Origin of the sequence: Kitasatospora sp. NPDC097605 (genome assembly GCF_040302725.1) — a bacterium.
Taxonomy (GTDB): Bacteria; Actinomycetota; Actinomycetes; order Streptomycetales; family Streptomycetaceae; genus Kitasatospora.
This window is the reverse complement of sequence record NZ_JBEOSF010000017.1, coordinates 73111-177492: the sequence shown is the minus strand read 5'-3', so window position 1 is coordinate 177492 and position 104382 is coordinate 73111. Positions and strand designations below refer to the sequence as shown.

The following is a 104382-nucleotide window of genomic DNA, read 5'->3' as shown; positions in this document are numbered from 1 at the left end:
CGTTGACTTTTGGCACGCTGTTGAGTTCTCAAGGAACGGACGCTTCCATCAGGCGGCTTTCACACCGGCCCTCCGGGCGCTTCGTTCTTTCGTGTCTCCAGCTTATCAGATGTTTTCCGTGCCGTTCCCGGCGCTTCCTTCATCCAACTCGCTGGTGTCTTCTGCGGCTTGACGCCCCGTCCGACGTTTCAAACTCTAGCCGATCCCCGCTCCGAAAAGCGAATCCGGCCGCAATCCCCGAAAACAGGCACACCGAATAAACCCTGAGCCGGAACGCCTCGAAAAGACAATGAAACGCCTCGGCCCGTAATCGGGAAGAGGTGGTGTTTCAGAGGATTGGCTACCCCGGGACCGTCCGCGCAGACACGTGTCCGGTGCTCCCAGCCAGGCAGCTCGAAGAACACTAGACCTCTCGGACGGCCGAGTCAAGCGCTCGCCTCCGTTCGGGGGACTCCTCCTCGGCCGGCAGCTGGAAGACCAGGACGGCGACGTCGTCGTCGTGCTCGGAGGTGACGCCCATGGCCCGGAGCAGGCGGGCGCAGACCACGTCGGGGGCGCCGATCGCGCCGGTGAGGGTGCGGGCGAGCTGGTCGAGGCCCTGGTCGATGTCCTCGTCGCGGCGCTCGACCAGACCGTCCGTGTAGAGGACGCCGGTGGTGCCGGGCAGCAGTCGCAGGGTGTGCGAGACATGGACGCCTCCCCCGGTGCCCAGTGGCGGGCCGTTCTGCTCCTCGCCGCGCAGGACCGTGCCGTCGGGGCAGCGCAGCAGGATCGGGAGGTGGCCGGCGGAGGCGTAGCCGAGGGTGCGGCCCCGCGGGTCCCAGACGGCGTAGGTGCAGGTGGCGATCTGGTTGGCGTCGATCTCCATGGCGAGCACGTCGAGCAGGCTCATCACCTTGTGCGGCGGGAGGTCGAGGCGGGCGTAGGCGCGGACGGCGGTGCGGAGCTGGCCCATGACGGCGGCGGCGCGCAGGCCGCGGCCCATGACGTCGCCGATGACCAGGGCGGTACGGCCGCCGCCGATGGCGATGACGTCGTACCAGTCGCCGCCGACGGCTGCCTCGGCTCCGCCGGGCTGGTAGGTGGCGGCGACCCGGAGGTCGGCGGGCTGGTCGAGCTTTTGCGGGAGGAGGCTGCGCTGGAGGGTGACGGCGGCCTCGCGGTGGCGGCGCTCGGACTCGCGCAGCCGGGCGGCGGCGAGGACCTGGTCGGTGACCTCGGCGGCGAAGACGAGGACGCCGGAGGTCGGGTCGTCGCTCGTTGGAGTGGAAAGGGCCGGCTGTCCGCCGGGGGCCGGGCGGCCCGGGTCGCGGGTGAGGGGGACGCAGGAGACGTTGTAGTAGCGGTTGCCGGTGAGGCCGAGGATGCAGCGGGCCTTGACGCTGCGCGGGCTGCCGCCGCGGATCACCTGGTCCATCAGGGGCAGTACGCCGAGGGCGCCGAGTTCGGGCAGCGCGTCGCAGGCGGGCAGGCCGGTGGGGCGCTCGCCGAAGAGTTCGCGGTAGGCGCGGTTGGCGTAGCCGAGCTGGTGCAGCGGGCCGTAGGTGACGGCGACCGGGGCCGGGATGCGGTTGAGGACCTCGCGGAGGTCCTGGGGCCGGTGGGGGTCGAGCACGCCGGTGGGGTCCAGGGCGCCCGGGGTGTCGGCCGGTCCGGCTGGGCCGGTGGGGTCGCGGGGGCCGGGCACCACGACGGCGTCACCGGACGGCGCGGCGCGGTCGGTGCCGGCCCCGGACGGCGGGGTGGCACGCCACGGGACTCCGGTGAGCCGGGCGCTCCAGCGCATGAGGTTCAAACGACGGCCGCTTCCTCGGGTTCCAGACATATCATCACTTTTTGTGCACTCGTCAGCACACGGGGTAATGACTCGGTCGGGCCGATCCTGTCAGGCGGAGGCCCGATTCCGGAAGTCGTCCGCGCCAGGCGTGGTGCTCCGATCGGGCACAGGGCCGCGCCCGTACTCCGACCGGGCGGTGGCGGGCGGGCCGCCGGCGCGGCTCACCCGGGCCGCTCGTCGACCGGGGCCGGCTGCTCGGGCCGGCCGATCGGAACGACCTCGCGGGAGAAGAGCCCGGTCAGCGCCCAGTCCATCAGGACCCGCACCCGGCGCTCGCCGCTCGGCAGCCGGCGCAGGTGCCGGGCCCGGTGCAGCCACCAGGCCCGGCGGCCGGTGAGCCGTCCGCCGCGCTTGGTGTGGGCGACCGCCCGGCCGAGGCCGAGCGAGGTGGAACAGGCCGGGGCCTCGGACCGGTACTCGGCGATGCCCGGCGCGTGCGGGCCGCCGTCCAGCGCGACCAGCACATTGGCGGCCAGCTGCTCCGCCTGGGCGAAGGCGTGCTGGGCGTTCGGCGCGCACGGCGCCCCGTCCGCGCGCGGGTCGGGCACGGCGGCGCCGTCCCCGGCGGCCCAGGCCCCGGGCAGCGCGCGGCCGTCCGGGCCGAGCACCTGCAGGGTGGGCAGGCAGCGGACCCGGCCGGCGGTGTCCAGCGGCAGGTCGGTGTCGCGCAGCAGCGGGTTCGGGCGGACCCCGGCCGTCCAGACCAGGGTGCGGGCCGCGAACCGGCTGCCGTCGGAGAGCGCCATGACCCCGTCGGCGGCCGACTCCAGGGTGGTGCCCAGCCGGACGTCGACGCTGCGCTCGCGCAGCTGGGCGAGGGTGTGGCCGGCGAGTTCGGGCGACTCGTCGGCGAGGATCCGGTCGGTGGCCTCGACCAGCACCCAGCGCAGGTCCCCGGGGGTGATGTTGTGGTGGCCGCGGACGGCGTACCGGGCCATGTCCTCCAGCTCGGCGAGCGCGCCCACGCCCGCGTAGCCGGCCCCGACGAAGACGAAGGTGAGCGCGGCCTGGCGGAGCGCCGGATCGCGGGTGGTGGCAGCCAGGTCGAGCTGTTCCAGGACGTGGTTGCGCAGACCGACGGCCTCGCCGACGGTGGAGAAGCCGCGGCCGTGCTCGGCCAGGCCGGGGACCGGTGCGGTGCGGGAGACCGCGCCGGGGGCGAGCACCAGGACGTCGTAGTCGAGCTCGACCGGCGCGGGCGGCTCCCCCGGGCCGGCGGCGTCGGCCCAGGCCCGCCGAGTGGCGTGCTCGATCCGGGTGATCCGGGCGGTGAGCACCCGGCACTCGGTGAGCTCGCGGCGCAGCGGCACCACCACGTGCCGGGGGTCGATGGTGCCGGCCGCGACCTCCGCGAGCAGCGGGTGGTAGGTGAGGTAGGCCTGTGGCTCGACCACGGTGAGCTGGACCTCGCCCCGGCGCAGCCGCTCGCGCAGGCCGCGCTGGAGGTGCAGCGCCGCGGACATGCCCGCACAGCCGCCGCCGACGATCAGGATCCTGATGGCGCACCTCCTGTCGATGGGTCCCGGCGCCCGCCTTCGACCGGGCATGCCCCCATCACGCCCCCCAATAAAGGACCGTCGGCGCCCTCTTGTCCACCATCCGTACTGTGGCGGACGGGACCGGTGGGGCCGGACGGGGACAGATGTGCTGCCGGGGTGAGTTTCTGACGCACTTTCGGCCTCGAACGGCGGTGAACTATGGTCGGATTGTGTGGCGGCGCGGCCACTGCCATGTCAACCGGCGGCGACGCACCGTGGAGCGGCCATTACGGCCAGTTCTAGTGTTGGCGGGAGAACCCGACTGCGGGACCGTGATCCGGGGAAGGGTAGTTCCCGGACAAGGCCCCGGGGCGGGCGCCGGGACGCCGGTCCGATCGCATCGATCGGCCCGGCGGCGCCCGCCGGATCGGGGTCCGGGTGGTCTGCGCGCGGCCGCACCCGCGGTCGGGCGTCACCCGGGCGGCACCACCAACGGCACGAGCGATGGGTCATCGGTCATTTCTTTCAGGCGTAGCTGCACCGGGGGGTGCAGGGGCGGGCGACGGCAGGGTCCGGAATCGGATGCCTGCGGGGGAGAGTTGGGATGATGGAACAGGAGCGACTGTTGGGGCGAGCGGGTGCGGCACACCCCGGCCAGGGCATGGTCCCGGAGCAACGCGGCCCCGCCGAGGCGGCCGGGCCGCCCGGGGTGCCGGGTGCTTCCGGCCTCCCCGGGCCGGGCGGGACGGCTTACGCGGCGGTCCCGTACCGGGGCGGCGAACTGACACAGGCCGGCGGGCCCCCACCGGGTGCGCGGCTACGGGTCGACGCCCGCCGGAATCTGGAGAGCGTGCTGCGCGCGGCCCGCGAGGTGTTCGGCGAGTTCGGCTACGGCGCGCCGATGGAGGAGGTGGCGCGGCGGGCCGGGGTCGGTGTGGGCACGGTGTACCGGCGCTTCCCGAGCAAGGAGGTGCTGGTCCAGCGGATCGCGGCCGAGGAGGTCGCCTGGCTGACCGCCCAGGCGCGCGAGTCGCTGTACGGCGGCGCGGGGGCCTGGGAGGCACTGGCCGGGTACCTGGCGCGCGCGGTGTCCACCGGGGCCGGGCGGCTGCTGCCGCCGGAGGCGTTCCGGTACGCGGAGGAGCTGGGGCGGGTGCCCGAGCAGCGCTCGGCGGAACCGGCCGGGCCGGCCGGCGGATTCGGCCTCGCGCGGTACGAGCCGCTGGGCGGCGAGGCGGCGGCGGTGTCCGGCGGGTTCCCGGGGTCCGGGGTCGCGGGGTCCGGGGTCGCGGCGACCGAGGCGGAGGCCGCGGCGCTGGTGGCCGACGCGGACCCGCGGCTGCTCCTGCAGTTGCTCGCGGCGCTGGTGGCGCGGGCGGGCGCGGCCGGTGAGCTGCGGCCCGGGGTCACCGTCGCGGACGTGGTGCTGGTGCTGACGGCGTCGGTGCCGGTGCACGCGTGGCGCGGCGGTCCGGCGGGTACGGTGCCGGCCGGGGCCCCCGGCTCCGCGGCGGCGGGCCCGGTGCCCGGGGACGCGGCGCAGCCGGCGGGTGGTCCGCAGACGGACGGTCAATCCGCCGAGGTCCCGTCGGACCGGCTGCTGCAGATCCTGCTCGACGGCCTGCGGGCCCGCTGAGCGGCACTCGGTCGGGCGGCCACCGGCCGTCACGGGCAAGGAGGTTGGTGAACCGGGCGGCGCGTGGCAACGGATCGCGCGCCCGGCGCGAGCGATGGCCGCCGGGGCGGCGCGCGGCGGGCGAACACATCCGCGACGGCCCCACGGAAGAGTGGGTCACGGCCGGTCCGGCTACCGCCCAACTCTGCGCTATGCCATCCTTTGCCCGTGGTTGGAGCCAATGTCCCGATGCGCGCCGTTCGCGCGCCCTCGGCGCCGTGCAGCGGGAGCTCGTGCGCCCACGCACTCCTGCGCGCCCTGCCACACTACGGGGGCTGTCGTGGAATCTGGGGTCCGTTGTGAGCGCCGAGGAACAGAACGACTACGGGTACGGCCTCGACTTCGGGCGGCCCGCCGGGGCCGGACCCGACCGGGGAGCCGACCGGGGGCCTGACGGCCCGGGGGCCGACGCCAGGGCGCCCGGCGCCGGATCGGCGGCCGCTCCCCGGGTGTCCGGCCCGGTGCAGTCGTGGCTTCCCGCGGGCCAGGTGCCGGACCAGGCCGGGATGCCCAGCCGCGAGACCCTCTCCGCCTCCGCCGCCGCCCTCCCCCAGGGCCGCGTCCCCGGGCAGGCCCCCGCCGGGCGCGGAGGCGTCACCCCGGAGGCGTTCGTCGGCGCCGGCGCGCCGGCACGCCTCACCGTTCCCGCTCCGGCCGATCCGGTCGACGGTGAACGGCCGCCCTCCGACGCGGAGTTGACGGCGCTCGTGCGCGCCGGCGACGACACCGCGTACGAGGAGATCTACCGCCGGCACGTCGACTCGGTGCGCCGCTACGCCCGGACCTGCTGCCGCGACAGCTTCACCGCCGAGGACCTCGCCGGCGAGGTGTTCGCGCGCACCCTGCAGGCGCTGAAGGCGGGCAAGGGGCCGGAGTTCGCCGTCCGCGCGTACCTGCTGACCGCGGTGCGGAACGTCGCCGCGGCCTGGACCCGCAGCGAGCGGCGCGAGCAACTCGTCGACGACTTCAGCGTGTTCGCGCAGACATCGGCGGCCGTGGTGGACCTCGACCTGGCCGACCCGGGCGCCGACGCCTGGGCGATGGCGATGGCGGACCAGCGCATGGTGATGCAGGCCTACGCCGAACTCCCCGAGGACGACCGGATGGTGCTCTGGCACACCGAGGTCGAGCGGGAGTCGCCCAAGACCGTCGCGGTGATGCTCGGCAAGACCGCCAACGCGACCGCCGTCCAGGCCCACCGGGCCCGTGACCGGCTCGCCGCCGGCTTCCTGCAGGCCCATGTCTCGGGCAGCCAGGACCGGGCCTGCGAGGGGTACGCCAACCGGCTCGGCGCGTACGCGCGCGGCTCGCTGCGCAAGCGGGCCTCGGCGGAGGTCGGGGGGCACCTCAGGGAGTGCGACCGCTGCACGGCCGCGTGCCTGGAGCTGTCCGAGATCAACCACGGGCTGCGCGCCCTGCTGCCCGGCGGGGTGCTGGTCTGGGTCGGCGTGGGCGGCTTCGGCGCCGCCGCGGCCGCTGTGGGCGGGGCGGCGGTGGCCGGTGGCGCGGCCGCCGGGACCGCGGCCGCCGCGGCGGGCGGTACGGCCGGAGGCGCCGCCGGAGGTACGGCCGGAGGTGGCGCGACGGGTGGTGCGGGCGCGGGTGCGGGCGCCGCCGGGGAGGGCCTGGGCACCGTCGCCAAGGCCGGCATCGCCGCCGCCATCGCGGTGGCGGCGGCCGCCGTCGCCGCGTACGCGCTCACCGGCTCGCCCGAGCCGAAGCCCCCGGTGGCCGCTCCCCCGGCGTCCGCCCCGGCCGCGCCCGCGCCGCCGGCCCCCGCGCCCGAAGCGGCCGCCCCGGAACCGGCGCCGCAGCCGCCGGCCCCGGCGAGCGCCGAGCCGGACCCGGCGGAGGAGCCCGCTCCCGAGCCGCCCGCGCCCGCGGCGAGCAGCGCGCCGCCCAAGCCGGTGCCGCCGACCGCGCCCGGCACGCCGCCGGCCACCGCGGCGGCCTCGCCGGCGCCCGCGCCCCCGAAGTCCACGCCGGCACCGTCACCGACGGCGACGCCGAGCAAGCCGCAGACCCCGGTCCTGGTGACGCCGCAGCCGAGCCTGCCGCCCCTGCAGCTGCCCGAACTGCCGGTGATCCCCACCCCCGAGGTGCCGGTGATCCCGACGCCCACCATCCCGCCGACCGTCCCGCCGGTCCTGCCGACGCCGACCACGCCGCCGCCACCGGTCGACTTCTGGGCCGACGGCCTCCCGGTGATCAAGCCCGGCAACAACCGGGTCCCCCCGCCGCAGCCGGCCATCCGGCAGAAGGGGAGCGACTGGTTCTGGCAGCGGGACACCGCGTCGGTCGGCGGCGTCGAGTACCGGCACGGCATCACCGTGCACGCTCCGGCGACCACCCTGATCGACCTCAACCGCACCTGCACGTCCTTCGACGCGGTGGCCGGGATGGACGACCTGAGCGTCACCCTCGGGACCGTGGTCTTCTCGGTCCAGGGCGGCGACGGGCGGACGCTGTGGAGCTCGCATCCGGTGCGGGCGGGCGACCGGGCGGTGCCGGTGCACGTACCGCTGGACGGGCAGAAGTCGATCCGGCTGGTGGTGACGCCGGCGAGCGGCATCTGGTCGGCGCTGAACATGGCCTCCTGGGCCGACGCCCGCTTCAGGTGCGTCTGAGCGGGCGCCGGACCGGCCGGGCGGGGCTGCTCAGACGGCGCAGGAGCCGTCCGCGCAGGCCTCGCCGGCCGGGGCGACCTGCACCGGCGCGGGCCGGCGCTCGCCGATCTCGGTGGCGACCTGCTCCAGCACCCGGCGGAAGGTCCCGGCCTCCTGGCCGCCCTGGACGGCCCACTTGCCCTCGAAGACGAAGGTCGGCACGGCGGTGATGCCCAGCTCGCGGGCCTCGGCCAGCTGCGCGCGGACCTCGGCGGCGCCCTCGTCGCCGGCGAGGTAGGCGCTCACCCGGTCGCGGTCCAGGCCCGCGCCGACGGCGACCTCGGTGAGCGCGGCGCGGTCGCCGACATCCACGCCGTCGGTGAAGTGCGCCTTGAGCAGCGCCTCCTTGAGGCGGCCCTGGGCCTGCGCGCCGTACTCGCTCTCGGCGAGGTGCAGCAGGCGGTGGCCGAGGAAGGTGTTGGCGTGCAGGGCGGCGTCGAAGTCGTAGTCGATGCCCTCGGCGAGGCCCAGCTCGGCCACCCGGGCGTCCATCGCGACGGACTGCGGGCCGTAGCGCTCGGCCAGCCACGCGCGGTGCGGGCCGGCGGTGGCCGGCGCGTCCGGCACCAGCTGGTACGGCCGGTAGACCACCTCGACGTCCTCCTTGCCCGCGAAGCCGTCCAGCGCCTGCTCGAAGCGGCGCTTGCCGATGTAGCACCAGGGGCAGGCGATGTCGGAGTAGATCTCGACCTTCATGACGGGGGCTCCAGGGGTGGGGTCGGGCGGATGTCCGAGGTTGGTGAACGGTGAACCATCTCGGGACATTCCCGGCACGCCCTAGTGTCCGGGCCCGGGCGCTCAGGTCCCGGGCGCTCAGGCCCCGGGCGCTCAGGTCTCGGGCGGGGCGGGGACGACCAGGACGGGGCAGGCCGCGTGGTGGACGACGGCGCTGCTGACCGAGCCCAGCAGCAGCCGGGTGAAGCCGCCGTTGCCCCGGGTGCCGAGCACCAGGGTGTGCTGGCGGGCCGAGGCGGCCAGCAGGACCTCGATCACATTGCCGAGCACCACGTGCAGCGACATCTCGGCCGTGCAGGGGTGCGGGCGGGCCCGCTGGACGGCGGCCACCGAGCGGCGCAGGCCGTCGGCCATCGACTCGACCAGGGTCTCCACGCTCTCCTGGACCAGCTCGGCCATCCCGGGCGGGTAGCCGGCCGGCGCCGGGTTGACGACGGCGAGCACGTAGAGGGGCAGGCCGTGCAGCTCGGCCTCGGTCATCGCCCGGTCCAGCGCCCAGAGCGAACCGTCCGACCCGTCGCACGCCGCGAGCACCCCCGGCGGCCGCCCCGTCGGCGGCCGCCCGAGCACCGAGAGGACGACGGGGACGGACGGATCCGGACTGGTACTGGTCACCACGACCTCCGTGGGTGCGGGGGGATGGGAGCGGCGGGACGGGACCTCGCCATGATCGCCGCCCGGCCCCGCCCCGCCCCCGAGCCGCGCCGAACCCGGCTCCGGCGTCAGGGGAAGCGGGTGGGGGTGAGGGCGGGACGGACGGGGTGCGGGAGGCCGGTCCAGCAGGCGCCGTGGCGGCGCGCCCGGATCCGGCGGAGCCAGAGCTCGGTGGCGACCAGGTCGGCGAGGCCGGCGAGGGCGGCGGGCGGAAGGGGGGCGCCCGGGTCGGTGGCACGGATGAGGGCGGCGCGGACGGCGGGCAGGTCGATCAGGCCGGCCTCCGCGAGCAGGGGCGCGTCGAAGAGCTCGGCCAGGCCGTCGGCGGCGAGCCGCAGGCCGGCGCGGGCGGGGGCGGTGCGGTCGGGGCGGGGCCCCCGGCCCCAGTCCGGCGGCAGGTCGGTGCGCCCGCTGCCGGCCAGGACGGACCGCAGCAGCGCGTGCCGGGCCCCGGGCTGGAGCCGGACGTCGTCCGGGAGCAGCCGGGCGGCGCGCACCACCTGGTTGTCCAGGAAGGGCGCGTGCAGGCGCTGGCCGGGCTGCTCGGCGGCGTGCACCAGCGTGCGGAACCCGCGCGCGTGCCGGTGCAGGGCGTGCCGGGCTCGGTGCGCGCCCGGGTGTTCGCCGGGCGCTGGTTCGCGCGCCGCCAGCCGGAGCCGCAGCGCGACGGCGGAGAGCGCCTCGTCGGACAGCCAGCGGGCGGCCGGCCCCGGGACCACCCAGGCGAGGTCGTCCACCGAGCGGGTGCCCGCGGTGCCGCCGCCGTCGGGGACACGGCGCAGGGTCAGCCGCACGGCCGTGTCGTCGAGCGCCTCCGCCCACCGGCTGCGGGCGAGCCGGTGGGCGGCGCGCAGCACGGTGAGCGGGGTCCGCAGCGCGCCCGCCAGGACGCCGGCCACCGCCCGGTCGGCACCGGCCAGCGCGGCCACCGGGGAGAGGAGTTCACGGGAGCGGCCGGCCCGGACCAGGTCGGCCAGCCGGGCCGGGTGCCCGTCCAGGACGTGCCGGGCGCCGTAACCGGTGAGGTGGTCGGCGCCGCCCGCCTCGAACCGGGCGCCGGCCCAGGCTGCGGTGACCAGTTCCGGCCCGGGCTCGTCGGTGAGCCGCCCGGCGGTCGGGTCGGCGCGCAGGTCCGCGTACGGGAGGGTCTCCGGGGCGGCGGCGAGCACGGTGTGGCGCAGCCGGGCGGTGTCCGGGGCCGGGGCCGGGACCGGGGCCTCGGCCTCGCCGGAGGTGACGGCGGCGACCGGTTCCAGGGCCGTCCGCGGCCGCTCGGCGGTGCGGGCCCAGGAGCCCTTCACCGCCCCGGTCCGCGCGACGGAGGGCCCGGTCGCGGCCGGTTCCGGCCCGGTGGGCGGCGGGCCGGACACGGGCGGCGGGCCGGGCCGGGGCGGCACCGCGGCGGCGAGCAGGGCGACGGTCGCGGACGCCGTCCCGTAGGAGAGGTCGACGCCGAGCCTGGCCCGCCCCGGCGGCCCGGCCGGGCTGGTGCGGACCCGGAAGCGGACCGACTCCAGCAGGGCCCGGGTGAGCTCCCCGACGGCCGCCGCCTCGCCGCGCCCGCGCGCCCCGCCGCCGCCCGGCTCGTCGTACCGGGAGAGGTACGGCCGCCCGTCGCGCAGGCCCAGCGCGTGCCCGGGCGGCACCCGCTGCACGCCGAGGTAGGGGGTGCCGGTGCCGAGCGCCTCCGGTGCCTCGGGGCAGGCGAGCCGGGCGGCGAGGTGGCCGGTGTCCAGCGGCGCGCCGACCAGGTCGGCGAGCGGCAGGGCGGCGGTGGCGTACGCGGTGCCGGCGCCCCAGGGGGTGTGGAAGACCGGCCGGGCACCCGCCAGGTCGGTGAGCAGCACCGTCGAGCGGGTGCCGCTGCGCAGCACCACGGTGTAGCCGCCGGGCCAGGCGGTGAGGTGGCGGACGGCGCCGCCGCGGGCGGCGGCCAGGCCGGCGGCGAGTTCGCCGTCGGTGGCGCCGCAGGGGCCGAGCACGGCGAGCCGCAGGACGGCGGGTCCGGTCCCGGCCGGGTCCGGCGCGGTGGGTCCGGTGGTGACGACGGCGGGGGCGCCGGGCCGGAGGGTGACCAGGCGGATCTCCTCGGGCCGCCAGTCGCCGACCGCCCAGAGCGGGTCGGGTCCGCTCCACAGGAGGCGCGCGGCGATCGGGGCGATCCCGCCGGGCGGCTCGTGCGCCGGCGTGCCCGGTCGGGGCGCGCCCGTGCACCAGCCCGTCAGCCACCGCATCGCGCCTCCACCGCACGAGGACCTGCACCGCGCGGCACGCCCGCCGCCGGGCGGTCCCCCTGGCCGGCCCGTGGCGCGCCGTCAGAAGACATGGTGCCACCGGTCGGGCTTCCGGTGACCGGAGTTGTCGTTTCCGGTACGCCCCGGCAGGGTGCTTCGCCGGACGGCCACGCACGGTGTCGAACACCCGGACGAGCCGCCCCGCCGGGGCGGGCCGGACCTCCCCCTCCTCGGCCCGGACCGCCCTCCACGGCGCCCTGTCATGGCCATCGCGAAATGGCCGAAAGGCGTCGCTCTGCCCGGGAGGGCATCCGCATGCCCTCCCGGACGTCGCCGCCGCCCGCGGGGATGGAGGCGGCGGCGTCCCCCGGCCCGCCGGGTCCTCGACGGCGGGCCGACCCACGACCACCAGCGAATCGCCGACCAGCCGGTCGGGCCAGGGGGCACGGCCGGGCGCACATCGACACGGGACCGGAGCACGGCGCTCCGGCGCTCCGCCCGGACACCCCGGGACGGCCGGATCCGGGTGGTCCGGACCAATCCCGCGGACCGCCCGCCGGCCGGCCCCGGGCGCGCGATCCCGCCATCCGGAATGCGGCCTCTTAACCGTCGGAACGCGTCCGACTACTCTAGGTACAGCAGCTACGGCCCGGCGCCGCCCGGGCCCCGCGCACAAGGCCGCAGGAGGTGCCGCCGCCACCATGACCGTCAGCCCACGAGGACCGAACGAACGGCTCGGCACGCTCCTGACCCTCGCCCAGATCAGCAACGCGGGGCTGGCCCGCCGCGTCAACGACCTCGGCGCCCAACGCGGGTTGACGCTCCGCTACGACAAGACCTCGGTGGCCCGCTGGGTCAGCAAGGGCATGGTGCCGCAGGGCCCCGTCCCGCACCTGATCGCCACCGCGATCGGCGGCAAGCTCGGCCGGCCGGTGCCGCTGGAGGAGATCGGCCTCGGCGACACCGACCCGGCGCCCGAACTCGGCCTCGCCTTCCCGCGCGAGGTCCCCGACGCCGTCCGCTCCGCCACCGACCTCTGGCGGGTCGACCTCGACCTGCGGCGCGGCCCCGGCGGCGGGCGCTGGAGCGACAGCCTGGCCGGCACCTTCTCGGTCGCCGCGTACGCGACCCCGGTCTCCCGCTGGCTGATCACCCCCGCCGACGGCTCGGTGGCCCGCGAGGTACCGCGCTCCCCCGCCGAGGCCGGCTCCTACCGGGTCGGCCACTCGGACGCCGCCAAGCTCCGCGAGGCCGCCCAGGAGGCCCGCCGCTGGGACTCCAAGTACGGTGGCGGGGACTGGCGTTCGTCGATGGTGCCGGAGTGCCTGCGGGTCGAGGCGGCGCCGCTGCTGCTCGCCTCCTACAGCGACGCGGTGGGGCGGGCGCTGTTCGGCGCGACGGCCGAACTCACCCGGCTGGCCGGGTGGATGGCCTTCGACACCGGCCAGCACGAGGCCGCCCAGCGCTACTACATCCAGGCCCTGCGGCTCGCCCGGGCCGCCGCGGACGTCCCGCTCGGCGGCTATGTGCTGGCCTCGATGAGCCTGCAGGCCGGCTACCGGGGCTTCGCCGAGGAGGCCGTCGACCTCGCCCAGGCCGCCCTGGAGCGCAACCGGGGCCTGGCCACCGCCCGGACGATGAGCTTCTTCCACCTGGTCGAGGCCCGGGCCCAGGCCAAGGCCCGGAACGCGGCGGCGTGCGCGACGGCGCTCGGCGCCGCGGAGAGCGCCCTCGAACGGGCGCGCGCCGGGGATCCCGATCCGGCGTGGATCGACTTCTACGCCTACGACCGGCTCGCCGCCGACGCCGCCGAGTGCTTCCGCGACCTCGGAGTGCCCTCCAAGGTCCGCCAGTTCACCCGCGAGGCGCTGGCCCGGCCCACCGAGGGGTTCGTCCGCTCCCACGGCCTGCGGCTGGTGGTCTCCGCGATGGCCGAGGCCGAGGCGGGCAACCTCGACGCGGCGGTCGCGGCCGGCGAGCGCGCCGTCGACGTGGCCGGGCGGATCTCCTCGCAGCGCAGCCGCGAGTACGTGGTGGAGATGCTGCGCCGGCTGGAGCCGTTCCAGGGCGAGCGCCGGGTGCGCGAGCTGACCGAACGGGCCCGCGCGGTGATCGTCGCCCCGGCCTGACCGGTCGCACCCTCGACCGCTCCCCGCCGACGTGGCAGCATCGCGGTCGGACGGGGGCGGTCGGACGAGGCGAGTCGAGGAGTGGCCGTGCGGTACGACGTCGACGTGCTGGTGGTGGGGGGCGGGATCGTCGGGCTCGCCACGGCGTACGCGCTGACCGGGGCCCGGCCCGGGCTGCGGCTCACCGTGCTGGAGAAGGAACCCGGCCTGGCCGCCCACCAGACCGGGCGCAACAGCGGGGTGATCCACAGCGGCGTCTACTACCGGCCCGGGTCGCTCAAGGCCCGGTACGCGGTGGCCGGCGCCGCCGAGATGGTGGCGTTCTGCCGCGCCCACGCCATCCCCCACGAGGTCACCGGGAAGCTGATCGTCGCCACCGGGCCCGCCGAACTGGACCGGCTGCGCACGCTGGCCGAGCGCGGCCGGGCCAACGGCATCCCGGTCACCGAGCTGGACCGCCGGGGCATCGCCGGGTACGAGCCGCAGGTCACCGGCATCGCCGGGCTGCACATCGGGACCACCGGCATCTGCGACTTCCCCGCCGTGGCCGCCGTCTACGCGCGACTGGCCCGCGAGGCCGGGGCGGAGATCCGCACCGGGACCGAGCTGCGGGCGGTCGCCCGGCGGGCCGACGGCGTCACCGTGCAGACCTCGGCGGGCGAGCTGCGCTGCCGGGTGCTGGTGAACTGCGCCGGCCTGCACAGCGACCGGATCGCCCGGCTGGCCGGCGACGACCCCGGGGTGCGGATCGTGCCGTTCCGCGGCGAGTACTACGAACTCGTCAAGGAGCGGCGGGAGTTGGTCCGGGGCCTGGTCTACCCGGTGCCCGACCCGGCGTTCCCGTTCCTGGGCGTCCACCTGACCCGGGGCGTGCACGGGGACGTGCACGTCGGCCCGAACGCGGTACCGGCGCTGGCCCGTGAGGGCTACGACTGGCGCACCGTGCGGGCGCGCGACCTCGCCGGCACCGTCGCCTTCCCCGGCACCTGGCAGATCGCCCGCCGGCACTGGCGCTACGAGGTGGGCGAGCTGCACCGCTCGCTGTCCAAGCGGGCGTTCACCACCGCCGTCCAGCGGCTGCTGCCGGCCGTCACGTCGGCCGACCTGGTCCGGGCCGGGGCGGGCGTGCGTGCCCAGGCGGTGGCCCGGGACGGCGCGCTGCTGGACGACTTCGCCTTCGCCGGCTTCGACCCGGACGACCCGCGCTCCACCCGCCGCCTGGTGCACGTGCTGAACGCGCCCTCCCCGGCGGCGACGGCCTCGCTGCCGATCGGCCGGGAGGTGGCCCGCCGGGCGCTGGCCGCGCTGGAGGCGGGCGGCTGAAGGCCCGCGGAGAACCGGCGGAGAACCGGCCGGAGGGCGGGGACGTGGGGACCGTCACAGGGCCTGCGGCCCGCGCCCGACGGCCCCGTAGACTCGGGTGATTGTGACTGCCACCGCTCCGATCCCCCAGCCCTCGCCCTCCGCCCGGCTCTCCGCGGCGCCCGCCGCGTACCCCGCGCCGATGTACCCGCACAAGGCCACCGAGGCCCAGCACAGCGAGCGGCGCATCCGCAGCTTCCAGCCGCGCCGGGGCCGGATGACCAACGCCCAGGCGGGCGCGCTGGACCGGGGCTGGGAGAAGTACGGCATCGCGATCGACGGCACCCCGCTCGACCTGCCCGCGCTGTTCGACGGCCTGCCGGTCACCCTGGAGATCGGCTTCGGGATGGGCGAGACCACCGCCGCGATGGCCGCCGCCGACCCCGCGACGGGCATCCTGGCCGCCGACGTCCACACCCCCGGCCACGGCAACCTGCTCGGCCTGCTGGAGCGCGACGGCAGCACCAACGTCCGCCCGGCCGCCGGCGACGCCGTGATCCTGCTGCGCGACATGCTGTCCGACGCCTCGCTGGCCGGCCTGCGGGTCTACTTCGCCGACCCGTGGCCCAAGCCCAAGCACCACAAGCGCCGGCTGGTCCAGGCGTCCTTCCTGGAGCTGGTCCTCCCCCGGCTGGCGCCCGGCGCGCTGGTGCACTGCGCCACCGACTGGGAGCCGTACGCCGAGCAGATGCTCGCGGTGCTGTCCGCCTCGCCGGAGCTGGAGAACCTGCACCCCGAGGGCGACGGCACCGGCTGGCTGGAGCCGGCGGACCACCCGGACGGCTCCGTCCCCGGCTACGCGCCGCGGCCCGCCTGGCGCCCGGTCACCAAGTTCGAACGGGCCGGCATCGCCAAGGGCCACGTGGTGCACGACCTGCTGTTCCGCCGCCGCTGAGCCCCCGCCGGGTGTTCGACCCGGCGGGCCTCGACGGACCCGGCGCCCGCCGTCGGGCGGGACCGCGGCGGGGCGTTCGCCCCGACTCCCCCCGGCCGCCGGGCGCTGTGGCCTACCCTGTGGCGCGTGAGCACCCCGTCCGGCGGCGGGTACCACTCCACCGTGCGGGCCGCCGACGACCGAGAGATGCCCACGCCCACCGCCGGCACCCGGACCATCCCGGGGCCACGGAGGCGCCGGGCGCACCGGCTCGTGCCCGCCCTCGCGCGCGGGCCGTCCCGCGCGGAGGCGCCCACCGCCCCGGCCGCCGCCTCCGCCGCCTCCGACTCGCCGGCGGCCGGCGCCGCGGGCCCGCTCCGCTCGGCGGCGTTCTCCGCGCTGACCACGACGGTCGTGCTGACCCTGGTGGGCTGCGGCGTGCTGATCCTCCACCTGGTCCGCCGCCAGACCGGCACCGCCGGGCTGCTGGTCGGCCTCGGACTGGCGACCGTCCCGCTGCCCTTCGTGCTCGGCGGGCTCGCCTGGCTCAACCAGACCGCCCGGGTGCCGCTGCGGTACATCGTCTTCTGCCTCGGCTGGGGCGCCTGCGCCGCCACCACCGTGGCGATCCTCGCCAACGGCTGGACCAGCGGCTACCTGGCCGCCCACCGGGGAAGCCTCGGCGAGGCGCTGAGCGCCGACCTGGTCACCCCGGTGATCGAGGAGAGCGCCAAGGGGGCCGCCCTGCTCGTCCTGCTGCTGCCGCTCGGCCGGCGGCTGCGCTGCGCGGCCCGGCCCGGCGGCCGCCCCCGCCCGGGCGTACCGCACCGGCTGCCCGGCCCCCGGCAACCGCGCGCATACCCACGCCGGCTCGCCCTGCCGCACGCGCGCGGACGGCTGCGGCTGCGCCCCTATCTGCGCCCGCTGCCCCACCCGCTGCCACCCCCGCGCCCCGCCCCGTCCCCGGACCCCGGCGGGCGGACGGCGCTCCCCGGCCACCGGCGGGCCCGGTCCCGGCCGCGCGTCCTGGCCGCCGGGGTGGTGCTCGGCGGGATCACCGCCTGCGGCTTCGCCTTCACCGAGAACGCGCTCTACCTGGGGCGGGCGTTCACCGACGACCAGCAGCAGCGGCTGGACAGCATCGGCCTCGGCGAGCCGCCGAGCCTGCGGGACTTCGACAGCACCGTGCAGACCTTCGTCCTGCGCGGCCTGCTCTCGCCGTTCGCCCACCCGCTGTTCACCGCGCTGACCGGGCTGGGCCTGGCGCTCACCCTCACCACCGGGCGCCGCCGGCTGGCCCGGCTGGCGGCACCGGCCGGGCTGGTCCTGGCGACGGCCCTGCACGGCACCTGGAACGCCGCGGCCGACCTCGGCACGCACGGCTTCCTGCTGGTGTACGCGGTGCTGATGGTGCCGTGCTTCGCGGCGCTGGTCTGCTTCGCCGCCTGGGCCAGGGCGCGGGCCGGGCGGCACCCCGTACGGGGGCCGGCGAGGAGACGGTGAGGAGGCGGTGAGCCGCCGTGGACCGCGCGGGTGCCGAGGGGCGGATGTGGAACCGATTTCCCATTCGGGCGGCTTCCCCGTATGGTGGTGTTCACCGACGCGGGGTGGAGCAGCTCGGTAGCTCGCTGGGCTCATAACCCAGAGGTCGCAGGTTCAAATCCTGTCCCCGCTACTCAGTAGCCGAAGGCCCGGAGGATTCGTCCTCCGGGCCTTCGTCATGTCCGGGCGGCATCGGGACGGCACGGTCCTGCCACGAAGCTGTAACGGCGCGGCGCGTCAAGATCGCTTAAATGAGCTTTCGATCATACTGAGCGGGTAAGTCACCCGTTCGGACGCGCACTGTCGCGCCGGGTTAGGAAACACTCATGCTGTCGAAGCGCCTTGCCGGCACCGCCGCGATCTGTCTGCTGCTCGCGGCCGGCGCCACCGCCTGCGGTGACGACAAGACCTCCGCGACGAAGCTGGACACCGCCAAGCTCAGCGCCGAGGAGATCCAGAAGAAGGCCAAGGACGCGCTCGCCGGCGCCGGCTCGGTCAAGGTCGTCGGCGAGATCGCCGGCGCCGACGCCGACGGGAAGAAGGTCACCCTCGACCTCGTGCTCGACACCCAGGGGCACTGCAAGGGCAACATCGCCATGCCCGGCATGGGCAAGTTCGAGGTCCTGGGCGACGGCAAGCAGGTCTACCTGAAGCCCGACGCCGAGTTCCTGAGCAACGTGGCCGGTGGCGGCGAGGACGGTGCCAAGGCCGCCGAGCTCTTCAAGGGCCGCTACATCTCGGGTGTGCAGGACGACCCCGAGATGAAGGACTTCACCACCCTCTGCAACCTCAAGGACCTCTCCAAGAGCTTCACCGAGGACAACGACGCCAGCAACATCACCAAGGGCTCGGCCGGCACCGTCAACGGCGTGAAGACCTTCAGCGTGAAGTCGAAGGAGAGCGACGGCGGCGAGACCGTCCTGCACGTCGCCACCGAGGGCACCCCGTACCCGGTGCGGATCGAGAAGACCGGCAAGGAGGGCGGCCGGATGGACTTCAGCGAGATCGACAAGGCGGTGACCGTCCAGGCCCCGCCGGCCGACCAGGTCATCGACTACTCGAAGTTCAAGTCCGAGGCGACGACCGCCTGATCCGGCGGAGCGGCCGCGATAAATGCGTTGCCCTCCGCGCAGTGGGCTGCCTATGGTGGCGGCACACTGAAAGGAGGTGATCCTGAATTGAGTTCCATCAGGATGCGTGAGGTGGCTGCTCGCTAGAGCCGCCCCTGCCTGCGCAGGGTGGGACCCCAGGTCCCCGGCAGGCGAAATTCCCAGCAGTCACCCGGCCCGCGGGCTCACCGGTACATCCCCGGTGCCTCGGCGCCCGGCCCCTCGTGGACCGGAGCCGTCGAGGAGCAGCCCGCGGGCCGTCTGCGTTCCCGGAGCCCGGAGGGACCCGTCCGGGAGTGTGCCGACGGGTCCGGCGGGGCATCCCCGCTAGAGTCGGCGCGCGCTCCGCAGGGGTGGGGTGCGGGCACTGGGGGTGGTGGGCGATGGCGACGGCGACGCGGCGGAGCGGCGGGCCGGCGGTGGTGCGGACGGCACAGCGGGCGGCGGCCGGAACGCTGCTGGGCGCGGGGCTGGTGGGGCTGGTGCTGTTCTCGCTGGGACGGCCGCACCCCTGGCAGGCGCTGGGCGGCGGACTGGTGGTGGCCTGCGCGGCGACGCTGGTCGGCGGTGCGCTGGGGTTCCTGTTCGGGGTTCCCCGGGTGCGCGGCGGCGCCGGCGCGGGAGGTGCCGAGGGCGGTGAGGCGCACGGCTCGTACGCGCCGAACACCAATCTGGAGCAGGTCTCGGACTGGCTCACCAAGGTGCTGCTGGGCGTCGGGCTGACCCAGCTCGGCTCGCTCGGCGAGCGGCTCGACCGGCTCGGCGGCACGCTCGCCCCGGCCCTGGGCGGCGGCGAGGGCACCGCGCCGTTCGCGGCCGCGCTGGTGCTCTACTTCCTGCTGCTCGGCTTCCTGGCGGGCTGGCTGCTGACCCGGCTGGCACTGCCGCGGGTGCTCTCCGACGCGGACCGGGCGCTGGACCTCTTCCTGGCCGGGCAGGACCGCGACCGCAAGGGCGACAAGGTGGGCGCGGACGACCTGCGGATGCGGGCGATGCAGCACCTGGGCCTGATCGGCACCAGCGCCGGGAAGGCCGACGACCTGCCGGGCTCGATGCTGCCGGCCGACCCGGCGGCCGGGGCGGAGCGGGTGGTGGCCGAGGTGCGGTCGACGGCCCGGCGGTCGGCGCTGACGGCCTCCCGGGTCCGGGAGCTGTTCGCGGACGGCTCGGAGGGGCGGCGGATCCAGGCGCTGGCCCTGATGCAGGGCGATCCGGCGCTGGCCGACCTCGCGAGCGTGCTGGAGGCGATCGAGCACCCGCGTTCCGGGTTCGAGCAGTACCACGCACTGCTCGCGGCACGCGGGCTGATGTCCCGGCTGCCGGCCGAGGAGGCGCGGCGGCTGCGGGACGCGGTGGCGGGGCGGCTGATGGCGTCGGACGGGATCCCGTACGGCTCGGACCGGAGCTGGCTGGCGGAGAAGATCCTCTCGGGGCTGGAGGCGCCGGTGTTCCTGCCGCAGCAGCAGGGCGGGCCGGAGCCGGCGCAGGTGCCGGCAGCGGCGGCGTCGTCCGAGCGGAACCCCTAGAGGGCGAAGCGGAGCTCGGGCCGGTCCCAGCCGATCGGCGGGCGGGCCGGGAAGGTGCCGACCCGCTCGGCGCCCATCCGCAGGTAGAAGGCCTCGGCGGGCGGGTGGGAGACCACGCGGATGCCGCCGGTGACGCCGAGGGCGCGGGCCCGGTCGAGCAGGTGGGTGATCAGCCGGCGGCCGATGCCGAGGCCCTGCGCCTCGTCGGCGACGAACATGAGGTCGAGGTCGGCGGGGTCGGTGATCAGCGCGTAGAAGCCGAGCAGGCGGTCGTCGTCGGCGCGGACGGCGAGGTGGACCTCGTGCCGGGCCAGGTACTCGGGCGTCACCCGGTAGCCGGCGATCATCGGCGCGTAGGCGCCGCGGTAGGCGGAGCAGTCCTGGATCAGGGCGGTGAGCCGGTCGGCGTCCGAGGCCACGGCCGGCTTGATCAGCGTTTCGGTCATGATCGGTGAGTATAGGGGTGAACTGGCCGAGTGACCATTACCGGTGGCCGACCCGGCGCAGGACCAGCACCCGCCGGGCACGGTCGCCCCGGTCGGCGGGCGGCAGCACCCGGACCTCGCTGGCGATCCGGCGCTCGCCGAGCGCGTGGCGCAGGCCGTCCAGGCGGGTGGTGCGGCGGCCCTCGCCGTCGCACAGCGGGTGGACCCGGACCTCGCCGCCGGGGGCGGTGACCCGGACCAGTTCGGCCAGCGCGGCCAGCTGCCGCTCCGGCCCGAACAGCTCGGGGTAGGCGAAGACCAGGTAGCCGCTCAGGGTGAGGGCGAAGGTGCCGTCCGCGAACGGGAGCCGGGGCAGCGCGGCGGCGACGTAGCACCCGGGGTGGGCGGCGCGGTCGGCCGCGAACAGCCGGCGGGCCCGGTCCCAACCGCGCAGGTAGTGCTCGGGCCGGCGCTGCCGGCGGGCCGGGTAGAGCTCGGGGCGGGCCGCCATCGCGGCGGCCATGGCGGCCCGGGCGGCCAGGGCGCGGGCGGCGATCTCCTCGGGCGGCCGGGCGTACACCGGGTCGGCGGCGACGACCCGGCAGCCGAGCGGGCGGGCCTCGGCGGCCAGCGCGGCGGCGCCGCCGGGGCAGTCGAGCAGCGGGCCCGGCAGGGCGGCGATCCCGGCACGGGTGAGGCCGAAGAGGCCGCAGTACTCGTCCAGCGGGCGGGAGGTGACCAGCGGCGCGGGCGGGGCGCTGGCGGTTCGGTCGGCCATCGCGGCCATCCGACCACGGACGCCGAAGGCCCGCACCCGGGGGCGTCCGGGCGGGCGGACGGGGCCGGGGCGGGCCTGAGCAGGACGTGGACCGGGCGGGGCAGGGGCGGGGCCGGGGCAGGGGCGGGACCGGGGCAGGGGCGGGACCGGGGCCGGGATCAGCCGCCGAGCAGGCCCCGGGCGGCGAAGCGGTTGACGTTGGTCAGACCGCGCACCAGCTGCGGGGTCAGGAAGACGAACAGCATCCCGAGCAGGCAGACCCCGGCGATCTGCAGCGGCGACTCGATGTAGTACTCGTGCCGCACGCCGTCGCTGCCGGTGAAGTCGAAGACCCGGTAGCCCGGCCAGTCGACGTAGCGCGGGAACACCCAGTGGTAGACGGGGTAGAGCGCGAGCGTCCAGCCGACGCAGAGGAAGACCAGCGACACCGCCATGCTGAGGATCGCCCACGGGAGCATCACCACCTGGTACAGCACGGCCTTCCAGCCGGCCGCGTCCGCGAGGCGGGCGGTGATCGCGCCCCAGGTGCCCGGCCGGACGGCGCGGACCGGCGCCGGCGCGGGCACGTCCAGGGCGAGCAGGCCGCGCACCCGGGCGCGCTCCAGCCCGCCGAAGCCGCGGGCGGCGGCGGTCAGCCCGGCCAGCACCGGCAGGCCGAGCACGGTGACGAAGGTGCCGAGGCCGAACGAGAACATCGCGACGGCGACCGCGAAGCCGACGACCGCCACCGGCAGACCGGTCAGCGTGTAGCCGACCTCGCGGTAGAAGTAGGAGGTGAACGGGGCCCGCCAGGCGTACGGCGGTTCCTCGGTGCGGCGGGCCACGGCGGGGCGCTCGCCGCCCTCGCGGCCCTCGTACGCGTCGTACTCGTCGTACTGCATGGTGTGGGTGCTCATGGCCGGTCTCGGTCCCTCGGGTCGCTCGCGGGTCGGGCTCGCGGGGTCTGTCCTGCTGACTCCCACAGCCTGTCAAAGCGCGCCGGGGCGGGACATCCGGCTCCCCGGCGAACCGGGGGTGGGGTTATCCCCCCTGCCCCTGAGCGGCCGGCCGGGGGCCTACGCCGGAGCGTCGTCGGCGAGCAGCGCGTACTGGTAGGCGTCGCGCCAGCCGTCGGGGCGGCGGTAGTCGTGCCGGACCCGGCCCTCCAGGCGGAAGCCCGCCCTGGTCAGCACCCGGATCGAGGCGGCGTTGTCGACGTCCACCCGGGCCTCCAGCCGGTGCAGGCCGAGCGGGCCGAAGGCGAGGTCGCGCAGCAGCCCGACGAGCTCGCCCGCGTAGCCGAGCCCCCAGACGTCGCGGCGCAGGGCGTAGCCGAGGTGGGCGGCCCGGTGGTGGACGAGGCCGAGCGCGGCGTTGCCGATCGGGACGGCGTAGGCCGGGTCGTCGGCGTCGGCGAGCCGGGTGACGGCCAGCCGGTAGACCGTCCGCTCCTCCTTCTCCGCCTCCTCCACGAACTGGGCGACCTGGTCGGCGCAGGTCTCGTGGTCGCGCGGTGCGAAGGGGAGGTAGCGGGTGGCCTCCGGGTCGCCGAACACCGCGTGCAGCGCGTCCACGTCCTCGGGGGTGAGGTGGAACTCGCGGACGGCCAGCCGGGGCCCGGTGAGTCGGACGGGAACCATGGCTCCCGACCCTACCCCCGACCAGCGGTTACGGTTCGTGGTTATGGAAGACGAAGACCTGCGGCTCGCCCCGCGCACCAAGGCCGCCGAACTGCTCGCCTGGGCGGAGGCGGAGGGCCGCGAGCCGGTCGCCGGGGCCCCGCTGCGGGCGGTGCTGGCGCTGCTGGAGCTGGGCGGCGGCAGGATGCACGACGGCTGGCCCGAACTGACCTCCGCCGCGGTGGAGCACCTGCTGTACGAGCGCCTGTACCTGTACGTCCAGCCGGAGCCGGGGCAGGACCCGCTGGCGTACGGCGCGGCGGTGCGGCTGCTGGTCGACCACCAGCGGGCGGCGAAGCGGCTGAACGCCAAGCGGCAGGAGCGGCTGCACGCCGAGGCCGAGTGGCAGGGCGAGGTGGCGGCCGGGCTGCTGCGCCGGGCGGACCTGGTGACCTGGCCCCGGCTGTACACCCTGCTGCTGCGCGCGGCCGGGGTGGACACCGGTGACGAGGCGGCGGTGCGGGCCTGGCTGGCGGGGTTCCGGGAGCTGCCGGCGCAGGAGCGGGCGGCGGCGTGCACGGCGCTGGAGGCGGACGGCGTGCTGGACCCGGTGGATGACGGGGGCTGGGAGGGCGGGGCCCGGACGCTGGCGGTCGGGATGGCCACCGACGGCGCGCGGCGGCTGCTGGAGCAGGGGCTGATGGAGCGCAGCTACCGGAACCTGGCGGAGCTGACGGCGCTGGGCCGCCCGATGCCGGACGAGCTGGCCGGGGACTTCGGGGCGTTCGAGGAGGCCGCGGAGCGGGCGGCGCTGGAGCTGGCCGGCGGGTGGACGGTGCCGGGGCTGCCGCGGCTGCTGGTGGAGGAGTTCCCGGAGCTGGCGCCGGAGCCGGGGCAGGCGGAGATCGACGCCTACCTGGCGGGGCTGGAGCCGGCCGGGGACGAGGCCTAGGAGATGCGCGAGGGGCCCCGGCCGGTCGGCCGGGGCCCCTCGTCGTGGGACGGGAGGCGTCAGGGGGTGACGCCGCGCTGCTCGAACCAGCTCTCCGGGTCGACGGGGGCGCCGCCGCCGGGGCGGACCTCGACGTGCAGGTGGGCGCCGGTGACGTTGCCGGTCGCGCCGACCTTGCCGATCTGCTGGCCGGGGACGACCTTGCCGGAGCCCTTGATGATCGAGGAGAGGTGGCAGTACCAGATCTCGGTGCCGTCGGGCAGGGTCTCGACGATCCGGTAGCCGTAGGCGCCGGCCCAGCCGGCCGAGGTGATGGTGCCCTGGCCGACCGCGTAGACGGGCTCGCCCTGGTCGGCGGCGAAGTCCAGGCCGGTGTGCAGGTGGGCCCAGTAGCGGGCGCTCTGGCCGTAGTGGGCGGAGAGCCGGTAGTCGCGCACCGGCAGCTTGATCGCGGCGAGCTTGGCCTTCTCGGCCTCCTCGGCGGCGCGCTTGGCCTGCTCCTGCTGGGCGATCTGGGCGGCGCGCTTGGCCTCGGCCTCCTGGGCGGCCTGGACGCGGGCGGTCTCCTCGGCCGCGGTGCGCTGGCTGTCGGCCTGCTGCTGGATGCGGGCGGCGAGGGCCAGGCCGGGGTCGGCGGAGAGCGCGACCGGCAGCTCGTCGGGCACCTCGACGGCGGGCGCGGCGGCCGGGGTGGCGGAGGCGAAGCCGGTGGCGCCCAGGGTGGCCGCCACGGCGGTGACGCCGAGCAGCGGAGCGGTGCCGCGGCCCTGACGGGGCATCCGGTGCCGGCTGGTCTCGGCGGCCGGCGGGGCGGTCTCGTCGGCCGGGCCGGCGAACGGGCCCTGCCCGGTGAACGGGCCCGGGTGGTCCAGCAGCTGGGTGCCGGAGCCGGACGGATGTGCCGGGGTGTGCGTCGACGCCACGGAGGCGCGCTCCTTTCCTTCCTTCGCGCCTACCGGGTTAGCTGACGGGTTCGGAGCAGGAAGGTCTCCTACGGCTGGGCCTGGGCCCGGCCGATTCACCCCAAGGAACGTGGTTCCCCGGCTCCCTGGCCTGCCCGGAGGCCGGCCGGCGGGATTAGGCGACGGCGCACGGTGCCGTCTGGGTACGGCGTTGCGGACCGCGCTGCGTTATCAAACGTTAATCCGAGAGCCCCCCGATTCCAAGCCATCCGTTGCTGACGGCGGGATCCGGATCGGGCACCACGCAACCCGATGGGCGATTTGGGACGTTTGATGACAACTGACACTACCGAACGTGTCGGGACGTCAACGAACGGCCCCTCACTTGAGTACCCCTACTCATGTGCGGCCGGGCCGGGCGCGGCCATCCTGGCGCCATGAGCGCACCGATGCAGTCCCGCACCACGGCCGCGTACCACATCCAGGCCGTGCTGTCCTTCGCCCTCTCCGGCACCGCCCTCGGCGCCGGGATCGCCTTCCTCCCGGTGGAGCCGTGGACCCGGGCGTTCCTCGCCCTCGGCCTGCTCTACACGATCACCTCGACGTTCACCCTCTCCAAGGTGGTCCGGGACCGGCAGGAGACCACCGAGCTGGTGACCCGGGTCGACCAGGCGCGGCTGGACAAGCTGCTGACCGAGCACGACCCGTTCAAGGTGGAGGGAGTCTGACCGGCCTCCGCCGGCGGGGCCGGTCGCATTCAGCGTCGATAGCTTGACGGCTAAGGCTATTAGCCTTAGCTTTATGGCTATCGGCGCTCGGCCGCGATCCCGCCCAGGAGGCTCCCCATGAACGGCACCCTTGCTCCCGTCACCCGCCACCTCGACCTGCCCGGCGGCCGGATCGCGTTCGACGACACCGGGCACGGCGAGGGCGCCCCGGTGGTGCTGCTCCCCGGGATGCTGGACAGCCGGGCGGCCTACCGGCACCTGCGCCCGCTGCTGACCGCCGCCGGCCGCCGGGTGATCACCATGGACCTGCGCGGCTTCGGCGAGTCCTCGGTCGTCTGGGACGACTACTCCCCCGCCGCGATCGCCGGTGACGTCCTCGCCCTGCTGGACCACCTGGGCATCGACCGGGCCGTGCTGGCGGGCAACTCGTACACCGGCGCCAGCGTCGTGCGGGCCGCCGGGGACGCCCCCGGCCGGGTCGCCGGCATCGTCCTGCTGGACGCCTTCGTCGAGAACGTGCCGCCGGGCGCGCTGCAGCGCCTGGCGCTCGGCGCGATGGGCGCGCTGCTGGTGCACTCGCCCGCGTTCTGGGGCCTCTACCACCGGAGGATGGCCTACCCCGGCCCCAAGCCGGCCGACCACGAGGAGTACGTGGCCGGGCTGGTCGCCGCGATGCGCGTCCCGGGCCGGAAGACCGCCACCCGCGGCTATGTGCGCGGCGACTCGGCGCCCACCGGCTGGACGGCCGCGGTGCGCTGCCCGGCGCTGGTCGTGATGGGCTCGAAGGACCCCGACTTCGGGAAGCCGGAGCTGGTCGCCGACCGGCAGGCCGCCGCGCTGAACGCCCGCAAGGTCATGATCGAGGGGGCCGGCCACTACCCGATGGCCGACCACCCCCGGGCCACCGCCGACGCCCTGCTGGCCTTCCTCGCCGACCTGGCCTGAGCACCGGCACCACCCCCACCCCCACCCCCGGACCCAGGAGAACCGCAGTGCCCCGAGTCGGACTGACCCCCGAGCAGGTCGTCGGCCACGCCCTCGCCCTCATCGACGAGCAGGGCCCCGAGGCCCTCACCCTGGCCGCCGTGGCCGCCCGCGCCGGGGTCGCCACCCCCTCGCTGTACAAGCACGTCAGCGGCGGCCTGGCCGAACTGCGCCGGCTGGTGGCCGTCCGGGTGACCGGGGAGCTGGCCGACCGGCTCGCCGAGGCGGCGCTCGGCCGGGGCGGGGACGCGGCGGTGGCCGCCGTGCTGCGGGCGTACCACGCGTACGCCACCGAGCACCCGCACCGTTACGGCGCCCTGCCGCAGGCGCCGCAGCCGGACGCCGACCTGGCCGCGGCGGCCGCCCGGCTGGTCGGGGTGATCGTCGCGGTGCTGCGCGAGTACGGGCTGGAGGGGTCCGAGGCGATCCACGCCGCCCGGACCTTCCGCTCGCTGGCCCACGGCTTCGCCGCGCTGTCGACCGGCGGCGCCTTCCAGCTCGCCGAGGACCTCGGCGAGACCCAGGAGCGCATGATCACCGTGCTGACCGCCGGACTGCGCGGCTGGCCCCGCCCCTGAGCGGCGGAAGCGGCGGGAGCGGAGAACGCCGAAGGGCCCGGAGCGACGCTCCGGGCCCTTCGCGGTGGTGTGGGGCTAACAGGACTTGAACCTGTGGCCTCTTCCTTATCAGGGAAGCGCTCTAACCGTCTGAGCTATAGCCCCGTACCGCACGACCCCGCCTGCGCGGCGGGACGTCGTACGGAGAAGGGTACCGGACCCGGCGGGGCCGCTCGCACACCGGGGAAACCGGGGGCCCCGGGACCCGCCGTTCGCCCCACGCCTCACCCGCTTAAGAAATAAGGTATTAAGAATTAACTGCCCCATAAGGAACCGGAGAGGCCGGCCGTCCCGTGGACCCGCGCAGCAGCCCCACCGCGCGCAGTGCCATGCGCTGCGTCCGCTTATTGCTCGGCTGCGCCAGCGCCGCCGAACTGCTCGCCACCGTGCTCGCCGAGGGCCCGGGCTGGATCACCGGCGAGGGCTCGGCGCTCTACCTGCTGGACCCCGGCGGCCTGCTCCGGCTCTCCGCCTCCCACGGCCTGCCCGACTGGGCCCACGAGCGCTACAGCGTGGTCGACCCGGCCAGTGAGCTGCCCGCCGCGATGGCGCTGAAGCTGCGCCGCCCCTATCTGCTGAGCCCCGAGCGCACCAGCGTCGACTACCCCAACCGGAACGCCGGGATGGGCACCGGGATGGTCGCCATCGTCACCCTGCCGATGCTCGTCGACGAGCGGCCGGTCGGGGTGCTCGCCCTGGCGCTCGCCCACCGGGGGATCGTCCCGCGGCGCGACCTCGACGTGCTGGAGACCCTCGCGGACGCCTGCGCGCACCGGCTGGCGTACCTGCTGGAGCACGCCGGAGCGCCGCTCGCCCCGCGCCCCGGAGCCGCCGCGCCGAACGGGGTGCGCCCCGGGCCCGGCCCCTGCGGCGACCCGGCCGCCGGCACCGCCCACCCGCTGCTCTCGCTCGCCGTCCGCGCCTCCGGGCACGGCGCCTTCGAGCGCGACCTGGTCACCGGCGAGACCCACTGGGACGCCCAGGCGCTGCGGCTGGTCGGCCGGCCCGCGCCGCAGGACGGCGGCCCGGCCCCCGCGCCCGACCTCGACCTCGTCGTCCACCCCGAGGACCTGCCGGACGTCCAGGCCGCGCTCGCCGAGGCGCTCGCCACCGGCGGCCCGTACCGGCTCCGCTACCGGGTGCCGCGCCGGGGCGGCGGGGTGGTCCGGATCGAGGAGACCGGCGAGGTGATGCTGGACGTGCACCGCCGGCCGGTCCGGATCTCCGGGCTGATCGCCGACCTCGACCACGGCCGCACCCCCGACGAGCACCCGGTCACCGGCCGCGCCCTCCGGAGGTCCGGGAGAGCCAACGGGAAGGTCGACGGGAAGGTGAACGGGACGGCCGGGGGGAACACCGACGGGACGTCCGCCGCCGGGGCCCGCTCGGCGCTGCTGCTGGCACTCACCCGGACGCTGTCCCGGGCGGTCACCGTCCGGGACGTCACCACGGCGGTGACCGATGTCGCCCGGCCCGCCTTCGGAGCGGCCAGCATCGTGCTGGACCTGGTCGACGAGGGCCGGCTGCTGCCCGTCGCGCACACCGTCTACGGCGGGCCGCGGCGCACCGAGCTGACCCGGCTGGCCGATCTGTCCGAGGGCGTGATGCAGCGCGCGCTGGCCCGGTCGACCCCGCTGTTCAGCGAACCGGCCCGGCGCGGACGGGGGCGCGGACGGCCGCGGGCCGCCGACGCCGGCGGCCCGCTCGCCCCGGCCGCCTGGGCGGTGCTGCCGCTGGTCGCCTCCGGGCGGCAGGTCGGCTCCTGCCTGATCACCTTCGCCACCGAGCGGGTCTTCAGCCGCGAGGACCGCACCCTCTACTCCGCCTTCGCCGGCATCCTGGCGCAGTCCCTGGAACGGGCCCGCCTCTACGACACCCACCACCACCGGGCCACCGAGCTGCAGCGCGCGATGCTGCCGCGCACCCTGCCCCGGCTGCCCGGGATCGCCAGCGCCGCCCGCTACCTGCCGAGCACCGAGGGCATGCAGATCGGCGGCGACTGGTACGACCTGCTGCGGCTGCCGGACGGCCGGATCGGCCTGGTGATCGGCGACGTCCAGGGCCACAACGCCGAGGCCACCGCGGTGATGGGCCAGCTGCGCAGCGGTCTGCGCGCGTACGCCACCGACGGGCACGACCCGGCCGCCACGCTGGCCCGGACCAGCCGGCTGCTCGCCGAGCTGGACACCGAACTGTTCGCCACCTGCCTCTATCTGACCCTCGACCCGGCCGACGGCACGCTGCGGGCCGCCCGCGCCGGGCACCCGGCCCCGGTCCGGGTCACCGAGGACGCCCGGGCGGTGGAGCTGGACCTGCCCGGCGGCCCGCCGCTGGGCGTCGCCCCGGACCGGCCGTACCCGCTGGTGGTGGAGCACCTGCCGCCCGGCGAGACGCTGCTCGTCTACACCGACGGCCTGGTGGAGGACCGCGGGGAGGACTACGACGAGTCGGTGCAGCGGATGCTCGGCGGGCTGGAGCTGTGGGCGCGCAACGCCGGTCCGGTGCGGGTGGAGCCCGGTCCGGCGCTGGAACGACTGGCCGATCTGCTCACCCTGAACGTCACCGAACGGCGTTCGCGTCCGGACGATGTGGCGTTACTGCTGTTGCACCGGTTGTCGGCTGTGCACTAGCGGGGCTGCTGGGACACCGATCGGGAGTCCACGGACCGTCCGATCGGGTCCGAAGCAGGGCGGATTGACGCGGTATTGACAGGATATCGACGAGATCCGGTCACTTGGCGGGATCCGTTCACACCTTCGTAGGATCATCACCCTAGAATTCGCCGCGTGACGATGACTCAGTGGTGCGCAACGGCAACAGGCGTGCTCGCCGTCCTCGCCCTCGTGGCCGCCGCCCGCTACCGCGCGGTCGCCGCCACCCAGCGCCGCCGGGCCGACGAGCAGCAGCACCGGGTCACCGACCTGCGGAACCGGCTCGCCGCCGAACTCTCCCGCCGCAACGCCGAACTGGCCGCCGTCCAGCACGAACAGGAGCTCACCGCCTCCACCCAGCGGGCCTTCCTCAGCGTGGCCCGCCGGATCCTGGTGATGGCGCACGACCAGCAGGCCCTGCTGGACGAGATGGAGCGCACCCACGACGACCCGGCCCTGCTGGAGGGCCTGCTCAAGGCCGACCACGCCGCCGCCCAACAGGCCCGCCTCGCCCAGACGCTGGCCGTGCTCTGCGGCGCCCGGGCCGGCCGGCACTGGCCCGAGCCGGTCTCGCTGGAGGACGTCGTGCGCGGCGCCCAGTCGCGCATCCTGCCCTTCCAGCGGGTGATGATCCGCAGCCGGATCGAGACCGCGGTGGTCGGCGCGGCCGCCGAGGCGCTGATCCACGCGGTGGCCGAACTGCTGGACAACGCCACCCGCTACTCCCCGCCCAGCACCCAGGTGTTCGTCACCCTGATGCCCGTGCACAACGGCGCCGTCATCGAGATCGACGACGGCGGCGTCGGCATGCCCGAGCAGGCCGTCGAGAAGGCCTCCGCCGCCCTGGCCGGCGGCTCCACGGTGGAGATCTCCCGCCTCGGCGAGGTGCCGCAGCTCGGCCTGGCGGCGGTCGGCCGGCTCGCCGAGCAGTACGGGTTCCGGGTCACCCTCAGCTCCGCGCCCTCACCGTACGGCGGGGTGCGGGTGGTGGTGATGCTGCCGAACGCGCTGCTCACCGAACCGCTGCCGCCGACCGTGCCGGGCCTCGGCGTGGGCGACGCGGTGTTCGGCGGCGGCCAGCGCCGCGGCTCCGCGCCGCCGGCCGGGACGGGCCGGGGCCCCGGGTACGGCGCGGCGCCGTCGCGTCCCGGCCAGGGCCCGGGCGTCCCGTACGACCCGGCGCAGTCCTCCGGCTACCCGCCCGCGTACCCGTCTCCCGGGTACCCGTCGCCCGGGGGCCACCCGCCGGCCGACGGCCGCCCGGGCGCGGCCACCCCGCCCGCCACGACCCCGGCGGGTGACCCGGCGGCGGGCGACGCACCGTCGCCCGGCACCACCCCGCCGCCGCTGCCCCGCCGCAGCCACCGGCGCGGCCGCGCCGCCACCCGGCACGCGGCCGACGCCGCCACCCCGCCGCCGGCTCCGCCGTACCGCTCGGCGCAGCAGGCGCAGGCGTTCATGTCGATGTTCCAGGCCGGCACCGCCAGCGGCCGCTCGGCCGCCCGGGCCAACTCCCAGGCCCAGGCGACCTACCAGGCCCGGGCGGCGTACCGGGCCCAGGCCGAGGCCGAGACCCGGCAGCAGGACCGGACGGCCCGCCCCCGCGAGCCGTTCGGCCAGGACCCGTTCGGCCAGGACCAGGGCGGTCTCCACCCCTCGGGCCACTCCCCGGCCCCCGCCCCGCACGACCCTTCCCTTCCCGCTTCCCCCCAGCTTCCCCAGCCCTCCGGAGAGTTCCATGACCACCACCCCTGACCTCGGCTGGCTGCTCGCCGACATCATCAACGTCCCCGAGGTCCAGCACGCCGTCGTGGTGTCCAACGACGGCCTGGAGATCGGGCGCAGCGAGAACATCGTCCGCGAGGACGCCGAGCGGCTCGCCGCCGCCTGCTCCGGCCTGCAGTCGCTGGCCCGCGGCGTCGCCCAGGGCTTCGGCGGTCACCACAGCTCCACCCGGCAGATCATCATCGAGTACGGCGGCGGCTACCTCTTCATCGTCGCCGCCGGCGCCGGCGCCCACCTGGCCGTGGTGACCGGCGAGGCCGTCGACGCCGGCCTGGTCGCCTACCAGATGCAGGTCCTCGTCGAGCGGATCGGCACCCATCTCACCAGCCCGCCGCGCGCCGACCTCGCGGCGGGGGGCCACCGGTGAGCGGCGGCCCGGTCCGCCCCTACGTCATCACCGGCGGCCGCAGCCGCTCCACCCGCCCCGAGCTCGCGCTGGAGAGCCTGGTCAGCGCCTTACCGGAGCGGCCCGAGCTGCCCGAGGACGCGCTGCTCAACCGCGAGCACCAGCGCATCGTCGACCTCTGCCGCAGCCTGCTGTCGATCGCCGAGGTGGCGGCCCACCTGGGGCTGCCGCTCGGCGTCGTCAAGGTGCTGGTCGGCGACCTCTGGGACCTCGGCGCCGTCCAGGTGCTCCCGCCCGTCCCGCAGGCCGAGCGCCTGCCCACCACTCTCCTGGAAGAGGTGCTCGTTGGCCTCCGCCAACTCCGCTGACCCGCTCGCCGGCCCGGTGGCCGCCGCGCCCTCCGGCCCGCCCGCCGAGCCGCAGTACCTGCCGCCGTCCGTCCAGGGCGCGGTGAAGATCCTGGTCACCGGCCCGTTCGGGGTCGGCAAGACCACCCTGGTCGGCTCGCTCAGCGAGATCACCCCGCTGCGCACCGAGGAGACCATGACGGCCGCGAGCGCCGGCGTGGACGACCTCACCGGGCGCACCGGCAAAACCACCACCACGGTGGCGCTGGACTTCGGCCGGATCACGCTCAACCGGCGGCTCGCGCTGTACCTCTTCGGCACCCCGGGCCAGCAGCGGTTCTGGCCGCTCTGGGACGACCTGTCGCGCGGCGCGCTCGGCGCGATCGCCATGGTCGACCTGCGCCGCCCGGACGAGAGCTTCGACGTGCTCGGCCGGCTGGAGGAGCAGCAGATCCCGTTCGCCGTCGCGGTCAACACCTTCCCGGACACGCCGGGTTACCCGGAGGAGGAGATCCGGGCCGCGCTGGACCTGCTGCCCGGGGCGCCGATCCTCTACTGCGACGCCCGGGACCGGCGGGCCTCGTACGACCTGCTGATCGACTTCGTCGACCACCTGCACCGCACCTCCGTCCTGGAGCTGGAGCGATGACCCTTCCCGAGCCCGCCGGCACGGCGGCCGTCCCGCCGCCGGGGTGCCCGGCCCACGCCGGGGCCGGTGCCGCGGACCACCGCGGGACGCTGCCCGGCGGGCTGCCCGTCGGTGTGCCGCTCACCCCGCTGTACGGCGCCGCCGTCGCCGAGGACCCGCACGGCCTGTACGCCCGGCTGCGCGCCCAGTACGGCCCGGTGGCGCCGATCGAGCTGGAGCCCGGCGTCGAGGCCTGGCTCGTCCTCGGCTACCCCGAGCTGCTCGAACTCACCCGCAACGAGGCGCTGTTCTCCAAGGACTCGCGCCGCTGGCGGGTGCCCGCCGAGGGCCGGCTCGCCGCGGACTCGCGGCTCCAGCCGATGACCGCCTGGCGCCCCACCCTGCTCAACCTGGACGGCGCCGAGCACCAGCGGCTGCGCGCCGCCGTGGCCGACACGCTCGCCCAGATCGACCACCGGCAGCTGCGCGGGACCACCGAGACCTCCGCCAACGCGCTGATCGACAGCTGGGGCCCGGACGGCACCGCCGACCTGGTCGCCCAGTACGCCCGTCGGCTGCCGCTGCTGGTCTTCACCCAGCTGCTCGGCCTGCCCCCGGACGCCGGTCCGCACCTCATCCGGCTGATCAGCCACATCGCCGACAGCGGTGCCGAATCGGTACGCGCCAACCAGGAGTTCCAGGCGGTCCTGGTCGACCTGGTGCGGCGCCGCCGGGCCACCCCGAGCGCCGACCTCACCTCCTGGCTGCTGGCCCACCCGGCCGCGCTGACCGACGAGGAGGCGGTGCACCACCTGGTGGTGATGATGGTGGCCGGCAACGAGACCACCATCTGCTGGACCGGCAACACGCTGCGGCTGCTGCTCACCGACCGCCGCTTCCGGGCCACCCTCACCGGCGGCCGGCTGACCGTCGCCGACGCGCTGGAGGAGGTGCTCTGGCGCGACCCGCCGACGCAGAACTTCCCCGGCCGCTGGGCCACCGGGGACACCGTCCTCGGCGGCCAGTACATCAGCAAGGGCGACATGCTGGTGCTCGGCCTGGCCGCGGCCAACGCCGACCCGGCCGCCCAGGGCCCCGGCGCGGTCGGGCACGCCGGGCTCGGCGGCAACCGGGCGCACCTGGCGTGGGGCGCGGGCAAGCACGTCTGCCCGGCCCAGCACCCGGCCCGGATCATCGTCGAGACCGCCGTCGAGACCCTGCTGCACCGGCTGCCGGACCTGCAGCTGGCCGTGCCGGCCCATGAGCTGGCCTGGCGTCCGTCGCCCTGGTCGCGCGCCCTGGTCAGCCTTCCGGTGCTCTACAGCGCCTTCACCCCGCCCCGCCCGCCAGCCCCCGAAAGGCCCTCCGCATGGACACCGCCGCAGCTACCGGAAGACCAGGACCCGACCGTCACGCCGGAGTCGGCGGAGACGCTGTCGGAGCTGTCGGAGCTGTCGGAGGGGACGGAAGCGCTGCCGGCCGTCCCGGGCCCGTCCGGCTCGACGTCCTCGGACGCGACCAGCACGGGGAGAACGCCCGCCTCCGGGAAGCCGGCCCGGCGGTCCTGGTGGAGCTCCCTGGCGGGGTGGTGGTCTGGGCAGTAACCCACCACGACACCCTGCAGGAGCTGCTCGCCGACCCGCGCGTCGGCAAGAACCCGCAGCTGTGGACGACCTTCCGGGAGGGGCGGCTGCCCGAGGGCTGGCCGCTGCTCACCTTCGTCACCGTCCCCGGGATGATCACCGCCGACGGCGAGGACCACCGGCGGCTGCGCGGGCTGGTCACCCAGGCGTTCACGCCGCGCCGGACAGCCGCCCTGCGGCCGGCGATCGAGGCCCGGGCCGTCGCGCTGCTCGACCGGACCGCCGGGCTGGAGGGCGCGTTCGACCTGCGCGAGCACTTCGCCTACCCGCTGCCGATGCAGGTGATCGGCGAGCTGCTCGGCCTGCCGCCCAAGCAGCAGGACGAGCTGCACGAGCTCTCCGACACCCTGGTCTCCAGCTCCGCCACGCCCGAGGCCGCCGTCGCCGCGCAGCGCTCGCTGTTCGCGCTGCTCGCCTCGGTGGTGGCCGCCAAGCGGGCCGAGCCCGGCGACGACCTCACCACCGACCTGATCGCCGCCCGCGAGGACGACGACCGGCTCAGCGAGAGCGAACTGGTCGGCACCCTGCTGCTGATGCTGGTGGCCGGCCACGAGACCACGCTCAACCTCATCACCAACGCGGTCCGCGCCCTGCTCGCCCACCCCGAGCAGCTGCGGCTGGTGCTGGACGGCGCGGTGCCGTGGTCGGCCGTCGTCGAGGAGACGCTGCGCCACGACTCGCCGGTCGGCCAGTTCCCGCTCCGCTACGCGACCGAGGACATCCCGGTCGGCGACGTGGTGATCCGGCGGGGCGAGGCGCTGCTCGCCTCGTACGCGGCCGTCGGGCGCGACGGCGGCCATTTCCCGGACGCGGACCGCTTCGACATCACCCGGCGGCCGAACCGGCACCTGTCCTTCGGGCACGGCCCGCACTTCTGCCTCGGCTCCGGGCTCGCCCGGCTGGAGGCGGAGACGGCGCTGCGGCTGCTGTTCGAGCGCTACCCCGCGCTGGCGCTCGCGGACGGGCCGGCGCCGGAGCCGATCGGGTCGTTCGTCAGCAACAGCGTGCGGACGCTGCGGGTGACGGTCCGGCCCTCGCGGTGACCGGGGGCGGCCCGGGTCGTTGGGGGGTTCATGAAGAAACTCGCCACCCTGGCCGCCCTCACCCTGGCCGGTCTCGCCGCCGCCGCGCCCGCCGCGTCCGCCACCACCTCCGCCGCGACCTCCCCGGACGCGCTCGGCGGCCTCTCCAACGGGCTCAGCCTCTCCCCCACCGACCTCGTCATCCACGAGGCCCGGGAACTGCCGCTGGTCGGCAAGGCCGCCACCGAGATCGAGGCGATCGGCACCGGCCAACTGACCCACCCGGGCCTCAGCGGTCAGATCGGGCACGGCCTGTGACCGGCGTGCGGCGGCCCGCCGCGCTCCTGGTGGCCGCGCTGGCGCTGGCCGCCGCGCCGGCGCCCGCGTTCGCCTCCGCGACGGCGTCCACGCCCTCGTCCTCGCCGCTGTCCGAGGGCGATTTCGGGTCCTCGCCCCTGTCCGGCGGGGACTTCGGCGCGGCCGCGACCTGCCTGCAGGAGGTGGCGGTCGTCCCGGCGCTCGGCAGCCACGCCGCCGGGCCGAGCCACTGTGCGAACGGCAACGTGCTCGACCACACCGTGGGCACGCTCGGCTCGCTCACCCGGTGACGCCGGGCCCCTCGGCGTAGAACCCCTCGGCGTAGAGCCCCTGCAACTCCCCGTAGTCCAGCCCGCCGTCGAGCGCGGTGTACGTTCCCTCCGCGTACACCTCCTCGGCGGCGCGGCGCACCGCCGCGTACGCCGCCCGCGCCAGGCCCGGCCCCAGGCTGACCCGGGCCACGCCCAGCGCCGCCAGCTCCGGCACGGTCGGCGCGCCCGGTCCGGCCAGCACGTTCAGCGGCGCCGGCACGGCCTCGACCAGCGCGGCGATCACCGCCGGATCGGCCACCCCCGGCACGAACACGCCGTCCGCTCCCGCCTCGACGTAGGCCCGCAGCCGGGCCACCGCCTCGTCCAACCGCCCCTCCGGCGCCCCCAGTCGCCGCAGGAAGACATCGGTGCGGCCGTTGACGAACAGCGGCACGCCGGCCGCGTCCGCCGCCGCGCGGGCCGCCGCGATCCGCTCGGCCGCCTCGGCGGCGGGCCGGGCGCCGTCCTCCAGGTTGACGCCCACCGCGCCGGTGGCGAGCAGGGCGGCGACCGTCTCGCCGACCCCGGCGGCGGTGTCGGCGAATCCGCTCTCCAGGTCCGCGGTGACCGGCAGCGGCCCGGCCGCGCGGACCACCAGCGCGGTCTGCGCCAGCACGTCGTCGCGGTCGGCCGCGTCGCCGTCGGCGCTGCCGAGCGTCCAGCTGACGCTCGCGCTCGCGGTGGCGACGGCCGGTGCCCCGGCGGCCGCGACCAGCCGGGCGCCCACCGCGTCCCAGACGTTGGCGAGCACCAGCGGCGCGCCCGGGCGGTGGAGTTCGCGCAGCCGGCGGGCCTTGTCCCGCTGCTCCGTCGATGTCGTCGGCATCGCGCCCGTCCCCCTCACTTCGCGGCCGGGCTGAGCCGGGAGGTGACGCCGATCCGGTTCCAGGCGTTGATGGTGACGATCAGCGCGATCAGCTGCGCCAGCTCGGCCTGCTCGAAGTGGGCGGCGGCCTCGTCGTAGACGGCGTCCGGCACGTGCCCCTGGGTGAGCAGGGTGATCGACTCGGTCAGCGCGAGGGCCGCGCGCTCCTTGGCGGTGAACCAGGAGGTCTCGCGCCAGGCGGGGAGGGAGAGCAGGCGGTGCTGCTGCTCGCCGTGCTTGAGCGCGTCGGTGGAGTGCATGTCGATGCAGAACGAGCAGCCGTTGATCATCGAGGCGTGCACCTTGACCAGCTCCGCGAGCACCGGGTCCACGCCCTGGCGGGAGGCGCGCTCCAGGGCGAACATCGCCTTGTAGTACTCGGGCGCCAGGTCGGGCAGCGAGATCCGCTGGTCCGGGGCGGGCACGGGGGCGCCGGCGGTCGGGCTGGTCCGGGTGCTCGGGGTGGTCCGGGCGGCCGTCTCGTTCGTGGTCGTCATGGCCGCCAGCCTAGGAACGCTGCGGCTCGCTGTCCCGGTACGTTCGGCCATCGGAATCGTGGGCCACTTCGGGCGCGGCCGGGCGGGCTGCGGGCCGAGAGTCTGGCACGGCCGGACGGTCGGACGGAAGGGCGCGGGCCACTCCCGGTTCACGAACGGGCGTGCGAGGATCGCGGGGAGGGCGGTGCGGCCGAGGTCAGGGGGACGGGACGTGTGTACGGCGTTCGTGAGCATCGAGCCGGCGGCGGCGGTGCCGGTGCTGCTGCTGTCGGTGCGGGACGAGTACGCCGGACGGCGGTGGGCGCCGCCCGGGCACCACTGGCCCGGGCAGCCGTCGGCCGTCGGCGGGCTGGACCTGGTCGCGGGCGGGACGTGGCTCGCGGTGGAACCGGGTGGTGCGGGGGCTCCGGGGCCGGTCGCCGCGTGTCTGCTGAACGGTTTCGGCACCCTGGCGCCGGAGGAGGGCCGGCTCTCGCGCGGTGAGCTGCCGCTGCTCGCCGTCCGGGGCGGCCGGATCGACGAGCTGGACCTCGACCGGTACGACCCGTTCCACCTGGTGGTCGTCGGGCCGGCCGGCGCCCAGGTGCTGAGCTGGGGCGGGAGCGGCGGCCGGCTCACCGGACTGGAGCTGCCGACCGGCCTGAGCGTCATCCTCAACGACGGCCCGGAGGGGCTGGCCGAGAGCCGCACCACCTCCGAGCGGATCCGCGCCCTGATGGCCGCCCGCGCGGCCCACTTCCGCACCCGCTTCGCCGCCGAGCCCCGCCCGCGGCCGCGGCCGGGCACCGCGACCGCCGAGGAGGCGTGGGGCGGCTGGCTGCCGATCGTCACCGGCGACGGGCTGGCGTTCGACGACACCGCCGCGCTGGTCCAGCGGCGCGAGTTCGGCGACGGGCGGCTCTGGGGCTCGTCCTCGATCTCGCTGCTGGCCTTCGGCGACGGCGGTGTCCGCTACGACTTCGCCGCCGTCCCCGTGGAACCGGGCGGCGGCGAGGGCTGGCGGCGGGTGGAGCTGTAGGCGCGGCCGCGCGGGCCCCGAAAACCGGTGGGCCGGGCCGGCCGGGTCTGCCACGATCACCGGATGGGCGTACTGGACGGTGTGGCGGCCCGGGTCGCGGGCGGGGCCACGGTGGAGTTCCGGCCCAGCGGTTCGTCGATGGTCCCGCTGATCGCGGCCGGCAGTCGGTGATCGTCGCACCGGTGGATCCGACGAAGCCGGCGCTCGGGGACATGTCCCCCGGGCCGGCGCGTCGGCGAAGACCCTCGCCGCCGGCTGACCCGTTTGCCCACTGCCGATCCGTCAGATAGGAAGTCGGCATGCTTCGAGGGGAAAAGATCGGGCTGCGGGCCCGGCGCGAGGAAGACATCCCGGTCCTGCTGGCCGAGCTCTACGACGACGTGGTCAACTCCGCGCGCTCCGAGGGCCGACCGTGGCAGCCGATCACGCCCGGCTCGAAGGACCCGCGGCTGGTGGGTGACAACACGCAGCCGGCCCATGTGTCCTTCTCCGTGGTGGAGCTGGAGGGCGGCACGCTGGTCGGCACGGCGACGCTGTGGGGCATCGACACCCACAACCGGACGGCGCACGTCGGCCTCGGCCTGCTGCCGTCCACCCGCGGCAAGGGCTACGGGACCGATGCGGTGGCGGCGCTCTGCCACTACGGCTTCGCGGTCCGCGGCATGCAACGGCTCCAGATCGAGACGCTCGCCGACAACACCCCGATGCTGCGCGCCGCCGAGCACAACGGCTTCGTCCGCGAGGGCGTGCTGCGCTCCTCGGCCTGGGTCCTGGGCGAGTTCATGGACCAGGTCCTGCTCGGCCTCCTCGCCGAGGAGTGGAAGGCGACGAGGAAGGCCTGAAGGCTGAGGGCGAGCATCCAGGAGGGATCGCGCATGGACCAGTTGTCCGTGCCCTCCCGGCGGCACGCCGTCGGCCTCGTCCAGACCGAGGTACGAAGGCGGGCGGGACAGCGTCAGGGCGGCCGGAGCAGGAAGTCGGACCGGCCGACTTCCTGCGCAACGGGACGGGTCGACGAGTGGACTCCCCTGGCCGTCGGCGACGGGTGCGTCTCGACCACGCGGATCCCTCGGCACCATCGCGGCGCGGGAAGTCGGACCGGCCCGACACCTGTGCTGCCGGCGGGGCCGCCCGAACGGTCACTTGCGCCAGAAGAGGTGGTGCGTCACCCCGCTCGGGCTCGGCACGACGTCCAGGTGGAAGCGGTCCCGCAGCTCGTCCGGGGACTTCCACAGCTTCAGGCCGGAGCCGAGCTTCAGCGGGGAGACGGCCACGTGCAGGGCGTCCACCAGATCGGCGTCGAGGAACTCCCGGATGGTGGTCACCCCGCCGCCCAGCCGGACGTCCTTGCCCCCGGCGGCCTCCTTCGCCTGCTCCAGCACCGTGGCCGGGTCGCCCTCGACGAAGTGGAACGTGGTGTCGGAGAGGGTGATCGACGGCCGCCGGTGGTGGGTCAGGACGAACACCGGGGTGCGGAACGGCGGCCGCTCCCCCCACCAGCCCTGCCACTCGTGGTCCTGCCAGGGCCCGCGCTGCGGGCCGAACTTGTTGCGGCCCATGATCTCGGCGCCGATGTTCCGGGCGTAGTCGCGGGTCAGGTAGTCGTCCAGGCCCCGGCTGCCCCCGGGGTCGGTCCGCATCGGCCAGCTCGCCGTGGCGCCGGCCCAGGAGAACAGCCGCTCGGGCCCGTCGAGGCCGAACGGCCGCTCCAGGCTCTGGTCCTCCCCTGCGGCGATGCCGTCGGCCGAGACATTGAAGTTCTGGACCCTCAGGAGTTGGGTCATGCGTTCCTCCGGTGCGTGGCGCCGGCCTCCAGCCGGCGGGCGTGTTCGGTGAGGTGGCGGCGTTCCGGGGCGCTGGTGGCGCGGCGGGCGGCCTCCCGGTAGACGTCCGGCGCCGCCGGGTCGTCGAGGAGTTCCAGGAAGTGGGCCCGGGTGGCGTGGAGCCGGTGGTGGCGGGCGAACCGCTTGTCCGCCTCCAGCGGCGCCAGGGCCGCCAGCCCGGCCTCCGGGCCCTCGACCATCGCCAGCGCCACCGCCCGGTTGAGGGCGATGAAGGGGTTCTCGCCGAACCGCGCCAGCAGGTCGTAGAGGGCCAGGATCTGCGCCCAGTCCGTCGACTTGGCGTCCGGCGCCTCGTCGTGGACCGCCGCGATCGCCGCCTGGAGCTGGTACGGACCGACCTGGCCGCGCGGGAGGGTGCGGCTGATCAGCTCGACGCCCTCCTCGATCAGCGAGGAGCTCCACAGCGAGCGGTCCTGCTCGGCCAGCGTCACCAGCTCCCCGCCCGGCCCCGTGCGGGCCGGGCGGCGGGCGTCGGTGAGCAGCATGAGGGCGAGCAGTCCGGCGGTCTCGGCGTCCTCCGGGACGAGCCGGAGCAGCAGCCGGGTCAGCCGGATCGCCTCGCCGGACAGCTCCGGCGCGGTGAGGTCGTCGCCGTTGCTCGCCGTGTAGCCCTCGTTGAAGATCAGATAGAGCACCTGGCGGACGTCGGCGAGCCGTTCCGAGAGCCGCCGGGCGGGCAGCCCCGCGGTCCGGACGGTCTGCTTCGCCCGGCTGATCCGCTGCGCCATCGTCGACTCCGGCACCAGGAACGCCGCCGCGATCTGCGCCGTCGTCAGACCGCCAACGGCCCGCAGGGTGAGCGCGATCCGGCTGGGCGCCGACAGGTCCGGGTGGCAGCAGAGGAACAGCAGGTCCAGGGAGTCGTCCCGGCCGGCGGTGGACGCCGCGTCCGGCGGCGGGCCGAGCAGCGCCGACTGCGGCGTGGCGAGGGCCAGCGTGTCCTCGCGGCGCCGGCGGGCCGCCTCGCTGCGCACGGCGTCGGCCAGCCGCCGGCCGGCGACCGTCACCAGCCAGCCGCGCGGGTTCTCCGGCACCCCCTCGGCCGGCCACTGCGTGGCGGCGGCCAGCAGCGCCTCCTGCACCGCGTCCTCGCAGGCGTCGAACTGGCCGCGCCCGTACCGGCGCACCAACGCCCCGAGAGCCTGCGGCGCGAGATCGCGCAGCAGACCCTCAAGACCGCCCTGTTCCCGGGTCGGGCCGCCGCTCACACGTCCGCCGAGGGGGCCGGGGACTCGTGCAGGATCGGCCACAGCTCCACCGGCTCGATGTCCGCGAACGGCATGTCGGCGGCGATCTCCTGGGCGCGCTCCAGGCTCTCGCAGTCCAGCAGGTAGAAGCTGGCCATGTACTCCTTGGTCTCCAGGTACGGCCCGTCGGTGACCGCCGGGAGACCGTCCGCGCGCCGCACCAGCTGGGCGGCGGCCGCGTCGGCGAGGCCGTAGGCGCCGAACAGCTCGCCGCTCTCGCGGTACTTGGTGTTGAACGCCTCCTGCCTGGCGATCGCGGCCGGCCACTCCTCGGCCGGGAACGCGTCCCACTTGGCCTGGTTGCCGTAGATCATCGCGACGTACTTCATCTCGGGTGTCCTCCCGTCCCACGCACCCCTCGCGGCGCGTTCTCACCCCTTGGTCGGAGCCGGGCCCGGGGCCTCGACATCCGCCGGGAAGATTTTCCGACATCTTTCCGCACGGGCCGGGAGGGCGCAGCGGAGGAGGCCACCGGAGTGATCGGGGGCGCGGGCGGGGTTCCGTGCGGGGGCGAAAATTTGGCATCGTCGACGGGACAGCGCGTGAACGGGCGGGGGAGCCATGACGCAGACGGCCGTGCCACCGCCCACCGTGCGCCGGATCGCGGGCTTCGCCGCGCCCGTCGTGCTGAGCGAGGCCGTCGCCCTCGGGGCGCAGTTCGCCGTGGTGGCGATGCTGGGCGCGGCGGGCGGGCACGCGCTCTACCTGCGCGCGCTCTACACCCCCGTCGGCTTCCTCCTGCTCGCCTTGAACATCGGCCTCTCGGTCGCCCTCCAGGTGGTGGCCGCGCGCGCCGCCGGGGCCGGGCGGCGGGCCGAGCTGCCCGGCCACCTCGCCGCCGCGGCCCGGATCGGCGCGTGCTGCTACCTGGTGTGCGGCGTCGTCGTCCTGGCCGGCGCCGGGCCGCTGGGGGCGCTGCTCGACGTGCCGGCCGCCGACCGGACGCCGTTCCTCGGCTTCCTGGCCGTGATGGTGGTGGTGAACGCGGTCGGCGGGCTGGGCGAGCTGTGCGCGGCGGTGCTGCGCGGCTCCGGCGCGACCGGGCGTGGCCTGCTGCTCACCCTCACCTCGGCGGGCCTGCTGCTGGCCGGGGTCGGCGGGCTGGGGCTCGGGGCGGACTGGGGGCTGGCCGCGCTGCCGGTCGCCGCGCTCGGCGCCGGGGTGGTGGAGGTGCTGCTCGGCGCGGTGCTGCTGCGGCGGGCCGGGCTGCCGGCCCGGCGGACCACCGAGGCGGCGGGCGAGGTGCGGGCCGCGGTGGTGTCCGTCGGGGTGCCGGTCGGCGCGTCGTTCCTGCTGCTCTGCGTCGTCAACCTGGTCATGCTGCGCGTGGTCGCCCCGTTCGGCCCCGGCGCGGTGGCCGGGTTCACGCTCGGCTCGACGCTGCAGAGCGCGGTGATCGTCCCGGCGGTGGGGTTCGGCTCCGCCGTCGCGATCCTGGTCAACCAGGCGGGCGCGGCCGGCGACCGCACCGCCGCCCGGCGGGCCGTGCGCACGGGGGGCCTGCTGACGGCCGGCTGCTACCTGGCCGTGACGGCGGTGCTGTGGACGGCGGGCGCGCCGCTGGCCGCGCGGCTCTCCGCCGACCCGGACACCGCCGGGCAGGCCGTCCGCTTCCTCCAGCTGACCGGGCCGTCGTTCGGCTGCACGGCGCTGGCGCTCACCGCGCTGACCCTGCTGGAGCAGACCGGGCACGGCGTCGTCGCGTTCACCCTCAACGTCGGGTACTTCGGCGCCGTGATCGCCGTCGGCGGGCCGCTGAGCGCCGCCCGGCACTCCACCGACGCGCTGTACCTGACCATGACGGCCGGGGCCTGCCTGGGCGTCGCGGTCTGCTGGACGGTGCTGTGGTGGCTGCTCTACCGGCCGCTGGGCGCTGCCCGGCGGCCGGTGGAACAGCAGGACGTCAGGCCGCCGACAGGCCGAGGCGCTCCAGGCGCTCCGGGTCGGTGAAGATGTTCAGCTCGACGACCCTGCCGCCGCGCACGGTGAACGCCGCGAGCGAGACCGGGCGGCCGTCGACGAAGGTGGCCACCGCCGGCTCGCCGTTGACCAGCACCAGGCGGGACTCCCCGGCGAACTGCGCGCCGAACAGGCTCGCCCCGGCCGCCACCTCGCTCGCGCCGCGCCGGAAGGTGGCCGGCCGCAGGGCGCCGCCGTCGGAGCGGGCCACCACGTCCGGGTCGAGGACGGTGAGCAGCGCGTCGAAGTCCCCGCCCCGGGCGGCGGCCAGGAACGCCTCCACCACCTCGCGGCGCAGCGCCAGGTCGGCGTCCGGCGCGGGAGCGGCGCCCTGGACGCGGCGGCGGGCGCGGCTGGCGAGCTGGCGGGTGGAGGCGGAGGTGCGGCCGAGGATCGGGGCGATCTCGTCGAACGGCACCGAGAACAGGTCGTGCAGCACGAAGGCCAGCCGCTCGGCCGGGGCCAGCGTCTCCAGCACGATCATCAGCGCGATGCCGACCGAGTCGGCCGTCAGGATCTCCTGCTCCGGGTCGATGGCGCGCGCTCCGCCGATGATCGGATCGGGCAGCCGGACCTCCTGGCCGCCCTCGTCCTGCAGCGGGTCCTCGCGCCGGGCGACCCGCGAGCGCAGCAGGTCCAGGCAGACCCGGCCGACCACGGTGGTCAGCCAGCCGCCGAGGTTGACGACCTCGCTGACGTCCGAGCGGCTCAGCTTGAACCACGTCTCCTGGACGGCGTCCTCGGCCTCGCTGAGCGAGCCCAGCATCCGGTAGGCGACCGCCCGGAGATGGGGCCGGTGCTCCTCGAAGCGCTCGGCCAGAAGGTCTTCCCCGTTCATCTGTCACACCCTCGCGTCGGGATCCGTCAGTGCATTGACGGACGTTAACCGGTCCGCGTGACGCCGACGCGGGCGGACCGACCGACTTCTTCAACCGGATCACCGCGGCGATCCGGGAGCCGGCGGGCGCGGCCTGGGACTGAGCCCTCGGCCCGGGACGCGTCGGGGCGCTCAGGGCCGGCGGGGGCCGCGGGCGGACGGGGAGGGGCCGCCGGAGGGGCGCGGGCGCGGCGGACGGGGCGGGCGGGCCGCCCCGAGCGCGGCCTGGCGCCGCTGGATCTCCCGCCAGATCCGCGGCGGGCACGGGCCCTGCGGGTGGTCGGAGAGGAAGCTCCCGTACGGCACCCGGCGCGGCGTCATCCCGATCTCGACCCAGGACGGCTTGCCGGTGCGGTCCCAGCCCTCGTTCTCCATCCGGATGTAGTCGGGGCGGTGGTCCTTGTCCTTGCTGGTGATCTGCAGGACCTCGGCGTACCCGGCCCGGGCCGCCACCACCACGCAGTAGTGCCGTGCCTCCTCGGCGCGGTCCCGGAACGGCACCATCGCCACCCACACCTCCCCCGCCGCCGGACGGGTGACCGTCGCGGTGCGCGAGGAGGCCCGGTCCGGGTCCTGGGCCGACGGCGTCCAGCGGGGCCGGGGAGGCTCCACCGGGTTGCCGGCCCAGGAGCGGACGGCCAGCCGCCACAGCCAGGCGAACACTCCCACCACGAGGCACTGCAGGGCGTAGCCGTTCGCCGCGGCCGGGTCCTGGGCGGCGCCGAAGACCTTCGGCACGAGGTGGGCGCCGACCAGGTGGGCGATCAGCGAGCACGCGGCGGTCAGCACGGCCGCCCGCGCGGGCACCACCCACCGGGCGACGGGGCGGCGGCGCCGGCCCGCGAGCCAGTCCACCAGCAGCGCGACCGCGTAGGCGATGCCGACCAGGATCGCCAGCTGCCCCGGCGTGGTGTGCAGCGGCGGGGTCTGCGCCCGCATCAGGGCGGGGATCACCACCGGCAGGGCGAGCGGACAGCCCAGCAGCACGCAGAACAGCGGCAGCAGGAGGGCGGTCAGGCAGCCCCCGCGGCCGGGCCGCCGTCTTCGCTGCGGAACCGCCGAACTCCCGTACTGGTACGCCATGTTCGCCACCCCCAGCGCGATCGTGCGTCCGGCGCAATGTATCGGAGATCCGGGAGCCGCGGGGGTTGCGGCGATAATCCCGCCATGAGCCGCCCCCGAACCACCTCCGGCCCCGCCCGTGACGCCGGCCGTGACCCCGCCCCCTGGACCGCGTTCGGCGGCGATCTGCACCTCGACCTCGGCGAACGGCGGGCCGCCGGGGCCGGGTTGCGCGCGGCACTGGAGGACGCGCTGCGCGAGGCCGTCCAGGACGGGCGGCTCGCGCCCGGTACCCGGCTGCCGTCCTCCCGGGCGCTCGGCGAGGACCTCGGGATCGCCCGGAACACCGTCGTCGAGGCGTACGGGCAGCTGACCGCCGAGGGCTGGCTCAGCTCGCGGCAGGGCTCCGGGACGACGGTCGCCGAACGCGCCGCGCCCCGGCCCGCCGGCCGGGCCGTGGAGGTCCGGGCGGGCGTGCGCCCCACCGGACGGCACGACCTGCTCGCCGGGCGGCCGGACCTCTCGCTGTTCCCGCGCAGCGCCTGGCTCGCCAGCGCCCGGCGGGCGCTGGCGGTGGCGCCGCACGAGGCCTTCGACTACGGCTCGCCGCTGGGGCGGATCGAACTGCGGCGGGCGCTCTCCGACTACCTGGCCCGGGTGCGGGGCGTGCGCACCGACCCGGACCGGCTGCTGGTCTGCGCCGGCTTCGGCCAGGGCCTCGGCCTGCTGGCCGCCGCGCTGCGCGAGCGCGGGGCGGGGCGGGTGGCCGTCGAGGCGTACGGGCTGCCGCCGCAGCGGGACGCCCTGCGGGCGGCCGGCCTCGGTCTCGCACCGCTGCCGCTGGACTGCTCCGGGGCGCGGACCGACCTGCTGGCGGAGCTCTCGGGCTCGCGATCCGCCGAGCGGGAGGCGGGGCGGCTGGGGGCGGTGCTGCTCACCCCGGCGCACCAGTTCCCGACCGGTGCGGCACTGGCCGCCGAGCGCCGGGCGGCGGCCGTGCACTGGGCCCGCGAGTACGACGGGTACGTGATCGAGGACGACTACGACGGCGAGTTCCGCTACGACCGGCAGCCGCTCGGCGCCATGCAGGCGCTCGACCCGGACCGGGTGGTGTACGGCGGCACCGCCGCCAAGAGCCTCGCGCCCGGCCTGCGGCTGGCCTGGCTGGCGCTGCCCGACGAGCTGGTCGGACCGGTCGCCCGGCTCAAGGCGTCGGCGGACACCATGAGTCCGGTGCTCGACCAGCTCACCTTCGCCGAACTGATCACCTCGGGCCGCTACGACCGGCACGTACGGCGCTGCCGCCTCCACTACCGGCACCGCCGGGACCGGCTGGTCACGGCACTCGCCGAACGGGCCCCGCGGGTGAAGGTCACCGGGATCGCCGCCGGACTGCACGCCGTCCTGCAACTGCCGCCCGGCTCCTCCCCGGAGCCCGAGCTGATGGACCGCGCCCGCGCCGCCGGCCTGGTCCTCACCGGCCTCGGCTGGTACCTCACCGAGCACACCCCGGCCCCGGACGCCGCCCCGTCCCTCGTCGTCGGCTACGCCACCCCCGCCGAGCACGCCTTCCCCGCCGCCGTCGACGCCCTCTGCGAGGTGCTCCGCACGGCCTGACGGGGCCGCCGGGGGGGTGCCTCGGCGGCCGGGGGCGTGGTGGAGCGGGAACTACTTGTTGCGGCTGCCCAGTTCGAACAGGAGGATGATGAAGCCGGCGAAGAGGTGGCCGCCGGCGGTGTAGATCACCAGGCGGTGGTAGACGCGGCGGTTCGCCCACTTGCCGGCGTCTATGGTCTTCGCGGCGCCCTCCTCGTTGGTGTCCGGGACGGACACGGCGGTCGGGGCGGGGGTGGCGGCGGTCTCGGCCATCGGGGTTCTCCTCCGGGTTTCCTGACGTCGGGTCAGTGGTGCGGGGCGGCGGGGCCGCCGCCGAGGCAGAGTTCGCCGCCGGGGCTCTGCAGCAGGGTGTGCATGAAGAGCAGGTCGACCCCGGACGAGGAGTCGGCGGCGATGCAGTGCGGGGTGAGCGAGTCGAAGTGGGCGGAGTCGCCCTCCTCCAGCAGGTGGACGCGTTCGCCGAGGGTCAGCTTCAGCCGGCCCTGGAGGACGTACAGCCACTCCTCGCCGGGGTGGACGCGGACCACGGCGTCCTGCACGCCCGGGGGGACGTGCACGCGCAGCGCCTGCATCGCCCGGCCCGGGGCACCGGTCCTCCGGTAGCCCCAGCCGCCGGCCCGGCCGGGTTCGATCGCACCGCCGCGCACCACCGGGTCCGGCTCGGTGAAGGTCTCGCCGAGCAGGCCGGAGACGGAGGTGCCGTAGGCGCGGGCGAGGCCGAGCAGGACGGGCAGTGAGGGCTGCCGGCGTCCGGTCTCCAGTCGGGACAAGTAGGCTGGGGAGAGACCGACCCTGGCGGCGGCGACCTCCAGCGTGAGGCGGCTGCTGAGCCGGTGGTCGCGCAGCCTGGCGGCGAGACCGGCCACCTCCTGCGTCTCGTGCTCCCCGACGGGGACGGCGGGAGCGGTGGACGCGGTGGCGGGAGCCTCGGGCGGACCGGCTGGGCTGGTGGTCATGTGTCCAGTGGACACCTCGCGTGCCGCACGGGCAATTTTTTTGCCTCACAGGCAAGGGCCGGTGTCGGAGCCCTACGGCCGGGGAATGTTCCTGAGGTTGGACCGCGCCAGATCGATCATCCGGCCGACGCCGCCGGAGAGCACCGTCCGGCCCGCGGCCAGCGCGAAGCCCTTCAACTGGGCGGCGGTGATGTGCGGCGGGATGGACAGCGCGTTCGGGTCGGTGACCACGTCCACCAGTGCCGGGCCGGGCCTCTCCAGCGCCTCCGCCAGCACCTCCCGCACCCGGGCCGGCTCGGTGACCCGCTTGGCCGGGATGCCCATCGCCCGGGCGATCCCGGCGTAGTCGACGTCGCCGTTGTCGATCTCCGACTCGGGGTAGCCGGAGACCAGCATCTCCAGCTTGATCATGCCGAGCGCGCCGTTGTTGAAGACCACCGTCTTGACCGGCAGCCGGTGCCTGGCCACCGTCAGCAGTTCGCCGAGCAGCATCGACAGGCCGCCGTCGCCCGCCATCGCCACCACCTGCCGCCCGGGGAAGGCGAGCTGGGCGCCGATCGCGTGCGGCAGCGCGTTGGCCATCGAGCCGTGCAGGAAGGAGCCGATCACCCGGCGGCGCCCGTTGGGCTGCAGGTACCGGGCGGCCCAGACGTTGTTCATGCCGGTGTCGACGGTGAACACCGCGTCGTCGGCGGCCACCTCGTCCAGCACCGAGGCGACGTACTCGGGGTGGATCGGCAGGTGCTTCTCGATGTCCCGGGTGTACGCGCCGACCACGTCCTCCAGCGCGCGGCAGTGGCGGCGCAGCATGTCGTCGAGGAAGGAGCGGTCGGCCTTCTGCTCCAGCAGCGGCAGCACCGCGCGCAGAGTGGCCGAGACGTCGCCGTGCACGGCGAGGTCGAGGGCGGTGCGGCGGCCGAGCCGGGTGGCGTCGTGGTCGACCTGGACGGTGCGGGCCTGGGGCAGGAAGGAGTCGTAGGGGAAGTCGGTGCCGAGCAGCACGACGAGGTCGGCCGAGTGCAGCGCCTCGTGGCAGGCGCCGTAGCCGAGCAGGCCGCTCATTCCTACGTCGTACGGATTGTCGTACTGGATCCATTCCTTGCCGCGCAAGGAGTGTCCGACCGGCGCGTGCAGGACGCCCGCGACCTCCATCACCTCGGCGTGCGCCGCACGCACACCGGCGCCGCAGAACAGCGCGACCCGGCGCGCGGCGTTGAGCGCCCGGCCGAGCTCCTGCACCTGGGACCAGGGCGGGGCGGCGACGGCCTGCTCGGTGAGGAAGTGGCCGACGCCGGTGGGGTTGGCGGCGGAGAGCGCGGCGACGTCGCCGGGGAAGGCCAGCACGGAGACGCCGCGGGCACCGAGGGCGTGCTGGACCGCGACGCGCAGCAGGCGGGGCAGCTGGCCGGGGGTGGAGAGCATCTCGCACCAGCCGCTGCAGTCGGTGAACACCCGCTCGGGGTGGGTCTCCTGGAAGAAGCCGGTGCCGATCTGGCCGGAGGGGATGTGCGAGGCTAGGGCGAGGACGGGGACGCCGCTGCGCTGGGCGTCGTAGAGGCCCTGGATGAGGTGGGTGTTGCCGGGGCCGCAGGAGCCGGCGCAGACCACGAGGCGGCCGGTCAGCTCGGCCTCGGCGGCGGCGGCGAAAGCGCCGGCCTCCTCGTTGCGGACGTGCACCCAGGCGATGCCCTCCGCCCGGCGGATCGCGTCCACCACGGGGTTGAGGCTGTCACCGACCACGCCGTAGACCCGTTCCACCCCGGCCTGCCGGAGCACCGCCACCATCTGCTCGGCCACACTCACCACGGGAATCTCCTGACGCCGGGGACGCGCGCCGGACACGCGACACCAGCACCCTCCGCCGGCGGCGGGCCGCTCGCAGCCGGAGCGGGCCGAACGGGTGAGGGGTGGGGACGGCCTCCGGCCGGGCGAGGGGGCACCGGGCGGGAGCGCGAGGGGGCGCCCCCGGGCGGGAGGGCGCCCCCTGGGCGGCCGCGGCGCGCGCTACTCGGCGGCGAGGTGGTCGGGGCCGGAGGTGATGCGGCCGGCGGTGAGGCCGGCCTGGGCCTGGCGGCGGGCCGGTGCGCGGCCGGGGGGCTGGCTGCAGCGCTCCTGGGCGGGCGGGGTGGTGGTCGGCACCGAGACCGGGCGGCCCGCCTTCACCTGGACCGTCTCGCCGTCGTGCCGCAGATGGATCACCTCGCCGCGGCGCAGCGTGTACGTGGTCTCGTCGTGGTCGATCCGCACCCCCAGCAACTGCCCGCGGACCAGCAGCGAGAAGCTGAGCCGCATGATCCCGGTGGGCAGCCTGGGCCGGAACCAGAGCACCTCCCCGTGGTCGCGCAGCCCGCCGAAGCCGGCCACCAGGGCGATGCAGGCCCCGGCGAGCGAGGCCATGTGCAGGCCGTCCCGGGTGTTGCCGCCGAGGTCGTGCAGGTCCATCAGGGCGGCTTCGGCGGTGTAGTCGTACGCGAGGTCGAGTTGCCCCACCTCGGCGGCGATCACCGCCTGGGTGCAGGCGGAGAGCGAGGAGTCGCGGACGGTCAGCCGCTCGTAGTAGGCGAAGTTGCGGGCCTTCTGCTCGTCGGTGAAGGCGTCGCCGCGGACCTGCATGGCGAGCACCAGGTCGGCCTGCTTGACCACCTGCTTGCGGTACAGGTCGAAGTACGGGTAGTGCAGCAGCAGCGGATAGTTCTCCGGCGGGGTGTTCTCGAAGTCCCACACCTGGTGGTCGGTGAAGCCGTCGGCCTGCGGATGGACGCCGAGGTTCTCGTCGTACGGGATGAACATCGCGGCGGCGGCGTCCCGCCAGGCGGCGGTCTCCTCGGTGTCGACGCCGAGCCGGGCGGCCTCGCGCGGGTGGCGGGCGGCGGCCTCCGCGGCGGCGCGCAGGTTCGTCTGCGCCATGAGGTTGGTGTAGACGTTGTTGTCCGCGACCGCGCTGTACTCGTCCGGGCCGGTGACGCCCTCGACGCGGAACCGGCCGACGGCGTCGTGGTGGCCCAGCGAGCGCCACATCCGGGCGGTCTCGACGAGCAGTTCGAGCCCGTACTCGCGCTCGAACTCGGCGTCTCCGGTGGCCCGGACGTAGCGGGCGGCGGCGGCCGCGATGTCCGCGCCGATGTGGAAGGCGGCGGTGCCGGCCGGCCAGTAGCCGGAGCACTCCTCGCCGCGGATCGTCCGCCACGGGAACACCGCGCCGGCCAGGCCGAGTTGGACCGCCCGGTCGCGGGCCAGCGGGAGCGTGGTGTGCCGCCAGCGCAGCGCCTGGTTGACGGCGGCGGGCAGGCAGTAGGTGAGCACCGGCAGCACGAAGGTCTCGGTGTCCCAGAAGCTGTGCCCGTCGTAGCCGGGGCCGGTCAACCCCTTGGCGGGGATGGCGCGTTCCTCGCTGCGGGCGCCGGCCTGGAGCACATGGAAGACGGCGAACCGGACGGCCTGCTGGAGTTCGACGTCGCCCTCGATCTCGACGTCGCTGGTGTCCCAGAACTCCTTGAGGAAATCGGTCTGTTCGGCGACCAGGCCGTCCCAGCCTGTGTACCGGGCGGCGGTCAGCGCGGCCTCCACCTGGTCCCGGACGGCCGGCAGCGAGCGGGTCGCCGACCAGCCGTAGGCCATGAACTTCACCAGCCGCAGCCGCTCGCCCGGGTTCAGCACGGTGGTGACGCTGATCCGGCAGTGGTCGGCCTCCGCCTCGGCGACGGTGTCCAGCCGCTCCGGGCCCTCGATCACGTGGTCCATGCCGGCCGCGACCCGGATGCCGCTGTACCGGGTGCGGTGGACCAGCACCGCCTTCGTGCCGCTCGCGTGGTTGGCCTCGGCGAGCAGGGGGGCCTCCAGCACGGCGGCGGCCCGCGGGTCGCCCTCGGGGCCGCCGGGCAGCTGCTCGTTGGCGACCAGCTCGCTCTGCAGCACGATCCGCACCGGGCCGTCCACCGCCTCCACGGTGTACTCGACGGCGGCGACGGCCCGTTGGGTGAGCGAGACCAGCCGGGTGGAGTCGACCTTGATGGTCCGCCCGGCCGGCGAGGTCCACTCGGCGGAGCGCCGCAGCAGGCCCTCGCGGAAGTCCAGCCAGCGGCGGTGGCTGACCAGTTCGCCGTAGCGCAGGTCGAAGGGCTCGTCGTCCACCAGCAGCCGGATGATCTTGCCGTTGGTGACGTTGATGACGCTCTGGCTGGACTCCGGGTAGCCGTAGCCGCCCTCGCCGTACGGCAGCGGGCGCAGCTCGAAGACGCCGTTGAGGTAGGTGCCGGGCAGGCCGTGCGGCTCGCCCTCGTCGAGGTTGGCGCGCAGGCCGATGTGGCCGTTGGAGAGCGCGAAGACGGACTCGGCGCGGGCCAGCGCGGTGAGGTCCAGGCCGTGTTCGGCGATCTGCCACGGGTCGACGGCGAAGGGCTGCTCCTGCCGCTCCTGGCGTTCCTGGCGCTCCCTGCGCTCGTGACGCTCCTTGCGCTCCTGGCCGGTCATGCCGTCCCCTCCTCGGGGTGGTCCGGGATCAGCTCGGCGAGGTCGCGGACGACCACGGTGGCACCGTCGCGGCGCAGTTCGGCGGCCTGGCCGGTGCGGTCCACGCCGACCACCGCGCCGAAGCCGCCCGCCCGGCCGGAGGCCACCCCGGCCAGCGCGTCCTCGAACACGGCGGCGTGCGCCGGCTCGACGCCCAGCGCCCGGGCGGCGGCCAGGTAGGTGTCCGGCGCGGGCTTGCCCGGCAGTCCCTCGCGCTTGGCGACCACGCCGTCCACGATCACGTCGAAGAAGCCCTCGATGCCGGCCGCGCGCAGCACGTCCCGGCAGTTGGCGCTGGACGAGACGACGGCGGTGGGCAGGCCGAGCGCGCGCAGCCGGCGCACATAGGCGACCGAGCCGTCGTAGGGGGCGACGCCCTGCTCGCGGATCATCCGCAGCACGGTGTCGTTCTTGGCCCGGCTGACGCCGTGCACGGTGCGGGAGCCCGGCGGGTCGGCGTCGGTGCCCTCGGGCAGGTCGATGCCCCGGCTGTGCAGGAAGGCGCGGGTGCCGTCGAGTCTCGGCCGCCCGTCCACGTGGGCGTCGTAGTCGGCGACGGCGTCGAACGGGGTGAACGGCCCGCCGGTGCGGGCGGCTTCGGCCCGCAGGAAGGCGTCGAAGGTGTCCTTCCAGGCCGCGGCGTGCACCGTGGCGGTCTGGGTGAGCACCCCGTCGAGGTCGAAGAGGAAAGCGCGGATGTCGTCCGGTAGCCCCAGCATGGGTGCAGTCTTACCCGTCCGCGCGCGGCGTACCGCCCATTCCCGGCGGCGCGTCGCGGGAAGGGGCGGTCCGTCGGCGGTGGCGGGGGCTCAGGGCGAGTCCGGGGTGGAGGTGACGGCGAAGGCGGCGCCCTGCGGGTCGCGCACCACCGCCATCCGCCCGGCCTGCATGTCGAACGGCGGCTGGATCACCGAGCCGCCCGCCTTGACCAGGGCGTCCACGGTGGAGTCGGTGTCGTCCACGGAGAAGTAGGCCATCCAGTGCGAGGGCGTGCCCGGCGCCAGGTACTCGGCGACCGGCTGCATGCCGCCCACCGTGTGGTCGCCGACGTTGAGCGAGTAGAAGCCCTCCATGCCCTGGATGGTGCCCGGGCGCAGGCCGAACGCCTGCTGGTAGAACCGGCCGGCCGCGTCGGTGTCGGTGGTGTTGAGCTCGTTCCAGACCAGCGCGCCGGGCTCGTTGACGATGCCCGCGCCGATGAAGTCCAGCTTCTGCCAGACGCCGAACACCGCGCCGGTCGGGTCCGCGGCGACCAGCATCCGGCCGGTGCCGCCGACCTCCATCACGGGGAACACGATCGTGCCACCGGCACCGGCGACGGCCTGCGCGGCGGCGTCGGCGTCGTCCGCGGCGAGGTAGGTGGTCCAGCCGACCGGCGGCAGCGGCTGCCCGTCCGGGGCGGAGCGCGCCATGATCCCGGCGACCGGCTTGCCGTTCAGCGAGCACACGGAGTAGCCGCCGTACTCGGGCGGGCCGACCTCGCCCTGCCAGCCGAACAGGTCGCGGTAGAAGTCGAGCGCGGCCTGCTGGTCGCTCGCGGTCAGGTCCACCCAGCAGGGGGTCCCGGGCTTGTACGGTGCGGTGACTACGGGCATTCCTGGGCCTCCAAGCGATGGTCGTCCGCCGGGCCGGCCGCCGGGGGCGCGGGCCGTCCGGCCGCGCGGCCGGACGGCCGTACACCGCCCACGATCGCCGTGCCTCCGCGATCCCGCCACCGGACGGCGTCCCGGCGGGTCGCCGTCCGCCGGGCGGTCACCGGCGGGGGCGCCGGCGGTCACGGCGTGTGGCGGCGGCCGCCCTCGGTGAAGAGCGGCTGCGGCTTGCCGCTCTGCGCGTAGTCCTTGAGCCGGACGAGCAGCTGCGCCCAGGTACCGGCCACCATCGGCACGCCCTCCTCGCTGCCGGGCTGCCAGCCGCCGTGCCGCAGCAGCAGCCGGGTGCGGTGGCCGGGCTCGCCCCGCTCGTCGGGGCGGTCGGCGAGGTCCCAGCTGATCCAGGTGCCGGCCCAGTGCGGCGGGAAGGCCCCGGCGTTCGTCCACACCACCCGGTCGGGCCCGGTGCGCTCGCGCCGCAGCCGGTACGGCTCGGGGACGCCGGGGAAGCCGAACAGCAGCACGTCGTCCTCCCGCTCCACGTCGGTGGTCCACCAGGAGGTCAGCCCGTCGTGAGTGGTCAGCGCGGCCAGGACGACGGCGCGCGGAACGGCGATGTCGAGCTCCAGGGCGATCTCGGCCATGGTTCCGCCTTTCGGGCCTGCTGCTCCCCCCGGGCGTGTCCGACAGGCCCACCATGGCACGCGCCCGGAGGCGGCGCGCCCCGGGCCCGGCGGGCACGCCGATCAGCCCTAGGAGATCTTCTCGCAGATGTCGTCGTCGGCCGACCGGGCCTCGTCGGTGACGCTGCTGGGCAGCGGGGCGGGCGTGGCCGGGGCGGCCGAGGAGCCGCCGGCGGTGCTCGGGGAGGCCGCCGCGCCGTTGGCCGCCGCGAAGTCCTTGCCGACGATCACGGTGATCCCCGCCGAGCTGCCGGACTCCACGACCGCACCGGGGAACAGTGCGGCGACCTTCTCGGCGTTCGCCTTCTGTCCCGAGCCGTACTGGACCATGGTGGTCGTGTACTTGAGGTTCTTCGCCGGGCCCACCGCAGTGGCGGTGAACTTGGCCGCCTTGAGCTGCTCGGCCGCCTTGGTGGCCAGGCCGGTGCCGGGGGTGCCGGAGTAGACGGACACCTTGACGTCCTTGTTGGCGGTGTCGGCCGCGAGCGGGGAGGCGGAGGTGGCCGGGTCGGCCGCCGGGGTCGGCGCGGCCGCCTCCGGGGGCTGCTCACCGGTGGCGTTCTGGCCGTCGATGGTGCGGTCGGCCTTGAGGGTCTCCCAGAGCCTGTCGACGCCCGGCGACACCAGCTCCAGGTTCTCCTTGTGGAAGCGCCAGGGCGGGGTGACGAACTTGATGTCGTGCAGGTCGATGTTCTTCAGCGAGAGCGCGAAGGACATCAGCTTGTCGACGGTGTTGAGCCCCTCGTCGACCCGGAGTGACTTGGTGGCGGCGTCGGCCAGCGGCAGCAGGTTGGTGGGGCTGAGTCCGCGCTGCTTGACCGCGCTGATCATCGAGCTCAGGAAGGCCTGCTGACGCTTCATCCGGCCGATGTCCGAGTTGTCGCCGAGGCCGTGCCGCAGCCGGACGTAGTCGAGGGCCTTCTGGCCGTCCACCTTCTGGCGCCCGGCCGGAAGGACCACATCGCCCCTCCGGCCGAGGTTCGGGTTCATGTCGCCCTCGTAGATGGCCTTGGGCAGGCAGACGTCGACGCCGTCCACGGCCTTGGTCATCGAGGCGAAGCCCTGGAAGTCGACCACCATGGTGTGGTCGATCCGGATGCCGGTGAGCTTCTCCACGGTGTTCTGGGTGCAGGCGGGGTTGCCGTCCTCGGCGTTCCCGGTGGAGAAGGCGGCGTTGAAGATGACGTTCTCGCCCTTGACCTCCTTGGACCACTTCCCGTCCGGCTTCTTGCAGGGCGGGATCGTCACCAGGGCGTTGCGCGGTATGGAGATGCCCACGGCGTGCTTGTGGTCCGCGTAGACGTGCAGCAGGATCGTGGTGTCCGAGCGGGCACCGGAGGTGTCGCCGCCGCCGAGGTCGGAGTTGTTGCCGCCGCGGCTGTCCGAGCCGATGAGCAGCATGTTGACCGGCTTGTTGCCATTGGCGTCGGCTTGCGCCTCCGGCGGGCGGTCGGGGGCTATCGCGCCCGGGTCGATGGTCTTGATGTTGCCGTTGAGCTTGAAGTAGATCACGCCGCCGGTACCCGCCAGCAGGACGAGCACGCCGGCGGCGGACCAGGCGACGATCTTCTTGGCGCCCCACTTCGGCTTGCGCGCCGCCGCCCTGGCCGCGGCGCGGCCGCCGGGTGCCGGCGCGGCGGCCGCGGGTGCGCTCGGCTTGCCCTGGGCGGCCCGGCGTGCCTCGGCGCGACCGCCCGGGCGGGGCGGGGGGACAGCGGCGGCGCTCGTGTCGTCACCGCGGGCCGGACCCTCGCTCCGCTGACCTGACATGCGTGAACCTTTCACCGCCGGACGCCGCGCCCCCCTGCGTCCGGACGCGTTGCACACAAAGAGACGGTCGGGAAAGCCCCGAGGTTGCACATACGACGGTCGCAATACCCTACGAACGCCCCCGAGATGACATCCCCCACGGCCCCCACGACAGGCCTCTCGTCCCCCGGGAAGCCAACTCTCAGATCATACAAACCGATGATCCGGCCGAATCGTTCCGTGCTGCGGAGGCGGCCCGGCGGCACTCCGGGAACGACGGAGGCCCGGGTCGGAGGTGGTCCGGCCCGGGCCTTCGTGCCGGTGGGGCGCCAGGGGCTCGAACCCTGAACCTACGGATTAAAAGTCCGCTGCTCTACCCATTGAGCTAGCACCCCGACACCGTGGACATCATGCCAGACCGGGCCGTCCCGTGCGGCCGAATACGGCCCGGCGGACGGGGCCGTGGACGGGGCTGCGAGGGCGCGCCGGCGGGGCGGCGGACGGACGTGATCCGGGTCACTTTCCGGGGGCCTTGGCCCGGCGGCGGACGCGTGTCACTATTTCTGCACGCCCACCCTGCCCAAAACCCGTTCCGGGGGCAGGGGTTGAGTGTCGCAGCCGCCGGTCCGCGCAGGTCGGACCAGGTCCGCGGCCGACACGAGCACCGGTTCCCCCTCAGTAGTCCGCCACCCGCCCGAGCCGCGGCGTGCGCGGGGGGACGTCCACACACGCACGCCACGACTGCACAGTGGAGGAAGCATGTCGGAAAGCGCCTTCCTGGAGAACTTCTACGCGGCCATCGAGGGAACCGCCCGCGTGGTGGACGTGCCCTTCGAGCGCGACACGGTCTGGCCGGTGCTGACCGCCTACCGGGACGTGCTGGAGGAGTCGGTGATCTCCTTCCGGGTGCAGAACAGCCCGCGCGGCACCGATGACCTCGACTGCCGGTTCACCATGCTCCCCCGGGGCCTCGACCCGTACGCCGTCGCGCTGGCCAACGGCCTCACCGAGGGGACCGGCCACCCCGTCGGCCGGCTGCTGGCCGAGGTGCACGGCGAGCTGCCGATCACCAGCTGCGGCGTGGACTTCGGGGTCCGCGCCGGGTTCACCAAGGCGTGGTCCTTCCCCACCGTCGAGCGGCTGCTGACGGTCCGCGAGGTGATGGCGCTGCCGTCCGCGCCGGAGAGCATCGGCACCCACCTGGACGTCTTCGACCGCTACGGGCTGTCCGACATCGTCAGCACGGTCGGCATCGACTACGGCAGCCGGACCGTCAACCTCTACTTCGGGGGCGGCGCCTCCGGCCGGGTGCCGCGGGAGACCTTCGGGCCCGAGGGCGTCCGCTCGATGCTCGACGAGATCGGCCTGCCCGGGCCCAGCGACGAGCTGCTGGCGTTCAACGAGAAGGCGTTCGTCATGTACGCCACGCTGAGCTGGGACGCCCCGGAGATCTCGCGGATCACCTACTCGGTCATGACGCCCGAGCCGCTGGCGCTGCCGGTCACCGTCGCCCCGCAGATCGAGCGGCTGGTGAAGGAGGCCCCGTACAGCACCGAGGGCCGCAACTTCGTCTACGGCGTCACGGTCACGCCCAAGGGGGAGTACCACAAGATCCAGTCGTACTACCAGTGGCGGCCGCCGGTCGAGAAGATGCTGGTCGCCGAGAGCTAGGGTCCGACAACTCCCGCCCGGGGCCTGCCGGGGACCGCGCGGCGGTCCCCGGCGGGCCCTTCGCCGTTCCGGCGCGCGGCCCCGCCACCGCCCGCCACCGGATTCCTTCCTTCCGAGAACCCTGGATGAGCGATCTCCATGCAGAAACGACACGGGGAGCTGAGTTCGTTGTCCCTACCCGCCGCAGCCGAGGGGCTGCCGGAGCAGCGCGGCGCCCGCCCGGTCGGCACCGGCCGGGCCCGGGCCAAGGCCATCGTGCTGGGCGAGCACGCGGTGGTCTACGGAGCCCCGGCGCTCGCCCTCCCGGTGCCGCAGCTGGCCGTCACGGCCACCGCCGGGTACTCCGCGCAGTCGCCCGCCGACCCCGACACCTTCTCCCTCACCATGACCGGCGACCGGGCCCGGCCGAAGGCCACCCAGGCCTCCCACGGACTGCACCGGCTGACCGCCGAGTTCCGGGCCGTCCTGGGCGTGCCCGACAGCCTGCACCTCGACGTGATCATCGACTGCGCGATCCCGGTCGGCCGCGGGCTCGGCTCCAGCGCGGCCTGCGCCCGGGCGGTGGTGCACGCGCTGGCCGACCTCTTCGAGCGCGAGGTGACGCCCCGACTGGCCTTCGACCTGGTGCAGACCGCCGAGAACGTGGCGCACGGGCGGGCCAGCGGCGTCGACGCGATGGCCGTCGGCGCGAGCGCCCCGCTGCTGTTCCGGGCCGGCCGGGCGCGGGAGCTGCCGATCGGCTGCGAGGGCCTGTTCATCGTCGCGGACAGCGGCGTCGCGGGCCGCACCAAGGACGCCGTCGAGTTGCTGCGCCGCGGTTTCGGGGACCGTCCGGGCGCCCAGGAGGCCTTCGTACGCCGGGCCACCGAGCTGACCGACACCGCCCGGCGGGCGCTCGCCGAGGGCCGGCCGGAGCAGCTCGGCGCCCGGCTCACCGACTACCACGAGCTGTTGCGCGCCGGCGGGCTGAGCACCGACCGGATCGACGGGATGGTCGGGGCCGCGCTGGCCGGCGGCGGCCTCGGCGCCAAGATCACCGGCGGTGGGATGGGCGGCTGCGTGATCGCGCTGGCCCGGGCGGAGCAGGCGGCCGAGGTCACCCGCCGGCTGCTGGCGGCCGGCGCCGTCCAGACCTGGTCGGTGCCGTTCGGGAAGCGGGCCGGCCATGACCGTTGAGCAGCCGGTCGCCGTGCCCGGCCACCCGGCCGCCGCCGGGGACGCCACCGCCGTCGCGCACCCGAACATCGCGTTGGTCAAGTACTGGGGCAAGCGGGACGAGCGGCTGGTCCTGCCGTGGACCGACAGCCTCTCGCTGACCCTGGACGTCTTCCCGACCACCACCCGGGTGCGGCTCGCCCCCGACGCGGCGCAGGACGCGGTCGCCCTCGACGGCGTCCCGCTGGACGGCGAGCCCCGGCGCCGGGTGGTCGCCTTCCTGGACCTGGTCCGCGAGCGCGCCGGACTGCCGCTGCGGGCCGTCGTGGAGACCCGCAACACCGTGCCCACCGGCGCCGGACTGGCCTCCTCCGCGAGCGGGTTCGCCGCGCTGGCCACCGCCGCCGGCGCCGCGTACGGGCTCGGCCTCGACGCCACCGGGCTCTCCCGGCTGGCCCGGCGCGGCTCCGGCTCGGCCTCCCGGTCGGTCTTCGGCGGCTTCGCCCTCTGGCACGCCGGGCAGCCCGGCCACGCCGACCCCGACCTCGCCTCGTACGCCGAGCCGCTGGCGGTGCCGGTGCGCGCGCTGGACCCGGCGCTGGTGGTCGCGGTGGTCGACGCCGGGCCCAAGGCGGTGTCCAGCCGGGAGGCAATGCGCCGCACCGTCGACACCTCGCCGCTGTACCGGCCGTGGGCCGCCTCCAGCCAGGCCGACCTGGCCGAGATGCGGGAGGCGCTGCGCCGCGCCGACCTCGACGCGGTGGGCGAGGTCGCCGAGCGGAACGCGCTCGGGATGCACGCCACGATGCTCGCGGCGCGGCCGGCGATGCGCTACCTCTCGGCGGCCACGCTGACCGTGCTGGACACCGTGCGGGAGCTGCGGCGCGGCGGGGTGGCGGCGTACGCCACGATGGACGCCGGACCGAACGTCAAGGTGCTCTGCCGGGGCGCGGACGCCGAGCGGGTGGCCGCGGCGGTGCGCGGGGCCGTCGGCGCCGGCGCGGTGCACATCGCCGGGCCGGGACCGGGCGCCCGGCTGCTGGACGCGGGCCCGGGCCCGGGCGTGAACCCGGGCGCGGACGCATGACCGCCGGCCGTCCGCCGGTGGTGCGCAGCGCGCCGGGCAAGCTGTTCGTCGCGGGCGAGTACGCGGTGGTGGAGCCCGGCGGCGCGGCGGTCCTGGTGGCGGTCGACCGCTACGTCACCGCCACCGCCACCGAGCCCGCCGCCGGCCCGGGGGTGCTGCTCTCCTCCGACCTCACCGCCGCGCCGGTGCGCTGGCGGTGGCGGGCCGGCCGGCTCGACCCGGTCGGCGCGGCGGACCCCGCCCGGGCCCGCCGCGAGCTGGCCCATGTCGTCGCCGCGGTCGAGACGGTCGCCCGGCTGCTGGCCGAACACGGCCTCCCGGCGCCCGAGCTGGAGCTGGCGATCAGCAGTCGACTGCACGAGAACGGCGTCAAGTTCGGCCTGGGGTCGAGCGGCGCGGTGACCGTGGCGACGGTCGCGGCCGTGGCCGGGTACGCCGGCCTGGCGCTGTCCGCCGAGGAGCGGTACCGGCTGGCCCTGCTGGCGTCGGCCGGCCTCGACCCCAGGGGCTCCGGCGGCGACCTCGCGGCCGGCACCTGGGGCGGCTGGATCGCCTACCGGTCGCCCGACCGGGCCGCCGTGCTCGGCCTGGCCCGCCACCGGGGCGTGGCCGAGGCGCTGACCGCGCCCTGGCCGGGCTTCGCGGTGCGCCGGCTGCCGCCGGTGCCCGGCCTGGCGCTGGAGGCCGGCTGGACCGGAACCCCCGCCTCCACCGCGGACCTGGTGGCGGGCCTGGACCGGCGCGCCCCGCGCGGCACGGCCGCCCACCGCCGGTACGCGGCCGCCGCCGAGGACTGCGTACGGGCCGCCGCCGAGGCGTTCGACCGGGGCGACCCGCCGGCGCTCCTGGACGCGGTCCGGCGCGCCCGGCGGGAGTTGGCCCGGCTCGACGACGAGGTCGGGCTGGGCGTCTTCACGCCCGCCCTGACGGCGCTGTGCGACGCCGCCGAGGCCGTGGGCGGCGCCGCCAAGCCCTCCGGCGCCGGGGGCGGCGACTGCGGCATCGCCCTGCTGGACACCGCGGGGCACGGGCCGACGCAGCCGCCGGACATCGACCAGTTACGGGAACGGTGGGCCGCGGCCGGGGTGCGAGCCCTGGCGCTGCGTCCCGCCCCGGAAGGGAACGAGGAATGATCTCTCAACGCAAGGACGACCACGTCCGGCTCGCGGTCGAGCAGCAGCACGGCCACGTCGGGCGCAACCAGTTCGACGAGGTGTCGTTCGTCCACCACGCCCTGGCCGGGACCGACCGGCCGCGGGTGTCGCTGGCCACGACCTTCGCCGGCCTCTCCTGGCCGGTCCCGCTGTACATCAACGCGATGACCGGCGGCAGCGAGATGACCGGCCGGATCAACCGCGATCTCGCGATCGCCGCCCGGGAGACCGGCGTGCCGATCGCCTCCGGCTCGATGAGCGCGTACTTCAAGGACGAGTCCTGCGCCGGCACCTTCAGCGTGCTGCGCGAGCAGAACCCGGACGGCTTCGTGCTGGCCAACATCAACGCCACCGCCTCGGTGGAGCGGGCCCGGCGCGCCGTCGACCTGCTGGCGGCCGACGCCCTGCAGATCCACGTCAACACCGTCCAGGAGACGGTGATGCCGGAGGGCGACCGCTCGTTCTCCGCCTGGGTGCCGCAGATCGGCAGGATCGCGGCCGGTGTGGACGTCCCGGTGATCGTCAAGGAGGTCGGCTTCGGCCTCAGCCGGGAGACCGTGCTGCTGCTGGCCGAGCTGGGCGTGCGGGTGGCCGACCTCGGCGGCCGGGGCGGCACCGACTTCGCCCGGATCGAGAACGGCCGGCGCGACCTGCGCGACTACACCTTCCTGGAGGGCTGGGGCCTGTCCACCGCCGCCTGCCTGCTGGACGCGCAGGGCGTGGACCTGCCCGTGCTGGCCTCCGGCGGCGTGCGCCACCCGCTCGACGTGGCCCGGGCGCTGGCGCTCGGCGCCCGGGGCGTCGGGGCCTCCGGCACCTTCCTGCGCACCCTGATGGACCAGGGCGTGGACGCCCTGGTCGCCCAACTCGCCACCTGGCTCGACCAGCTGGCGGCACTGATGACCATGCTCGGGGCGGCCGCCCCGGCCGACCTGACCCGCTGCGACCTGCTGATCCAGGGCTCGCTGCGCGAGTTCTGCGCCGACCGCGGCATCGACACCGCGCCGTTCGCCCGGCGCTCCGCCGCCGCGGCCGACCACCTCACCGGAGGCACCCGATGACCGACGAGCACGCCGTCGCCGGCGTCCCGATGCGCTGGGTGGGACCGGTGCGCATCTCGGGGAACGTCACCAGCACCGAGACGCACGTCCCGCTGGCCACCTACGAGTCCCCGCTCTGGCCCTCGGTGGGCCGGGGCGCCAAGGTCTCCATGCTCGCCGAGCGCGGCATCGTGGCCACCCTGGTCGACGAGCGGATGACCCGCTCGGTGCTGGTCGAGGCGACCGACGCGCAGACCGCGCTGGCCGCCGCCCGCACCGTCGAGGCGCGCCTCGACGAGCTGAAGGAGGTGGTGCGCGGCTGCAGCCGGTTCGCCGAACTCGTCGGCGTGCGGCACGAGATCAACGCCGACCTGCTGTTCCTCCGGTTCGAGTTCACCACCGGCGACGCGTCCGGGCACAACATGGCGACGCTCGCCTCGGACGTACTGCTGCAGCACCTGCTGCGCACGGTGCCGGGGATCTCCTACGGCTCGATCTCGGGCAACTACTGCACGGACAAGAAGGCGACCGCCGTCAACGGCATCCTGGGGCGCGGCAAGAACGTGGTCACCGAACTGCTGGTGCCGCGCGAGGTGGTCACCGGCGTGCTGCGCACCACGGCGGCGAAGGTCGCCCGGCTGAACGTCCGCAAGAACATGCTGGGCACCCTGCTGGCCGGCGGCATCCGTTCGGCCAACGCCCACTTCGCCAACATGCTGCTCGGCTTCTACCTGGCCACCGGCCAGGACGCGGCCAACATCGTCGAGGGCTCGCAGGGCGTGGTGATGGCCGAGGACCGCGACGGCGACCTGTATTTCGCCTGCACCCTGCCGAACCTGATCGTCGGCACGGTGGGCAACGGCAAGGGGCTCGCCTTCGTGGAGACCAACCTGGCCCGGCTCGGCTGCCGGGCCGACCGCGAGCCCGGCGAGAACGCCCGCCGGCTGGCCGTGATCGCGGCGGCGACCGTGCTCTGCGGCGAGCTGTCGCTGCTCGCGGCGCAGACCAACCCGGGCGAGCTGATGCGCGCCCACGTCCACCTGGAGCGCGGCAACGCGCCGGAGAAGGTCGGGGTGTAGCCGATGTCCAGCAGCAGCACCGCCGGGATCCACGATCTCTCCTTCGCCACCACCGAGTTCGTGCTTCCGCACACGGCGCTCGCCGAGCACAACGGCACCCCCGTCGGCAAGTACCACGTGGGCATCGGCCAGCGCTCGATGAGCGTGCCGGCCGCCGACGAGGACATCGTCACCCTGGGCGCCGCGGCCGCCGCCCCGGTCGTCGCCCGGCACGGCGCGGACGGCATCCGGACCCTGGTGTTCGCCACCGAGTCCTCGATCGACCAGGCCAAGGCCGCCGGCGTGTACGTCCACTCGCTGCTCGGGCTGCCGTCGGCGACCCGGGTGGTCGAGCTGAAGCAGGCCTGCTACGGCGCCACCGCCGCCCTGCAGTTCGCCCTCGGCCTGATCCACCGCGACCCCGCGCAGAAGGTCCTGGTGGTGGCGAGCGATGTCTCCAGGTACGACCTGGACAGCCCCGGCGAGGCGACCCAGGGCGCCGCCGCGGTGGCCATGCTGGTCACCGCGGACCCGGCGCTGGTGCGGATCGAGGAGCCCTCGGGCCTGTTCACCGCCGACGTCATGGACTTCTGGCGGCCGAACTACCGGGACGCCGCGCTGGTCGACGGCCAGGAGTCGATCGGCGCCTACCTCCAGGCCGTGCAGGGGACGTGGAAGGACTACGGCGAGCAGGGCGGCCGGCCGCTGGAGGCGTTCGACGCCTTCTGCTACCACCAGCCGTTCACCAGGATGGCCTACAAGGCGCACCGCCACCTGCTGAACTCCGCCGGGTACGACACCGACGAGGCGGCGGTCCGGCGGGCGCTGGAGGCGACCACCGCGTACAACGAGGTGATCGGCAACAGCTACACCGCCTCGGTGTACCTGGGCCTGGCCGCGCTGCTCGACCGGCGGGAGGACCTCGACGGGCGGGCGGTGGGCTTCCTCAGCTACGGCTCGGGCAGCGTCGCGGAGTTCTTCGCCGGAACGGTGGTACCGGGCTACCGGGCGCACCTGCGCACGGCGGAGCACCGGGCGGCGATCGAGCGGCGCCGGCCGATCGGCTACGACCGCTACCGCGAGCTGCACCGGTGGTCGCTGCCGACGGACGGCGGCGACCACCCGGCCCCGGAGCAGACCACCGGCCCGTTCCGGCTGGCGGGGATCGGCGGGCACCGTCGCCGCTACGTGCGGCGCTGACGGCGCCCCCGGTCCCGGCCCGGAGCACCCGCGGATCCGTTGACGGGCGGTGTTGCCGCCCGCCCGGCAGCGGATCCGCGGGGTTCGTCCCGGCCTTCGGGGCCGGTGCCTTCAGGCCTGCCGGCGCAGGGCGATCGCGGCGAGTTCCTCGATGTCGAACTCCGAGCGGCCGGGCGAGCCGTAGCGGGTGATCTTCCCCCGGCTGACCCACTTGCGGATGGTCGCCTCCGAGACGCCCGCGGCGAGCGCGGCGACGTTCGTCGGCACCAGCCGGTGGCGGGGCGGGCGGCTCAGACGGCCGCCGTTCGCCGCTGGTCCATGAGATGCCGGAGCGTGAGCCATTCGGGTGTCCCCCATGAGTGTCCGGACGAGCAGCCGATGCTGCTCCGTCCCCCGGTGGTGTGCCGCGGTGCGGTGTCGATCGTCCCCGGGCAGCCCTCCACCACGCAGTCCCGCACGGGCGGCGCGGGGCGGTCGGCGGCCTCGGGGTCGATCGTGTTGAGCAGTTCGACCCGCAGGTCCTCGATCTCGTCGGCGAACTCGGCGGCCGGCGGCTGCGCGGTCAGCCAGTCCAGGTGGCGGCCGAGGAACCTCGCCAGGTGCGGCACCGAGCGGATCACCGCGGTGGTGCCGAGCCGCTCGGCGGCGAAGTGCGACCAGGACTCCAGGATCGCCAGGATGTTGTCCCGCGCGTCGATCGCCGCCAGGTTGAGCCGGTCCCGGCGGCGGGTCCCGGAGACCTTGGTGGGGTTGCGCCGCCGGGGCTCGGACTGGATGTGGTGCAGGCACTCCCGGTGCAGTTCGGGCAGCGCCCGCAGGGTGCGCTCCAGCTGTCCGATGCACGGGGCGCAGAGGACGGAACCGGCGGCGGCGGGGACCGCCCGTCCGTGGTTGCGGGGACACGGGTGGAACTCCATCGAATCTCCTCGGTGCGTACGGGCGGCACCCGGACTCCCCGGGCCGGCCGGTCAGTCGGTGGGGATCCAGTCCCGCCGGATGTGCGGGGTCCGGATGCCGAGCGACTTCATGTGCTCGATCGGGTTGGTGTACTCGCGGCTGGCGGCGATGAGGCCGTCGCGCAGGCTGAAGCCGTGGATGAAGTGGTTGCGGTAGCGGCCCTCGGGATAGCCGGGGAAGCGGATCGTCCCCTCGCCGTCGCACTCGACCATGATCAGGTCCGGGTCCTGGGTCTCGTAGAGGCGGACGTCGGACCACTGCCAGTCGGGCAGGACCTCCAGCGAGAGCTCGTTGTGCCGCTTCAGCTTCTCCCGGCCGGTGACCACGATGGGCCGGCCGATGTCGGTGTAGAAGAGCGCGGCGGTGCCGTCCTCGGTGTAGAGGGTGTACCGGCTCAGCCGGGCCTGCGGGCCGGTCTCCAGGTACCGCTCGACGGCCCGGCGGTTGCGGGCGCGCAGGTCGTGGTGGTCGGTGAAGATTTGTGGCGAGGTCATGACATCTCCTGAGGCGGGGGCGGGGATTGCGCGGCGCGGGCGCCGCGCGGGGATCAGGGCTGGAGCCGGCTGACCCCCCAGCCGTCGGCGGTGCGGTCGTAGCGCAGCCGCTCGTGCAGCCGGTCGGTGCCGTCGGCCCAGAACTCCAGGACGTCGGGCACCAGTTCGAAGGCGGTGTAGGAGGCGGGCCGGGGCAGCGGCTGCCCCGGCCGGCCCAGCTCCAGGGCCTTGGCCCGGATCTCCTCGAAGTGGTCGAGGTCCTCCACCGGCCGGCTCTGCCGGGAGACCGTGGTCATCGGGTGGGTGAACACCGCCCGGGCGGCCCACAGCTCCTCGGCCATGGCGTCCGGCAGCCGGCGCACCGGCCCTGCCAGGACGATCTGCTGGCTGGTCTCCCGCCAGTACAGGACGCCGGACGCCCAGGGGTTCTCCGCCAGCTCCCGGCCCTTCTGGCTGCCGGCGTGGGTGGCGAAGACGATGCCCCGCTCGGTGACCCGGTTGATCACCAGGATCCGGGACGAACTGCGGCCCCGGGCGTCGGCGGTGGCCAGCGCGAGCGCGCGCGGCTCGCGCACCCCGTGGCCGGCCGCGGCGGCCAGCCAGGAGTTCAGCAGGCCCATCGGCTCGGCCGGCGGGGTGCGGAACTCCGGGAAGTCGACCACGACCGTCCCGGTCAGCGACTCGGAACGCTTCGACGCGCCGGGCGTGCGGTCAGACATGCAGGACTCCTTCGATGGTGACGACACCGTGGCCCGAGACCTCGACGCTGTCGACGCGGTCGCCCTCGCCGTGCACCAGGGCGCCCATCGGCGAGGGGCGGCCGATCTCGACGCCCTGGGTGATCTCGATGCGCTGCCCGTAGGCACCGAGGCCGTGCCGGGCCAGGTGGATGGCGATCGGGCCGGCGGCGGAACCGGTCGCGGCGTCCTCCACCACCCCGTACGCGGGCGAGAACATCCGGTTGCGCCAGACGGTCCCGGAGCCGGCGATGCAGTTGGTCGCCATGTCCGGGAACCGGGCCAGCGCGCGGTGGTCCGGGTCCACCTTGGAGAGCGCCTCGACGCTCTCGAAGCCGACCAGGACGTGCCGCGGGCCGTTGCGGTAGATCTCCACCGGGAGCGTGGAGGCGCCCACCCCCAGCGCCCACAGCAGCTCCTCGGCGCGGTCGAACGGCTCCCAGACCGGCACCGGCTGGCGCATGCTGGTCGCGACGGTCCGGCCGTCCTCCCGCTCCAGCTCGAACGGGATGACGCCCATCGCGGTCTCGATCCGCAGCGTGCCCGCCTCGGTGCGCTCGCCCAGGGCGATCGCCGTGCCGAGCAACGGGTGCCCGGCGAAGGGGAGTTCGTTGACCGGGGTGAAGATCCGCACATGGTGGTCGCCGCCCTGCTCGGGGGCGAGGACGAAGGTGGTCTCCGAGAGGTTCATCTCCCGGGCGATGCGCTGCATCTGATCGGTGGACAGGTCGTCGGCCCCGAAGAAGACCGCCACCGGGTTGCCGGTGAGCGGCCGGCGCGCGAAGGCGTCGACGACGACGTACTGGTGCATGGGTTCTCCCACTCGTCGTTGGGAATTCGGGAATCGGGGATCGCGAATCGTGAATCGTGAATCGTGACTGCGGCTGCCGCCCCGCGACGGCCGGGCACGGCGCGGCGCGCGGCGGGACCCGGCAGGGCCGGGCGGGGCGGGACAGGGCGGAGCCGGGCAGGGCGGAGCCGGACCGGCGCACACGGGGGGAGGCACCGGCCCGGCGGTCCCGGAGGGGTCAGGCCGGGTCGGGGACCCGCGCCGGGCCGAGCAGTCCGGACAGGGCGGCGGCCACGATCCGCGGCCCCTCCCGGGTGAGGACGGACTCGGGGTGGAACTGGAGTGAGGCGAAGCCGGGCCCGCGCAGCGCGTGGACCTCGCCGGTGAGCGGGTCCCGGCTGACCCGGACCGGGCCGACGCCGGCCGCGGCGAACTCCTCCGCCGCGCTCACCAGCGCGAAGGTGTTGTAGAAGCCGACCCGTTCGACGCTGCCGAAGAGGTCGATCTCCTGCTGCACGCCCTGGTTGGGGACCGTACGGCGGCGGACCGGCAGGCCGAGCCGCAGCCCGAGCACCTGGTGGCTGAGGCAGACCGCGAGGAACGGCCGGCGCTCCGCCAGCAGGGTGTCGATCGCACCGCGCAGATGCCGCATCTTGGGGTGCGCGGCCTCCTGCGGGTCGCCCGGCCCCGGCCCCATCACGACCAGGTCGTGGCCCTCGAAGGCGTACTCCTCGTCGAACCGGCGGACGGTGACCCGCAGGCCCAGCGAGCGCAGCTCCTGGTCGATCATCGAGGTGAAGGTGTCCTCCGCGTCGACCACCAGGACGCTGCGCCCGGCGAGTTCGGGCCGGGCCGAGGCGCGGGCCTCGGTGTCGGCGAGCCAGAAGCCGGCGATCGAGTCGTTGCGGGACTCCAGGGCGCGGAGCACGCTCGGATGGTTGGCGAAACGTTTCTCTCCGCCCCCGTCGAGCGCGGCGACCAGCCCGGCCGCCTTGGCCCTGGTCTCCGCCGCCTCCGAGGCCGGGTCGGAGTGCCGCACGATGGTGGCGCCCACCCCGATGCCGATCCGGCCGCGCGCAGTGATGTCCGCGGTCCGGATCAGGATCGCGGAGTCCATCACCCGCTCCCCCGCCGCGTCCCGCCCGATCAGCGCCGCGACGCCGCTGTAGTAGCCGCGGCCGCCGGGCTCGTAGCGGCGGATGATCCGGCAGGCGCTCTCCACCGGGCTGCCCGTCACGGTGGGGGCGAACATGGTCTCGCGCAGCACCTCCCGCACATCGCGGTCGGTGCGGCCCTCGATCAGGTACTCGGTGTGCGCGACCCGGGCCATCTCCTTGAGGTACGGGCCGACCACCCGCCCGCCCGCCGCGCAGATCCGGGACATCATCTTGAGCTCCTCGTCGAGCACCATGTAGAGCTCGTCGGTCTCCTTGCGGTCGCTGAGGAACTCCAGCACGCCCGAGAGGGTCGGCCCGGACGGCGGGTAGCGGTAGGTCCCGCTGATCGGGTTCATCACCGCCGTGCCGCCGCGCAGGCTGACGTGCCGCTCCGGCGAGGCGCCGACCAGGGTGCGGGTGCCGGTGTGGACCAGGAAGGTCCAGTGGGCACCGGCCTCCCGCTCCAGCAGCCGGCGGAACAGCGCGGGCGCGCTGAGCGGACCGTAGTCGGTGATGTCGGCGACGAAGGTGCGCCGGATGACGAAGTTGGCGCCCTCGCCGGTGCCGATCATCTCCTCGACGATGCGGCTCACCACCTCGGCGTACGCCTCGTCGCCGACGTCGAACGCACCGCCGGCCAGCGTGGTCGGCACGTCCGGGAGGCGGACCAGCGCCTCGGCGAGCGGCAGCCGCTGCTGGCCGGTCACGGTCATCGCCACCAGCGGCGTCCCGTCGTCGGCGGCCTCGAAGCCGCGCTCGGCGAGCTGCCGGTAGGGGACCACGACCAGCACCTCGTGCCGCTCCCCGGCCCCGGGCTCCGGGGCCGGGGGCAGCCGGACGCCGGCCAGCGTGGCCGGCAGGGCGACCGTGCCGGTCAGCACCTCCACCACCGGGCCGCCGCTCCCGCCGTCGGCGGCCGCGGCCGGCCGGTGCAGCAGGGCGAAGGCCTCCGGGCGGCCCGCGAGCACCTCGTGGAGCAGGTCCGGCTCGTAGCGGTCGGCCGTCATCGGAACAGCCCCCCGACGGTGGTGACGCGGGCGCAGCGCTCGGCGGCGTAGGTGAGCGCCGAGCGGTGGTACTCCGCGGAGAAGTCGGCGGTGGCGTCGGCGACGAAGAACACCTGGATGTCGTTGGTGAAGGCCTCGACCGCGGTGGCCAGCACGCCCACGTGGGCGTAGACGCCGCAGAGCACCAGCTGGTCGCGGCCGCCGTCGCGCATCCGCTGGAGCAGGTCGGTGCGGAAGAAGGCGCTGTAGCGCCACTTGGTGAGCATCCAGTCGTGCTCGGCGGGCGCCAGGGCGTCCACCACCTGGCGGTCCTCCGGGGCGGGGCGCATGCCGGGGCCCCAGAAGTCCTTGAGGAGGCCGCGCTCCTCGTCGGTCATGCCGCCCGGCTGGGCGGTGTAGGCGACCGGGACGCCCAGCGCGGCGCAGCGCTCGCGCAGCCGGGCCGCGTTGCGCACCAGCGCGTCGCGGGTGCTGTCGGGGATGGGGTCGAGGAAGTACCGCTGCATGTCGTGGACGAGGAGGACGGCGCGGTGCGGCTCGGCGGTCCAGGACACGACGGCCGGCGGCAGGTCGCCCTCGGCCGGTAACGGGTACGACGGGATGGGGGGTATGCCGGTCATGGCTCCGGTTCTCTGCGTGATGCGAGGGTGTGAGGGGAACGCGCGGAGCGGGGCGGCGGGGCCGCCGGAGTGGGGTGGTGCGGCGGACCGGGTCAGGCGGCCCAGGAGGACACCACGGCGACGGCCTGGGCCGGGTTGAGGCGCGGGTCGCAGCCGGAGGTGTAGCGCTCGCCGACGGTGTCGAGGTCGGCCTCGGTGGACGCGCACTCGGTCACGTCGTCCGGAGTGGTCTCCAGGTGCAGCCCGCCGGCGACGCCGCCCGCGCCGCGCACCGCCTCGACGAACCGGGCGACCTCCAGGGCGACGGTCCCCACCAGGCGGGTCTTCCGGCCGCCGGGGGCGGTGAAGGTGTTGCCGTGCACCGGGTCGCTGAGCCACACCACGGGGTGGCCGGCGGCGCGGACGGCGTCGACGAGCTTCGGCAGCCGGTCCGCGACGGCCTCGGCGCCCATCCGGGCGATGAGGGTGAGGCGGCCGGGGTCGCGCCACGGGTCGAGCTTCTCGCACAGGGCGAGCAGCTCGTCGGGCTCCATGGTGGGGCCGACCTTGCAGGCCACCGGGTTGGCCACCTGGGACAGCAGGGCGACATGGGCGCCCTCGACCTGGCGGGTGCGCTCGCCGATCCACGGCCAGTGGGTGGAGCCGAGGTACAGCCGGCCCTTGTCGTCGACCCGCAGCATCGGCATCTCGTAGTCGAGCAGCAGGGCTTCGTGGCTGGTCCACACCAGGGGTTCGACCACCTCACGGCCGGCCGCGCGGTCGCGCCAGCCGAGGTGCTCGACGATGTCACCGGCCGCCATGTAGCCGGTGAGGATGCGCAGCGGGTCGGGCCGGCGGACCTCCGGGTCCGGCTCCGGGCCGTTCACCATGTGACCTCGGAAGACCGGGAGTTCGACCCCGTCGACGAGTTCGGTGGGCTTGGAGCGGGGCTTGGCGAACTGTCCCGCGATGCGGCCCGCGCGCAGGACGGGCTTACCGGTTCGCAGACCGAGCGTCCCGGCGAGCAGGTCGAGCAGCGCGGACTTTCGCGCCACGTGTTGACGTGTACATTCCTGCGGATCCTCGGCGCAGTCCCCGGACTGCAGCACCAGCGCCTCGCCGGCCGCCACTTTTCCGAGCAGGGTGCGCAAGGTGGCCAGCTCGTCCGGCTGGACCAGGGTGGGACGCGAGGCGAGTGCCTCGCCCACCCGGCTGACCTGGAGGAGGTCGCTCCATTCGGGTTGGTGCAGCGCCCCGCGGATACGAATCTCCCGTATGACGTCTTCCACGACGTACTCCGATCCGGCGGTGGATTTCTTGAGTTGTCAGGTGGGTATTCCGGTGCGCTTCACCTCGGGCACCGGAATTCCCAGGGCACGCAGCTGCTGGAAGGGGTTCATGAACTCCCGCTGCAGCTTTATCCGCCCGTTCTCCAATTCGAACGAATGGATGAAGTGGTTCTCGTAGTAACCGTCCGGGTAGTCACCGAAGAGGATCTTGCCGCGGCCGTCGCACTCGACCCAGAACCGGTTCGGGTCCTGGGTCTCGAAGATCTCGATGTTGTACCACTCCCAGTCCGGGAAGCACTTCAGCGACCAGACGGCGTGCTCGCCCAGGCGGTCCCGGCCGTGCGTGGCGACCGGGGAGCCGGTGTCGGTGGTCCACAGACCGCCGACGCCGTCCTCGGTGAAGAGCTCGTGCCGGCGCAGCCGGTCCTGGCCGAGGGTGTGCATGTACCGCTCGACGGTGGCGCGGTTCAGGCGGCGCAGCTCGGCGTCGTCGGCGAATCCCTGCGGGCTGGCGGATTCAGGCACAGTCGTATCCCCTGTTTGTTATTCGGGTGAGTGAATGAGCAAGCAAGCGATCTTGTTGAATCCTGCCTCAGAGGCAGATGATTCCGCAACAGCGACCTATGAACTAAGTGTGAAGGTTCGATCGCCGCAAGCCCCCCGCGGGCATGGCCGAAAACCGTCCGGCGATAAAAGAACGTTTGTTATCCGGCCGCACCCGTGAAAGGCGTGGGGCCGGTGTTCTCGGAATCCATTGTTCCGTTGTCCGGCGCCCGCCCCGAACCGCGGGCGGGCGCCGGAGCAGCGGGGACCGGCCCCCTGGCCGGTCAGCCCACGGGCACCGCCGGGCCGCCGCGGTGGCTCGCGAGGTGGCCGCGCAGGGTGAAGCCGGGGGCGGCGGCATCGACCGGATTCAGCACCACGCCTCGGTCAAGGAGCCGACGGGCCGCCAGGTGGTCGGTCGGCCGGTTGACCGACTCCACCGCCTGCAGCTCGCCGGCGCGGAACAGCAGCACCGAGAACGCGTCCGGGTCGTCGCCGAGCACCACCTCGGTGTCGTGCCCCTCGTCCAGGCCGGCGATCTGCACGGTGGTGGCGAACTGGTCGCTCCAGAACCACGGCAGCTCGCTGTAGCCGCGGGCCGTGCCGGTCAGCCGGGCGGCCACCGTCTCGGCGTGGCCGACGGCGTTCTGCACCGACTCCAGCCGCAGCCGGTTGCCCGAGCGCACCTGCGGGAACGCCGCGCAGTCGCCGACCGCCGAGATGTGCGGGTCGCTGGTCAGCAGGTGGGAGTCGACGGCGATGCCGCCGCTCACCCGCAGCCCGGCCGCCGCCGCCAGGCCGGTGCGCGGGACCACCCCGATCCCGGCCAGCACCAGGTCGGCCGGCAGCCGGGTGCCGTCGGCCAGCTCCACCGCCGTGACCCGGTCCCGCTCGTCGCCGTGCAGGGCCGCGACGCCCTGGCCGAACAGCAGCCGGCTGCCCTCCCGCCGGTGCAGCCGGGTGAAGTGCCCGGCGGTGCGGGCGGAGACCACCCGGGCCAGCGGGCGGTCGAGGGCCTCGACCACCGTCACCTCGCAGCCCGCCCGCCGGGCCGCGGCGGCGAACTCCAGGCCGATGAACCCGGCGCCCACCACCACCGCGTGCCGGGCCGCGCCGAGCGAGGACCGCAGGGCGGCGGCGTCCCGGGCGGTGCGCAGGGTGTGCACGCCGCGCAGGGCGGCACCCGGCACGGCGAGCGTGCGCGGGGCGGCCCCGGTGGCCAGCACCAGGTGGTCGTAGCCGAACACCGGGCCGTCGGCGAGGCGGACCGTACGGGCGGCCGGGTCGAGCGCCGTCACCGAGCCCGCGACCAGTTCGATCGACTGGCGCGCGTAGTAGCTGACCGGCCGCAGCCACAGCCGGCCCTCGTCCGTCTCCCCCCTGAGGTAGGCCTTCGACAACGGGGGTCTCTCGTAGGGAAGTCCGTCCTCGGCGTCGATGAGCACCAGCCGCCCCCGGTAGCCGTGGTCGCGCAGCGAGGCGGCCGTCTGGTAGCCCCCCTGGCCGGCCCCGATGATGACGACCGACGCGGGGTGGCCGGGCTCCGGGCGGCCCGCCGGGGCTCCGGTGGCGAAGGCCATCACTTCTGCCGCTCGGGGAGGTGCACGACCAGCCCGTCCATGGCCTCGGTCACCGTGAGCTGGCAGCTGAGCCGGCTGTTGGCCCGGCGCGGGCAGGCGGTGAAGTCCAGCATGTCGTCCTCGTCCGGCTGGATCGGCTCCGGCTTGTCGAGCGCCGACTCGTCGACGTAGACGTGGCAGGTGGCGCACTGCAGGTTGCCGCCGCACTGGGCGACGATGCCGTCGACGTCGTTGAAGACGGCGCCGCGCATCACGCTGGTGCCGACCGGGACGTCGATGGTGCGCTCCGTCGTGTCGACGGCGACGTAGGTGATCTTGGGCATGGCGGAACTCCTCGATGGCGCCCGGGCGCGCGAGGGCGCGCCGGTATCAACGGGCACCGGTCACGTGACGGAAGGGAGGCAGGACGGCGCCGCCGGTGTGGTTGGACCGAAGACCGCTGCCTCCGCCAACCCGCCGTCTCACAGCGGCCGTTCGGACACGCGACGCCCTCGGCCGGAAACACGGCAGCGCGTTCGAGCGTAGCAAAGCCCCATGGGCCACGCCAGGATCGATCACCGGGCTCCCCCGGGGCGGTCAGGTGCGCTCGCGAAGCATCCGGGGATCCGGCCGACGGTGCGTCATGAGCGGCCTGCTGATGGTGAACTCGCGGAAGCGGCGGGCCGCTTCGGAGTGGTAGGCGGCCCGGTTCCAGACCAGGGTGAGCACCCGGTAGCAGTTCGGGGCCTCCACGTGCACCCAGGCCACCGGGACGTGGGTGTCGGTGCCGGCCAGCCGGGACATCGCCGGGATCAGGCCGATGCCCAGACCGCTGCTGATCATGTCCTGGCTGGCCCCCGGCTCATCACCCTCGCAGGACAGCCGGGGGGTGAGCCCCTCGGTCGCGAACAGCCGCTCCAGCAGGGCGCGTTGCCAGTGTCCGCGGCGCGTGGTGACGAACGGTTCGTCGGCGATCTCGGCGATGGTCACGCTCTCCCGGCCGTCCAGCCAGTGCCCGCGCGGCACGGCCAGCAGCACCTCCTCGCGGAGCAGTTCGACCGTCTCCAGGTCGGGGCCGGCCAGCGGCTGCGAGGCCACGCAGAAGTCGACTTCACCGGCGCGCAGTTGGCGGTCCATCTCCTCGACGTTCGACTGGAAGAGCCGCACCTCGGCGCCCGGGAAGGCGGCCCGGAAGCCGCCCATCAGATGGGTGACGGTCAGCAGGGTCTCGGAGGCGACGCCGACCCGGCCGAGCCCGGTCTCCCGGGCCTCGCGCAGCGCCCGGCGGCCGTCGTCGAGCTCGCTCAGCGCGCGGTCGACGTGGCGCAGGAACACCGCGCCGTACTGGTTGAGCCGGATCCGCCGGCCCTGCCGGTCGAAGAGCGGGGTGCCCAGCTCGGCCTCCAGCCGGGCGATGGTGCGGCTGAGCGAGGGCTGGGCGACGTTCAGCTCCTCGGCGGCGCGGCTGATGTGCTCGAAACGGGCGACGGTCTGGAAGTGGCGCAACTGCAGCAAATCCACGGTTCACCTCGGTTGATGCCTGACGGGCTATCCGTACATAGCAAAACCGGTCTTGGAAGGCATAAGCAATCCTCGCCTAACGTCGTCGGCGGGGTTCGTCGTACAGGTGGCGGGCAGCGATGCCCGCCACCTGCACACGCGAAGCGAGGAGCCCCTCCCCCCTTCCGTCCCCTCCCCTTCCGTCCCCCTCCGCCCTCCCTCTCCCGTCCGCCGACCCGGAGGCCGACCGGCCCCCCAGGAAGGTCGCATCATGAGCGCTGCGGATCTGGCCCGACTCCAGTTCGCGGCCACCACCAGCGTGCACTGGCTCTTCGTCATCCTCACCATGGGGCTGGTCCCCATCGTGGCGTTCATGCACACCCGGGCCGCGTACACCCGGGACCCCGCCACCCGCGCGGTGCGCGAGCGCATGACCCGCTTCTGGGGCCAGCTGTACGTCATCAACTACGCGGTCGGCATCGTGACCGGCCTCGTCATGGAGTTCCAGTTCGGACTCAGCTGGAGCGGACTGAGCACGTTCGCCGGCAACGTCTTCGGTGCTCCGCTGGCCCTGGAGACCCTGATCGCCTTCTTCGCCGAGTCCACCTTCCTCGGCATGTGGATCTTCGGCTGGGGCCGGATGCGCCGCGGTGTGCACGTCGCGCTGATCTGGCTGGTCGCGCTCACCGCGTACGCCTCCGCGTTCTGGATCCTGATCGCCAACGGCTTCCTCCAGCACCCGGTGGGCTACGAGGTGCGCGACGGCGCCGCCTACCTGACCGACTTCGGCGCGCTGCTGACCAACGCCAACGCCCTGGTGGCGCTCGGCCACATCGCGCTCGCCGCGCTCACCACCGGCGGCATCTTCGTCGCCGGCATCAGCGCCTGGCACTTCGCCAGGGGCACCCGGGAGACCGCGCTGTTCCGCGGCTCGCTGCGGGTGGGCGTCTGGGTGAGCATGCTCTCCTCCTTCTTCGTCATCATCGTCGGCAATCTGCAGGTCCCGGTGATCGAGCGGACCCAGCCGATGAAGGCCGCCCTGCTCAAGGGCGGCGGCGTGGCCGAGGAGCAGGCCCGGCTGGTCGCCCAATACGGCCCCGGGGACTACGTGCCCTGGCAGGGCTGGGTGAAGAACTCGATGGACCTGATGACGATCCTCGGCAACACGGTCTCGACCATCACGTTCGTCGCCGTCTTCCTGCTGCTGAAGGACCGGCTGGTGCGCAGGCGCTGGCTCGCCTACCTGATGACCGCGATCATCCCGCTGCCCTTCATCGCCTCGGTCGGCGGCTGGGTGGTGCGCGAGATCGGCCGCCAGCCCTGGCTGGTCTACGGCGAGCTGACCGTCGACGACGCGCTGTCGAACGTCGGCCGGGGCTCCCTGATGGTGTCCTGCGCGCTGTTCATCGCCGTCTTCGTCGCCCTCGCGGCGGTCAACTGGACGCTGATCACCCGCTTCGCCCGGCGCGGCCCGGACGGCGCCCAGCTCGGCGCGGGCGATCCGCTCGCCGACGACCTGCCCGATCCGGGCGGCGCCGACGAGAAGCAGCCGGTCCCGGTCTTCTGAGCCACCCGACGGATCCCGCACCGCGATGAACTCCCCTGATGTGACGGAAGGTTGGGCTACATGAGCCTGGAGACCCTCTGGCTGGCCCTCCTCGGCCTGCTGCTCGCCGGCTACTTCGTGCTCGGCGGCTACGACTACGGCGCGCAGATGCTGTCCCCGTTCCTCGGCGGTCCGGGCGCCGGGGAACGGGATCCCTCCGAACGGGACCCCGTCGGACGGAACGCCGCGCTGGACGCGATCGCCCCGTTCTTCCTCGGCAACGAGGTGTGGCTGGTCGCCTTCGCCGGCGTGATGTTCGGCGCCTTCCCGCACCTGGAGGGCAGGCTGCTGTCCGGCCTGTACCCGCTGATCGTGGCGATCCTGCTCGGCCTGGTGCTCGGCAACGCCGCCGTCCAGCTGCGCGGCCGCTCCCGCGACCCGCGGGCGCTGCGGCTCTGGAACGCCCTGGTGGTGTTCGGCGGCGCGCTGCCCGCCGTGTGCTGGGGCATCGTGGTCGGCCTGCTGCTGCACGGCGTGCCCCGCCGGGCTGACGGCTCCTTCCACCTCGGCCTCGGCGATGTCTTCGGGCCGTTCGCGCTGACCTGCGGGGTGGCCACCGCGCTGCTCTTCGCCGGGCACGGCGCGGCCTTCGTCGCGCTCCGCTCCGAGCCCGAACTCGCCGCCACCGCACGGCGGGTGGGAGCCACCCTGGTCGCCGGTGCGGGCGCCGCGAGCGCCCTCGGGCTGGTGCTCTCGCTGTTCGGCGTGGGGGCCTCGATGACCAGGACGGCCACCTCGGTGGTGCTGTTCGCGCTGATCGCCGCCGCCGTCGCGGCCGGCTGGTGGTTCCTCAGCCGCGGCCGCGCCGGGCTGGCCTTCACCGCCACCTGCGCCGCGACCGCGCTGCCGGTGGCGCTGATCGGGGCCGGCCAGTACCCGTACCTGCTGACCGCCGCCTCCGGCGCGGGGATCACCGTCGGCGACGCCGTCGCCGACGAGGCCACGCTGAAACTGCTGATCGGGTTCGGAGTGGTGGTCGTCCCGCTGATCCTGGCGTACCAGGCCTGGAGCTGGTGGGCGTTCCGCGGCCGGACCGGCCTGCGCCACCCCAGCTACTTCTGACCGCCCGCCGGCGGCCGGCGGCCCTGTCGCCGCCGGCCGCCGGGCCGTGGACGCCGACCGCACCGCACGCCGGGCACGCCCCGGGAGGGAGCAACGGGATGAAGCCGGCCGAACGCCGCCTGCGGCGCGAACTCCCGGTGGTGCGACGCCACCTGGCCACCTCGACCGGACTGGCCCTGCTGGGCGCCGGCCTCGTCGTCGGCCAGGCCGCCCTGCTGGCCGGCCTGCTCGCGGACGGCTTCGCCGGACACGGCCCGCACCCCACCGCGCTCGCCGCCCTGGCCGCCGTCCTCACCCTTCGCGCCCTGCTCACCTGGGCCCGCGGCACCCTGGCCCAGCGCGCCGCCGCCGAGGCCAAGCGCGCCCTGCGCGAGCGCCTCGCCGCCCGCCTCCGGCGGACCGGCCCGCGCCGGCTGGCCGCCCAGCGGCACGGCGGGACGGCCACCCTGCTCACCCGCGGCCTGGACGCCCTCGACCCCTACCTCACCGGCTACCTGCCCACCATGGCCGCGACCGCCGTCGTCCCGCCCGTGGTCGTCGGATGGCTCTTCGGGACCGACTGGACCTCGGCGCTGATCATCGTGATCACCCTCCCGCTGATCCCGGTGTTCGGCGCGCTCGTCGGGATGCACACCGCCCGCCGCACCGCCCGGCAGTGGCGGCTGCTCGCCCGGCTCGGCGGCCACTTCCTCGACGTCGTCGCCGGACTGCCGACGCTGCGCGCCTTCGGCCGGGAGCACCACCAGAGCGGCGTGGTCCGGGAGATGGCCGACGCCCACCGGCGGGCCACCATGCGGACCCTGCGGGTGGCGTTCCTCTCCTCACTCGTCCTGGAGACCGTCGCCACCCTGTCGGTGGCGCTGGTCGCCGTCCCGGTCGGCCTGCGGCTGCTGGCCGGCGAACTGGACCTGCGCACCGCCCTGGTGGTCCTCTTCCTCGCCCCCGAGGCCTACCTGCCGCTGCGCGCGGCGGGCGCGGCGTTCCACGACAGCGCCGAGGGCGTCGCGGTGGCCGAGCGGGTCTTCGCCGTCCTCGACGAGGAGGAGCCCGCGCCGACGCGCGCCGGCGGCGCGCCCGTCCCCGACGGCACGCCCGTCCCCGACGGCCGGACGGCGCCGCTGCGCCTCGACGGGGTCACCGTCCACCACCCCGACCGCGCCGCGCCCGCGCTCGACGCCGTCTCGCTCACCGTCCACCCCGGCGAGCACCTCGCCCTGGTGGGCCCGAGCGGCGCCGGCAAGTCCACCCTGCTCGCGCTCCTCCTCGGCTTCACCACCCCCGACGCCGGCCGGGTCCTGGTCGGCGGCACCGACCTCGCCGCACTCGACCCCGACGCCTGGCTCACCCAGGTCGCCTGGGTGCCGCAGCGCCCGCACCTCTTCGCCGCGAGCGTCGCCGACAACATCCGCCTCGGCCGCCCCGACGCGAGCGACGCCGAGGTCCGCGCGGCCGCCCGGGCCGCCTGCGCCGACGGCTTCACCGAGGCGCTGCCGCAGGGCTACCGCACCGTGCTCGGCGAGCACGGCGCCGGGCTCTCCGCCGGACAGCGCCAACGCATCGCCCTCGCCCGGGCGTTCCTCAAGGACGCGCCGATCCTGCTGCTGGACGAACCCACCGCCCATCTCGACCCGGAGAGCGAGGCCGCCGTGACCCGGGCCACCGCCGACCTGATGCGCGGGCGCACCGCGATCGTGGTCGCCCACCGCCGGAGCCTGCTGCCGCACGCCGACCGGATCGTCACCGTCCGGGCGGGCGTCCTCGACCCGCTGGTGCTCTCATGACCGCCCCCGCCGCCCGGCCCGTCCCCCGGCCCACCGTCCGGCTGCTGCGGTACCTGCTGCCGCACTGGCGCCGGCTGCTGCCCGCCGTGCTCGCCGCCGCCGGCAGCGAGCTCAGCGGCGCCGCCCTGATGGCCACCGCCGCCTGGCTGATCACCCGCGCCGCCGAGCAGCCGCCGATCTCCGCCGTCGCCGTCGCCGTCGTCGCCGTCCGCGCCCTCGCCCTCGGCCGCGGCACCCTGCGCTACGCCGACCGCCTGCTCGGCCACGACGGCGTGCTGCGCGCCGTCGCCGGCTTCCGCGCCCGGGTGTACGAGGCGCTGGTGCCGCTCGCCCCGGCCGGCACCCCGGCGTTCCGCGGCGGCGACCTGCTGACCCGCCTGGTGGACGATGTCGACGCCGCCCAGGACCTGCTGCTGCGCGTGGTCGTCCCGGTCACCGCGGCCGCCCTGGTCGCGGCGGCCGCCACCGGCACCGCCCTGGCGCTGCTGCCCGCCGCCGGGCTGCTGCTCGGGGCGCTGCTCGCCGTCGCGGGCCTGCTGGTGCCCGCCCTGGTGCTCGCGCTGTCCCGCCGGACCGGGCGGGCGGAGAAGGCCGCCCGCGCCGAACTCGCCGCGCTCACCGTCGACCTGACCGCGGGCGCGGCCGACCTCGCCGCGTACGGCGCCCGCGACCGCGCCCAGCAGCGGACCCGGGCGGCCGCCGCCCGGATCGCCGCCCTGGAGCGCCGCGCGGCGCTGACCACCTCGCTCGCCTCCGCCGCCGTCCTGCTGTTCCAGGCGGCGGCCACCGTCGGCGCCACCTGGCTCGGCCTGCGCGCCCACGCCGACGGCCGGCTGCCCGCCGCCGGGCTCACCGTCCTCGCGGTGCTCGCCCTGGTCTCCTTCGACGCCCTGGCCGCGCTGCCCGCCGCCGCCGGCCGGCTCACCGGCGTCTGGGCCTCCGCCCGCCGGCTCGCCGACCTCATGGACACCCCGCCCCCGGTCACCGACCCGGCCGACCCGCTCCCGCTCCCGCCCGCCGCCGACGGGCCGCTCGGCGTCGAGATCACCGGCCTGCGGGTCCGCCACCGCCCCGACGGACCGGCCGCGCTCGACGGCGTCAGCCTGCGTCTGCCGCCCGGCCGCCGGGTCGCCCTGGTGGGCGCCAGCGGCTCCGGGAAGTCCACGCTGATCGCGGCGCTGATGCGGTTCGTCCCCTACGAGAGCGGCAGCATCCGGGTCGGCGGCCGCGAGCTGCGCGACTGCGCGGGCGCCGACGTCCGCCGGGTGATCACCGGCATGACCCAGGACGCCCATGTCTTCCACACCACGATCCGCGCCAACCTGCGGCTGGCCCGCCCCGACGCCACCGACGGGGAGCTGCGCGAGGCCGCCCGCCGGGCCCGGCTGCTGGACTGGATCGAGTCCCTCCCCGGCGGCTGGGAGACCATGCTCGGCGGCGACGGCGCCACCGTCTCCGGCGGCCAGCGCCAACGCCTGCTGCTGGCCCGCGCCCTGCTCGCCGACCCGCCCGTCCTCGTCCTCGACGAGCCCACCGAGGGCCTCGACCCGGACACCGCCGCCGCCGTGCTGGCCGACATCCTCGACGCCACCCGCGGCCGCACCACCCTCCTGGTCACCCACGACCACACCGCCCTCACCGCCGCCGACGCCGTCCTCACCCTCACCGCCGGCCGCCTCGCGCCCGCCCGCTGACCACCCCGCCCGCCCGGGGGCGGGTGGGGGCACCGGCCGCGCACCCCCCGGCCGGGAGCGGACCGGATCGGAAGCGGACCGGAAGACCCGGCGCCTTTCCCCGGAAGCGGCCGGACTGGTGTGCTGTCCTTCGGGAGCGGATGACCCGCACGGGGGACGGGGCCGTCCGCTCCCGCCCGCCACCACCACCGGAGGGACGCATGCGGAGGCACCGGCCACGACCCGCCGGCAGCCACCCGGCCGGCGCGTCACCCGCACCCGTACGGTGCCTCCTGGAGGAAGCGCTCCAGCTCCAGCAGGTCGGTGCGGCGCAGGTCGTCCGGGTGCACCACGATCCGCAGCTCGGACGCGACCGGGGTGCCGCCCAGGCAGGCCCGGACGAAGGACTCCACGATCAGCTTGGCGAGCCGCCCGCGGTCCAGGTCCACGATCCGCGCGAGGCCCGAACCGAGCATCGGCACCGCGACCGGACGGTACCGCCCGTGCAGGGCCACCGACTCCCAGAGCCGTTCGAGGGCCAGCCCGAGGTACTCCGGACGCGACCTCGCCACCATGTCGTTGCCCAGCCGCGAGTACGCGGTGGCGAAGACCTGCCGGCGCCCGTGCGGCACCGCCACCGTCGTCCCGATCGGGTACCGCAGTCGGCGCCCGCGGGGCTTGTCCCGGCTGCGCTCGCGCTCGACCACCGGCACGGACCGCAGGGCCCGCTCCAGTTCGGCGTCCAGCAGCTCGCCGCGGCCGCCGAAGAGCCGCTCCACGAGCTGCCCCTGGATGCTGGAGCGGCTGATCACCACGTCCTGGTCGATCTCGGTGTCGAAGGTGTCGGTGAAGCCCGCCACCAGATTCGCGTCCTCCTGCTCGAAGAGGTCCCCGCACACGACCACGACCTCGATCGCCCGGTCGGGCAGCGCGATGCGCAGCAGCTCGTCGTCCCAGCGGCCCCGCAGCCTGGTGCGCAGCAGGCCGAGCTCGGAGGCCCAGGACGGGTCGTCCGGACGCTCCCGCACCGCCGCCTCGGCGACCGGCAGCGCGAGTTCCGGCCGGCCGAGCCTGACCCGGCAGGAGATCAGCTCCCGGCGGGCGGTGTCCTGCAGGCCGGTCAGCCGGCGGATCAGCGGTTCGGCGAAGTCCTCGCCGGAGGCCTCCGCCAGCGGCCGGCCGCGGACCATGCCCAGCGCCTCCTCCAGCCGCCACGCGGCCATCGCCGGTCCGACCTGGAAGGACTCGTTGACCAGCTCGGTGAACCGCGCGCAGTCCAGCTCCGCCGCCGAGAGGCTCAGCCGGTAGGCGGTCTCCGACCCCCTGGCCGTCGACAGCTGCTCGGTGCGCAGGACCCGCGCGCCGGCGGTCCGGTCGCCCCCGCCGATCGCGCGCCGCAGTTCGAACACCCGCTTCTGCACCTCGTTGCGGCCCCGCGCGCCCTGGCCCGGGAGGTCGGCCTGCCGGCCCCAGACGTCCCGGCGCAGCTGCCGGACCGGCACCGCCTCGCCGTCCGCGGCCACCAGCCGGACCAGCAACCGCCTGGTCAGCGGCGTCAGGCGCACCGGAACCCCGTCGGACTCCACCCGCACAGGCCCCAGCACGCTCACGCGGACACCCGCCATCGGACCCCCCACCCGCCTCGTCCCCGGCCAGGAGCCGCCTCGCTCAAGGCACCGAGCAGGATAGCAACCGGCGTGCCGCGCAGGAACGTTGATGAAGGGCGTGTCGGATGAGCGGTCGGCTCGCGGGCCGTTCGCCGGTGTCCCGGCGAACGGCGGCCGCCTTCCTGCGGAACACCGCGGCCGCCTTCGGCGGCCTGGCGGTGGCGGGGCAGCTCGCCGGGCCGCTCTTCCCCCACGGACTGCCCGCGCCCGGCTGGGTGACCGCCGGCACGGCCGGGGCCTGCGTGCTCTGGGGCGCGGTGCGGGCGCGTCCGGTCCCGGTGGTGCGCCAGGAGTTCCGGCGGCCCGACATGGCCGTGGTGGTGGAGGGCGGCGACCTCTTCACCGCCCCCGGCCACCTCGTCGTCGGCTTCTGCGACACCTTCGACACCGCCCCGGCGGACGGGCGGCTGATCGACGGGAGCAGTGTGCAGGCCCAGTTGCTGCGGCGGCGCTACGAGGGCGACCCGGACCGACTGGACGCCGAACTCGCCGCCGCCCTGGCCACGGTGGCCCCGCAGTCCCGTGAGCTCCGGGCGGACAAGCCGCTCGGCAAGCTCGACCGGTACCCGCTCGGCACCGTGGCCGTCCTCGGCCCCCCGTCGCGGCTGGTCTTCGCCACCGCCTACAGCCGGCTGGGCCGCGACCTGGTGGCCTCCTCCGGCGTCGAGGACCTCTGGTTCAGCCTCAACCGGCTCTGGGACGCCGTCGACCGGCGGGCCCGGACGGGCTCCGTGGCGATGCCGCTGGTGGGGTCGGGGCTCGCCCGGATGGACTACCTGGACCAGGACAGCCTGCTGCGGCTGATCCTGATGTCGTTCGTCGCCCGCTCCCGGGAGGGCGCGGTCTGCCGGGAGCTGCGGGTCGTGCTGCGCCCGGCGGACCTCGCGAACGTCTCCATGCCGGAGGTCCGGGCGTTCCTGCGGAGCATGGCCGCGGGCCTGGGCGAGCGGTGACGGCGGCGGCCCGGCCGCGGTGCGCCACCGCGGCCGGGCCGTTGGTCCGTGCTCGGGTCAGCCCCTGCGGCGGTAGGCCCCGAGGTCCCGGAACGGCTCCGTGTCCAGCCAGTCGTGGCCGCTGTCGTCCACCGGGCAGCCGGCCACCTTGAGCCGCTGCGCGACCTTCCGCAGCACGATGTTGAGGTCCGCGTCCGCGGTGAACCGGATCACGTTGCGGCCCGCCAGGTCGGAGGCCGGCCGGATGTCCCCGAACTCGAGGATCACCGTCCGCTCGGGGAAGGCCATCAGCACCATGCCCAGCTCGATCAGCACGTTCTGACGCGGCTGCCCGGCGGCCTCCCGCTCGTGCAGCGGCTCGGCCGGGCCCTTCAGGTCGTCGTGCAGCCGGGCGACGTCGTCCGGGGTGAGCAGGACGAGGGCGGCGCCGGCCACCGAGGGCGCGTGGGCCACCACCTCGCCGATGAACGGGGAGGCCGTCCCGGTCGTTCCGACCAGGTGCTCCCACTCCAGGGGATTCAGTCCCAGGCCGCGCAGCAGCCCGAACGCCTTGCGCCGCACCTGCTCGTCGCGGCCGTGGACCACGAAGACGTTGCGGGCGCGTTCGGCCGCGCCGGGCGGCGCCGTGTCCGGGCGCCGCCCGGCGGCCGGCCGGCCGTCCCCGCGGTTGACGGTCTTGCCGGTGGAGAAGTCGATGTTCCCGTTGCCGAAGTGGTTGCCGAAGACGGCTCCGCCACGGCCCGCTTCCTGGTCCGTCATGGGTCGGTTGTCCTTGTCCGTGGTCCGGGCGGTCAGTTGTTGACCTGCTTGTTCTGCGAGAAGTCGACGTCGCCGGTGCCGAAGTGGTTGCCGGCCAGGACGGTGGTCTGGTTGCGCCGGTGGTCGGCCAGGTCGACCTGGTGCTCGCGCAGGAAGCGCTCGACGAGGTGCAGCAGCCGGCGCTCCACGATCCGGGTGTACTTCTCGGCGTCCGACTGCTGGAAGTAGTGGTGGTAGGTGTCGCTGCAGGCCAGCTCCCGGATGCTGGTGCGCGCGCCGCGGTTCACCGCGAGCGTCGCGTAGCGGCCGAGGCCGAACTCGCTGCGGTCCGCGACCCCGACCAGTTCGACCTCGTAGCGCCGCCCCTCCTGGTAGTGCCGCCGCACGCGCGCGAGGGCCGTCATCAGGGGACCCAGGGGCACCAGGATCTTCCAGGCCCGGCTCGCCACATACCGCAGGGAGTGCCCGGCGGCCTGCCGCAGCAGCCGTCCGTCCAGCCGCTCCGGCAGCCGGTCGACCAGGTGGAACTCGGAGACCACCGGGGTGAGCACATGGCTGTGGAACTCGGTGTGCAGGGTGTTCCCGCGGACGTCGAAGCCCACGAACACCGAGGTGACCACCTCCTCCTCCCAGGAGCCGATCCGGGCGCACAGGTACTCGCGCGCCGCGCCGTACCCCTCCGCCCAGTGCTCGTCCCCGTCGTCGCCGATCGCAGGCAGCGGGCTCCAGCCCTCCCCCGCCGACCGGTCGTGCACGGTGACCGCCCGGGCGTACCGGTGGCGTTCGACGGTGAGGGTCGCGATCCGCTCGGACTCCCGCGCGGCGTCGCGCAGTTCGGCGGTGATGTGGTGCTGGACGAACGCGGCCAGCTCCGCGGCGTCGAAGGGGATGACGGGCCGGCGCGCGGTCACCACCGGGGCGGACGACCCGTCGGCCGGGTCCGGAGCCGCCCGGCCGGTCAGCCGGGCGATGAGGTCCGCGGCGGCGTCGCCCTCCTCCGGGGCCCCGAGCAGCAGTTGCGCGTTCGACCACCGGCGCAGCCTGGTCCCCGCCCCGACGAACGGCCGGTAGCCCCCGAAGTAGGCGACGCCGTCCCGGGCCGACTGCTCGCGGTCGATCTTCTCGACGAGTTCGTCGTCGAGGAGGTCGACCGCCGGGCGGCCGCCGTCGAACCCCCGGCCCGGCCCGGCCGTCTTGAGGCGGGTGACCAGGGTGTGCAGGGTGGCCACCCGGCGCAGGTAGTCGGCCGACCACCACAACCAGAGGGCGAGCACCAGCAGGGAGAGCCCGCTGATCACGCCGGTGACGGTGAGGACGGCCAGGAGGCCGGCTCCGATCCCGAGGTACACCCAGGAGTTGCGCTGCAGCGCGCGTGCCGCGAGGGCGTGCGCGAGCACCGGCACGGCGTCGTAGCCGAACGAGGGGGCCACCGCCCGGGCCCGGTTGGTCAGCAGTTCCCTGATGACCGCGCCGCGGTAGTCCGGATCGAGGTAGGTGCCCGCCGCGAGCAGCCGGGTGGCCCGGCTGCGGGAGTCCACCCCCGGGGGAGCGGTGGGCCCGGCCGGGCCCGGCGGCGCTGAGGGAGGGGCGCCATGGATCGTCATCTGTCCTTCAGAGCTCCTGTCGTGGAGGGGCCTGCCGTCATGGCCCGTCGTCATCCCGTCCGGATGACGGTGGCGCCGGTGATCTCGCCGTCGGCGACGGTGTAGCTGCCGCGGAAGCGCCGGACCGTCCCGTCCGTCTGGTGGGCCTCCAGCGTCGCGGTGACCTCGTCGCCGTCGACCGAGAGCACGGACACCGTGGTGGAGGCCGTCCCGTCGAAGCCGCCGACGAAGCTGTCGTAGTCGGCGGCGAGGTTGCGCCCGCCCAGGGACCAGGCCGTCCGGTAGGCGCCCGTGTTGACGGCCCTGAAGTAGTCGCGCACCACCGCGTCGGGCCGGGCACTCGTCGCGGTCGTCGTCGTGCTCGCGGTCGTCGTCGCCGTCGCGGTCGTCGTCGCCGTCCTTGTCGCGGAGCCGGACGGCGACGGCGGCGGGCCGAACCAGGACGAGGACGGCGAGGTGGTGGCCTCGGCCGTCGGCAGGCGCGAAGCGGACGGCGACGGCGTCCGGGTGGGTGAGGCGCTGCGGGTGGTGGGCGTGGCAACCGTCCGCGAGGCCGTCACCGGCTGCGGCTCCTCCCATCCGCCGGGGTACCCGCCACCGGCACCCGTGACGTAGGGGTCGTCGTAGTCGTCGTAGCCCCCGTCGTCCGACCCGAAGGAGATGCCGCCGCTCAGCCCGAGCAGCAGCAGGAGCACCGCCAGCGAACCCCCGGCGAAGGCCAGCACCCACGTGCGGACCTCCCCGGCCGGGGGGAGCAGCGACGGCGGCGGGTGGACGAGCCGGGTGGCGCCCCGGGCCCGGACCTGCGCCTCCACCGGGACCGGCGGCCCCGGGATCTTGTCGTTCAACGCGGACCTCCTGTGCGGTCACCGGCGGACTCGGGCGCGGCACCCGGCCGTCCCACCGCCGGTCACCGCCCCAGGATCGATCCGACCAGCCGCACTGCTTCCGCGGCGACAACCGGAACTCTTCCGATCCGCTTCCGATGCGGTCCCGGTCCCCACCCGCTCCGCTCCCGCTCGACCCCGACCGGCGGGCCGGCCCGCCGAGCACCCGGCCCGCAACGGAAAAGGCCCGGACCGGGCTGTGCCGGTCCGGGCTGTGCCGAGCGTCAGTTCACCGCCGGCCGCCCAGTATGTCGCGAGCGGTCTTCAACTGCGCCTCCCGGCTCCTCGATTCGCCTTCCAGAGCCTCCCGGCGGGACTGGATCTCAGATTCTTGGAACTCTGATTCGACCTGCACCCAGGTCTCGGTCAGTCCGGTCGACGACTTGCATTCCAGGTCCGCCTGGGCGACCAGGAACTCCTGGGCGCTCGGCTCCGGAGTGGACCAGGCGGCGTCGCCCACGGCGTCGAGGGGGTTGGAATAGTCGAAGCCCTTCCCCTTCATGCACGCGGACCATTTGGTGAAGCCCGCCACGATTCGCGGATCCGACTTCGAGAGGTTGAAGCTGTCGATATTGATACTGCCCGCCACTGAAGATTTTCCGACCACATCGCCGCCTCCGGCTATCCTGCGCGCCGCTTCACCGACGCACCCGCCGGGAGGGACGCCCTTCGGAGCGGATCCGCTTCCGTACATGACCGCGTTCTGCTTCTCGGTCAACGGGGCACCGGGATCCTGCGATTTCGCACCGGTCCATGAATCGGGAACGTGGTAGCCGCGTTTTTCCACGTCCGCCCTCACGACGGGGCCGTATCGGCGCGACATGCGGTACGAGTCGCCCTCGGCAGGATCACTTCCGCGAAAGTCGACCGGAGGAGTCGAGTACCTTTCGAGGCAGGAGTTGAGCATCACCCACTGGGCCTTCGATATCTCGAACACCTCGTGCTGGGAGAACATGTACTTCTGCACCGGGAGGAACAGGGGCCCTTGGTCCGGCGAGACGCTCTCGGCAGGCGCCGGCAGGCTCACGCCGGCCGCGGGCACCGGCGGAGGGGCGTCCTGCCCGTCGACGGATTCCGCACTGCTGCCGCAGGCGGCGGACAGCACGCCCAGGACCAGTACCAGAAGCAGGCCTCGCCGCATCATTCGCTCCAGTTCCGTGTCGGGAACACGGATCATCGCCATGGGCCGATGCCGGCTGGCCCATGGCGATGATCCGTCCTCACATGCCTGAACCCGTCAGACCGCTGGACCAGCTCAGCAGAACTGATTGATGGAGGCGTTGTTGTTGTACGTGTTGTACAGGTTCCCGTGGGATCCGGAGGACAGGTAGTCGCTGGCACCCGAATAGTTGCTGTTGTAGTAGACGTACAGGGTGCAGCCGGGGGACATGCGGTTGGCCGCCGACGCCGAATTGTTCTTCACCGCCTGGCCGGTTCCCGCGCCGCCGCCGGGGTAGGTGTAGCCCGCGAGGTTCGGGATCTCGATCCCGTGGCCGACACCCGCGTATGAAACGAATTCAGCGCCGGCCTGGTTCGAGTTGTAGTAGAGACATATCTTCGAGCCGGCCTGCTCGCAGCGACCCGTGTCGCCCCAACTCGTTCCGGAGTCGTGGGAGGCGAAGGCGGTTCCGGGAACCACGGCGACCGCGGCCACCGCCAGCGCGAACGCGGATGCAATCTTCTTCATCTGAACCATCCCTTGAGTCGTCGGATGAACTCGAAAAGATATGCCGTCAAAGCTGCTTCGAAGACTGCGGACGGAGCGGCCCTCTCAAATGGACGATTGCTCCACCGACAGCTCCAAGGTGATCCGTATGAGTCCAATCTGCCGCAGGCGCCCACAGCTGTCAAGGCATCAGATTCGCACCGTGCGCAGCAATGTCCAAATTGTTCAGGAGGTTCCATTTGCAGCCCAACCTCGATATTTCGTGACGGTCCGTCGCCCGGGGTTCGGCGGTGGTCGGGGCCAGTGGCGGGCCGGGCCGCCGAAGGGCGCATTTTCCTGACGGTCGGTCAGATATCGCCACGGCACCACCGCGGCCGCGGACACATCGCGGGCAATCATGTCTGCACGCGGTCAATAACTCGCCCCGTCGAGCGTGCGGACATGGAAAAGGCCCGGTTCAGACCGAGGCTGAACCGGGTCCTACCGGTGGGCCGCCAGGGGCTCGAACCCTGAACCTACGGATTAAAAGTCCGCAGCTCTGCCAATTGAGCTAGCGGCCCGTGGCCCGGCCGGGGTGGTGCGGGGTGCTGGTGGCGGGCCGCCGTGATCCTACCCGGTGGGGGCGGGCTCACGCGGGTGCGGCCGCCGGGTGGTGCGTCCAGTGGGCGGTGCGGACGCGGCGGAGCCAGGCGTCGGCCGGACGCTCGTCCGGGCGCTCGGGCAGGACGCCCGGGCGGTCGAGGCGGTCGGTGGCGGAGGCGAGCAGGGCCTCGGCGTGGGCGGGGTCGTCGGCGATGCGCTCGCCGAGGGCGCGCACGCGCTCCGGGTCGGGCAGCCGGACCAGGTTGTGGCCGGCCTCGTGCAGGTGGACGGCCTGGTCGAGGAGACGGACCAGGTGACGGGCGTGCTTGGCCGCCCTGGCCCGGCCGGCCGGGTCGGAGGCGTCGCGGGTCCGCAGCTTGCGGAACTGCTGGGTGGCGTAGCCGAGATAGGCGTTGCGGACCGCCCGGGCGCTGAGGAAGGAGCGGCGGATCGCGATCAGCTCCTCGCCGAGCGGGGTGCGGACCTCGTAGAGGTCGTCGGGCAGCCAGACCAGCTCGGAGGCGGTGGGGTTGCAGCCGAGCGCCAGCCGGCACCACTTGGCGGCCTCGTGCAGGGTGCGGTCCGGGGCGGTGGTGACGTGCGACTCGGCGGGGCGGTGCAGGCCGTGGAAGCGCTCGGTCGGGGCGGCGAACAGGCCGAGCCGGTCGATGTCGGAGCCGGCGTGGGCCAGCCCGTACGCGGTCGAACCGACGATGCCGGAGAGCAGCACGGTGCCGGGCGCGGTGGACATGGGTGGACTCCTCTCGACGGCCGGTGCCGAGGAGTCTGCCCGCCGGGGGCGCGGCGGGCGAACGGATTTCCGGCCGGCCGGCGCGTAGGGTACGGAGCATGCCCACCGCGAACGGTTCCGAGCAGCCCGACGTCGTTCTCGTCACCGGTGCCGGGCGCGGCATCGGTGCCGCCACCGCGCTGCTGGCCGGGCGGCGCGGCTACCGGGTGTGCGTCAACTACCGGGCGGACGAGGCCGCCGCCGCCTCGGTGGTGGACGCGATCCGGGCCGACGGGGGCACCGCGCTCGCCGTCCGCGCGGACGTCGGCCGAAGCGCCGAGGTGGCCCGGCTGTTCGACACCGTCGACGCCGAACTCGGGCCGCTCACCGCCCTGGTGAACAACGCCGGCACGCTGGAGAAGCAGACCCGGCTGGAGGACATCGACGAGGAGCGGCTGAACCGGATCTGGGCCGCCAACATCACCGGCCCGTTCCTGTGCGCCGCGCAGGCCGTGCGCCGGATGTCCACCCGGCACGGCGGACGCGGCGGCACCATCGTCAACGTCTCCTCGGCCGCCTCCCGGCTCGGCTCGCCCAACGAGTACGTGGACTACGCGGCGGCGAAGGGGGCCGTCGACTCGATGACCCGCGGGCTGGCCCTGGAGGTCGCCGCCGAGGGCATCCGGGTCAACGCGGTGCGCCCCGGCCTGATCCACACCGGCATCCACGCGCTGGGCGGCGAGCCCGGCCGGGTCGACCGGGTCGCGCCGAACCTGCCGATGCGCCGCGGCGGGCAGCCCGAGGAGGTCGCGGAGGCGATCCTCTTCCTGCTGTCGCCGGCCTCCTCGTACACCACGGGCGCGTTCCTGGACGTCTCCGGCGGCCGGTGAGCACCGGGGCCGGAAGCCGACTTCAGGTCAAGATCGGAAAGGCGGACCTCCTCCTTCCCCCGGCACGATCCGCGACCGTACGGTGGTGGCCATGACCGACGACGTGCAGTCCGCCTTCATCGACATCCCCGGGGTGCGCAACTTCCGTGACGCCGGGGGCGTCGGCTCGCTCCGCCGGGGCGTGCTGTTCCGCTCCGGCTCCTTCCACACCCTCGCCCCCGAGGGCGCCCTGCGGCTCAAGGCCCTCGGCCTGCGCACCGTGATCGACCTGCGCAGCCGCGAGGAGCTCGCGGCCTTCCCGGACCGGCTGGACGGGCTCGACCAGGAGACCCTCCACCTCCCCACCCTGCCCGCCGACCGGGAGGACTGCGACCGCCCCTGGCCGGAGGACCAGGTCGAGCTGTACCCGTTCATGGCCGCCACCGCCGGACGGTCGCTGGTCGCCGCGATCCGCCGTCTCGGCACCCCCGGCACCCTGTCCGCCGTCGTCCACTGCGCCGTCGGCAAGGACCGCACCGGCCTCACCATCGCCGTCGTGCAGTCCCTGCTGGGCGCCTCCGAGGCCGACATCACCGCCGACTACCTGCTCTCCAACACCGGCCTCGGCCTGCTGGACGGCCCCACCCCGTACATCGACGAGACCGGCGCCGAGCGGATCTCCCGCCCGGTCTCGGCGGAGCTGCTCGCCTCCTCCTTCGCCTGGATCCACGACCAGCACGGCTCCCTCCCCGCCTACCTGCACGCCCACGGCGCCACCGACGCCGACCTCGACGCCCTCCGGGCCAATCTGTCGACCTGACATGGACATGGCGCCCGCTGTTTTGCGGCGGGCGCCCGGCGGCCCGGTCAGTCCGCCGTGGCCGTCTTCAGAACCAAGTCGGCTTCCTCGTAGTACCGCGCAGAGTTGAACAGGCGGACGATCCGGAGCACCTCACGGTGCGGCCGACGGGCGGCACTGTGCAGCACGGCATCCGCCGCGACGGCGAAGCCACGGCCGCGGCAGGCCATCACGACATCAGGGATCCGGTGAACCGGGAGCTTGTCGCCGGCTTCGGCGAGAACAAGGTGCGCATCGCGGTCCCGGCCTTCCAGGAGGTACCCGAGGGCTTCTTCCAGCCCGGGTTCGAGGGGCGGCAGACCGACGGCACCCTGCCGGTCCCCTTCCGGCAGGGGGACCGGCAACTCCGGTCCGTTCCCGCCGACCGGGCCAGCGGGCCGGCCCGTAGCCTTCCGCCCGCCTGAACCAGGCTCTCCGTGCGTGTTTCTGGACCAGCGACGGCGCACCGACGGCACAGCGGCCGGAGGATCCTCCCCGCAGGTCGCAACCTGGTGGCCGCACTGGTCGCACTTCTGCAGCTCCCGGTCCCGGCAGCGCGGGCAGGGACGCTTCGCCTCCGCGCGCATCCGCTCCAAGGCGTCCAATGACCACGGGGGCTTCTGCCCCGAATCCGCCCTGGCTGCCGCGTGCAGCAGCCCGACCAGCTCTTCCTGCGGCACATGACGGGCGTTGAGGTAGCCGCTGAGCGCGCTCGGCGACACGATCAACCGTTTGGCGTTCACCGCCAGGGTGGCCTTTTCCAGGCACTGGTAGACGTCACACAGAGCCGAAGCCAGATCCCGCTGTTCACGAGTGCTGCCTTCGACGAAATTCCTGCCGACGTGGCCAAGCAGCGGCACATCCCCTCCACAGCACATCCACGGACACCTGACCATCCGAGTCTGTCCGATCAGCAAGACCTCGCAAAGACAGTCCTGTTCAGAGTTCAGCGAAAGATCGTTTGTCGCTGGCGCGAGCGCTCCAGCTGCCTCTACAACTAGAAGGGTCCACGTGGGTGGTCCGATGCACCGGACCGCTCAGGCTCCTGTGCGCTGCAGCCCGCGTGGACCCCACACGTCTCGACGGAGAGGAGCAGCCATGACCATCCCGTCATGGGAGGACGAAAACCTCGGCTCGATGAAGCGGGTGGCCCTGTGGCTGGCCGGGACGGTCGGCGAGGGCGGCATCTTCACCTACACCGATCTGCGGAAGGACTTCCCCGCCGTCGCGCAGATCGACCGGCGCGTCCGGGACCTGCGGGACCGGGGCTGGCGGATCGACACCTCGAGGCACGACAGCACCCTCGGCAGCGATGAACGGCGGCTGGTGTCCATGGGCGAAGCCGTCTGGGAGAATGGCAAGGGGCCGGGCAAGCGGGCCGGCGGCCTCAACGGCGCCAGGCGCCGCGAGGTGCTCATGCGGGACGGCAACTTCTGCCGGAGCTGCGGCATCACGCCCGGCGAGGAGTACGCCGAGTCCTACGAGACCGCACAGCTCGACATCGCCCGTCGCACCGTGAAGCATGCGGACGGCAGTGAGTCCGTAATGCTCATCACCGAGTGCCGTCGTTGTCGCATGGGAGCGCCCCGCGCGGAAACCGACGAGGCCGGGACGATCGCGGCGTTGGACAGCCTCGGCGACATGGAACGCAAGATGCTCGCCTCCTGGGTGCAGGAGGACAGGCGGGCCTTCGGCAGGGTCGAACTCCTCTGGGCCGCCTACCGCACGATGCCGGCAGAGTCGCGCCAGAACTTCCGCGAAGCCCTGAACGCCAGGCTGCTCTAGCCGCAGACGGCAGCCACGGGCCACCCTGCTCGTCCAGCACACACAGCCCTTCCCCCGTTTATTGGACCACCTGCCCAGCGATCAGAGGAGAACACCGGCATGAGCCCGGACCTTGGCCGGCCCCCGATGGCAGAACACAACCAGGAGCTGGTGGAGAAGCGGCTCCACGAGGCCGCCCAGGCCGGCGGGGTGCGCGAGTCGCTGAAGATCGAGTGGCGCAGCCAGCCGCTGAACATCGAAGTCATCGACATGCCGACCGACAGCCTCTACTACAACCCGGGCACGCACCGCATCCGCGCCCAGCGCAGTCACGACCCGCAGCTCGACGCCGCACTGGATGCCAACCCCTGGAGCCCGGAGAGCCAGGAGTACCTGCACACCCTGCTGCGGGCCAGGCCGTCGAAGCCTGCCGAGACGGATCCTGAATTCTCGGAACTCAAGAAGAGCATCGCGGAGTTCGGGCAGAACGACCCTGGCCTGATCACCCGTGACGGAATCCTGGTCAACGGCAACACCCGGCGCGCCGCGATGAAGGATCTCGGCAAGCAGACCATCCGGGTCGGTGTTCTCCCCGGCGACTGCACCTGGGCCGACATCAGCGCGGTCGAACTCTCCCTCCAGTTGCGCAAGGACCACCGGCGTGACTACTCGTACATCAACCGGCTGCTCGCGATCGAGGAGCAGGTCGCCCTGGGCCGGCCACTCGCAACCGTCGCCCATGACTTCCGTACCACCACTGCCGCCTGTGAACAGGACCTCTGGGTACTGGCATGCATCCGGGAGATGATCGGCCGCAGCTCCACCGGAGGCATCGGCTTGCGGCTGGTGGACTTCGAGGAGCACCAGGAGAAGCTGAAGGAACTCCGCCGCCGTTACGCCAAGGAACTGGCCGCCGGCAAGCGCGAGGCGGCGGAACTCATCAAGGAGACACGCATGGCCGCCATGGTCCTGGGCTTCTCCAAGACTGATGTCCGTGTCATAGAGGACGACTTCCACGAACGGTACCTCGCGCAGCGGCTGCCGGAGGAGCTGCGGCCACCGGCAGCCAGCGCCCCTTCTTCCGTCTCCATCCCCGGCCTCGGCCGCTCCGTCGCCGCGGCCGAGACCGCCAAGGTCTCGTCGGCGAAGGCGTTCACGGACTCCGTCCTCCAGCTGAAGGCCACCGAGGCGGCCGTCGGGAAGCTGCCCCCGGAGCAGATCACCGCTGCCACCCGGACCTTCGAGGCCGTTCACGAAGCTGTGGAGAGTGCCCTGGACCCGGCCGGCCGCGACGCCCGCCTGCGCAAGAAGAAGCGGGCGGCGCCGGACCGTCTCAATGACGCCAGCCAGGACATCGACCAGTGCATCACCGACCTGGTGCTGTCCCGCGGTTCCCGCAGCCTCGACGAGGAAGCATTCGACGAGGCCGTCCTCCAACTCCGCGCGAGCCTCGCCAAGCTCGCCAAGGAAGCGCAGCGGAGCGTGACCGAGGCCGGGGACGGGGTCAGCTGGTTGTTGAACGCCGTCCAGCAGGAGTCCTAGTGAGCCTCGCAGCAGAACCGTCTCTGCGGATCGGCTTCGACGTCTCCCGCACCGCTGCCGTCCTCCGGGCGGCAGCGGGCTTCCAGAGCGATCTCGCCCGGCTGTCCATGCGCTTCAGCAACGGCGCCATCCGGGGCCCCCTCTCGGCCGAGGTTCCCCTTGAGGACTTCCTCAGCAGCCTGGAGGAGCTCGGCGGCTGGCCGGTGCCCGAGAGCGTGGAGTGGGAGGACGCCCTGGCCGAGCTTGCCGGGAGCGTGCTGGACGACGCCGACGCCGCGCGCAGGCAGCTGTCGGGCGACACCGCCGGCGAGACCGTCACTTGTCCGGATGACGTGCCCGCACTGCTCGGCGCCCGCTGGCAGGCTGACCTCACCGCTTTCCAGCGGCGGGATGTGAGCCGGCTCCTGTCGCTGCGCCACGGCGCGAACTTCAGCGTTCCCGGGGCTGGCAAGACACGGACCACGCTAGCGGTCTACGCGGCACTCAAGGAGCAGAAGCAGGTCAGCCGGCTCCTTGTCGTAAGCCCGAAGTCGGCCTACGAAGCGTGGCAGACCGAGGCCGCCCTGTGTTTCCGGCAGCCTCCGCGGACCACGGTGATGGCCGGCTCACCGGATCCGGCGGCAGAGATCCTGATCGTGAACTACGAGCGGCTGGACCGTCAGCTCGCCGCGCTCGCGGGCTGGCTGAAGGCCGCTCCCAGCATGCTCGTTCTCGACGAGGCCCACCGGATGAAGCTGGGGTCCCAGGGGATCTACGGCGCGGCCTGCATGGCCCTGGGACCGCTCAGCAAGCGCCGTCTCATCCTCACCGGCACCCCGGCTCCCAACGGAGCGAGGGATCTGGAGAACCTGCTCTCCTTCGTCTGGCCCGGCCACGGACGGCGTGTCGTCAGCCAAGCCGTCGCCGGCGGTGATCTCGCACACGCCAGCACGGTCCTCCGTCCGCTGTACACCCGTACGACCAAGCGGGAGCTCGGCCTCCCCCCCGCAGTGACCACGATCCGGTATGTGGACATGCCGCCGCTCCACCGGGAGATCTACGACGCGCTCGCCGGGCAGTATTCGCTGCGGGCCGAGGCCTCGCGGTCTGACTTCGAGGCGCTCGGAAAGTCGATGCTGCGCATGCTGATGGCGGCCACCAGCCCGGCCCTGCTCCGGCAGGGCAGCAGCCAGTACGAACCGCTCGCGTACCGGCTCGAACCGTTGGAAGCTCCCGGGAATGCCTCGCTCCAGACCCTGCTGGCAGACCTGCCGTCGTACGAGCTGTCCCCGAAGTACCAGGAAGCCCGGCACCTTGTGGCGGAGAATGCCGCCCAGGGCAGGAAGACCCTGGTGTGGGCGAGCTTCGTCCGGAGCCTGACCACCCTCGAGCTGATGCTCAAGGAGTTCAGTCCCGCCGTGGTGCACGGCGGGACCCCCGACCGTGATGAGCAGATCCTCCGCTTCCGGGAGGACCCGGAATGCGCTGTCCTCATTTCCAACCCGGCCACCCTGGGTGAAGGAATCAGCCTTCACCAGGTCTGCCACGATGCCGTCTATGTCGACCGGGACTTCCAGGCAGGCCGGTTCCTGCAGAGCCTCGACCGGATCCACCGGCTGGGACTGCCACCGGACACCGAGACCCGGATCACGGTACTGGCGTGCCGCAATACGCTCGACGAGACCGTGGCCAAACGGCTTGAGCTGAAGCTGCAGTTCATGGGACGGATCCTCGACGACCCCGCTGTCCAGCAACTGGCGGACCTCCAGGAGGAACCGGCCATCGCAGCCGGCATGGACATGGCAGACATTCGAGCGTTCCTGGAGCACCTCGATGACGCGGCTTCCCGCTGAGGGTGCGATGAGGGCCGCCCTGCGATGGCTCCATGTCCTCCGGACCACGGACGTCGACCATGCCAGGGCCCTCTTCACCCACCATGACGCGTATGCCGATCTCACCCCCGCCCAGTACGCCGACGGCCTCGAATGGCTGGAGCGGATCAGGCTGATACCGGCACCGCGGCCACACGGCGGCTCGTCTTCCCTGGAGAATCGATTCCTCAGCCTTCAGTTGCTGGAACGGTCCCTGGAAGCCGTATACCCCGGCCAGGCCGACGAGCTGAGCCAGGATTCCGGCGGTCCGCTCCGTCCGTCGGCTCCCGGTCCGACGGCTCCCGCCGAGGCCCTTGCCCGCACGCTAGGGCTCACCCGTGGTGATGCGGATGCGGCTCTGGCGAAGGCCGGGCTCGCCGAACGCGCACGTGTGGGAGCGGCCGGCGAAGCCGCGCTGGTGGCTCTGCTACGGCGGACACTGCGGGGCGACGTCGTCCATGTATCAGAGTTCTCCGACCGTGCCGGTTATGACATTGCCGTCGAAGTCCCTGGCGGTTCTGTTCACCTGGAGGTCAAGAGCACCACGAACCGCGCAGGACGGACGCTCTTCCTGTCACGCCACGAGTACGAGACGATGCGGACGGATCCGGCCTGGCACCTGGTGTTCCTGGTACTCGACGAACAGGACCAGCTGGGTTCTGTGAGCACTGTCTCAAGGTCCTGGATCGAAAGCGTCGTCCCGGTGGACAGGCACCCCGGCGGAGCCGAGTGGGCATCCGCACAGCTCTCACTGCCGTCGTCCGCCCTGACACCGGGCATCACTGCTGTACACGGGTGTCTCCGGCGCGATGCCCCGGCCAGCCAGCTCGGCGCACCGCAGCCGGCCCTCTCCACTCACGCTCAGCCCGGATAGGTCACTGTCAGAACCTGCTGGCACAATCGGCCCGAGCCCGCCAGCCGAGTGCCGGAGCACACTACGCGTGGTGCTGGAGTGCAGCAACGCCTCCGCCTCTGCGACACTTGGCCTTTGCGTGTCACAGCCAGGGAGGACGCCCATGACCACCAGCGAGAAGCCGCCGCTGACCTCAGTCGAGATCTGCGCCGGCGCTGGCGGACAAGCCGTGGGCCTCCACAAGGCAGGCTTCAAGCACGTGGCCCTCGTCGAAATCGACAAGCATGCGGCAGCAGCCCTGGACAGGAACCTGCAGGACCGCGACGAGTGGGAGTGGGAGCGGCAGCACGGCAAGGTCCACCCCATGGACGTCAAGGACTTCAAGCCGGCCGAGCACATCACGGACTTCAAGCACGGAGAAATCGACCTGCTGGCCGGCGGAGTGCCCTGCCCGCCATTCTCGCTGGCCGGCCGCCAACTCGGCCAGGACGACGAGCGGGACCTGTTTCCGACCATGCTCGATCTTGTCAAGAAGATCGGGCCGAAGGCCGTGATGATCGAGAATGTGCGCGGCCTCCTGCAGCCCGCGCACAAATTCGCGGGGTACCGCGACTACATTGTCTCCGAGCTGGAAACGCTCGGCTATCACGTCTGCAAGTGGGACATGGTCGAGGCCGCCGACTACGGAGTTCCCCAGCTCCGGCCACGGGCCATCCTGGTGGCCATTCATTCTGATTACTACGCGGAAAAGTTTGAGTGGCCAACCGGCAATAGTGAATACAAAACGGTCTTCGAAGCACTTAAGAAGAGCATGAAGATCCGGTACGACAAAGCGAAGAAGCTCTACCCGGAACTGGCCGCGGACCTTGACGAGCGGCGCAGGTACTGGGAGAAGAAGGCCAAGGCAGGGGGCGTCGCCCCGACTCTCGTCGGCGGCTCCAAGAAGCACGGCGGCGCCGACCTCGGCCCCAGCCGGGCGAAAGCCGCCTGGCGGCAACTCGGCGTCGATGCGATGGGCGTGGCGAATGACGAAGACGGCGAGATCAACGTCGGACGGGACCTGCTGAGCGAGCACGGCCCCAAGCTCACCGTGCGCCAGGCCGCCATCATCCAGGGCTTCCCTGAGAACTGGTACTTCGAGGGAGGAAAGACCGCCCGCTACCGGCAGGTCGGGAACGCGTTCCCACCCCCGGTTGCCGAGGCCTTCGGGCGCGCCATCGCCGAAGTGATCAGTCTCGGCCGTCGTCCTGACGCGGGCCAGTGCGAAGAGCCCTGGTCCGGCTCCGGCAGCTCAGGCACCCCCGCGGAAGACAGCTGCGGAGCCCCCTCGGCGTTCTCTGACAACCGTGCTGATCTCAAGGGCGCAACCCTCTGGTGATTCGTGCTCCCAGAACCTGAGCACGGTCCAGCCGGCCGCTTCCAACCGGGCATCGGTATCCCGGTCACGCTCGACGTTCCGCGTGACCTTCTCCGACCAGTAGCCCTGGTTGGTCTTCGGCGAGACGTAGTGCTCAGGGCACCCGTGCCAGTAACACCCGTCGATGAAGACCGCCACCTTCGCCGGGCGGAAGACAAGATCAGCCGTCCGGCGAACGCCTGGCAGAGGACGCGCGGCAACCCGGTAACGCAGGCCGCGAGCGTGGACGAGCTGCCTGATCCGCAGCTCCGGTTTGGTGTCGCGGCTCCGGATGGCCTGCATGTTCCGCCGGTTTGCCTCGGACGATGCCCATGATCCCTCCGGTGGGACCCAGGTATCAGTCATGGCGCTTCCTCGCATTCGGAACCTTCTACGGCGCAGAGTGCCGTGCTTCCAGGTTAGGCACGGGACAGGAATCTACCGCCGCTCCAGCCGCCACCGCTGGGCCGGGGAGTCGATGTCCTCCCACTGGTGGACCGGGGCGGTGGCGGGGTCGGCCGGAGCCGTGAGGGGCTTGCCGCTGATGAAGCTGGTCAGGGTGCAGGTGCCGGGGGCGTCGACGTGCGGCGGAGGTGTTCGCGCCCTTGGCCCGCCGTGATCAGCGGGCCAAGGGCGGTCTGTATCTGCGGGGGCTGCTGCCGGAGGGCCGGCGCAAGTCGATGCAGCCGATGGCGGAGCGCCTGGGGGTCGACCACCAGGCGTTGCAGCAGTTCATGACGTCCTCGACCTGGCCGGTCGAGGACGTCCGTGCCCGCCTGGCCAGGCGGGCGGTGCGGGCGGTGCGGCCGGAGGTGTGGGCCGTGGACGACACCGGCTTCCCCAAGGACGGCAGGGCCTCGCCCGGGGTCGCCCGCCAGTACTCCGGCACCCTGGGCAAGGTCGGCAACTGCCAGATCGGCGTCAGCGTCCACGCGCTGTCCGACACCGCCTCCTGCCCGCTGTCCTGGCGGCTGTTCCTGCCCGAGTCCTGGGACGGACCCGAGGCCGCCGGACGGCGGGCGGCCTGCCGGATCCCCGAGGACGAGCACCACCAGCCGAAATGGACCCTGGCCCTGGGCATGCTCGACGAACTCGCCGCCACCGGGCTGCGGCCCGCGGTGCTGGTCGCGGACACCGCCTACGGGGCGAACGCCGACTTCCGCCACAGCCTGGAGGACCGCCGCCTGGCCTACGTGCTGCAGGCCAAGGGCGAGATGACCGCCCACCCGGAGGACGCCGAACCGCACCAGCCGCCCTACGGGGGCCTGGGGCCGCGGCCGCTGCCGCGCTACCGAACCCACCCGATCCCCCTGCGCGAGCACGTGCTGGCCGCCGGACGCCGGGCCGGGCGGAGCGTGACCTGGCGCAAAGGCTCCAAGGCGGCGATGAGCGCGCACTTCGTCCTGCTGCGGGTCCGCCTCGCCGGGCGACGCCCGAGGCCGGCCGCCGACGGCACGATCCCCCTCACCTGGCTGATCGCCCAGTGGCCCGAGAACGAGGCGGAGCCGGTCAAGTACTGGATCTCGAACCTGCCCGCGGACATCCCTGCCAAGGACCTCGTCCGGCTGGCGAAGTCACGCTGGCGGATCGAGCACGACTACCGCGAGCTGAAGACCCGCCTGGGCCTGGACCACTTCGAGGGCCGCTCCTACATCGGCTGGCACCGCCACGTCACCCTCGTCAGCGCCGCCCACCTGTTCCTCACCGAACAGCGCGCCCTCCCAAAAGCCCTGTCCAGGGCCTGACCTTCGGTCAGGCCCTGGACCTCCTCCAACACCTCATCGCCACCTGGACCGGAACCTGCCCCACCTGCCGACAGCCCGCCCCATGGCAGCCCTACGACACCACCTAACAAAGCACTACTAGGCTGCGGCGAATGGTGTTCGACCCTCATTCCGCGCAGGACGGCCGCCCCGGTGGGCCGTCGGTCAGTCAGCAGTCCGCCATCGCCGAGGCGGTGGGCGCCTTGGAGGCCGCCGTGGCCGGGGTGGCGGACGGTCCGGACGGCGGTGAGCGCTTCGAAGCGGCGCTGCGCCGGCTGGGCGGGACGCTCGGGCCCGCCGGGGAGGCGGAGTCGGCGGCGGTCGGCCCCCGGCTGGCGGCGCTGCTCACGGACACCCCGCTGTTCCCCCGGGCGCACCTGGCGATGATGGTCGGCGCCTGCGTGGAGCGCGGCGCCGACCCGGTGGCCTGCGCCGACCGGGTGCTCGCCGGGCTGCGTGAGGCGCTGGCCGGCGCGCTGCTGCTGCTCGACCGGTGGGCCGGGGACGACGAGGACGCCCGGCCCGGTTCCGACCGGGACGACCCCGACCTGCCCGACCCCGACCTGCCCGATCCCGACCGGGACGACCCCGGCCGGGCCCACGCCCGGCTCGCCGGGGCCGGGCGGATCGACGCCTGGCACGCCCACCGGGCGGTGGCCGGCTGGTGGACGCTCGGCCTCTGGCAGCGGGCCGCGTTCGCGCTCTGCACCCATGCCGCCGTGCGCCGCGCGGCCCGCGCCGACGGCGTGACCGACGTCCTCACCGAGCTGATCGACCGCTACCGCGAGCGCTCCGAGCAGCACGACCTCAAGGGCCTGCGGTACCTGGCCGCCGCCCTCGACGACGAGCCGCTGCTCGTCCTGCACCGCCCGAGCGGCACCGGCTATCTGCTCCGGATGGACGGCCTGACCGACAACTTCCAGCTGCACACGCTGCTCGCCGAGGCGCTGATCGGCGGCGGCCACCTGCCCGGCATCCGCCCCGACCCGGAGGTGGTCGCGCTCAGCCGCACCGAGTGGCTGGACGGGCGCCGGTTCATCGCGACGGGCGCGTTCAACCTGGTCGCGCCGGACGGCGGTTGGATCTGGAACGAGGGCATGCCGGAGTCCATCCCGGTGGTGGACGGCGTGCGGACCCTCGTCCTGGACCCGCAGCCGTACGAGCGGAGCTGGGCGGCCGGGCGGTTCGTCGAGCAGGTGCCCGGCGACCTGCGGCTGGAGCGGGTCCTCCCGCCGGAGGAGGCCGCGGCCCGGCTGGCGGCCGCCGCGCCCGCGCTGCCCTTCGAGCAGGCGGTGCGGTAGCGGACCGCGCAGGGGGTCGCGGGGGCCCGGGCGGGCGGGCGGAGGCGGCGGGTTAGGGTCGGAAGCCCGGGGGAAACCCGAGAACCCGCCGCGGATCCGCACCGGATCCGCCGAGGAGTGGAGTCGACGATGGCGAGGATCCCGAACGCGCTCGCGAGCACCGCACCGGCCGCGCTGACCGCGGCGAGCGGTCTGGTCGGCGGTTACGGCGTCGCCCGGTGGACCGGGAAGCGGCAGCTCGGCGGCGCGGTGCTGGCCGTGGCCGGCGCGGGCGCCGCCGCGCAGTGGCACCGGCGCTCGGGCGCGCCCGCCGCGGCCGCGCTGACCGGGCTGTACGTGGCGGCCTTCGGCGGCTCGCACCCGCTGGCGAAGAAGATCGGCGCCTGGCCGTCGGTCTTCGCCGTCACCGGGGTGGTGACCGCCGCCTCGGCGCTCACCTCGGCGCTGGTCACCCGCAAGGGCTGAGCGGGTCAGCCCCCGAACCGGGCCTCGAAGGCGGCCCGGTTCGGCGAGACCGGCGTCCGGTCCCAGACCGCGAAGACCACCCGGTCGAAGGCCGCGCCGTAGCGGGCCAGCGCGTACTCGAAGGCCTCGGCGACCTCGGCCGGGTCGTTGCGGAACACCCCGCAGCCCCAGGCCCCGAGCACCAGCGCGCGCACCCCGTGCCGGGCGGCCGCCGCGAGCACCCGCTCGGCCCGCTCGGCGAGTACGCCCCGCACGTCCACGCCCCCGGGCGTGCGCAGGGCCAGCTGGCCGGCGTTCGGCGCCGGCGAGGTCAGGAAGGTGACGGCGTACGGGCGCGCCAGCAGCCCGCCGTCCTCGCCCCGCACCACCGGCACGTCCGGCGAGACGATCACCCGGTGGCTGTACCGGAGGTCGGTGGAGGCCCGGTGCGCCTCGTAGTAGTCCGGCGCCTCCCGCAGGCAGGTGTACAGCAGGGCGCTGCGGCAGAGGTCCTCCTCCTGGGCGCGGGCGCCGCGCAGATAGCCGCCGCCGGGGTTCCGCGCGGAGGCGAAGTTGAGCACCCCGACCGTCCCGGCGCCCGCCTCGACCAGCCGGCGGGCCGCCTGGACGCTGCCCTCGGCCGTCACCTCGACGGTGGCCGGGTCCGCCACCGGACCGGGGCCGCCCGCCGCGACCAGCGCGTCCAGCCCGGCCGGGTCGTACGACACCGTGCCGGCCCGCGCCGCCGCCAACCGCTCGGCCACCTCGACGAGTTCGCCCCCGGCCGCGTGGTAGTCCCCCCGTTCGACGATGCCCTCGTTCACCGCCGCCACGTCACGCATTCTGCTGCTCATGCCGCCGACGGTAGGTGACGGCGGAGGCGTCGCGCCACTGGTTATTCTCGGCCGTAGAACAACCGGGTGGACAGGAACCGCTGGACAGGAACCGCTGGACAGGAACGGCTGGACAGGAACGGCGACGGGCCCGCCCCACCGGAGTGGAACGGGCCCGTCGCCGACGCGTCAGGTGCTACGCGGCGTCAGTTCTTCCAACGCGGCTTGCGGTCGTCGCGGTTGAAGCCGGAGTTGCCGGAGTTGAAGCCGCCGGAGCGGCCGCCGCGGTCGTCACGGTCACGGTTGAAGCCACCGGACTGCGGACGGCCGCCGGAGCGGTGGTCGTCGCGGCGGGCGAACGGACGGTTGTTGCTGCCGCCGCGCTCGTCGCGGTCGCGGCCGAAGGAGCGGTCGCGGTCACCGAAGGAACGGGCCGGACGGTCACCGAAGGAACGGCCACCACGGTCATCGCGGTCACGGTTGAAGCCACCGCGCTCACGGTCACCGAACGAACGGCCACCACGGTCGTCACGGTCACGGTTGAAGCCACCGCGCTCACGGTCACCGAACGAACGGCCACCACGGTCGTCACGGTCACGGTTGAAGCCACCGCGCTCACGGTCACCGGTAC

At 74.4% G+C, this 104382-nt stretch carries 93 protein-coding genes, 4 tRNA genes, 2 pseudogenes and 1 riboswitch; of the genes and pseudogenes, 48 read left to right on the top strand and 51 right to left on the bottom strand.

All coding sequences use genetic code 11. The features are described 5' to 3' along the window. Positions 1 to 460 precede the first annotated feature (460 nt). Both ABTX81_RS20965 and ABTX81_RS20960 read right to left on the bottom strand, forming a co-directional pair. A pseudogene (locus ABTX81_RS20965) lies at positions 461 to 1795 on the bottom strand (PP2C family protein-serine/threonine phosphatase); the annotation flags it as partial. Between the two features lie 203 nt (positions 1796 to 1998). After that, positions 1999 to 3384 (bottom strand): NAD(P)/FAD-dependent oxidoreductase, encoded by a 1386-nt coding sequence (locus ABTX81_RS20960; protein ID WP_350547840.1) that lies wholly within the window; start codon positions 3382 to 3384, stop codon positions 1999 to 2001. Between the two features lie 538 nt (positions 3385 to 3922). On the opposite strand from ABTX81_RS20960, the gene ABTX81_RS20955 reads away from it, so the two are divergent. Continuing rightward, positions 3923 to 4951, top strand: a complete 1029-nt coding sequence (locus ABTX81_RS20955) for a TetR/AcrR family transcriptional regulator (protein ID WP_350547838.1) — start codon at positions 3923 to 3925, stop codon at positions 4949 to 4951. A gap of 338 nt (positions 4952 to 5289) precedes the next feature. Further along, on the top strand, positions 5290 to 7617 hold the full coding sequence (locus ABTX81_RS20950) for a sigma-70 family RNA polymerase sigma factor (protein ID WP_350547836.1): 2328 nt from the start codon (positions 5290 to 5292) through the stop codon (positions 7615 to 7617). A 30-nt stretch (positions 7618 to 7647) separates the two neighbouring features. Here the strand turns inward: ABTX81_RS20950 and ABTX81_RS20945 are convergent, their stop codons facing one another. The 3 genes from ABTX81_RS20945 to ABTX81_RS20935 form a co-directional block, all read right to left on the bottom strand. Next, a complete protein-coding gene (locus ABTX81_RS20945; RefSeq protein ID WP_350547834.1) occupies positions 7648 to 8352 on the bottom strand; it encodes a DsbA family oxidoreductase in 705 nt (234 codons plus the stop codon). Between the two features lie 132 nt (positions 8353 to 8484). Further along, entirely contained in the window at positions 8485 to 9006 is a 522-nt protein-coding gene (locus ABTX81_RS20940) for a universal stress protein (RefSeq protein ID WP_350547832.1), read from the bottom strand. 107 nt (positions 9007 to 9113) lie between these two features. Then, positions 9114 to 11279, bottom strand: a complete 2166-nt coding sequence (locus ABTX81_RS20935) for an asparagine synthase-related protein (RefSeq protein WP_350547830.1) — start codon at positions 11277 to 11279, stop codon at positions 9114 to 9116. Positions 11280 to 11980: 701 nt separating this feature from the next. On the opposite strand from ABTX81_RS20935, the gene ABTX81_RS20930 reads away from it, so the two are divergent. From ABTX81_RS20930 to ABTX81_RS20900, 7 genes are all read left to right on the top strand, one after another. Further along, positions 11981 to 13408: an NsdA family TPR-like regulatory protein gene (locus ABTX81_RS20930; RefSeq protein WP_350547828.1), complete on the top strand. Its 1428-nt coding sequence runs from the start codon at positions 11981 to 11983 to the stop codon at positions 13406 to 13408. 87 nt (positions 13409 to 13495) lie between these two features. After that, complete coding sequence (gene lhgD / locus ABTX81_RS20925) at positions 13496 to 14731, top strand: L-2-hydroxyglutarate dehydrogenase (RefSeq protein ID WP_350547826.1); 1236 nt, start codon at positions 13496 to 13498, stop codon at positions 14729 to 14731. A 103-nt stretch (positions 14732 to 14834) separates the two neighbouring features. Then, complete coding sequence (gene trmB, locus ABTX81_RS20920; RefSeq protein WP_350547824.1) at positions 14835 to 15665, top strand: tRNA (guanosine(46)-N7)-methyltransferase TrmB; 831 nt, start codon at positions 14835 to 14837, stop codon at positions 15663 to 15665. 126 nt (positions 15666 to 15791) lie between these two features. Continuing rightward, the gene (locus ABTX81_RS20915; protein ID WP_350547822.1) at positions 15792 to 17147 is read left to right on the top strand and encodes a PrsW family intramembrane metalloprotease; all 1356 of its coding nucleotides are present in this window, start codon (positions 15792 to 15794) and stop codon (positions 17145 to 17147) included. A gap of 98 nt (positions 17148 to 17245) precedes the next feature. Continuing rightward, positions 17246 to 17319: transfer RNA gene (locus ABTX81_RS20910), tRNA-Met, on the top strand. Between the two features lie 193 nt (positions 17320 to 17512). Then, positions 17513 to 18277 carry a hypothetical protein gene (locus tag ABTX81_RS20905; protein ID WP_350547820.1) on the top strand — a complete coding sequence of 255 codons (765 nt, stop codon included), beginning with the start codon at positions 17513 to 17515 and terminating at the stop codon, positions 18275 to 18277. Positions 18278 to 18678: 401 nt separating this feature from the next. Next, positions 18679 to 19821, top strand: coding sequence for a hypothetical protein (locus tag ABTX81_RS20900; RefSeq protein WP_350547818.1), 1143 nt, complete (start codon positions 18679 to 18681; stop codon positions 19819 to 19821). Here the strand turns inward: ABTX81_RS20900 and ABTX81_RS20895 are convergent. The 4 genes from ABTX81_RS20895 to ABTX81_RS20880 form a co-directional block, all read right to left on the bottom strand. Next, positions 19818 to 20267: a GNAT family N-acetyltransferase gene (locus ABTX81_RS20895; RefSeq protein WP_350547816.1), complete on the bottom strand. Its 450-nt coding sequence runs from the start codon at positions 20265 to 20267 to the stop codon at positions 19818 to 19820. The genes ABTX81_RS20900 and ABTX81_RS20895 overlap by 4 nt on opposite strands. Before the next feature lie 37 nt (positions 20268 to 20304). Continuing rightward, positions 20305 to 21024: a malonyl-ACP O-methyltransferase BioC gene (locus ABTX81_RS20890; RefSeq protein ID WP_350547814.1), complete on the bottom strand. Its 720-nt coding sequence runs from the start codon at positions 21022 to 21024 to the stop codon at positions 20305 to 20307. 158 nt (positions 21025 to 21182) lie between these two features. Next, positions 21183 to 21920 carry a sensor domain-containing protein gene (locus ABTX81_RS20885; protein ID WP_350547812.1) on the bottom strand — a complete coding sequence of 246 codons (738 nt, stop codon included), beginning with the start codon at positions 21918 to 21920 and terminating at the stop codon, positions 21183 to 21185. A gap of 159 nt (positions 21921 to 22079) precedes the next feature. Then, positions 22080 to 22643: a GNAT family N-acetyltransferase gene (locus tag ABTX81_RS20880; protein ID WP_350547810.1), complete on the bottom strand. Its 564-nt coding sequence runs from the start codon at positions 22641 to 22643 to the stop codon at positions 22080 to 22082. Between the two features lie 43 nt (positions 22644 to 22686). Between ABTX81_RS20880 and ABTX81_RS20875 the strand changes: the two genes are divergently transcribed. Continuing rightward, positions 22687 to 23574, top strand: a complete 888-nt coding sequence (locus ABTX81_RS20875; RefSeq protein WP_350547808.1) for a hypothetical protein — start codon at positions 22687 to 22689, stop codon at positions 23572 to 23574. A gap of 59 nt (positions 23575 to 23633) precedes the next feature. On the opposite strand, the gene ABTX81_RS20870 is transcribed toward ABTX81_RS20875, so the two are convergent. Next, positions 23634 to 24497, bottom strand: coding sequence for a M23 family metallopeptidase (locus tag ABTX81_RS20870; RefSeq protein WP_350547806.1), 864 nt, complete (start codon positions 24495 to 24497; stop codon positions 23634 to 23636). A 12-nt stretch (positions 24498 to 24509) separates the two neighbouring features. After that, positions 24510 to 24668: riboswitch (cyclic di-AMP (ydaO/yuaA leader) on the bottom strand. A 245-nt stretch (positions 24669 to 24913) separates the two neighbouring features. Here ABTX81_RS20870 and ABTX81_RS20865 point away from each other — a divergent pair. The 3 genes from ABTX81_RS20865 (at position 24914) to ABTX81_RS20855 (ending at position 26766) form a co-directional block, all read left to right on the top strand. Further along, complete coding sequence (locus ABTX81_RS20865) at positions 24914 to 25204, top strand: YiaA/YiaB family inner membrane protein (protein ID WP_350547805.1); 291 nt, start codon at positions 24914 to 24916, stop codon at positions 25202 to 25204. Between the two features lie 117 nt (positions 25205 to 25321). Then, positions 25322 to 26149, top strand: coding sequence for an alpha/beta fold hydrolase (locus tag ABTX81_RS20860; RefSeq protein WP_350547803.1), 828 nt, complete (start codon positions 25322 to 25324; stop codon positions 26147 to 26149). 47 nt (positions 26150 to 26196) lie between these two features. Then, positions 26197 to 26766 carry a TetR/AcrR family transcriptional regulator gene (locus tag ABTX81_RS20855; RefSeq protein WP_350547801.1) on the top strand — a complete coding sequence of 190 codons (570 nt, stop codon included), beginning with the start codon at positions 26197 to 26199 and terminating at the stop codon, positions 26764 to 26766. Between the two features lie 70 nt (positions 26767 to 26836). Here ABTX81_RS20855 and ABTX81_RS20850 read toward each other — a convergent pair. Further along, a tRNA-Ile gene (locus ABTX81_RS20850) sits at positions 26837 to 26910 on the bottom strand. Positions 26911 to 27098: 188 nt separating this feature from the next. Between ABTX81_RS20850 and ABTX81_RS20845 the strand changes: the two genes are divergently transcribed. The 9 genes from ABTX81_RS20845 to ABTX81_RS20805 all read left to right on the top strand — a co-directional run bounded on the left by ABTX81_RS20845 (position 27099) and on the right by ABTX81_RS20805 (position 35835). Beyond that, positions 27099 to 29435, top strand: a complete 2337-nt coding sequence (locus ABTX81_RS20845; protein WP_350547800.1) for a SpoIIE family protein phosphatase — start codon at positions 27099 to 27101, stop codon at positions 29433 to 29435. Positions 29436 to 29597: 162 nt separating this feature from the next. Next, a complete protein-coding gene (locus tag ABTX81_RS20840; RefSeq protein ID WP_350547859.1) occupies positions 29598 to 31211 on the top strand; it encodes an ATP-binding protein in 1614 nt (537 codons plus the stop codon). After that, the gene (locus ABTX81_RS20835) at positions 31195 to 31608 is read left to right on the top strand and encodes a roadblock/LC7 domain-containing protein (RefSeq protein WP_350547798.1); all 414 of its coding nucleotides are present in this window, start codon (positions 31195 to 31197) and stop codon (positions 31606 to 31608) included. The genes ABTX81_RS20840 and ABTX81_RS20835 overlap by 17 nt, the downstream gene beginning before the upstream one ends. Then, positions 31605 to 31955 (top strand): DUF742 domain-containing protein, encoded by a 351-nt coding sequence (locus tag ABTX81_RS20830; protein ID WP_350547796.1) that lies wholly within the window; start codon positions 31605 to 31607, stop codon positions 31953 to 31955. The genes ABTX81_RS20835 and ABTX81_RS20830 overlap by 4 nt, the downstream gene beginning before the upstream one ends. 16 nt (positions 31956 to 31971) lie before the next feature. After that, positions 31972 to 32583: a GTP-binding protein gene (locus ABTX81_RS20825; protein ID WP_350547858.1), complete on the top strand. Its 612-nt coding sequence runs from the start codon at positions 31972 to 31974 to the stop codon at positions 32581 to 32583. Then, complete coding sequence (locus ABTX81_RS20820; RefSeq protein ID WP_350547794.1) at positions 32580 to 34166, top strand: cytochrome P450; 1587 nt, start codon at positions 32580 to 32582, stop codon at positions 34164 to 34166. Before ABTX81_RS20825 ends, ABTX81_RS20820 begins: the two co-directional genes overlap by 4 nt. Then, positions 34130 to 35248: a cytochrome P450 family protein gene (locus ABTX81_RS20815; RefSeq protein ID WP_350547792.1), complete on the top strand. Its 1119-nt coding sequence runs from the start codon at positions 34130 to 34132 to the stop codon at positions 35246 to 35248. Before ABTX81_RS20820 ends, ABTX81_RS20815 begins: the two co-directional genes overlap by 37 nt. A 30-nt stretch (positions 35249 to 35278) precedes the next feature. Then, a complete protein-coding gene (locus ABTX81_RS20810) occupies positions 35279 to 35545 on the top strand; it encodes a hypothetical protein (protein WP_350547791.1) in 267 nt (88 codons plus the stop codon). Next, positions 35542 to 35835 carry a hypothetical protein gene (locus ABTX81_RS20805; protein WP_350547789.1) on the top strand — a complete coding sequence of 98 codons (294 nt, stop codon included), beginning with the start codon at positions 35542 to 35544 and terminating at the stop codon, positions 35833 to 35835. The genes ABTX81_RS20810 and ABTX81_RS20805 overlap by 4 nt, the downstream gene beginning before the upstream one ends. Here the strand turns inward: ABTX81_RS20805 and ABTX81_RS20800 are convergent. Together ABTX81_RS20800 and ABTX81_RS20795 are read right to left on the bottom strand one after the other, a co-directional pair. Beyond that, positions 35825 to 36682, bottom strand: a complete 858-nt coding sequence (locus tag ABTX81_RS20800; RefSeq protein ID WP_350547787.1) for an isocitrate lyase/PEP mutase family protein — start codon at positions 36680 to 36682, stop codon at positions 35825 to 35827. The genes ABTX81_RS20805 and ABTX81_RS20800 overlap by 11 nt on opposite strands. A 14-nt stretch (positions 36683 to 36696) precedes the next feature. Beyond that, positions 36697 to 37218, bottom strand: coding sequence for a carboxymuconolactone decarboxylase family protein (locus ABTX81_RS20795; protein WP_350547785.1), 522 nt, complete (start codon positions 37216 to 37218; stop codon positions 36697 to 36699). A 226-nt stretch (positions 37219 to 37444) separates the two neighbouring features. Between ABTX81_RS20795 and ABTX81_RS20790 the strand changes: the two genes are divergently transcribed. Both ABTX81_RS20790 and ABTX81_RS20785 read left to right on the top strand, forming a co-directional pair. Then, positions 37445 to 38236 (top strand): NRDE family protein, encoded by a 792-nt coding sequence (locus tag ABTX81_RS20790; RefSeq protein ID WP_350547783.1) that lies wholly within the window; start codon positions 37445 to 37447, stop codon positions 38234 to 38236. Between the two features lie 299 nt (positions 38237 to 38535). Further along, positions 38536 to 39078 carry a GNAT family N-acetyltransferase gene (locus ABTX81_RS20785; protein WP_350547781.1) on the top strand — a complete coding sequence of 181 codons (543 nt, stop codon included), beginning with the start codon at positions 38536 to 38538 and terminating at the stop codon, positions 39076 to 39078. 297 nt (positions 39079 to 39375) lie between these two features. On the opposite strand, the gene ABTX81_RS20780 is transcribed toward ABTX81_RS20785, so the two are convergent. Genes ABTX81_RS20780 through ABTX81_RS20770 form a run of 3 tightly spaced genes read right to left on the bottom strand, consistent with a single transcriptional unit; the run spans position 39376 to position 41656 of the window. Further along, positions 39376 to 40020, bottom strand: coding sequence for a dihydrofolate reductase family protein (locus tag ABTX81_RS20780; protein ID WP_350547779.1), 645 nt, complete (start codon positions 40018 to 40020; stop codon positions 39376 to 39378). Beyond that, complete coding sequence (locus tag ABTX81_RS20775; RefSeq protein ID WP_350547777.1) at positions 40017 to 41288, bottom strand: RNA polymerase sigma factor; 1272 nt, start codon at positions 41286 to 41288, stop codon at positions 40017 to 40019. The genes ABTX81_RS20780 and ABTX81_RS20775 overlap by 4 nt, the downstream gene beginning before the upstream one ends. Further along, positions 41285 to 41656 (bottom strand): YciI family protein, encoded by a 372-nt coding sequence (locus tag ABTX81_RS20770; RefSeq protein ID WP_350547775.1) that lies wholly within the window; start codon positions 41654 to 41656, stop codon positions 41285 to 41287. The genes ABTX81_RS20775 and ABTX81_RS20770 overlap by 4 nt, the downstream gene beginning before the upstream one ends. A 232-nt stretch (positions 41657 to 41888) precedes the next feature. Here ABTX81_RS20770 and ABTX81_RS20765 point away from each other — a divergent pair, with 232 nt between their 5' ends. Then, positions 41889 to 43277 (top strand): MATE family efflux transporter, encoded by a 1389-nt coding sequence (locus tag ABTX81_RS20765; RefSeq protein ID WP_350547773.1) that lies wholly within the window; start codon positions 41889 to 41891, stop codon positions 43275 to 43277. On the opposite strand, the gene ABTX81_RS20760 is transcribed toward ABTX81_RS20765, so the two are convergent. Together ABTX81_RS20760 and ABTX81_RS20755 are read right to left on the bottom strand one after the other, a co-directional pair. Then, complete coding sequence (locus tag ABTX81_RS20760; RefSeq protein WP_350547771.1) at positions 43231 to 44124, bottom strand: sigma-70 family RNA polymerase sigma factor; 894 nt, start codon at positions 44122 to 44124, stop codon at positions 43231 to 43233. The two genes, ABTX81_RS20765 and ABTX81_RS20760, sit on opposite strands and share 47 nt — an antisense overlap. Positions 44125 to 44295: 171 nt before the next feature. Beyond that, positions 44296 to 45246 carry a hypothetical protein gene (locus ABTX81_RS20755; RefSeq protein WP_350547770.1) on the bottom strand — a complete coding sequence of 317 codons (951 nt, stop codon included), beginning with the start codon at positions 45244 to 45246 and terminating at the stop codon, positions 44296 to 44298. A gap of 84 nt (positions 45247 to 45330) precedes the next feature. On the opposite strand from ABTX81_RS20755, the gene pdxR reads away from it, so the two are divergent. Beyond that, positions 45331 to 46842 carry a MocR-like pyridoxine biosynthesis transcription factor PdxR gene (gene pdxR, locus ABTX81_RS20750; protein WP_350547768.1) on the top strand — a complete coding sequence of 504 codons (1512 nt, stop codon included), beginning with the start codon at positions 45331 to 45333 and terminating at the stop codon, positions 46840 to 46842. A gap of 51 nt (positions 46843 to 46893) precedes the next feature. On the opposite strand, the gene ABTX81_RS20745 is transcribed toward pdxR, so the two are convergent. The 9 genes from ABTX81_RS20745 to ABTX81_RS20705 form a co-directional block, all read right to left on the bottom strand. Further along, positions 46894 to 47094: a DUF6126 family protein gene (locus ABTX81_RS20745; protein WP_350547766.1), complete on the bottom strand. Its 201-nt coding sequence runs from the start codon at positions 47092 to 47094 to the stop codon at positions 46894 to 46896. A gap of 32 nt (positions 47095 to 47126) precedes the next feature. Next, entirely contained in the window at positions 47127 to 47798 is a 672-nt protein-coding gene (locus ABTX81_RS20740) for a helix-turn-helix domain-containing protein (protein WP_350547764.1), read from the bottom strand. Positions 47799 to 47870: 72 nt separating this feature from the next. Continuing rightward, positions 47871 to 49583 carry a pyruvate dehydrogenase gene (locus ABTX81_RS20735; RefSeq protein WP_502892821.1) on the bottom strand — a complete coding sequence of 571 codons (1713 nt, stop codon included), beginning with the start codon at positions 49581 to 49583 and terminating at the stop codon, positions 47871 to 47873. Positions 49584 to 49802: 219 nt separating this feature from the next. Continuing rightward, the gene (locus ABTX81_RS20730; RefSeq protein ID WP_350547762.1) at positions 49803 to 52268 is read right to left on the bottom strand and encodes a glycoside hydrolase family 65 protein; all 2466 of its coding nucleotides are present in this window, start codon (positions 52266 to 52268) and stop codon (positions 49803 to 49805) included. Then, positions 52265 to 53026: an HAD family hydrolase gene (locus tag ABTX81_RS20725; protein ID WP_350547760.1), complete on the bottom strand. Its 762-nt coding sequence runs from the start codon at positions 53024 to 53026 to the stop codon at positions 52265 to 52267. Before ABTX81_RS20725 ends, ABTX81_RS20730 begins: the two co-directional genes overlap by 4 nt. Positions 53027 to 53116: 90 nt before the next feature. Next, entirely contained in the window at positions 53117 to 53902 is a 786-nt protein-coding gene (locus tag ABTX81_RS20720; protein ID WP_350547758.1) for a VOC family protein, read from the bottom strand. Between the two features lie 179 nt (positions 53903 to 54081). Beyond that, complete coding sequence (locus ABTX81_RS20715; protein ID WP_350547756.1) at positions 54082 to 54543, bottom strand: SRPBCC family protein; 462 nt, start codon at positions 54541 to 54543, stop codon at positions 54082 to 54084. Positions 54544 to 54651: 108 nt separating this feature from the next. Beyond that, entirely contained in the window at positions 54652 to 56352 is a 1701-nt protein-coding gene (locus tag ABTX81_RS20710) for an LCP family protein (protein ID WP_350547754.1), read from the bottom strand. Between the two features lie 301 nt (positions 56353 to 56653). Further along, positions 56654 to 56726 (bottom strand) — tRNA-Lys (locus ABTX81_RS20705). 364 nt (positions 56727 to 57090) lie between these two features. Here ABTX81_RS20705 and ABTX81_RS20700 point away from each other — a divergent pair. The 7 genes from ABTX81_RS20700 (at position 57091) to ABTX81_RS20670 (ending at position 64696) form a co-directional block, all read left to right on the top strand. Continuing rightward, a complete protein-coding gene (locus ABTX81_RS20700; RefSeq protein ID WP_350547753.1) occupies positions 57091 to 58002 on the top strand; it encodes an aromatic prenyltransferase in 912 nt (303 codons plus the stop codon). A 168-nt stretch (positions 58003 to 58170) separates the two neighbouring features. Next, positions 58171 to 59178: a mevalonate kinase gene (gene mvk / locus ABTX81_RS20695; RefSeq protein WP_350547751.1), complete on the top strand. Its 1008-nt coding sequence runs from the start codon at positions 58171 to 58173 to the stop codon at positions 59176 to 59178. Beyond that, a complete protein-coding gene (mvaD, locus tag ABTX81_RS20690; protein WP_350547749.1) occupies positions 59168 to 60244 on the top strand; it encodes a diphosphomevalonate decarboxylase in 1077 nt (358 codons plus the stop codon). The genes mvk and mvaD overlap by 11 nt, the downstream gene beginning before the upstream one ends. Next, complete coding sequence (locus ABTX81_RS20685; RefSeq protein WP_350547747.1) at positions 60241 to 61377, top strand: phosphomevalonate kinase; 1137 nt, start codon at positions 60241 to 60243, stop codon at positions 61375 to 61377. Before mvaD ends, ABTX81_RS20685 begins: the two co-directional genes overlap by 4 nt. Next, on the top strand, positions 61374 to 62459 hold the full coding sequence (gene fni, locus ABTX81_RS20680; RefSeq protein WP_350547745.1) for a type 2 isopentenyl-diphosphate Delta-isomerase: 1086 nt from the start codon (positions 61374 to 61376) through the stop codon (positions 62457 to 62459). Before ABTX81_RS20685 ends, fni begins: the two co-directional genes overlap by 4 nt. Further along, positions 62456 to 63517 carry a hydroxymethylglutaryl-coenzyme A reductase family protein gene (locus ABTX81_RS20675; RefSeq protein WP_350547743.1) on the top strand — a complete coding sequence of 354 codons (1062 nt, stop codon included), beginning with the start codon at positions 62456 to 62458 and terminating at the stop codon, positions 63515 to 63517. The genes fni and ABTX81_RS20675 overlap by 4 nt, the downstream gene beginning before the upstream one ends. Before the next feature lie 3 nt (positions 63518 to 63520). After that, on the top strand, positions 63521 to 64696 hold the full coding sequence (locus ABTX81_RS20670; RefSeq protein WP_350547741.1) for a hydroxymethylglutaryl-CoA synthase: 1176 nt from the start codon (positions 63521 to 63523) through the stop codon (positions 64694 to 64696). Positions 64697 to 64807: 111 nt separating this feature from the next. Here ABTX81_RS20670 and ABTX81_RS20665 read toward each other — a convergent pair whose 3' ends face one another. From ABTX81_RS20665 to ABTX81_RS20610, 12 genes are all read right to left on the bottom strand, one after another. Next, complete coding sequence (locus ABTX81_RS20665) at positions 64808 to 64963, bottom strand: MerR family transcriptional regulator (RefSeq protein ID WP_350547739.1); 156 nt, start codon at positions 64961 to 64963, stop codon at positions 64808 to 64810. Positions 64964 to 64986: 23 nt separating this feature from the next. After that, a complete protein-coding gene (locus ABTX81_RS20660; protein ID WP_350547737.1) occupies positions 64987 to 65613 on the bottom strand; it encodes a hypothetical protein in 627 nt (208 codons plus the stop codon). A gap of 51 nt (positions 65614 to 65664) precedes the next feature. Next, a complete protein-coding gene (locus ABTX81_RS20655) occupies positions 65665 to 66147 on the bottom strand; it encodes a PhzA/PhzB family protein (protein WP_350547735.1) in 483 nt (160 codons plus the stop codon). A gap of 53 nt (positions 66148 to 66200) precedes the next feature. Next, entirely contained in the window at positions 66201 to 66866 is a 666-nt protein-coding gene (gene phzG, locus ABTX81_RS20650; RefSeq protein ID WP_350547733.1) for a phenazine biosynthesis FMN-dependent oxidase PhzG, read from the bottom strand. After that, positions 66859 to 67695: a PhzF family phenazine biosynthesis protein gene (locus ABTX81_RS20645; RefSeq protein WP_350547731.1), complete on the bottom strand. Its 837-nt coding sequence runs from the start codon at positions 67693 to 67695 to the stop codon at positions 66859 to 66861. The genes phzG and ABTX81_RS20645 overlap by 8 nt, the downstream gene beginning before the upstream one ends. A gap of 217 nt (positions 67696 to 67912) precedes the next feature. Continuing rightward, complete coding sequence (locus tag ABTX81_RS20640; RefSeq protein ID WP_350547729.1) at positions 67913 to 69838, bottom strand: anthranilate synthase family protein; 1926 nt, start codon at positions 69836 to 69838, stop codon at positions 67913 to 67915. Then, complete coding sequence (locus ABTX81_RS20635; RefSeq protein ID WP_350547727.1) at positions 69835 to 70458, bottom strand: isochorismatase family protein; 624 nt, start codon at positions 70456 to 70458, stop codon at positions 69835 to 69837. The genes ABTX81_RS20640 and ABTX81_RS20635 overlap by 4 nt, the downstream gene beginning before the upstream one ends. A 92-nt stretch (positions 70459 to 70550) precedes the next feature. Then, positions 70551 to 71726, bottom strand: coding sequence for a 3-deoxy-7-phosphoheptulonate synthase (locus ABTX81_RS20630; RefSeq protein ID WP_350547726.1), 1176 nt, complete (start codon positions 71724 to 71726; stop codon positions 70551 to 70553). A 36-nt stretch (positions 71727 to 71762) separates the two neighbouring features. Further along, positions 71763 to 72251, bottom strand: coding sequence for a PhzA/PhzB family protein (locus tag ABTX81_RS20625; protein WP_350547724.1), 489 nt, complete (start codon positions 72249 to 72251; stop codon positions 71763 to 71765). 302 nt (positions 72252 to 72553) lie between these two features. Then, positions 72554 to 73849, bottom strand: coding sequence for an NAD(P)/FAD-dependent oxidoreductase (locus ABTX81_RS20620; protein ID WP_350547722.1), 1296 nt, complete (start codon positions 73847 to 73849; stop codon positions 72554 to 72556). Further along, a complete protein-coding gene (locus tag ABTX81_RS20615; protein ID WP_350547720.1) occupies positions 73849 to 74172 on the bottom strand; it encodes a 2Fe-2S iron-sulfur cluster-binding protein in 324 nt (107 codons plus the stop codon). The genes ABTX81_RS20620 and ABTX81_RS20615 overlap by 1 nt, the downstream gene beginning before the upstream one ends. A gap of 253 nt (positions 74173 to 74425) precedes the next feature. Then, on the bottom strand, positions 74426 to 75349 hold the full coding sequence (locus tag ABTX81_RS20610) for a LysR family transcriptional regulator (RefSeq protein WP_350547719.1): 924 nt from the start codon (positions 75347 to 75349) through the stop codon (positions 74426 to 74428). 250 nt (positions 75350 to 75599) lie between these two features. Here ABTX81_RS20610 and ABTX81_RS20605 point away from each other — a divergent pair, with 250 nt between their 5' ends. From ABTX81_RS20605 to cydC, 4 genes are all read left to right on the top strand, one after another. Beyond that, on the top strand, positions 75600 to 76895 hold the full coding sequence (locus ABTX81_RS20605) for a cytochrome ubiquinol oxidase subunit I (RefSeq protein WP_350547717.1): 1296 nt from the start codon (positions 75600 to 75602) through the stop codon (positions 76893 to 76895). Positions 76896 to 76955: 60 nt separating this feature from the next. Beyond that, positions 76956 to 77996 (top strand): cytochrome d ubiquinol oxidase subunit II, encoded by a 1041-nt coding sequence (locus ABTX81_RS20600; protein WP_350547715.1) that lies wholly within the window; start codon positions 76956 to 76958, stop codon positions 77994 to 77996. 98 nt (positions 77997 to 78094) lie between these two features. Beyond that, positions 78095 to 79777, top strand: coding sequence for a thiol reductant ABC exporter subunit CydD (cydD, locus tag ABTX81_RS20595; RefSeq protein WP_350547714.1), 1683 nt, complete (start codon positions 78095 to 78097; stop codon positions 79775 to 79777). After that, entirely contained in the window at positions 79774 to 81471 is a 1698-nt protein-coding gene (cydC, locus tag ABTX81_RS20590; protein WP_350547712.1) for a thiol reductant ABC exporter subunit CydC, read from the top strand. The genes cydD and cydC overlap by 4 nt, the downstream gene beginning before the upstream one ends. Positions 81472 to 81719: 248 nt before the next feature. On the opposite strand, the gene ABTX81_RS20585 is transcribed toward cydC, so the two are convergent. Continuing rightward, the gene (locus ABTX81_RS20585) at positions 81720 to 83015 is read right to left on the bottom strand and encodes an AfsR/SARP family transcriptional regulator (protein WP_350547710.1); all 1296 of its coding nucleotides are present in this window, start codon (positions 83013 to 83015) and stop codon (positions 81720 to 81722) included. Between the two features lie 167 nt (positions 83016 to 83182). On the opposite strand from ABTX81_RS20585, the gene ABTX81_RS20580 reads away from it, so the two are divergent. Beyond that, entirely contained in the window at positions 83183 to 84070 is an 888-nt protein-coding gene (locus tag ABTX81_RS20580; RefSeq protein ID WP_350547708.1) for a macro domain-containing protein, read from the top strand. A gap of 57 nt (positions 84071 to 84127) precedes the next feature. On the opposite strand, the gene ABTX81_RS20575 is transcribed toward ABTX81_RS20580, so the two are convergent. The 7 genes from ABTX81_RS20575 to ABTX81_RS20545 form a co-directional block, all read right to left on the bottom strand. Next, the gene (locus tag ABTX81_RS20575; RefSeq protein WP_350547706.1) at positions 84128 to 84829 is read right to left on the bottom strand and encodes a TIR domain-containing protein; all 702 of its coding nucleotides are present in this window, start codon (positions 84827 to 84829) and stop codon (positions 84128 to 84130) included. A 32-nt stretch (positions 84830 to 84861) separates the two neighbouring features. Beyond that, positions 84862 to 86433 carry an AbeC-like domain-containing protein gene (locus tag ABTX81_RS20570; protein ID WP_350547704.1) on the bottom strand — a complete coding sequence of 524 codons (1572 nt, stop codon included), beginning with the start codon at positions 86431 to 86433 and terminating at the stop codon, positions 84862 to 84864. Positions 86434 to 86483: 50 nt separating this feature from the next. Then, complete coding sequence (locus tag ABTX81_RS20565) at positions 86484 to 87281, bottom strand: hypothetical protein (RefSeq protein ID WP_350547702.1); 798 nt, start codon at positions 87279 to 87281, stop codon at positions 86484 to 86486. Between the two features lie 268 nt (positions 87282 to 87549). Then, a complete protein-coding gene (locus ABTX81_RS20560; RefSeq protein WP_350547700.1) occupies positions 87550 to 88503 on the bottom strand; it encodes a hypothetical protein in 954 nt (317 codons plus the stop codon). A 72-nt stretch (positions 88504 to 88575) separates the two neighbouring features. After that, the gene (locus ABTX81_RS20555) at positions 88576 to 89007 is read right to left on the bottom strand and encodes a peptidase inhibitor family I36 protein (RefSeq protein ID WP_350547698.1); all 432 of its coding nucleotides are present in this window, start codon (positions 89005 to 89007) and stop codon (positions 88576 to 88578) included. A 466-nt stretch (positions 89008 to 89473) separates the two neighbouring features. Beyond that, positions 89474 to 89546, bottom strand: a tRNA-Lys gene (locus tag ABTX81_RS20550). Positions 89547 to 89614: 68 nt separating this feature from the next. Continuing rightward, positions 89615 to 90319, bottom strand: a complete 705-nt coding sequence (locus ABTX81_RS20545; protein ID WP_350547696.1) for a nucleotidyltransferase domain-containing protein — start codon at positions 90317 to 90319, stop codon at positions 89615 to 89617. A gap of 98 nt (positions 90320 to 90417) precedes the next feature. On the opposite strand from ABTX81_RS20545, the gene ABTX81_RS20540 reads away from it, so the two are divergent. Together ABTX81_RS20540 and ABTX81_RS20535 are read left to right on the top strand one after the other, a co-directional pair. Beyond that, positions 90418 to 91188, top strand: coding sequence for an SDR family oxidoreductase (locus ABTX81_RS20540; RefSeq protein WP_350547694.1), 771 nt, complete (start codon positions 90418 to 90420; stop codon positions 91186 to 91188). 91 nt (positions 91189 to 91279) lie between these two features. Next, complete coding sequence (locus ABTX81_RS20535) at positions 91280 to 91987, top strand: tyrosine-protein phosphatase (RefSeq protein ID WP_350547692.1); 708 nt, start codon at positions 91280 to 91282, stop codon at positions 91985 to 91987. Between the two features lie 47 nt (positions 91988 to 92034). Here the strand turns inward: ABTX81_RS20535 and ABTX81_RS20530 are convergent, their stop codons facing one another. Continuing rightward, positions 92035 to 92865 (bottom strand): hypothetical protein, encoded by an 831-nt coding sequence (locus ABTX81_RS20530; protein ID WP_350547690.1) that lies wholly within the window; start codon positions 92863 to 92865, stop codon positions 92035 to 92037. Positions 92866 to 93103: 238 nt separating this feature from the next. On the opposite strand from ABTX81_RS20530, the gene ABTX81_RS20525 reads away from it, so the two are divergent. From ABTX81_RS20525 to ABTX81_RS20505, 5 genes are all read left to right on the top strand, one after another. After that, a complete protein-coding gene (locus ABTX81_RS20525; protein WP_350547688.1) occupies positions 93104 to 93790 on the top strand; it encodes a KpnI family restriction enzyme N-terminal domain-containing protein in 687 nt (228 codons plus the stop codon). Between the two features lie 99 nt (positions 93791 to 93889). Further along, the gene (locus tag ABTX81_RS20520) at positions 93890 to 95311 is read left to right on the top strand and encodes a ParB N-terminal domain-containing protein (RefSeq protein ID WP_350547686.1); all 1422 of its coding nucleotides are present in this window, start codon (positions 93890 to 93892) and stop codon (positions 95309 to 95311) included. Beyond that, positions 95311 to 97143 carry a DEAD/DEAH box helicase gene (locus tag ABTX81_RS20515; RefSeq protein WP_350547684.1) on the top strand — a complete coding sequence of 611 codons (1833 nt, stop codon included), beginning with the start codon at positions 95311 to 95313 and terminating at the stop codon, positions 97141 to 97143. Before ABTX81_RS20520 ends, ABTX81_RS20515 begins: the two co-directional genes overlap by 1 nt. After that, complete coding sequence (locus tag ABTX81_RS20510) at positions 97124 to 98035, top strand: protein NO VEIN domain-containing protein (protein ID WP_350547682.1); 912 nt, start codon at positions 97124 to 97126, stop codon at positions 98033 to 98035. The genes ABTX81_RS20515 and ABTX81_RS20510 overlap by 20 nt, the downstream gene beginning before the upstream one ends. Before the next feature lie 142 nt (positions 98036 to 98177). Then, the gene (locus tag ABTX81_RS20505; RefSeq protein ID WP_350547680.1) at positions 98178 to 99392 is read left to right on the top strand and encodes a DNA cytosine methyltransferase; all 1215 of its coding nucleotides are present in this window, start codon (positions 98178 to 98180) and stop codon (positions 99390 to 99392) included. Here ABTX81_RS20505 and ABTX81_RS20500 read toward each other — a convergent pair. Further along, complete coding sequence (locus ABTX81_RS20500) at positions 99306 to 99776, bottom strand: very short patch repair endonuclease (protein ID WP_350547678.1); 471 nt, start codon at positions 99774 to 99776, stop codon at positions 99306 to 99308. The genes ABTX81_RS20505 and ABTX81_RS20500 overlap by 87 nt on opposite strands. Positions 99777 to 100003: 227 nt before the next feature. Between ABTX81_RS20500 and ABTX81_RS20495 the strand changes: the two genes are divergently transcribed. The 3 genes from ABTX81_RS20495 to ABTX81_RS20485 all read left to right on the top strand — a co-directional run bounded on the left by ABTX81_RS20495 (position 100004) and on the right by ABTX81_RS20485 (position 102939). Further along, complete coding sequence (locus tag ABTX81_RS20495; RefSeq protein ID WP_350547676.1) at positions 100004 to 101155, top strand: IS701 family transposase; 1152 nt, start codon at positions 100004 to 100006, stop codon at positions 101153 to 101155. A 131-nt stretch (positions 101156 to 101286) separates the two neighbouring features. Next, positions 101287 to 102474: a hypothetical protein gene (locus tag ABTX81_RS20490; RefSeq protein ID WP_350547674.1), complete on the top strand. Its 1188-nt coding sequence runs from the start codon at positions 101287 to 101289 to the stop codon at positions 102472 to 102474. 129 nt (positions 102475 to 102603) lie between these two features. Next, on the top strand, positions 102604 to 102939 hold the full coding sequence (locus ABTX81_RS20485) for a hypothetical protein (protein ID WP_350547672.1): 336 nt from the start codon (positions 102604 to 102606) through the stop codon (positions 102937 to 102939). A 5-nt stretch (positions 102940 to 102944) separates the two neighbouring features. On the opposite strand, the gene ABTX81_RS20480 is transcribed toward ABTX81_RS20485, so the two are convergent. Then, on the bottom strand, positions 102945 to 103772 hold the full coding sequence (locus ABTX81_RS20480; RefSeq protein WP_350547670.1) for a TIGR02452 family protein: 828 nt from the start codon (positions 103770 to 103772) through the stop codon (positions 102945 to 102947). Between the two features lie 185 nt (positions 103773 to 103957). Continuing rightward, positions 103958 to 104382, bottom strand: a pseudogene (locus ABTX81_RS20475) (DEAD/DEAH box helicase); the annotation flags it as partial.

Excerpts from the sequence above, each read along its gene's own strand:
- ABTX81_RS20540 (WP_350547694.1), top strand. The coding sequence starts at position 90,418 with ATGCCCACCGCGAACGGTTCCGAGCAGCCCGACGTCGTTCTCGTCACC.
- ABTX81_RS20730 (WP_350547762.1), bottom strand. The coding sequence starts at position 52,268 with ATGACCGGCCAGGAGCGCAAGGAGCGTCACGAGCGCAGGGAGCGCCAG.
- ABTX81_RS20570 (WP_350547704.1), bottom strand. The coding sequence starts at position 86,433 with ATGACGATCCATGGCGCCCCTCCCTCAGCGCCGCCGGGCCCGGCCGGG.
- mvaD (WP_350547749.1), top strand. The coding sequence starts at position 59,168 with ATGACCGTTGAGCAGCCGGTCGCCGTGCCCGGCCACCCGGCCGCCGCC.
- ABTX81_RS20675 (WP_350547743.1), top strand. The coding sequence starts at position 62,456 with ATGACCGACGAGCACGCCGTCGCCGGCGTCCCGATGCGCTGGGTGGGA.
- cydD (WP_350547714.1), top strand. The coding sequence starts at position 78,095 with ATGAAGCCGGCCGAACGCCGCCTGCGGCGCGAACTCCCGGTGGTGCGA.
- ABTX81_RS20555 (WP_350547698.1), bottom strand. The coding sequence starts at position 89,007 with ATGAAGAAGATTGCATCCGCGTTCGCGCTGGCGGTGGCCGCGGTCGCC.
- ABTX81_RS20700 (WP_350547753.1), top strand. The coding sequence starts at position 57,091 with ATGTCGGAAAGCGCCTTCCTGGAGAACTTCTACGCGGCCATCGAGGGA.
- ABTX81_RS20770 (WP_350547775.1), bottom strand. The coding sequence starts at position 41,656 with ATGAAGTACGTCGCGATGATCTACGGCAACCAGGCCAAGTGGGACGCG.
- ABTX81_RS20780 (WP_350547779.1), bottom strand. The coding sequence starts at position 40,020 with ATGACCCAACTCCTGAGGGTCCAGAACTTCAATGTCTCGGCCGACGGC.
- ABTX81_RS20720 (WP_350547758.1), bottom strand. The coding sequence starts at position 53,902 with ATGCCCGTAGTCACCGCACCGTACAAGCCCGGGACCCCCTGCTGGGTG.
- ABTX81_RS20890 (WP_350547814.1), bottom strand. The coding sequence starts at position 21,024 with ATGGCCGACCGAACCGCCAGCGCCCCGCCCGCGCCGCTGGTCACCTCC.
- ABTX81_RS20800 (WP_350547787.1), bottom strand. The coding sequence starts at position 36,682 with ATGCCGACGACATCGACGGAGCAGCGGGACAAGGCCCGCCGGCTGCGC.
- ABTX81_RS20575 (WP_350547706.1), bottom strand. The coding sequence starts at position 84,829 with ATGACGGACCAGGAAGCGGGCCGTGGCGGAGCCGTCTTCGGCAACCAC.
- ABTX81_RS20840 (WP_350547859.1), top strand. The coding sequence starts at position 29,598 with ATGACTCAGTGGTGCGCAACGGCAACAGGCGTGCTCGCCGTCCTCGCC.
- ABTX81_RS20875 (WP_350547808.1), top strand. The coding sequence starts at position 22,687 with ATGGAAGACGAAGACCTGCGGCTCGCCCCGCGCACCAAGGCCGCCGAA.
- ABTX81_RS20820 (WP_350547794.1), top strand. The coding sequence starts at position 32,580 with ATGACCCTTCCCGAGCCCGCCGGCACGGCGGCCGTCCCGCCGCCGGGG.
- ABTX81_RS20715 (WP_350547756.1), bottom strand. The coding sequence starts at position 54,543 with ATGGCCGAGATCGCCCTGGAGCTCGACATCGCCGTTCCGCGCGCCGTC.
- ABTX81_RS20795 (WP_350547785.1), bottom strand. The coding sequence starts at position 37,218 with ATGACGACCACGAACGAGACGGCCGCCCGGACCACCCCGAGCACCCGG.
- ABTX81_RS20510 (WP_350547682.1), top strand. The coding sequence starts at position 97,124 with ATGACGCGGCTTCCCGCTGAGGGTGCGATGAGGGCCGCCCTGCGATGG.
- ABTX81_RS20535 (WP_350547692.1), top strand. The coding sequence starts at position 91,280 with ATGACCGACGACGTGCAGTCCGCCTTCATCGACATCCCCGGGGTGCGC.
- ABTX81_RS20785 (WP_350547781.1), top strand. The coding sequence starts at position 38,536 with ATGCTTCGAGGGGAAAAGATCGGGCTGCGGGCCCGGCGCGAGGAAGAC.
- phzG (WP_350547733.1), bottom strand. The coding sequence starts at position 66,866 with ATGTCTGACCGCACGCCCGGCGCGTCGAAGCGTTCCGAGTCGCTGACC.
- ABTX81_RS20900 (WP_350547818.1), top strand. The coding sequence starts at position 18,679 with ATGGCGACGGCGACGCGGCGGAGCGGCGGGCCGGCGGTGGTGCGGACG.
- ABTX81_RS20810 (WP_350547791.1), top strand. The coding sequence starts at position 35,279 with ATGAAGAAACTCGCCACCCTGGCCGCCCTCACCCTGGCCGGTCTCGCC.
- ABTX81_RS20545 (WP_350547696.1), bottom strand. The coding sequence starts at position 90,319 with ATGTCCACCGCGCCCGGCACCGTGCTGCTCTCCGGCATCGTCGGTTCG.
- ABTX81_RS20635 (WP_350547727.1), bottom strand. The coding sequence starts at position 70,458 with ATGACCGGCATACCCCCCATCCCGTCGTACCCGTTACCGGCCGAGGGC.
- ABTX81_RS20760 (WP_350547771.1), bottom strand. The coding sequence starts at position 44,124 with ATGAACGGGGAAGACCTTCTGGCCGAGCGCTTCGAGGAGCACCGGCCC.
- ABTX81_RS20600 (WP_350547715.1), top strand. The coding sequence starts at position 76,956 with ATGAGCCTGGAGACCCTCTGGCTGGCCCTCCTCGGCCTGCTGCTCGCC.
- ABTX81_RS20755 (WP_350547770.1), bottom strand. The coding sequence starts at position 45,246 with ATGGCGTACCAGTACGGGAGTTCGGCGGTTCCGCAGCGAAGACGGCGG.
- ABTX81_RS20740 (WP_350547764.1), bottom strand. The coding sequence starts at position 47,798 with ATGACCACCAGCCCAGCCGGTCCGCCCGAGGCTCCCGCCACCGCGTCC.
- pdxR (WP_350547768.1), top strand. The coding sequence starts at position 45,331 with ATGAGCCGCCCCCGAACCACCTCCGGCCCCGCCCGTGACGCCGGCCGT.
- ABTX81_RS20605 (WP_350547717.1), top strand. The coding sequence starts at position 75,600 with ATGAGCGCTGCGGATCTGGCCCGACTCCAGTTCGCGGCCACCACCAGC.
- ABTX81_RS20955 (WP_350547838.1), top strand. The coding sequence starts at position 3,923 with ATGGAACAGGAGCGACTGTTGGGGCGAGCGGGTGCGGCACACCCCGGC.
- ABTX81_RS20490 (WP_350547674.1), top strand. The coding sequence starts at position 101,287 with ATGGTGTTCGACCCTCATTCCGCGCAGGACGGCCGCCCCGGTGGGCCG.
- ABTX81_RS20645 (WP_350547731.1), bottom strand. The coding sequence starts at position 67,695 with ATGCACCAGTACGTCGTCGTCGACGCCTTCGCGCGCCGGCCGCTCACC.
- ABTX81_RS20885 (WP_350547812.1), bottom strand. The coding sequence starts at position 21,920 with ATGAGCACCCACACCATGCAGTACGACGAGTACGACGCGTACGAGGGC.
- ABTX81_RS20505 (WP_350547680.1), top strand. The coding sequence starts at position 98,178 with ATGACCACCAGCGAGAAGCCGCCGCTGACCTCAGTCGAGATCTGCGCC.
- ABTX81_RS20525 (WP_350547688.1), top strand. The coding sequence starts at position 93,104 with ATGACCATCCCGTCATGGGAGGACGAAAACCTCGGCTCGATGAAGCGG.
- ABTX81_RS20615 (WP_350547720.1), bottom strand. The coding sequence starts at position 74,172 with ATGCCCAAGATCACCTACGTCGCCGTCGACACGACGGAGCGCACCATC.
- ABTX81_RS20895 (WP_350547816.1), bottom strand. The coding sequence starts at position 20,267 with ATGACCGAAACGCTGATCAAGCCGGCCGTGGCCTCGGACGCCGACCGG.
- ABTX81_RS20865 (WP_350547805.1), top strand. The coding sequence starts at position 24,914 with ATGAGCGCACCGATGCAGTCCCGCACCACGGCCGCGTACCACATCCAG.
- ABTX81_RS20500 (WP_350547678.1), bottom strand. The coding sequence starts at position 99,776 with ATGACTGATACCTGGGTCCCACCGGAGGGATCATGGGCATCGTCCGAG.
- ABTX81_RS20930 (WP_350547828.1), top strand. The coding sequence starts at position 11,981 with ATGACCGTCAGCCCACGAGGACCGAACGAACGGCTCGGCACGCTCCTG.
- ABTX81_RS20640 (WP_350547729.1), bottom strand. The coding sequence starts at position 69,838 with ATGACGGCCGACCGCTACGAGCCGGACCTGCTCCACGAGGTGCTCGCG.
- ABTX81_RS20860 (WP_350547803.1), top strand. The coding sequence starts at position 25,322 with ATGAACGGCACCCTTGCTCCCGTCACCCGCCACCTCGACCTGCCCGGC.
- ABTX81_RS20880 (WP_350547810.1), bottom strand. The coding sequence starts at position 22,643 with ATGGTTCCCGTCCGACTCACCGGGCCCCGGCTGGCCGTCCGCGAGTTC.
- ABTX81_RS20745 (WP_350547766.1), bottom strand. The coding sequence starts at position 47,094 with ATGGCCGAGACCGCCGCCACCCCCGCCCCGACCGCCGTGTCCGTCCCG.
- ABTX81_RS20580 (WP_350547708.1), top strand. The coding sequence starts at position 83,183 with ATGAGCGGTCGGCTCGCGGGCCGTTCGCCGGTGTCCCGGCGAACGGCG.
- ABTX81_RS20655 (WP_350547735.1), bottom strand. The coding sequence starts at position 66,147 with ATGACCTCGCCACAAATCTTCACCGACCACCACGACCTGCGCGCCCGC.
- ABTX81_RS20520 (WP_350547686.1), top strand. The coding sequence starts at position 93,890 with ATGAGCCCGGACCTTGGCCGGCCCCCGATGGCAGAACACAACCAGGAG.
- ABTX81_RS20670 (WP_350547741.1), top strand. The coding sequence starts at position 63,521 with ATGTCCAGCAGCAGCACCGCCGGGATCCACGATCTCTCCTTCGCCACC.
- ABTX81_RS20620 (WP_350547722.1), bottom strand. The coding sequence starts at position 73,849 with ATGGCCTTCGCCACCGGAGCCCCGGCGGGCCGCCCGGAGCCCGGCCAC.
- ABTX81_RS20765 (WP_350547773.1), top strand. The coding sequence starts at position 41,889 with ATGACGCAGACGGCCGTGCCACCGCCCACCGTGCGCCGGATCGCGGGC.
- ABTX81_RS20725 (WP_350547760.1), bottom strand. The coding sequence starts at position 53,026 with ATGCTGGGGCTACCGGACGACATCCGCGCTTTCCTCTTCGACCTCGAC.
- ABTX81_RS20560 (WP_350547700.1), bottom strand. The coding sequence starts at position 88,503 with ATGGCGATGATCCGTGTTCCCGACACGGAACTGGAGCGAATGATGCGG.
- ABTX81_RS20480 (WP_350547670.1), bottom strand. The coding sequence starts at position 103,772 with ATGAGCAGCAGAATGCGTGACGTGGCGGCGGTGAACGAGGGCATCGTC.
- ABTX81_RS20660 (WP_350547737.1), bottom strand. The coding sequence starts at position 65,613 with ATGGAGTTCCACCCGTGTCCCCGCAACCACGGACGGGCGGTCCCCGCC.
- ABTX81_RS20710 (WP_350547754.1), bottom strand. The coding sequence starts at position 56,352 with ATGTCAGGTCAGCGGAGCGAGGGTCCGGCCCGCGGTGACGACACGAGC.
- ABTX81_RS20735 (WP_502892821.1), bottom strand. The coding sequence starts at position 49,583 with ATGGTGGCGGTGCTCCGGCAGGCCGGGGTGGAACGGGTCTACGGCGTG.
- ABTX81_RS20485 (WP_350547672.1), top strand. The coding sequence starts at position 102,604 with ATGGCGAGGATCCCGAACGCGCTCGCGAGCACCGCACCGGCCGCGCTG.
- ABTX81_RS20685 (WP_350547747.1), top strand. The coding sequence starts at position 60,241 with ATGACCGCCGGCCGTCCGCCGGTGGTGCGCAGCGCGCCGGGCAAGCTG.
- ABTX81_RS20905 (WP_350547820.1), top strand. The coding sequence starts at position 17,513 with ATGCTGTCGAAGCGCCTTGCCGGCACCGCCGCGATCTGTCTGCTGCTC.
- ABTX81_RS20835 (WP_350547798.1), top strand. The coding sequence starts at position 31,195 with ATGACCACCACCCCTGACCTCGGCTGGCTGCTCGCCGACATCATCAAC.
- ABTX81_RS20935 (WP_350547830.1), bottom strand. The coding sequence starts at position 11,279 with ATGCGGTGGCTGACGGGCTGGTGCACGGGCGCGCCCCGACCGGGCACG.
- cydC (WP_350547712.1), top strand. The coding sequence starts at position 79,774 with ATGACCGCCCCCGCCGCCCGGCCCGTCCCCCGGCCCACCGTCCGGCTG.
- ABTX81_RS20945 (WP_350547834.1), bottom strand. The coding sequence starts at position 8,352 with ATGAAGGTCGAGATCTACTCCGACATCGCCTGCCCCTGGTGCTACATC.
- fni (WP_350547745.1), top strand. The coding sequence starts at position 61,374 with ATGATCTCTCAACGCAAGGACGACCACGTCCGGCTCGCGGTCGAGCAG.
- ABTX81_RS20960 (WP_350547840.1), bottom strand. The coding sequence starts at position 3,384 with ATGCCCGGTCGAAGGCGGGCGCCGGGACCCATCGACAGGAGGTGCGCC.